The organism is Shewanella sp. MMG014 (assembly GCF_018100775.1).
Lineage (GTDB): Bacteria > Pseudomonadota > Gammaproteobacteria > Enterobacterales > Shewanellaceae > Shewanella > Shewanella japonica.
Window position 1 is genome coordinate 57,672 of record NZ_JAGJDZ010000002.1, and the last position, 115,343, is coordinate 173,014.

A 115,343-nucleotide genomic window follows, 5' to 3' on the forward strand; every position below is an offset into this window, starting at 1 on the left:
GGCTGTTGCTTCAACTTCCATGCGCGCAACATCAATTAATTTGCCTTGCTCTTTTACAAGCAACTCCGCTAACGCTTCGGCACTTTGACGAATACCACTGGCAAATTTTCTTAGGATGGTTGCCCGGGCTCTTGGCGTTTTCTTAGCCCAGCCTTTTTGTGCTTGCTGGGCAATTTCTAATGCATCTTGTGCATCATCAACGCAGCCTTTGGGAATCACACCAACAAGCTCACCCGTACTCGGTGAAAACACTGAAATAGTGCCATCCGCTTTTGATGGCACATACTCACCGTTAATAAAGTTTACCTTATTTCTAATTTCCATTGGACTATCTCCCCATCCAACCGCCATCAACCAATAAAATACCGCCATTCATATAATCTGATGCAGCGGATGCTAAAAATACCGTAGGCCCTTTAAAGTCTTCAGGTGTACCCCAACGTCCTTGCGGAATACGCTCTAATATTGATTTAGAACGAACGGGATCATCTCTGAGAGCTTCAGTATTATCAGTGGCAATATACCCAGGAGCTATTGCATTTACATTGACGCCTTTGCCAGCCCATTCATTGGCAAGCGCCTTAGCCAGTTGCCCAATTGCGCCCTTACTCGCTGCGTAACCAGGAACAGTAATTCCACCCTGAAATGTGAGCAATGAAGCCGTAAAAATAATCTTCCCTTCACCACGTGCTACCATTTTTTTGCCGATTTCACGACTGAGGATAAACTGAGAGTTTAAGTTTATCTCCATGATTTTATCCCAGTATTCATCGCGATGTTCAATGGCTGGCTCACGCAATATCGAACCTGCATTATTCACAAGAATATCAATGGTGTCATGTTGGGCGTTAACTGTTTCCACAAATTGATACAGGCTTTTTCGGTCTGAAAAATCACACTGGTAGGCATAGAATTGACGACCTAAAGCGGTAACTTCAGATTCAACATCGGAACCTGACGCCGCTAAAGAAGCAGATACACCAATGATGTCAGCACCAGCTTCAGCTAAGGCAACCGCCATGGCTTTACCAATACCACGACTACAACCGGTCACTAAGGCCAGCTTGCCAGTTAAATCGAATTTACTTAGTACATTATTTTGCATGATGCTTCCTTTACTCTACTGCACATGACACAAGTGCTTTCATTCCTGTTGGGTTGTTATCCATATTCTCGAATGCATTACTGATATGGCTTAACTTGCTCACAGAGGTAATAAATGGCGCCAGATCTATGCTACCTGAAGCAACTAAATCAATTGCCATATCGAAATCTGCGTGTTCGTAAACTCTCGCACCGAGTAACTCGAGTTCTTTCCAAAAAAATTGAAACAAATCGACTTGTGGTTTTTGTGCATGTATTGCGACCATACATATACGGCCACGAACTGAGGCGATATCGACCATTGCATCAACTGCAGGTTGTACCCCAGAAACTTCAAACACCACATCAGCCCCTTTACCTTGCGTCCATGTATCTACAAAATCCTTAAGATCTTGCTCAATAGGGTTCACCGTTGGAATAGCAAACTTATTAGAAAAATCACGACGGCTTTCATTTGGCTCAGAAATAATCACTTCTGCCCCAACTGATTTTGCAACTAAAGCAACTAGCTGGCCAATTGGCCCGCCACCAATAACAACGGCTTTTTCACCCGCAGTTAAACGTGAACGTGCGACATCATGGCAGGCAACAGACAAAGGCTCTATCAAAGCACCTTGTTGTAAGCTAACGTTTGCGGGCAGTTTATGTAAAGTGCGAGACTTTACAGTCCACGAGTTTTGAAAGGCGCCTGGTGTATCAATTCCCATAAATTTAAGGTTTTGACAAACATGCGAATGCCCTGCATCACAGGCTGGACATTCTCCGCACCAGTCTAATGGTCTCACTACAACACGCTCGCCAACCTCATACCCCGTAACATTTTTGCCAATTTCAGCAATGGTGCCTGAAATTTCATGGCCTATCGTGTGCGGCGGATTCACTCGAGTGTCCATTACACCATGGTATATGTGCATATCTGTGCCACAAATACCAACATAGCCTACGTTTAAACGTACCTCATCATCACCAGGACTAATTGCTTGTGATTCAACAACTCTAAACGATTTATTACCTATATATTGAGCAGCTTGCATAATCTTGACCTTATGAGCTCATTTTTAAATGAGGAGTTAATAATGCATCATCAAAAACAACGCCAGTACCTGGAATATCAGGTGCGACTGCTTTGCCATTAATGATTTTTAAAGGGGTTGTGGTGTATTCATCAATTGGAAACGAATGTACTTCGAGGTAACCAGAATGTGGCTGCGAGGCAAGTAAACTAACGTGTAATTCATGCATACCATGGCTACACACTGGAATGTTATTAGCGTATGCCAGTTGCGCCACCATTAAAAAGCCTGTTATGCCGCCAATATTTGAGGCGTCAGGTTGCAAAAAACCTAACTTAGATTGCGAAATTGCATAGGTAAACTCATGAATGGTATGTAGGTTTTCACCCATAGCCAATGGAATATCAATAGCATCTGCAATATCTGCATAGCCTAAATAGTCATCTGGAATTGTTGGCTCTTCAAACCACTTAATATCGCAATGGGCAATTGCATTAGCAAAACGAATAGCTTGCTCTTTGGTCATCGAATAATTTGCATCAACCATGAAGATACGATCAGGTCCAATTAATTCCCGTACAGCTTCAACACGTCTGACGTCTTCTTTGTAATCGCTTTTACCGACTTTAATTTTTACCGCTTCAAAGCCACGATCTAAATAAGTTTGAATATTGCTCAGTAACTTTTGATGGTCAAAATTAAGATCAATGCCACCAGCGTAGCAATTAACTTGGTTACTCACGCCACCAGCAACTTTCCACAAAGGTAAACCTAGGTTTTTACATTTAATGTCCCACAGTGCAATATCTACAGCAGAAATAGCAAAGCTTAATAACCCACCTCGGCCAACATAGTGAAAGTGCCATTGAAGCTCATCCCATATCGCCATAATATCTGACGCATCTTTACCTATGAGTAATGGCTTCATTTCATCATTTAGTAAAGAATAGATAGCTCTTCCGCCCTTGCCTCCTGTATAAGTGTATCCCACGCCCTCTATACCATTCGACGTTTTAATGCGTGTTAAAATCAACTCAAAATGAGTGTGATCACCATGCTTAGCATCAGACAAGACTTCAGCCAAAGGGACTTGATAGTACTCAACCTTAACCGACTCAATCTTATTGGCTTCCTTTGTCATTGACTCACCTTTAAATGAAGCTTAAAAACAGTTTATTGTTAACAATCTACACAAGAGGTTTTTAAATGTAAAGTAATTGTTAGCGCTAATTTGTTTATTGAGTCAAACTCAAGTTTGCAAAAATCGAGTGTTCTACCTGTTTAAATTATCTGACGATGACAGCGGTTACATGGCCTAATATCCAACACTTACCATTTAAGTGACAATTGACACTATGTTTAATTTTGTCAGTATCGCTGTTAACTAAGCTGTTTCCTGAGCGCTTTTCGATATTGATTTGGTGTCTTTGAGAAGTAGCGTTTAAACATAGAAATAAAATGAGATGGGTTTGAAAAGTTAAGATCGTAACTTATTTGGGTAATGCTTTTTTCACTTTGTCCTAACCAACGTGCGCTGGTATACAGCTTATGCTGTACAACAAACTGCGAGTAGTTACAGTTAAAGGTGCGTTTAAACATTCTAGAAAAGTACGAGGTAGAAATGTGACACATTGCTGCGGCTTCAACTAAAGTAAGCTCTACCACATCTTGTTCTCTAAATAAGCTTAAAATAGGACTGAGTTTTTTGTACGAGGCGTCGGTCACTAAAGCACGCTCCGCATTGGGTAAAACCGCTTTACCTTGGGCGACAAGCCAAATAATGATTAATTTTAATAAAGTTGCACTTTTTACGCTGTATGGGTCGTCTAAATAGCTTTGCTCTAGCCAATTAACTTGTTGTTGAATGCTTTGCCAATCTTGCTGACTAAAACGTAGTTGTAAACCACGCCTTAGTATCGCCTCTTCATACAGCAAGCCATTATCAATTAAAAATTGCGGCATAAACTGGATAATACACCAAGCTTTTGCATGCTCCGTTAACTCATAGTCATGGGTCTCTAGTGCTGGGGTAAATATCACATCGCCTTTTTGGATCGCTGACTGACCTTGTGAGTGATAGTACATTCCTTGCACATCTTCAAAAATAATAAACTCATGAACTTGATGAAAATGCATCATACATGCATACACTTCATTTCGTTGGTAAGCCACACGATGAACTTCAAATTGATATCCCGGTTTAATGGAAATTGGTTCGCAATGTATGCCTGCTTTATTACGCGTGTGCATTTGACTCCCTGTTTTATCTGGCTAAATAGATCGAACTATTCAACAAATGTCCTGCACACATAAGTGCAAATATCTAACAGTTTTTATCTTATACACATTTATCATTGTTAACAATTAACTAAAAATACTTAGTGCATATTACAAGGATAAAATATGAATACAGCTATTCCAGCTTCCCGTGATAATGCAAGGTTTGACCCTCATGGGTTAATCATTGGTCAGGGGGAGTTCACTTATCGAGTTAATACTCAATGGAATAAAATGACCGCTTCACAGTTACCTATTGAGAACTGCCATGACTTAGCGTTTGACTCACAAGGCAGAATTATTATGGTCAGCGATCATCCGCAAAATAATATTATTATTTACAATAAAGACGGCAAATTAATTGATGCTTGGGGCGGACAATTTCCGGGAGCTCATGCAATAAAGATAAACCATGAAAATGGTGAAGACTTTTTATATGTTGTTGATTGTGGCTGGGTCATTAACCGTCAATGGACGCCAACCAATGGCTTAGAAAGAGTGATCCCTCAGACTGGTTTTATTGCCAAACTGACGTTAACAGGGCAAGTCGTTTATACCATTAGCCATCCTCAAACCATTGGCGTTTATCAGCCTAACCAAGCCTTTCGTCCCACTGATATCGCGATCGCTGATAATGGCGATTTATATATTACTGACGGCTATGGCTCTGATTATGTACTGCAATATGACAGCAATGGTCAGTTTATTCGGTATTGGGGCGGACATGATAATCTTGATACACGTCTAAATTTACAAAACACCCATGGCATTGCCATTGATAAGCGACTCGTATCAAGCTCTCCTACTGATGCTTCTCCGACACTGCTGATAAGTTCTAGGGCTGAGCATGCATTAAAACAATATTCTCTATCTGGAGATTACCTTAATACGATCAGTGTTCCAGGCGCCTATATAGGCGGACCCGTTTTTAAGGGAGAGCATTTTTTCGCGCCTGTATGTTGGTCACATATTAATGGTACAAATGCAGATAACTCAGGTTTCATCAGTGTATTTGATAAACACAATCAAGTCGTCGCTAATCTTGGCGGTGCTCAGCCTGAGTATGTAAACGGTGAACTTCAACCTATGCATACCAGCTGGGATGTGTTTCGTCATTGTCATGGCTTATGTATCGACGATGATGACAATATTTATGTTGGACAATGGAATGCAAATCAAAGTTTTCCAATACAATTAGTCAGAGTGTAATAACCGTTTTAAAGGTTTAACGAAAACATTTTTGATTTTATAAAAAACGATTAATGACACTCTCGTTAAAATAGGTCGGCATCGCTTTTTACAAGCGGTGTACCGGTTTTGACTGAGTTTAACTTAGTTTAGGTTCGCGCTGACTTAGTCGCTGACGTAATTGCAGAGATAGGATCTGTATTAACTATTATCCCAGTCCGCCGCTCCTAGTTTTTCAACTAAAAAGTCAATAAATACCCTCACCTTAGCGCTTAACGCATTGGCCTTAGGGTATACCAGCCATATAGCAGTATGATCATCGACGTTATAATCGGGCAATATTCTAATCAAGCTTCCTTGCTTTATATCTTCAGCAACGCTCCAATAAGAATTCATTGATATCCCAGCTCCTGCCACAGTCGCTAACTTCATACTGGTACCGTCATCGCAATTCAATCTAATTCTGCCATTTACCGGCGGAAATACATATTCGTTCTGGTCGTCTTGTGCGGCACTAATCAGTTTACGGCCTTTAGCATCTTTAAATACAATTAACTGATGGTCTACTAAATCTTTGGGCGTGTCTAATGTGCCATGCGCCGCGATATAGTCGGGTGATGCACATAAAATACGTTGGTCATCGGCTAACTTGCGTGCTCTTAAGCCACTGTCTTTCGCCTCTGTGTTTCTTAGCGCTAAGTCTATGCCATGCTCTATCAGATTCACTTCAGTATCACTCAACCTCAGCTCTAAATCTAACTCTGGATACTTAGCTAAAAACTCAGGTAGAACCGGTAAAATATACAATTGTGCAAAGGTATTTGATGCGGTAAATCTTAGTAGCCCTTTCACTTCATTAATTTCACTGCCAATGGCAGCCATGGCTGCATCTTGCTGTACTAAAATCTCTTTCGCATATGGCAAGAAGCCTTCGCCTTCTGTTGATAACGACACTTTCCTTGTAGAGCGATGTAATAGGTCTGTACCTAATTGATTCTCAAGTTTTGATAACCTTGCAGACGCAATGGCTGGGGATATTCCTAAGGTTCTGCCAGCAGCACTAATACTCAATGACTCTGCAACCTTAACAAATAGACGTAAGCTCTCTGTGTCCATATTTATTTGTTCCTATTTAACCTTCTTCTACAACTCGCCATATGACAGCTGCCCATCCCAAACTTTTATTCTTAAATGACCGATTAAGCAAATACAACACCAAATAGCCCTAATTTAGTTAATAGAAATACTAAATTCTCTTTATCAATAATTCGGATTCACTTAGCTGAGTCAATCGCCTACTTTTTATGAATGTGAACCAGATGATAACCAAGTGTTATTCAGCCACATAATTCATTCATGCTAGGACATTACAAGGACATCAACAATGGAATATAAGCACTTTACAACTTTTAATGTGAAAAAAGACAATGGAATTGCATGGGTTACTATCGATTTTCCCCCTGTGAATGTTCAAGGGCAAGAGATGCTAGCAGATTTAAACAGTTTAGCGTTGCGTCTTGAACGTGATAGAGAAATAAAAGTCGTGGTGTTTCAATCTGCTCATCCTGAAATTTGGGTATGTCATTACGATACCAACTTACTTAGAGACATGTCTAAGGATGCTGTATCGCGTGACGAAGCGAAATTACTCGATCTACAATCTGTATTAGAACGTATCAGTCGTTTACCACAAGCAACCATCGCGAAATTAGAAGGCTTTGCTCGTGGTGGCGGTCATGAGTTTGCATTAGCTTGTGATATGCGTTTTGCTGCCCGCGGCAAATACAAGTTTATGCAAATGGAAGTTGGCATGGGTATTTTGCCTTGTGGTGGTGGCGCTTCTCGAATGGCAAGACAAGCAGGACTTGGCAGAGCCCTTGAAATCATTCTTAGCGCACGTGATTTTACTGCAGATGAAGCAGAAGCATACGGCACTATCAATAAAGCGCTTGAGCCAGATGAGATAGGTGAATACGTAGAAAATCTTGCAAGACGTATTGCACAGTTTCCTGCAGAGTCTATCAATGCATGTAAGCAAACTGTGTATGAGTCTATTGATAAACCGATTGAAGACGCACTCAAGGCCGAAGCTTATTGGTTATATCAAGCAACCAGTAAAACTTCTGCAATTACACGATTTACTTGGGCTGATGAACAAGGCGCACAGTTTGACATTGATAACCAACGTAACTGGGAGCAACTTGTTATTAATGTCCAAGAAGTGAATGACTAAACAATGACTCAATAATAGATGTACTAACAAAAAGGTTCAGCTTATGCTGAACCTTTTTTATCTTTGGTTAAGGCGACTTTCGTTTAAAAAGTGTAATCCACTTTAATCCAAGCTGTCCGACCTGGTTCATTAACTTGAAACAATGGTTCACTGCCAGGAATATCATTGCCTGCACCTGAGCGACTAATATGTTCTGCGTAGGTTAGATCAAACAGGTTCTCAACACCAAAGCTGACTAATAGGTCATCATGCTTCCACGATCCATTTACCGACAAGGTGCCAAAGCCACTACTTTCACCCAAATCTTGGCCCGATATATTACCTTGTCCTACTGCAACTCTATCTTGCGCTGCAACAAGACGCCAAAATAGTCCAGCAGTCCAATTATTCGATTCATAGTTAACTGATATACGCCCTTCTAATGGCGAGATTTGTCCAAGAGGTGTATCAGCGGTGTCATTGTCGCCATGGCTGTAGCTAACCGTCGTTTGTGCAGACCATTGTTCATTAAAGGGGTACATTACACCAAGTTCACCACCCCAAATGGTCGCATCAACATTGTAGGCAGATGTTTTAGCCCCATTTGAATCAATTAAAATATAATCGTCGACCTTGCCATAATAAAATGCCGTCGAGATTTCATAATCATTTTGATATATCCAACCGACATCAAGCTGGGTTGTTTTTTCAGGTTCTAAATCAAATGCCTTAATGGCCATATTGCTATCATCAGCTTTCATAAACTCCCAGTAATCAGGAATGCGCTCAGCGCGTCCAACACCTGCATAGTACTGACTGTGACCAGACATGTGCTCGTAACGAATAAAACCACTGACAAGATCATCCTCTCGCTGACCTTTTTGTCCCACGTGTAACTCGGTATCCCATTGATCCAATCTTAACCCTGTTAAAATTTTTCCTTGGCTTGTCGCATAACTGATATGGTAATTGGCTTCAACAAACACGCCGATATTCTCATAGCTCATGTTTTTGTTAAAAGGCTTAGCCAATAGATCATCAAGGCCATTATCCAACTCTTTGTCTATGCTTCTGCCTTCATGTGCACTGTCCATATAATCGATACCGATTTGGGTTTCCCACTTATCACTCAACGCTAGATCCAACCAAAGATGCCCTCCTGTAGTCTCACGGCGCACATTGGTACCAGCATTTACTCCTTGATCAAATTGATCCATGATGTGATCGTTTTCATTGGAATAAAATTGAAATTCGACGTTGTTTAACCATGATGAGTTAATGTCTCGTTTCGCCAAAAGTGTTAGGTTTTCATTGTCAATTTGGCGTGCTTTATTTGCTCTGTCTGCATATTCAGCTTCACCACTTGAACTGCCATAGGCCAATTCAACAACGGTATCTTCATCTGGTGTCCATCCAAGCGCCACATTGACATTACTGCGATCATAACTTGATTGTATTGTGTTTCCATCGCCATCTTCATAGTGATCGCTTTTGGATTTATTCATATCAAAGTCAATATAATGCGTCTCAGTGCCAGCTTTCATTTCAACCAAATAGTCTTTTCGGCCAAAGCTGCCGCCTGTCATACTCAATCGGCCTTCCATGTCTTTTTCTACAAAGCTATGGCGCTCTTTTTCAAATAAAACGGTTCCGGCTGAGCCCACTGGACCATATTTAACCGTTTGCGGTCCTTTAATGACAGTAATGGCGTCATAGGCTTCAGGATAAATATATGCGGTTGGAGGATCCATACGGCCACCGCAGGTACCGTAAACATGTTGGCCGTCATCAACAATACTGACCCGTGATCCCCCCATTCCTCGCAAAGAAGGGTCGCCACCAGCGCCGCCCTTACGACTAATGCTAAAGCCTGGTATCGTTTTCAAGAAACCTGCGCCATCGTATGCAGGTAAAGGTAAGCGAGGTTTTTTGGGATCGGTAGTAACCTTAGATGGCTCTTTCATTAATTCACCCGTGACAACGATATAATCATCGCATTGTTCACCATCACAGGTCTTTGTAGTATGATCTGCTATTGCCAAGTTTGGCGTTAAAGATGCCGCAATCAGCGCAGCTAAAATTGAAGTATTAAATTTCATTACAACGTCCATTTATTATTTATCTATGAACGTTTTCGCAGATTAATTCGCTTTGCTCAATCAGAAGCGTAGACAGTGCGACAATCTGTCACAGGCTAATTTGATGCGAATCACACTACTGATTTTAAAGTGCTTTTATTTGATATCGTTGCCGCAAAAAATATCCTTAAAAGAGATATGAATCTGGCATGATTTAATTGCTTACATTCACTAGATAAATACAGTCTTATCCCCACTTTATTTATTCGTAATCGCTTATTTAGTCATGTTGAAATAGCGGTTTAATTTTCATCCCGATATTTATATAATTACGATTATTTTTTAAGCCCATTGAGCCCATGGAAGGTATTCATTGAAAAAGCTATTTGTGTTGTTGGTCCTTTACGCCGCTTACCAACACTGGAATCAATCACCGGTCGAGCCTATCCGTGCCACCTATGCCGCCAGTAATGAAGTTATTATGTATGCAACAGCTTGGTGCAAGTACTGCCAAAAGGCACGTATCTTTTTTGACGATAATGGCATTGCTTATCAAGAGTTTGATATTGAGAAATCTTTCGCTGCTAATGAACGTTATCAAGCATTAAACGGCCAAGGGATCCCTTTATTGCAAGTTAATGGCACGCTTATCAGGGGCTTTAATCAGGATAAAATAGTCTCTTCACTGCATTAACAATTTACTTAGCACCTTGTTAAATAAGGGCATTGCTAAATAAATATACCCGGTCACCAATTGTGGTGACCGGGTATATTTTTATTCGTATGGTCATTGCTACCGATATTGATGAAAAACCATTAACTAGTTATTACTAGCATAGTGAACACACTGGTTTTGCACTGCTGTGGTTTTTAATAACTGAGTGAATTGCGCCTTGTTGCCATCGGCTTTTTGCTCTTTTATTAAGGTTTCCATATGCGTAGCTTGGCTCACAACCTTTTCCATCGCAATTTGCCTTGCTTGTTGTTCTGTCTGACCTGTTAATACTAATTGCTCAACTAGGTTAGAATAGTTCTCGTAAACCATGCCTTTATAAAAGTCTGCTTCTGACGCTAACGGTGTATGCGAGTAAATTATTGAGCAGCTTACAGCGCTATCGATATTGGCAATAGATTGGTCTATTTGAATGACCACAGATTGCTGAGTTGAAAAACTGGCATTAGCAGCCACTGAAAATAAACTGAATGCAATAAATGCAGTAATCGTTTTTAACTTTTTCATACTCACTCCGATTTAATCAATTATGTGCCCGGTTAATTGACACTATCTTATCCATCTCACTAACTCATTAGTTACCATTTCGCGCCTCATTGAGACAAAGAACAACTAGAAGGCACATATTTCATATTATTAAGCGACAGTAAATAATCATTATCTGACTGTTATAGTAATGAATTTTGCTAAACCTAAGCTGAACAGAAAGTTAACTTCTCAAGCTGGCAGTATTTTCTACAACTTGACCTGTTTATTTATCAAGTCGCTATACCTATTACTCACTTATCAATATGACCTCTGTCGCTCATAGCTAAAGTCCGTTCACAAAACGCACGCTTCGTTCAAAAAGCCGCCAAAACTAGATAAATTATTGCCAATTTTACGGGGAGCACTATAATACTGTATAAATATACAGTTATTTTTTGTGATGTGAGATTTATGAATGTGATCCCTATTTTTGCCAGTGCTGGCATTACAGGTTTTGAGTCCCCAGCTGCTGAATATCGACAGCTACCACTCAGTTTAGATGAGCTACTGATTGAACACCCAAGCGCAACATTTATTGGTCAAGCCAGCGGCGACTCAATGGAAAAGATAGGGATTTTTGATAAAGACATTTTGATAGTCGATCGTCATGTTACTGTGGAAAATCACGATGTTATTGTGGCGAATTATAATGGCTGCTTCGTCTGCAAATTAATTGATACTCAGCGGCGATTATTGTTATCAGCGAATGACAATCACCATAGTGTACTGATTCAAGAACATGACAGCTTTACTGTTGAAGGTGTGGTGATCCGTTCAATACGTTGTCATCGTCAAAGTCCAATATTGTCGGGTCGTTAACCCATGTATGCCTTAGTCGATGCCAACTCTTTTTATTGCAGCGCAGAGCAAGTGTTTAGGCCTGAATGGCGTGGACGCCCTATTGTTGTCCTATCCAATAATGACGGCTGTATTGTCGCGGCCAACCGTCAAGCTAAAGCATTAGGCATTGGTAAATTTGGCCCTTACTTTGAAGTTAAACATCAATGTGAAAAACTAGGGATTATTGCACTTTCTTCTAATTATGAGCTTTATGCCTCTTTGTCTCATAACATGATGGATGTCATTGGTCGCTTCGCCCCCGAACAGCACATATACAGTATTGATGAATCTTTTCTCTCTTTTAAGCGTAGTTACCCAGCAATTCCATGTTTAAGCCATCACGCCTCTCTTATTCGCAGAGCGGTATGGAAAGAAACGCGTTTAGCGGTTTGTGTTGGCATTGGCGAAACCTTAACACTCGCTAAAGTAGCCAACCACGCAGCCAAAAAGCTTGCTGGGTATGACGGTGTTTGCTGCATCGAGTCCGATGAAGAGCGCCGCGCTATTCTAGCAAACATGAAAGCCACCGATGTCTGGGGGATCGGCTCAAGAATAGGTAAGAAACTCCAGGCAATGGGGATTCATACTGCTTTAGCATTAGCGAACTTACAGCCTGGAATCGCCCGTAAAAATTTTAGTATTGAAATAGAACGTACGGTGCGAGAGCTCAATGGCGAGCAATGTAAAGGATGGGATAGCGCAAGAGCTGATAAGCAGCAAATTTTTTCCACCCGCAGTGTTGGCCAGCGGATCACTGATAGAGAATCTTTGCTGCAAGCCCTGAGTAAACATGCAGCCATCGCTGCCGCCAAAGCAAGGCTGCAAGGTTCAGCAGCCAGTAGTCTCCTTATTTTTGCCAAAAACTCTCCATACGATGAGCAACCTTCCGGTTTTAAATACCATTATCGTTGTGCATTTCCGACCAATGACACATGCGAACTCATTAGTTATGCAACAGCCATAGGGAGTCAGTTATTTAATCCAAATACACGGTATTATAAAATTGGCATTGGTCTTATTGACCTTTCTCCGGTACAGCATTTACAGGGAGATTTATTTACTCCAGCCAAAGATCCGACACTCATGCAGGTTTGCGATAAGCTTAACCAGCGCTATGGCACTGACTCAATATTTGTTGCCGCCCAAGGGATTACTGGAAAATGGCATATGCGCAGAGAACTACTGACCCCACAATACACAACCTGTTGGCAAGATATCCCAAAGGTCAGTTGTCGTTAAGTGAGTGTTTAAATGAAATGTTGAAAAACAATTAAGAAGTAACGTGAGTAGTTATTAAAACGGGATAATATACAGCGACCACAAACCCGGCAGGCGCAACAAATAACAAACAAAGCCATTACCCATCAAAAACAAACCTTACACCTTTGAAGCACACTAAATCAGAAAACAACTATTTTTAGGCTGAATATTGAGGCTAAAGCTGAAAACCTCGTTCAGATCAAATTAATACTGCTGAAAATATAGACAATACGCCCTTCGATTTTTTAGTGAGTATCATCTGCGTGTCTGAGTTTGCGTTTAATCAACTGTTCTTTGTGCAATTACTAGGCTTCATTTCAATGGCTATCGGCTGGTGGGCAAATAGCCAAAAACAAGATTGCAAATTTATTCATAGCAATATGCTCGCATCCATTCTTACAGCCATTCATTTAGGTTTACTAGGCAGCTTTCTTGGAATGGCGAATCAACTTGTAAATGTGGTTCGATTCCGTTGTTGCCAGCAACTCGGCCATACAAAGAAATCGGAATTCGTGCCATTAATGATGAGTGTCACCTTCGCTACTGCAGCGATTTTACAGGGAGTAATGTGGGCAGAACATTGGAGTGAATGGTGCGCCGTTTTTGCCGCAGTGGTAATGAGTATAAGTCTATTTTATTGTAAAGGAATGGCACTTCGCGCCGCTATGCTAGTGAGTAATGCATTGAACTTAATGCTTTCAATATATTTGATGTCATGGTCTGGAATTTTATATCAAGTGATGACAATAACAATTCTAGCTCAAAGTGTGTTTCAGCAATACAAGCAAATTAAATTGGCGACTAATAATGACACCATTTCCTCAAATCAAGCGTTAAGTCAATAAGGTGTTATTTGTTTTAACGCTCTAGGGAATCTTATTGTAAGCACGCTAAGTGATACACATAAAACACATAAAAAAGGGAGCCAAAGCTCCCTTTTATATTTCCGCAATTATCTATTACTTCTTATTACAAAGCGCTTAGGTAAGCTTTAAGGGCTTTAAGTCTGACTGTTGCAGCGCCAATAATATCCATGAAGCCTAAGAAACTCGCTGGCTTTTCTGCCGATATCCAGCCTGAACCTGTCGCGCCAATCGGGATTGAATAGCCTTCTGGCTCTTCAAATTCAATAACCACTGTACGCCCATGACTTCCAGCGTTATTACCAACATGTTGCCTGACTTGCTGAGTTCCTGCTAATGGGCTGATCATCGACTCACCTGTACCTGAAGTCACACTGTGCACTCGACCTCGAAATATCTCACCAGGAAAAGCATCAACGTAAAACTCGGCAAATTGGCCAGGCTTAATATAACGATACGATTGATCTGCAATTCGCATTTCTAAAAACTTCTTAGAGGTATCATAAAGGTGCATGTTACCAATACGACTGCCTACTGCCACATTCGTAATAGAAAGTTGACCGTCAAATTGAGCTCTAATTTCACGACGTTCATCATTCCACTGAGCAGAACCAATCTGTGCATCAAACGAGCGTAACTGCGCACGATGAGTTTCAAGCTCAGCAACCACTGATGCGATTTCAGCTTCCGTAGATTGTATTTTTGCTTCTAAGTCATCTCGTGTCATTTCACTGGCATAATCACGTAAGTCTGTGACACGAACAAAGTTGCGTTTGTCATTGTTAAGCGTCACTTCTAGCGCTTCCATACGCAGTTTAAGTGCTTCTTTCTTAGCAAGCTCAGCAGCTTTTTGCGCTTTTAACGATCTGATTTCTTTTTCACTGTCGACTGACACCAATTTGTAAATCAAATCGCCTTTTTTAACCATTTGGTTATGAGTAACAAAAATCTCTTCGATTTCTTGACCAAACAAAGGACTAAGCACTGCATGAGGAGCTTTAACCGTTGAGCTGTCAGTTAAGTCTGCTGGGGACCAAAAACGATGAGCCGTAAATAGAATGAAGGCAATAAAGAACCCTAAACCAACTGAGCGAACAGCATTCGCTAGATTCCACTGTATAACACCAAGTTTAACCAGTAACCAAATGATTAATACATAAGGGAGCATAATCTCTTTCATTTACTTATCTCCTTTAATGCCGTTGCTGATAATGCTTGAAAGTCTATTGGCAAGTACATCCCAACGACCAAATGCAATGATTATGGCAAGAACCCACCAGGCTTTATCGATGAATAATCCACACAGTGACAAAGCAAATACAATTTGCGTGTGTGCACTCGACATGGCTTCAGCCTTGTGTACTGCAACTTCATGCAATCGCCAAAATAAAAGTAATGTGTAGCAAATGATCGAGACGGTCACGACAAACACAAACCCCATAAATAACTCAGAATCCAGAAGCGCTAAAATGGATGGATAGCCATTAACAAAGTAACTTTCGGGTAATGATTTCCCATGAATAGCTGTTAATAATGAAAACAGATAACTCAACAAACCGATTGTTGCTACGGCGATAATGAACCACATACTTTTTTTAGCAATAACAAGCGCTATGCTTGGTTTTTCTTCTGGAATGGTGGCAAGTTCGTGCTGTTCTGACATGTATTCTCCAAGGGGTAATAAGATAACTAAATGGAATATTAACAACCTCTATATGTAAATTTGGAATAAGGCATATTCCATATGTACAAATTAGCGAATGCCACTACTGTGTTTGATGTTTTAATGATGTAATATGAAATTAAGATGTTCTTATTTATCGGTATATTATGGATCTTAATGCACTTAATGTGTTTATTACCCTGTATAAATCAGGTTCAACCCAACGTGCTGCCAAACTACTTGGACGATCACAGTCGTTTGTTTCAAAAGTACTTGCACAATTACGTGAAGAACTAAACGACCCTTTGTTTATCCGAACAGCAAACGGTCTGCAGCCCACCAGTTACGCCGATAAAATTGCGCCTAAGATTCAAAGCTCAATAGAACAAATCAATATTGCTTTAGAGCCTGAATATTTTGATCCCAAAAACCTGCAATACATCACAGTCCATATCGGAGAGCCATTAGCGGTGATGATGGGTAAAGCGTTAATCGAAACCATTCGCCGTGAAACCAACGCAGTAATTGAATTAAGGCAATGGCGTAAAACCAGTAATGATGGTTTGATTGAAGGCTCAATCGATATTGGTATACAAACACTGAAAGATCGCCCCCAGCAGCTATATCAGAAAAAAATAGCTTCAGGTTATGGATCATTAGGTGGAAATTTAGAGGGTGAGTTCGTTAAGTTAATCGTCGATGACTTAAACGAATATGTAGAGCTATATCGTGCCTTTGATGAGAAACGAAACCCTACTATAATTGTAGATAACTATATGGTTCAGCAGGAATTATTGAAAAATAATTACTCGTATCAATTTAATTTAGAATCGAACGGTGCACATAAGAATTTGGCCGTTGACTTAGCTATCATTACCAGTGCAGCAAGAAGACATGAAGCAAAAATTGTCTGGCTGTCTGAACTTTGTCAAAAAGTGATATTAGAAGCGGTAAATAATAAAAACAAAATTTAACGCCTAATCGCCATTCAGCTTTAGGGTTACGTTAGTCAATAAATTCGATAGTGAGGCAATATGAGTCAACGAAGTATTCACACCTTGTTTAAGCCTAAATCAATCGCTGTCATAGGTGCCTCCAATACCGAAAAACGTGCTGGTCGAGTATTAATGAAAAACTTACTCGGAAGCGGTTTTTCTGGACCGATAATGCCTGTCACCCCAAAATATGACGCTGTTATGGGCGTTTTGGCTTACCCTAATATTGAATCCTTACCGATAAAACCTGATCTTGCCATTATCTGTACTAGGGCAAGCAGAGTACCTAATATCGTTGAAACCTTAGCCCAATTCGGCTGTAAAGTCGTCATCATCATGGCTTCTGGCATGGCTGATGAATATGATGAAAATGGCGAAAGTTTACTTTCAGTCACATTACAAAATGCGAAACGGTTTGGCATGCGCATATTAGGCTCCAATAGCCTAGGTATGATCATCCCTACAATAGGGTTAAATGCAAGTTTAGCCCACAGTGGTGCTAAAAAAGGTAAAATAGCCTTTGTCTCTCAGTCCGCTGCAATATGTACCACTGTACTGGATTGGGCCAACAATAAAGATATTGGCTTTTCATCATTTATCTCCCTTGGTGATGCGACAGATATTGATTTTGACGAATTACTCGATTATTTAGGACGAGATAGCCGTACCAGTGCCATCATGCTCTATATCGACTCTATCAGTGAAAAAAGACACTTTCTTTCCGCGGCGCGAGCCGCTGCACGTAATAAACCAATATTTGTGATTAAGTCAGGACGCAGCCAAGAAGGCATAAAAGCAGCCATGCTTCATACTGGAGGCATGGGAGGCAATGATGCTGTATATGAAGCCGCGTTTAGACGTGCGGGTATGTTAAGAGTTAATGACTTAATTGAATTATTTGCCGCAGTTGAAAGTTTAGCTCATTCAACCCCGCTTAAAGGTGAGCGTGTTGCGATCATCAGTAATGGCGGAGGCCCTGCAGTCCTTGCTGCAGATGAGTTAATTATTAAAGGTGGCAAGCTTGCCAAGCTATCGCCTGAAACAGTCGATAAGCTGAACACATTATTACCCACAACATGGTCAGGCCAAAACCCCATAGATATTGTTGGCGATGCCAATAGCAAGCGGTACACTCAGGTGTTAGAAGTCTTGATGGATAGTCAAGAAATGGATGCTATTTTAGTACTACATTCGCCGTCTGCATTAGAAGAAAGCGATGAAATCGCACAAAGTTTAGTAACAACAATCAGCAATCATACAAACCGCAATAAATTAAACATCTTAACTAACTGGAGTGGTGAAGACTCTGCCTATGTGGCAAGAAAGATCTTTAATAAAGCGGGAATTCCAACTTATCGAACACCTGAAGGCGCAGTGAAAGCCTTTATGCATATGGTTGAGTATCGTCGTAACCAACGATTACTCCAAGAGGTACCTCAATCTATTCCTGATAATATTCCTGCAAATGTTAATGTGGCTCGTGGATTACTGCAAAAGGCGCAGCAAGAACAAAGATTCATATTAGAAACCCATGAAACACGCGATATTTTAAAAGCTTATGGGCTTAACACCATTAAAACCTGTTTTGCTGACAATGCTGAATCAGCCGTCAAATTAGCCAATGACGTGGGTTATCCAGTGGCATTGAAAGTACAATCACCGGATCTCATGTATAAGTCAGATGTTCATGGTGTCATGCTAAACCTAACTAACGATGATGAGGTCCGTCAAGCAGCGCAGTCTATTGTTAGCCGTGTTAAAGAAATCAATCCTGATGCCAAAATTGATGGCATGATAGTGCAGAAAATGGCACTGACAGCAGGCGCACAAGAAGTCAGAGTGTCAGTGATTAATGACCCTGTTTTTGGCCCTGCTATTTGTTTAGGTGAAGGAGGCTCTGAGTGGGATCCCACCCGTGATGCCGCAGTTGCCCTACCACCTTTAAATATGACACTCGCTCGTTATATGGTTATTCAGGCGTTAAAATCCAATAAACTGCGCGATCGGCATCTTCCACTCGGTCTAGATATGCATGCACTATGTGTCATGCTTACGCAAATTTCACATTTAATCATTGATTGCCCAGAAATCGCTTCACTGGATTTGAACCCTGTATTAGCGGCAGGTGAAACCATTACCTTACTTGATGTAAACATGAAGCTAAATAGTATGGATATTGATCCAAAAACACGTTTAGCCATCATGCCTTACCCTAAAGAGCTTGAACAAACCGCGATACTAAAAAATGGTCAAGAGGTCATGCTAAGACCAATATTACCCGAGGATGAACCAAAGCATTTAGCCTTTGATAACTCATTAAGTGACGAAGACCGCTATAAACGTTACTTTGGGGTGCGCTCACGTATGACCCATGAAGAAATGGCAGTGCTAACTCAAATCGATTACGCTCGAGAAATGGCCTTTATTGCAACCGCAATGGATGAAAATGGAGAATCAATAACCTTGGGGGCTGTTAGAGCATCAACAGATCCTGATAATACAGAAGCAGAGTTTGCTATGGCCGTCAGAGGCGACTATCAAGGTATTGGTCTTGGCAGATTATTACTTGAAAAACTTGTGAATTATTACAAGGATTCAGATACCCCAGTCCTTGCTGGTTTTACAATGTTTGAAAATCGCAGTATGGCGAATTTAGCGAAAAACCTAGGCTTTACCGTGTCTTTTGATATGGAGGAGCATTTAATAAAAATGCATATGGCACTTAAGCCTGAAAATGATAAAACATAGAAGACAATAAAACCTGGGCGATGAACCAGTTAATGCTTTGCTCTTGTCTGTTTAGCACCAAGTAAAGACCGGCTATCACTAGTTGATCGCAAGAGATCGCTAGTGATAGCAAAATAATCGCTTAGAAACTGCCGAAAGCGTGCTAAAAGAATCCAAGCTTAAACGCCTGCATACAGTTAACCTTTTACACAATTCCTTCCTGATGACTTAGCTTGATAAAGCATGTCATCTGCACGTTTTAATAACGTTTCTGAGTCATCACCAGGTTGAATATTAGCAAGACCAATAGACACGGTAATATGGCCTAACTGCTGTTTGTTTTCTTTTCCTATGGTGAGCTGCCTCATAGCAATACGTTCACGGATACTCTCTGCTACTGTCATCGCATCTTTAAATTCAGTGTTAGGAAGCATAACCACGAACTCTTCCCCGCCGTAACGAGCAACAAAATCATTTCCTTTAACGGATTGCTTTAAAGCAAAGCCAACAAAAGCCAATACCTTGTCACCAACTAAGTGTCCGTGCGTATCATTAAAAGTCTTAAAGTGGTCAATATCTACCATTAACAAACAACATGGAATTTGGCTTTGAGTAAATAAGCTCACTTGCTCAGTTGAAAATATTTCATAAGCTCGGCGGTTATTTAATGAGGTTAACTCATCTGTCATCGCCACTTTGCTTAAATTATCCATGTCCATTTTTAATTGAGTTAATTCATCACCTAAGGTTGCTAAGTCTGCTTTCATTGAATGATTTAAGCTAACGACCTTTTCGACTTCAGCACTGATGTTATTCACTAATGTATTGAGTAATTGTGGCGTAGGTTCAGACTGTAATTCATGACTAAACTCAGATAAGTGAGTAGAAAAGTCATCTGTGCCAGTTGAGATTTGGCCCATTTTATTCAGCAAGCTGTTAATTAAGATTTGAGTTTCTATCTGAACATTCTCAATCACCTCTGGAGATTGCTCTTGAATAAAATTATTGTAAAGACCTTGATTCACTGACGCAGTAAACTCAACTTCGTTAGCCAATAAACCGTCAATAGCACGTTTTAAACTGAGGTTGGTTTCAGCATAATATTGATACCAAATAGCATAGTTTTCAGGCGTAACAGGAATATTTAGCGCTGACATTTGTGGAACAGCCATGCGTAAAATTTGCGCTGAGTTTTCAAGGTTAGTATTCAATTTAACATCCTATGTCATTAGTGTCTTACATACTTAAATGTGAACCGACATCCTAGCAAGTGCGCTTTATTTTGACGCTATATGCTGCATATTAATAAAATTAATATCATACTTAACAGCCTAATCCAACATAAAAGATATTGAAAATTAAGACTATTTATTCAACCATAACATTATAAAAAGCAGAGAGTGAAACGTTATTGAAAAAAAATTGAAAAAATAAAACCCTTTTTCAAAAAGCATCCGTTTATATCAATAACAATCGAATCAATCTATCGTATTACATTAGCATTTTAGAGGTGAGAATCCATATGAAAAATATTCTGAATACTACATTAAAAAGTCTAACTAAACTTTCTGCACTCAGTTTATTAACAGCCATGACTTTCTCGGCAGCTGCAACAAGTCCAGTACCAAATCAATTTGAGAAACCACAAATGATAACCACCTATAAATATAGTCAGGACAATTACCAAGTGGTTGACGCCGCAAAAATGTTTCCTAAACCTTCAGCGAATCAAGTACAACACATACTGTCTTTAGACACGCTTGAGAATGAAGCAGACTATAAAATTGAGATACAAATCGGTCAAAATAAGCTGGTGGATTGTAATCGCCATCATTTATCAGGCAAATTAGACAAAATTAGCTTACAAGGTTGGGGTTATCAATATTATAGCGTTGAGCAACTCACTGACGGTCCAACAACTATGATGATGTGCCCAGATCCTAAAACCATGAAATTCGTCACTATGGGCAAAAGTTTGATGATTGATTATGACAGCAGACTGCCAAAGGTATTCTATTTACCTGAAGGTGCTGAACTACGTTATCGAGTTTGGCAAGTTAAAGACACTTATCAATTTGCAGGGCAATAATCGACTCTGTGATGGTTACTTTAATTTATATAAGCTTAGCGTCATATATGTTTTAAGTCAGGAGCTGTATGACAGGCTACGATGCTATGTTGTTAAAATCGTTTGACACGAACAACTTGCATCACTTCAATCGAAAAGCCTGCAAGCATCTTTTCTTCTTTATAATACGTTAAACTAACGAATTGATCTTTTAGCGACTTATATTTTTTAGGTCGCTTAAAAGTGAAAGCCACGTCATAACCGTCGATCATTAAAGTATGTAATACCCATTCGTCTTTATCGCGTTGGGTGTGCGAAACAACTTTTACCCCCCTCAAGGTGGTTTAATTTTTCATGTTTTTTGAGCAAACCATCAACGGCTTTATTCTTCATATTGGCTTCTTTTAAGATTAACGACGCTCTTCAATAAGCTGAATGATTTCTTGATAACGATACTCGCCACAATAGCCAAATCCTGGTAATTGTTTCACTCGTATACGAGCGAATATTGGCAATGTCATACCAGCAAGAAATTTAGCTTTTACAGCAGTAGAGATACTTGAGTGCCCTTTTGCGTTCATATGCAACACAAATTCAGATAGATACTGCTCAACGTTCGCTAACTGATTTAACGCTATATGACTTTTTTGCGGCAAAATCGCAACTTCACCACGACAAACGCTACAATGTCCACACTGCTGCGGGGCTCTATTATCATCAAAATAATGGTTCAAACGAGCTGTGATACACGTCTTTGATTCGAAAAAATTTAACAACTGATTAAGACGTGAGATTTCTTTTACTTCATTGCTTTGAAAATATTGAGAGAGTTGAGCAACAAGATCTGCTTGAACTAGCCTACTGCTGTTAACTTCAAAAACTTGGGTAATTTTTTTAGTTTCAAGAAGAATCATCTGCTTGTCAGCCAAATAATCTAATGCAGCAACAACTCGTTGTCTTTCAGCACCAAACTCTTGATAAAGAGAGTCAAAATTTAACTGGCCCCATATTTTTTTAAAGTGAGTATGGGCAAAAATTTGAGTTAAAAATGCTTGTCTTGATTCATCAAACTGCGCTAAGACAGCCGCTTTATCTTGAACAAATTGATATTTAAATTCAGCAAAGTAAGCAAAGCTAGGTTTTAACACATTCGCCAACTCAAGTTGTACAAGCAAGGTCTTTAACGGTAAAAGCTTTATATTGGTACTGGTTGAAATAGCAGACTCTTGCATTTCCCACTGACCATTATCAGTTTCTTGGCTAATATGTTGGATAAGCTTTTGTATTGCACTAGCTTCAGGCGTGTCGCCATAAACAAAATTCTCGATGGTATTCAAACCATCTTTGTTAGCTAAAGTGACACAATGAGACAGCTGGCCATCTCGCCCTGCTCGTCCAATCTCTTGGCTGTAATTTTCAATAGACTTTGGCAAATCGTAGTGAATGACAAATCGAATATCGCTTTTGTCTATTCCCATACCAAATGCAATTGTCGCGACAATAATCGGGATTTGACCTGTCATAAATTGCTGTTGGATCCGATGGCGGGTTTCAGCATCTAACCCTGCATGGTATGCAGTACAATTAACTCCCTGTGAGCGTAGATACAGCGCCACATCTTCTGCCGTTTTTTGCAACGTCACATAAATAATCCCAGCACCTTGATGATGGTGAATGGCATTCAATAATTCAATGTTTTTATCTTGTTCTAATGTTGCCTTAACACTGATATCAAGATTGGGTCGATAAAACCCCGTCTGTACAATTTGCTCCGCTGAAATAGCAAAGTGTTTAGCAATATCCTGTTTGACTTTAGCCGTTGCCGTAGCGGTAAGTAACAATACCTGAGGGATAGCAAAGGATTGGCAGTAAACCGGTATTTTTAAGTAGTCAGGTCGAAAGTTATGACCCCACTCAGAAATACAGTGCGCCTCATCAACCACTAATAAAGAAATCTGAATAGAAGCGAGAAATTGTCTAAAACGTTCATTTTTGAATCGTTCAACTGATACCATTAAAATTTTAGTATGGCCACTTCGAACGTCTCGCATCACTTGCTGACTTTGATCGTAACTCTGACTCGAATCAATACTGGCGGCATTGATCCCTTTATCCTTGAGGAAAGCAATTTGATCTTTCATTAATGCTAATAAAGGTGAGATAACCAAAGTAACGTTAGCTAGCTGTAAGGCACTAAATTGATAACACAAAGATTTACCAGAGCCAGTAGGGAAAATAGCTAAAGAGGAACGTCCTAAAAGGATATGTTCAATAACAGCTTGTTGTCCTTCACGAAATCCATCAAACCCAAATTGTTGTTTAAGTTGCTGATGTAGAAATTCACTATCAGCGGCTTGTAAAACTTGAGTTGAGTCATGCATAGGATTCATTTGAATACCTTATGGAAATGAAGAAGAAGAACAGTCAAACTGTTATGATTTTCGAGCAATATACTGGTTGATTAATAACGTTAATTTATCTTCAAACGTTTCCTGTACAAGCTCTAAATCTTGTCCGAAACGATGAAGATACTTTGCGGCTTGTGCACGAGTTAACATCTTATTGGCTAAACAATAAGCCATCTCATCGCGCTTTTTATCAAATCGCGGTTCAAGAAACCATTGGCATGTTTCTGTATCTAAATTCGCTAATGTTTGTTGTGCTAGTTGGCAGAACGTGTCGATGTGCTCTATTCCATCTGGCCCTAAGCATCCTGGCTCAAGGCGATACAGCACGATTAATTTATTATCAAACATGTTAAGCGTCGCATCCTATGCGTAGACAAGAATTCTTATAACATTTATGAAAAATAACAATCATAAATTTATAGCTGATTGGCGTTAATCATAGCCTGTTTAAAGTTATCAATATAGTGCTGAATTGGAACGATATCTTCTTTAAGTCGACGATTACGCCCAAGCAATGATGATTCAACGAATAAATCAAACCATGCTGTTAATGCCAAGCCTTGTAATGGTTCATCAATTGCGTGAAATGCTAATGCAGCTACTTCTGCAGTAGATAATTGAAAATCATGGCTGCCTTTTCTTAACTCATAAGTGGCTAACGTTTCCGGTGTGAAGGATAACAAAGGCAGTTTATGAAGGTACGGGCTTTTTTTGAACATTTTAATTGCTTGGCGCCAGCTACCATCCAATAAAATCAATAAAGGTATCTTTGGAGCAGATGAACCATGCTTAGCCTGCGGGATGATATGGGGATTCTCAGTCGAGCAGTTCAGTTGATTAATATGTTCAATCACTGGCTGACCCTCTTGGGCATACTGTTCTGGAAATATCAACATAGGTTGATATTTAGGATCATTTATCATATCGACCATCTGCTTACTCGGCTCAGTACGAGACCACAGAAAAGCACTGGTATTAGGGACAAGATCAGCTATTAGCCTGCCACTATTGGTAGGTTTTAGTACTTCATCATCGTACATTATCAACATGAAGTTAGCAGACGTTTTAAGATACTCTCTATGCAAGCAAGTGCAAAAAAGTTCGCCTAATAAACACCATGGGCAACGGACTAACTTTTTGCCTCTTGCTGCAAAAGGTTTAGTTGAAATGGATTTACGATATTGATAAAGACGATGAACAGCATGTTGCTGCTCTTTAGGTAACGCCAACATGCAAGGCTCTCTTTGAAAATGACTATAGCATCATGATGATGTCAGCTAGTATTTGGAAATGAATAACGGACAGCAATCACATAGCCATTATGGCTTAATTCAGATTATAACACGCGATTAATGCTGTTAAAATAATTCATCACCCGAAGGTGATGAATTATAAACTTAGAACTAAAGTATTCTGCGAAGCAAGAAATCCGCTTTAAGCCGCTTGATTCTAGTCATAATTTTTTTCACAGGAACAGGATACTTCTGTAACGTTTCAATTTGGCTATAATGAAACAGCTTTTCAGTATGCGTCAGAATATAGTCTTGTTCTTGCTCAAACTTTTCTTTCCAAGCGCCAGATTCATCATGCAACAACAGACCGTTTTCTAAATCTAACGCCCAAGCTCTTGGGTTTAAATTTGAACCAGTAATCAGATGCTTTTTACCATCAGCGCTGATCCCTTTTAAATGGTAACTATTAATACCATTTTTCCAAAGGTGGATGCGTAGTTGGCCACTTTCAACTGCCCACTGTTGGCGTTTAACAAACTTTCGTAATGATTGCTCATACATATACGGAAGCGCACCAATGGTTGAAAATTCTTTTTCTGGCGGAATATAAAAGTCATTTGCCGTTTTATCACCGACAACAATATCAATACTTTTGCCATTTCTTAAATGACGAGTAAGTGCCCTAACCAATGCATTCGGCGGATTAAAGTAAGGCGTACAAATGAATAGTGACTCTTGTGATTCGTCAACAAGCTTTACTACTACCTCATTTAACTTATTCTTTTTTCGGCCCAAGCCAACTAGCGGTGTAACCCGGTTACCAATACGTGTGCTTTCAAATTCATATTTAGAACGACCTAAACGCACTTTAAAAGTACGAACATCATTTTTCTCAGGACATTGCTCAACGTCTTTATCTTGAGTTAATGAACATACAGCGGGATCGCTGACTAAGAACTGATGAATGTATTGACGCATGCTTTGAGCTAACTCAGCAGACTCAATTAAGTGATAGCGATCGAAACGATATTTTTCAAACTGTTGGAAGTAAATATTATTGATACTGGCGCCACTAAAAATTACGGCATCATCGATAATAAAACCTTTAAGGTGCAGAACCCCCATAAATTCGCGAGATTTTACAGGTACCCCAAGGATATCAAACGGTACCTCTGCCTCTAACATAGCTTTTCGGTACATAATATAATTGCCACTATCACCTTTATGACCAATAAGTCCACGGCGAGCGCGGTGATAATCAACTAACACGACAATGTCTAAATCAGGGTTTGCTGCTTTGGCAGCAAGTAACGCAGTTAAAACTTCACGGCCAGCCTCATCATCTTCAAGATAGAGGGCTGCGATATAAATGGCATTCTTTGCCGTCGCAATACGTGATAATAACTCAGTTTTAAACTGAAGCGGTTCTAGCAACCATTTTAATGAATCCGCTTGTAATGCGATACCACCTAGCTTATCCAGCAAGGCAACCTCCTTAAATGTTCCTCAATGACGTCATTGAGCAAACGTACGCGCAATTTTACGAATACCTATTACAGAAAGTATTTCTTTGAAGAAGTACTAAACGTTTTGATGTGGTACTCATTCTGTTTGTAAATATAACGCGTCGTAAAAACTAATTAACAAAATATTTGGAAATAGAAATTACCTACTAATAGGCTGCGGGGCAAGGTTTTTCTGCATTCAAACAACTGTTTGGTTAGTTTATGAGAGGCAATTAATACAATTAAGAATAAAACCTAACGAATTTCTCACGAAATAACGCAAGTATTTACAGGCATCAAAGGTTAAAAAATCGAAATTTTAACTGATTATAGATTCATTAGGTGTAAACCTAAGCTAAATGGCGTATTTTATCGATAACACAACCTTCCTTAGCTGCTTATGTCTTTTATAAAAAAATCTTGGCTAACCTCCTTCAAGCCAACGCCAATGATACTCTTACTTGGCTTGAGTTTACCAGTCAAAGCTAATGAGTACATCGATAACATGATGAAAATCATTAGTCCTGCGCAATCTCAAATTGCCGTGAATATTTGGGATGTATCTAATGGTAAAACCGTGTATCGCATTAATGATCAAACATTAATGTTACCTGCCAGCATTCAAAAGGTAATCACTGCCGTTGCTGCAAGTAAGCAGTTAGGCAAAACTTTTCAATATGAAACAAGCCTAACCTATGACGGCGCTATCAATGATGGCACATTAAATGGGAATCTGTATCTGCACTTTCAAGGTGATCCAACCTTAAAGCGCGCCCACTTAACGACGTTAATCAACCAACTCACTGAATTAAAAATCAGCCAGATTTCAGGTGATGTAATCTTGATTGCTCATGCATCTAATCAAACCAGAGCACCTGGTTGGGCGTGGGACGATTTAGGTATTTGTTATGCGGCGCCAGTATCAAATTTTATTATTGATAGAAACTGTGCCAAAGCGACATTAAGCCCAACTGAAGAACGTTCAACTGTTAAAGTAAAATCAATTTACCCTATAAACATCAAAACGACAGCAGAGTTTGATCCAACAATTCCGGTCAAAGATGCGCAAATGCATTTTTGTGAATTACACATGCAACGCTTTGACGGCAACCATTATAAAATCGAGGGCTGTTATCCAGGAAAGAAACCAATCAGACTCGCTATCGCAGTCAATGACCCTAAATTATATAGCCAACAGGTCATCAGTGATTTATTAACCCAAAAAGGCATCCAGTTTACTGAGGTTAAAACGGCCGAAAATGCCCCGACTACACAAACAGTAATCGCAACCCATTATTCAAAGCCTCTACCTGATTTACTTAAAATCATGTTGCAAAAATCAGATAATTTAATCGCTGATAGTTTATTAAAACAAATTGGCCTAAGCTATTTCCATCAACAAAAGCATAAAGTTAATCACCATGATGATATTACTCAATCTGCTCGCAGTGATAGCTTTACTCTAGGCGCAAAAGCGATTGAAAGTATCATGCTAGAGCTTGGTCTCCCGTTCATTGAAGCCAATATAACTGACGGCTCGGGTTTATCTCGCTATAACTTATTGACCGCACAACAAATGATGTCCTTATTGCAGTTCATTAAACAAGATAAAGACACTCAGTATATTGAGCAGTTATTACCTGTATCAGGTCGCTCTGGCACTTTAAAACACAAAGCTTATTATAATCAGCCACCGCTTAAAAATGTGGTTCAAGCTAAAACAGGGACTATGATGGGGGTTGAGAATTTAGCGGGTTATATCACTGCGAGTAATGGTAAACAATATGCTTTTGTCATCATCGAAAATGGCCTAAGTGCTAAGGCAAAAAAAGCTCGCCTGGCGCCATTTAGTGCCCTTTTTCTGCAAACCTTAAATGACTTACCAAATTAACAATAAAGATTTAACCTTTTAAAACGACATAAAAAAGCACTTTGAATAACTCAAAGTGCTTTTAATTTTCTTTTTTACTCGCATACAAGCCAAACGGTTTTAGTCGACGAGATTGTTCCCTAAAATAACTCTGCTGGCATATCCATAATAGCGCTATCGCCTCGAGATACCTGCGCTAGATGGAAGTCAGCTTTAGGTAATACTTTTTCCATATAAAACTTAGCGACGTAGCTTTTTTGTTCGGTAAAGTTTGCATCGTCATGCCCTACCGCTTTGTCAGCTAGCAGTAATGAATAGTAACCATAAAGTATGTAGCCAAAGGCATCTAAGAAATCTACAGCGCTTGCATTGATTAATGCAGGCTGAGTTAGCTTATTATCATTGATGTGACTCGCAATGCTAAGTAGGTTATCAAATCGAGTGCTAATAGCAGATTTTTCTTCAGCTGAAACGTGCTGTAACTCATTTAGCTCAGCAGTAATTTCTGCTACAAATTGACTCAATGTTGCTAGGTTATCACCTGTCACTTTGCGGCCTAAGAAATCAATGGCTTGAATACCATTAGTCCCTTCATAAATTTGTGCGATCCGTGTGTCACGTACAAATTGCTCAATGCCTGTTTCGCGAATATAACCGTGACCGCCAAATACTTGCTGAGCCATAATTGTTGCATCTAAACCACGATCAGTTAGAAATGCTTTAGATACTGGCGTGAGTAGTCCAACGTATTTTGCAGCCTTTGTTTGAACATCACCTTCGCCATGTTTAGCTAAATCTAATTGCTTGCCAGTGAATACTGAAAGTGCTCTACCCGCATCTGTGATTGATTTAATAGTCAGTAACATTCTACGGACATCACCGTGAACGATAATGGGGTCAGCTGCAGCGCCTGTAGGTGAACCACCAGCAGCAACACCTTGAACACGTTCTTTGGCATAATCAGCAGCCATTTGATACGCCCCCTGAGCACTGCCTAAGCCTTGAATACCTATCGCTAGACGCTCATAGTTCATCATAGTGAACATACACACTAAACCACGGTCGACTCTACCAACTAAGTAGCCTTGTGCATTATCATAATTCATAACACAAGTCGCTGACGCTTTAAGCCCCATTTTGTGTTCAATTGAGCCAACAGATACGCCGTTAGGCTCGCCCAAAGTCCCATCATCGTTGACTGAAATCTTTGGAACTAAAAATAACGAAATACCTTTAGAGTTCGGCAGTTTAGCAAGCACTAAATGAATAACGTTTTCAGTTAAATCATGATCGCCGCCAGTAATGAAAATTTTACTACCAGAAATTAAGTAACTGCCATCTTCTTGTGGTTCAGCTTTAGTACGAATATTACGAAGATCTGAACCTGCTTGCGGCTCTGTCATGTCCATGGCACCAGACCATTGGCCTGAATATAGATTTGGTAAATATTTCTCTTTTAATTCTTCTGTAGCATGGGCATTGATACATAAAGCAGCACCAGCAGTCAGTGAGCTGTATAAAGTGAAAGAGTTACATGCGCTGTAGTTCATTTCATCAACTAAAACGCCTAACATTTTTGGCATTCCCATACCGCCAAAGTCTGGCTCGCCACATAAGCCAACCCAGCCACCATCAGAAAATTGTTGATAAGCTTCTTTAAATCCATCTGGCGTAATAACCTTGCTACCTTCGTGCCTTACTTCTTGCTCGTCACCATTTCTGTTAATAGGTTGAATCAAGTCACGGCTAATCTTGCTAGCTTCATCTAGAATAGCGACTGCGGTGTCCATATCGACCATTTCAGCCATAGCTGGCATGTTTTGCCATGTGGTATTGGCATCAAAGACGTTTTCTAATAAGAATTGCATGTCTTTCAAAGGAGCTTGGTAAGGATTCATATCACACTCTTAAACAGATAATTAAAACAGTTGTTTCAATTTATACAAAAGGACTATGAAACACAAGCTGTATCTGTAGTAAAAAGCATAAATAATGAATAAATTTTACAAATAAACAAGCCACTCACTACTTGGTTATGAGTCGCATAAATACGCCTAAAAATAGCGAAAATTAGACAAGGTTTTGAATTCGAAGTGAGTATAAAAGAACAACTACATACTAGCTAAAGAAACAAGAACACAGTTAAGTGAGATAACGGCTTAAACATGTTATTGAGCCGATGAACGTTCGAATGCTGCACCAAGTAGAGAAAAGTAATCTAAAATAGCAGCCATAATTTGCTCTCTATGGCCGACATTTGGGTATATTAACCGAGTTGCTTGATCTGATTTAGTCGTTCCTGACACAAGATAATTATTGCTTAAAGATCCAAACGATTCTATTGAAGATTCAAAAGCACGCGCCATTAGTTCTGTAGGCTTAGAGAAATAATAACTGCCTTGTACCTTATCAACCTTAATTGCATTGGTCACAAACTCACTAGCAGACTGACCATCTTCACTTAATAAAACAAGTTTAAACAAGTGTGATAGCTTATCGTTAAGCGCATGTGGTTTTAATAGATGATCATTAAGCCATAAATCTGATGCACAAGCATACTTGCTGTGACGATCTTCAAAGGCTTTCGCCACTATATAATGATCAAATGCATGCCAAAACTCATGCGCTAACGCACCAGCACCGGCATTTTTAGCTAATGCTAACTCTCTTGTGCTTGGGGAATAATGTGCTTGCACACCTTTTTGGCCACCACGACCAAATAGCATATTTAATGTCTTTCTAAGACCAATAAGTTCGGTGGGAACATTCAGTATCTGAGAAAGATCTGCTAAAGAATCAAAAATTAAATTTGCTGCAATTTTTGACTCATCAGCAGTCACCCATTTACCCACACTGATATGCCTTAAGCCAAACGTTTGTTTGATATCATTAAAATTGGCTTGCTCGCCAAGGCGATAATCTAGTCCATTGCGAAAATATTGTGTATGTTGCAGCAAAACGGAATAACCTATTCGTGGCTAAATTTTCAAACGATAAAACAGTCATAAAAAATGCCTCAATATGAGGCATTTTTTAAGATAATGAATTACCACATAAGGTCATCAGGGATAGCATAATCCGCATATGGATCATCTTCTTTAGTCACTTGCTCAGTTTGATTATCATCAGTATCAGTCCAAAGATAACCACACCATTCTGGTACCAATAAATTGACGCGTTCAGCTAATTTATGCGGTACTAGATAGCTTTTATCTTCGTAACGGATAATACCAACTGCACCAGAAAGTAACTGACCTTGTAATTTCTCATTCACATAAACTGATAAGATTTTATTATTAACCGTGAAGTTAAATTTAATTTCAGCATCAGTAGGAATTGAAATAGCGAACTTGGTAAACTCAGTGATGAGTCCACGCACTTGGCCTTTTTCTTCAGCTTCTGCAAAACGTTTTTCATTTAATGCACGATCTTTCTCAGCTTGCTCAAGTTTTTGCTGTGCAATTTGTTGCTTTAAATCTGCACTACCATCATCTATCTTGGCTTTCTTCTGCTTACGTTTTTGAGTTTTAACATCACGCGCTTTTTGTTTGCTCGCTAATCCTGCTTTAAGCAATTGCTCTTGTAATGCGTTTGCCATTTAAATCACCTTAAAATTATTTACTATTCTGGCATGTGTTTCGCTAATGCATCCATTGCCGCGCCTGCACCACCTAAAGACCAACCACCATCAACGGGTAAGATTGTTCCAGTGATGTAAGACGCCATATCCGATGCTAAAAATAATGCTGCGTTTGCAATATCTGATTTAACTCCATTGCGTTTCAATGGCACACTGTCAGCTATCATTGATTTTAATGCTTTACTTGGTGCTAAGCGATCAAAACCTTCTGTTTCGTCAATTGGTCCTGGTACTATCGAATTGACTCTAATCCCATCTACGCCCCATTCTATTGCTAACGTGCGAGTTAGCATATCTACACCGGCTTTGGCTGCACAAACATGTACTTGCAGCGCCATTGGCACATAAGCCTGTGGTGCAGAAATCTGAATAACATTGGCACTGGTTTTACCGTCAGCTTGACTAATAGCTTTTGTCAGCAGTGGATAAGCTTGCTTAATAACTTGGAAACTTCCAAGCAGGTCAATGTCCATTACTGATTTAAATCCATTCGCTGATAGATCTTTAGCGCGCGAAGCAAAATTCCCTGCGGCGCCGCTTACCAGAACATCGATATGGCCAAATGCTTGTTCTATATTGGTAAAACCTTGACTAACAGCCTCAATGTCACGGACATCAAAACTAACCCCAAGATGCTTTCCATTTGGGTTTACTAATTTAAGTTCATTTACAGCTGAGTTAACTTTTTCAACACTACGACTCGCTACAGCAACATTGGCTCCTTGCTTAGCAAAAGCGCATGCTATGCCAAGGTTAATTCCACTGGTTCCGCCTATAACAACAACATTCTTTCCTTGATAATCAAACATTAAACGCTCCTGATTTGTTGTGTTGTAAAGTAAACCGTATTGACACTAGTTAAACGCATCACAGGTTTACTTTTAGTCTCAGCTGTAATCGACTCTATTTAAGTGAATCTACAATTTGGTGCAATGAAGCCAGTGGATCTGCCGCTTTAGTTATCGGTCTTCCAATCACTAAAAAGTCAGAGCCTGCCGCTACTGCTTTAGGTGGTGTCATCACTCGATGCTGATCGCCTACATCAGCGCCAACAGGCCTAATACCTGGAGTCACTAAATTAAACGATTGGCCAAAAGATGACTTTAACATCGTCGCTTCTTGTGCAGAACAAACAACCCCGTCAAGGCCAGCTCTATGTGTAAGCGCTGCTAAGCGTTTAACGTGCTCTTGTGCAGGCACATTAATGCCCAAAAGCGCTAAGTCTTCATCGCTCATCGATGTTAAAACGGTAACGGCGATAAGTAATGGCGCATCATTGCCGTAGTTAACAAGTGCTTTCTTGGCAGCTTCCATCATGGCTAGCCCACCACTTGCATGAACGTTGGTCATCCATACCCCTAAATCTGCAGCAGCTGACACTGCCTTAGCAACGGTATTTGGAATATCATGAAATTTTAAATCTAGAAATAAATCAAAGTCACGGTCATGTATGTCTTTAACCAATTGTGGCCCAAATAAAGTGAACATTTCTTTACCCACTTTTAAACGGCACATCGTTGGATCAAGCTTGTCGATTAATGATAACGCTTCATTTTTATTATCGTAATCTAAGGCTACTACAATTGGTTTATCAGTCATGTTTACTCCGTAAGATAATCATTAAGCATATTCACAATGAATACGTAATGACGTATGGGTGTTCGTTTTGTAACGCTAGATTGTTGATGTCTTGGTTTACTCACCATCAAGTCCTTTAACACGCTTAATGCTGCCCCACTCTTTGCAAGATGGGCAATGCCAATACAAGCTATGCGCTGGGAACCCACATGAACAACAGCGGTAACTTGGTCTAAATTTAATTTGTTGCTCTACTAACTTTTCAAGCATCGATAAGCTTTGTTTTGCTTGTCCGTCTTCAGCCTGCTTGATATGTAACTGCATTAGATGTTGAAACCCCTTCATCGTAGGATGACGATACAAGTGGTCTAACACCATTTTTTCAGCATTTTTAGTATTTCCTTGCTCAATTTTGTGTTTAGCAAGGGCAATAATTACACTGGCTCCACCGCCGGATTCTAGTGCTTGCTGCAATAGAGATTGATAGCCTTCTAAGTCATTACTGTCTCGGTAAACTTGTCTTGCAACTCCAATAGCGTCGGCAAACAATTCGATATCTGCAAGCTTTAATTCTAAGATGGCTTTTTTACATTGGGAGACTTGATTTGAATCAAGATAGATTTTTGCGAGGGTTAACCAAGCTCTGCCACAATGCTCATCAAGCTTAATGGCTTGTTGAAGTAATTTGATTTTCTCATCGCTTTCAGTCGCTTCATCAGATAACTGGCAATAAAAATGTGCAGTGATGGATTTGAGTGCTTGCTGACGTTTGCGACTTAAGCCTTTAGTGATGTTAATGGCGTTTTGCCATTCTTTGGTCACTTGATAAATCGAGATTAATTCACTTTCTGCTTCTTCGCTATGTTCATCTTGACTAACGAGATTGAGAAAAATTTCTTCTGCACGATCATAAAAGCCCGCTGCTAAATAATCTTTTCCCAGTTCCATCATGGCAATGTCACGTTGCTCGGTGGTGAGACTGGGCCTTGCGATGAGGTTTTGATGGATACGAATTGAGCGATCAACTTCACCACGTTTACGAAATAATGAACCTAAAGATAAATGTGTGTCGATTGTTTCATCATCGACATCTAGCATAGTAATAAAGAGGTCAACTGCTTTGTCTGATTCATTTGAAAGCAAAAAATTAAGCCCAGTGAAATAGTCTCTACTGAGTTTCTTACTTTGTTGCTTTTGATTCTGTCGTATACTTCTACGCCCCATATACCAACCGTAACCGGCTGCTATAGGTAACAACAGAAAGAGGATTTCTAGCATATTATGCAGTGGTATCCTGTGCTATTGGATCAGACACTTTATCAGTTAGCTGAGCAATGGTTTTATTTCGCTTACGAATGACCATTTTCATTTTGAGAATATAGTAACCGGCAAATAACCAGCTAATCAAAAAACCTGCTAAAAACACAATGGCCAAAACAACAGGTAAACGATATTGGCCTTCTGCAACAAAATAGCTGACCGTCACAATTTGTTCGTTTTTGGCACCAAACAATAAGGCGAGAACAAAAAATAATCCAACAATGATAATGGCAATAAACGATTTCACATGCAGCTCCATTCAATCTGTGAGTGATAAAAATTCAATCTTATCAATACAACTGATTATCCAAGATATTTAGCCAAGTAACCAGCTTTGAAAAGCAATAGATACAAAAAAGCCTCCAAAAGGAGGCTTTTTAATCAAGCGTTAATCAATGATTAACCGCATCGACACGTTCGCGCAGTTCTTTGCCAGGCTTAAAGTGCGGTACGTATTTGCCTTCCAATTCAACTGAGGTACCAGTTTTTGGATTACGGCCAACACGCGGTGCACGATAGTGAAGAGAAAAACTACCAAATCCACGGATCTCAATACGATCACCGCCTTCTAATGTTGTTGCCATTTGCTCCAACATTTCTTTAATAGCACTTTCCACTTCTTTTGCCGACAACTGCGACTGCCTAGTGGCAAGTTTTTCGATCAGTTCGGATTTTGTCATCCTATACCCTCTATTATCAAGCCAAACACAGTCGCCTAAAGGGAAACACCAGGTGTTTCCCACACTACAGGCGATTTATTACTTACGAGCTGCTTTAAACGCTTCAGCCATAGCATTACTAATAACAGCATCATCTTGCTTGTTAATAGTTGCCATTGCTTCTTTCTCATCTGCTTCATCTTTCGCACGGATAGATAAGCTGATAGAACGGTTCTTACGATCTACGCCCATGAACTTAGATTCAACTTTGTCACCTACAGAGAATACTGTAGATGCGTCTTCGATACGCTCGCGAGAGATATCTGCAACGCGAAGGTAACCTTCAACAGTTTCAGCTAGTTCAATTGTAACGCCTTTAGCGTCAACAGCAGTAACTACACCATTTACAATAGTACCTTTCTTCTTGTCTGCCAAGTAAGCATTGAAAGGATCGTCTTCAGTTTGCTTAACGCCTAAGCTGATACGCTCACGCTCAGGGTCAACAGAAAGAACTACTGCGTGGATTTCGTCACCTTTCTTGTACTCAGATACAGCGTCTTCGCCAGTACCGTTCCAAGAAATGTCAGATAAGTGAACAAGACCGTCGATGCCACCGTCAAGACCAATGAAGATACCGAAGTCAGTGATAGACTTGATCTTACCAGAAACTTTATCGCCCTTGTTGAAACGAGTAGCGAAATCATCCCATGGGTTAGTCTTACATTGCTTAAGACCTAGAGAAATACGACGACGTTCTTCATCGATGTCTAGAACTAGAACTTCTACTTCATCACCTAAGTTAACAACTTTAGATGGGTGGATGTTCTTGTTAGTCCAATCCATTTCAGAAACGTGAACAAGACCTTCAACGCCTTCTTCGATTTCAACGAAACAACCGTAGTCAGTTAAGTTCGTTACGCGACCAGTTAAACGTGTGTTTTCTGGGTAGCGCTTGCTGATTTCTAACCATGGATCTTCGCCAAGTTGCTTAAGACCTAGTGATACGCGAGTACGCTCACGGTCATACTTAAGAACTTTAACGTTGATTTCGTCACCAACATTAACGATTTCAGATGGGTGCTTAACACGCTTCCAAGCCATATCTGTGATATGTAGAAGACCGTCAACGCCACCTAAGTCTACGAATGCACCGTAGTCAGTAAGGTTCTTAACGATACCTTTAACTGCTTGACCTTCTTGAAGGTTCTCAAGAAGAGCATCACGTTCTGCACTGCTTTCTGATTCGATAACAGCACGACGAGAAACAACAACGTTGTTACGCTTCTGGTCAAGTTTGATAACTTTGAATTCTAATTCTTTGTACTCTAGGTGAGCAGTATCGCGAACTGGGCGAACGTCTACTAGAGAACCTGGTAAGAAGGCACGGATACCGTTTAATTCAACAGTGAAACCACCTTTAACTTTACCATTGATGATACCGATTACAGTTTCAGCATCTTCATAAGCTTTTTCTAGAACAATCCAAGCTTCGTGACGTTTCGCTTTCTCACGAGATAATTGAGTTTCACCGAAACCGTCTTCAACAGAGTCAAGTGCAACATCAACTTCGTCGCCAACAGCGATTTCTAAAACACCTTGAGCGTTTTTGAATTCGTCAGCAGAAATTGGGCTTTCAGACTTAAGACCAGCGTCAACTAGTACAGTACCGTTTTCGATGCGAACAACTACACCACGTACGATAGAACCAGGACGGAACTCAAGTTCATTTAGGGATTGTTCAAATAGATCAGCAAAAGATTCAGTCATTTTATGATTACTTTCTTTTATAAACCACCATCCATCCTAGATGTGGAGTCAATTAATTTATTTACATCATCCGTGACATAAATGTTGTTTCATAACTTCTCAGAATTAAGAAGTTACGTTAAGTTTTTATTGATGTGTTCAAGCACTAGCTCAAGCACTTCATTAATACCTATGCCACTAGTATCAATCACTAGCGCATCATCCGCAGGCACTAAAGGCGAGACTGAACGATTAATATCGCGGTCATCACGTTCAATGATTTCAGATAAAAGGCGATCGATATTAACATCGAACCCCTTGTCCTGCAACTGTTTATAGCGTCGCTGCGCCCTTTCCTCTGCTGATGCAGTAAGGAAGATTTTGGCTGGTGCATTAGGAAAAACGACGGTTCCCATGTCACGGCCATCAGCTACTAATCCAGGTTCAGCACTAAAAGCACGTTGGCGTCTAAGTAGTGCTTCTCTAACACGTGGAAAAGCGGCTATCTTAGAAGCTGCATTACCACATTCTTGAGTACGAATACTGGTTGATACATCTTCGCCTTCTAAAATGACTTTCACTAAATCATTTCCGGCTAAAAACTGCACGTCTAAATGTGAAGCTAACAAGGTAATGGCTTCTTCATTTTCTAATTCAACATCGTGATGAATGGCTGCAAGGGCTAAAACACGATAAATAGCGCCGCTATCTAGTAAATGCCAATCTAATCGTTCAGCAACGAGTTGGCATATTGTCCCTTTTCCTGCACCGCTTGGTCCGTCGATTGTGACTACTGGAGCACGTTCAGACATAAATTCCTCCGAAAAAAAACAATCTTCCATGAATGTAAAAAAGGTTCATCAAAATGAGCGGGCGGCATTGTATAACAATTTGAACCAAAAAACTGGAGAATTTTGTAAGTTCATAAAGAAGATCATAACAACGGCAGTTAATTGACTGCCGTCATTATTTTTATGCTTGGTAAGATTAAATTAGCAAGCTAAACGTGCGAACTCACTGAAATATGTCGGGAAGGTTTTAGAAGTACAATCAGGATCGTTAATCGTAATTCCACAAGGCGCAAAGGCCATCATTGAAAAACACATCGCCATACGATGGTCGTTATAGGTATCGATATCAGCAGTATTCAATACATCAGGAGGCGTGACTGAAATATAATCATGGCCCTCTTCTACTGTTGCTCCAACCTTTCTAAGTTCTGTAGCCATAGCTGCTAAACGATCGGTTTCTTTAATACGCCAATTATAAATATTGGTTATTTTGGTTGTTCCTTCTGCAAATAATGCCGCTGTTGCAATTGTCATTGCAGCATCAGGAATATGATTCATATCTAAATCAACCGCAGTTAGTTTCGCTTGACGTGAAATAATATAATCATCACCCCACTCGATATCAGCGCCCATTTTCTCAAGGACATCTGCAAATTTGACATCACCTTGTATGCTTAATTTACCAACACCTGTTACTTTGACTTCACCGCCTTGAATTGCACCTGCAGCAAGAAAATACGATGCCGATGAAGCGTCACCTTCAACTAACACTTTACCTGGTGATACATATTGCTGGCCGGATTTAATTTCAAATCTGCGGTAGTCGTGGTTTATGACTTCAACCCCAAATTGAGCCATTAAGGCTATAGTGATATCAATATACGGTTTAGAAACTAACTCACCTTTAATATTAATATTGACTGAGTCTTTAGTTAATGGCGCAACCATGAGTAATGCAGTTAAGAACTGGCTCGACAAGTCGCCAGCTATCTCAACTTCTCCACCATTTAATCCATCAGCATTAATGGTTAAAGGTGGAAAACCATCATTTTTTAAATAAGTCACACTAGCGCCTAACTGACGCAAAGAATCAACCAAATCGCCAATTGGTCTTTCTTCCATTCTCGGCTCACCTGTTAATGTAAATTCCCCAGAACCAAGTGTTAACGCAGCGCAAAGCGGTCTCATTGCTGTACCTGCATTACCTAAAAATAGCGTTTCAGCTTGCTTTGCAGTGATAGGGTTTCCTAAACCTTCAAGTTCGCAAACGGTATTATTATCTGATAACTCATATTGAACGCCTAGCTGTTTAAGCGAGGCTAACATGTATCGAATATCATCAGAGTCCAGTAAATTCGTTAAGGTTGTTTTACCTTTAGCAAGAGTCGCCAATAGTAAGGCTCTGTTAGAGATACTTTTTGAGCCTGGAATGTTAACAACACCACTGACTTTTTCTACGGGTTCAAGACGCAACTGTTTCATGAAAAATTCTTCTTAAATGAGTTCTAGCAAAATGCAAGAATGGATATGATTAAAGACAAAGCGACGTCTATGTCAATTTATCTATACGATTCTGATTGATAGTTAGATAATAATTATTCTTGACTACAAATTTACTCATTGCAGCCCACGATACAAGGGCTTTTAATAAAAAAATGACGGATTTATGTCGAACTTGAATAAAATGAATGAAAAAACCACTATTTTGCTTATCGATTTAGCTTAAATGACAAAAATTAACCTTGCACTGTAAACCTTCATTTAGAAAAACAGTTAATTTTAAAATTAGTTATTTTTTTACATTTCAATCCGCAATTAAACCACGTTATCCTAAAGCGAATCCTACCATTATTTGATATTTATAAGGTCAATGACCATGTTCAAAACATTAACAGCCATGCCAGCAGATCCAATTCTTGGTTTGCTGACACAATATCGACAAGACTCTCACCCACAAAAAATCGACTTAGGTGTTGGCGTTTATAAAGATCCTGCTGGCCATACGCCCATTTTAGACTGCGTAAAAATAGCAGAGCAACAACGCACAGACACCGAAACAACCAAAGTCTATATCGGCCCTACAGGCTCTGAAAACTTTAATCAGTTAATGTCTGAACTTGCATTCGGACAAACCCACCCCGCTTTACTTGCTAATCGTGTAAAAACGGTTTCAACACCAGGTGGCACTGGCGCATTAAGAGTTGCAGCTGAGTTTATTAAAACCTGTAAACCGAATGCTGTTATTTGGGTAAGCGATCCAACATGGGCAAATCATACTGGATTGTTTGAAGCTGCAGGCTTAACAGTTAACACCTATCCTTATTATGATTACGACACTAAAACCTTAAAATTTGATGAAATGAAAGCGGCTCTCAGTCAAATTGGTCCGGATGATGTCGTTTTACTTCATGCCTGTTGCCATAACCCGAGTGGTATGGATTTATCCACCGAGCAGTGGGATGAAGTCATTGCAATTACTGCAAAACAAGGATTTACTCCATTAATTGATATGGCATATCAAGGTTTTGGGGATGGCGTTGATGAAGATGCTTATGGTGTACGCCAAATGGCTGCTGCAGTAGAGGAAATGATTTTATGTAGCTCTTGCTCTAAAAACTTTGGTCTTTACCGCGAAAGAATTGGGGCGTGTACGCTTGTTGCTGACAATAGCCAAACAGCAAACATCGCTTTTTCTGTGCTTTTGTATGTAGTTCGCTGTATTTACTCAATGCCGCCTGCCCATGGTGCAGCGCTAGTTGAAACCATTCTCGGAACTGCTGAGCTTAAACAGCAATGGCTAAGTGAACTAACCATAATGCGTGATCGCATAAACGGTAATCGTCAAATGTTAGTGGATAAGCTAATTGAAAATGGCGTAACACAGGACTTTAGCTTCATTGCCAAACAAAAAGGGATGTTTTCATTCCTGGGTATTAATCCTGCACAAGTGGAGCAATTGAAACAAGAGCACAGTATCTATATGGTCGATTCAAGCAGAATGAGTATCGCTGGTATTAGCGAATCAAATGTAGATTATCTTGCTAAGTCTATTGCTAAAGTTCTGTAAGTTTTCTTTTATTCAGAAATGTAAAAGCGAATTGTTTTCATCAATTCGCTTTTTTTAAGTTTAGACTTATTCGGGTTTACATTTTGCTCAGCCTTACTTGTAAACTTAGCATTATGAGTCATGTTTTTAATCAGCTAGCGTAAGGTTAAATCTTACAACTTGATTGCATCTCAAACGAACTGACATTAATAAAAAAGCCACTCATAAAGTGGCTTTTTTTTAAGACATGGTTTAATTGGACGAAAACTGAGTCATTATTTGTACTGACTCGCAAAAGCTTCCATAAATGTCACTAAGGCTTTTACGCCGTCTAATGGCATTGCATTGTAGATACTGGCACGCATACCGCCAACAATTCTATGACCTTTTAATGCGACTAAGCCTGCCTGTTCAGCTTGTTTTAAAAATTCACTATCGAGCGAGCTATCCACTAATTGAAAAGTCACATTCATTCGAGAGCGATTCTGAATTGCAACCCCATTAGTATAAAATGGATTATTGTCAATGCATTGATAAAGTAAGGCTGCTTTTTGCTTATTAAGGTCCTCCATAGCTTTAACGCCCCCTTGCGCAGATAACCAATCAAACACTTCAGCAGCTAGGTACCATGCAAATGTAGGTGGGGTATTAAACATTGAGTCATTCGCTTGTGCGACTGAGTAATCCATTATTGATGATTGAGTTAGACTCGGTAAATTCAACATATCATCTCGAACAATTACAATTGATAACCCTGATGGACCGATATTTTTTTGTGCACCTGCATAGATAACCGCGTATTTACTAACATCGATATCACGAGACATTATGGTTGATGATAAGTCGACAACTACAGGCCATGGACTGTCTAAGTCATCAAAAATTTCAATTCCATCTACGGTTTCATTGGCACAAAAGTGAACATAACGATAATCATCATCCAGTTTATGTAAGTCAGGCAAGACCACTTGATTTAAGCCATCTTGTTTTTCGACAATGTTGATTTGATCAATGTTGTTTTCACCGACTATCTTGACGGCTTCTTTTACCGCAGCCGAAGACCATTGTCCATTAACTAGATAGAGCGCTTTACCGTTGTCACCAAGAAAATTGTTAACAACATTAGTAAATTGCCCTCTTCCACCGCCATGCATAAACAGAACATGATAGTTAGAAGGTATGTTCATTAGTTCACGTAATGTTTTTTCAGCATGCTGAGTCAGGGCAATAAATTCTTTACTTCGGTGGCTTATTTCCATCACGGACACGCCAAGACCATTCCAATCGATTAATTCCTGCTGAGCTTTTTGCATCACAGCTTGAGGTAACATGGCAGGTCCGGCACAAAAATTGAAAATATCGCTCACAGCAGTATCCTTTATCGTTTGATGGTAAAACTTTCTTTTTATAGCAATTTGATATGCAGTATATAGCAACTGTTTGCTTGCTAAAATGAAAAAAAATCATTTAAATTTTGTATCAGAAACTTGTTTATATAAACTTGAACTGAATTAACTTTTTGTACACTTTTTTTGATAGAATTCACTGCTGTTTTTAATTTTTATGTACTTACTGAGCTGACCTTATAATCAAACTCAATGAATAAATAAAAATTGATAACGGGTAAACCACTTATGATTACACAAGCGTAATCGCAAATAAGTCAGTAAAATATGGTCTTAGTACTAAACTGAGACTGTAACAATAATGAATAATCCGTTTTAACGGAAATTGGATCGATTGATGTATTTAAAACCCTTTTTGCTGTTTGGCACTGTAACAATTGCCAGTATCTGCTCACAAGCCAATGCAAAACAATCTGACTACATAACCGTCGCAGATCAGTTTAAACAACACTTTCACCAGCAATTGAAACAAAGCAAAGTACCTGGTGGGGCCTTCGTTATTGTTGAAGGAAATGAAGTTTTATCTCTAAGTACCTTCGGCAAACGTAAAAAAGGTGGCAAACTCAATGTAAATCAAGACACTGTATTTCGTTTGGCATCGGTATCAAAAACCTTCGCCGGTACCTTAGCGAGTATGTTAGTCAATGAGCGAAAGCTAAGCTGGCAACAGCCTATTGTTAAGTACTTACCAGAATTCACCCTCGCCAATAAAGCTAACGCTGAAGAAATAACCTTAGCGCATGTAATTGGTCAAAGTACTGGTTTGATGCCTAATAGTTACGATAATTTAATTAATGCCAATGTTAAAATGGACAAAATTATCAACAAGTTCTCTGAGCTAACCCCAATGTGCAGCCCCGGAGTTTGTTATGGCTATCAGAACGTGGCATTTTCATTTATTGAAACGGCCATAGAGCAGCAATCTGGAATGGCTTATGAAGATTTATTGCAACAAAAGATTTTTTCGCCTCTAGATATGAATACTGCAACAGTCGGCTATGATGCTTTCATGGCAAGAGAAAACCGTGCAGAACCTCATGTAAAAACAAAATCGGGTTTTCGTAAAGTCACGGTAAAGCCTAATTACTATAAATTACCATCCGCTGCAGGCGTCAATGCCAGTATCAATGACATATCGAAATGGCTAATTGCCAATTTAGGTGAGAATCCTGGTGTCATTGCAAACAGTGTGATTAGAGATGTCACGACGCCAGGCGTTAGAACAACCAAAGAGTTACGCCGCCGTGACTGGCGAGCACACCTTGATAATGCACATTACGGTAAAGGCTGGCGAGTATATGAATTTGAAGGCCGTCCATTAATTTATCATGCTGGTTGGGTCGCAGGTTACGTTGCAGAAATATCGTACTCACCCGAGTTGAATATTGGTATGGCGATGTTGTTAAACGGTGAATCAAGAGTGATTGCTAAATTAAGCTCTACCTTTTGGAAAAATGCTTTCGAACAAGCGAATAAAAATAAATCTTAGTGCGTAACTCGCCCTATCCACCTGTTATCTTTATAAACATTCAAGCGTAAAAAAGGATGCCATTTGGCATCCTTTTTTGTATCACACTATCAGAATGTTATTGGTGATTAAGCATCTGATTCTGGTGTAGCTGAATCGTCAGCAGCATTCGTTTCAATGCTCTCAACGCTTTCGCCTTCTGTACCTTCTTCGATTTGCTCATCTTCTTCAATTTCATCAAGACGCTGCAAGCCAACCACTTTCTCATCGTCAGCTGTTCGAATAATGGTGACACCTTGCGTGTTACGACCAATCAGTGAAACACCATTTGAAGGAGTACGTACAAGCGTACCTTTGTTACTAATGAGCATGATTTCTTCAGATTCAGTAACTTGAACTGCGCCAACTACGGCACCATTACGTTCACTGACTTTGATAGAAACAACACCTTTCGTGCCACGACTCTTCGCAGGATACTCTGATAAGTCGGTACGTTTACCGTAACCGTTTTCGGTAACAGTAAGAATTGCACCTTCTTCTTTAGGAATGATCATGGAAACAACTTTTTGACCATCTTCAAGTTTAATACCGCGAACACCAGTAGCCGTTCGGCCCATTGGACGAATAGCAATTAAGTCTTCACCAGTTTCAGGGTCTTTTTTCACTTCACCCGTTTCTGAATCACGTACTTTTTCGTTGAAGCGAACCACTTTACCTTCGTTAGAGAACAACATAATGTCGTCACTACCGTTAGTAATATCGACGCCAATTAATTGGTCATCATCTTTAAGGTTTACTGCAATAATGCCGTTTGCACGTGGATTACTGTATGCAGTCAATGCCGTTTTCTTAACCGTACCGTGCGCTGTTGCCATAACAATAAACTTATCATCAGCGTATTCGCGTACAGGTAAGATAGCAGTAATGCGCTCACCATCAGCAAGAGGTAATAAGTTAATAATTGGACGGCCACGAGCTGTTCGACTTGCAAGTGGTAACTGGTACACTTTAAGCCAGTACATTTTGCCAAAGTCAGAGAAACATAAAATCGTATCGTGAGTATTCGCAACAAGCAGTTTTTCAACGAAATCTTCGTCTTTCACTTTCGTTGCCGCTTTACCCTTACCACCACGACGTTGAGCTTGATAATCAGTTAGAGGCTGATACTTCGCATATCCCATATGAGATAGCGTTACAACAACATCTTCTTCATTGATTAAGTCCTCAAGACTCATATCAACTTCATTTTGATTAATCACAGTGCGGCGTTCATCACCATACTGCTCAAGCATTTCTTCGAGCTCTTCTTTGATCACTTCCATTAAGCGTTCAGGGCTACGAAGAATGAACAGCAAGCTTGCAATGAACTCAAGTAATTCTTCGTATTCGTTAAGAATTTTCTCGTGTTCAAGGCCTGTTAAGCGATGAAGACGTAGTTCAAGAATGGCTTGCGCTTGTTGCTCAGTTAAATAGTATTTGCCATCGCGGATACCAAAGTCTGGTTCTAACCATTCTGGACGAGCTGCATCATCACCTGCTTTTTCTAGCATGCCTTGTACGTGGCCTAGATCCCACCCTTGCTCAACTAATTTCACTTTTGCTTCAGCTGGCGTTGGTGAGTTCTTAATCAGCGCAATAATCGGATCGATATTCGCTAATGCAATCGCAAGTGCTTCAAGGATATGAGCACGGTCACGCGCTTTACGTAATTCAAAAACAGTACGACGAGTAACAACTTCACGGCGATGAAGAATAAAGCACTCAAGCATTTCTTTAAGGTTGAACAATTTAGGCTGACCGTTAGTCAATGCCACCATGTTGATACCAAAAGAACATTGCATCTGAGTTTGAGCGTATAAGTTGTTCAGAACAACTTCGCCTACTTCACCACGTTTAATCTCAACAACGATACGCATACCGTCTTTGTCAGACTCATCACGTAAGCCTGTAATACCTTCAATTTTCTTATCCTTAACAAGCTCGGCGATTTTTTCAATCAAACGTGCTTTGTTAACTTGATAAGGAATTTCGGTAACGATAATACGTTCACGACCGTTATCTTCTTCAATCTCAGCTTTAGAGCGCATGACGGCACGGCCACGACCCGTTTTGTAAGCATCAATAATACCTTTACGGCCATTAATTGTTGCAGCTGTTGGGAAATCAGGTCCTGGAATATGTTCCATTAACTGTTCGATTGAAAGACTTGGTTCAGCAATCAATGCTAAACAGCCATTAATGACTTCAGTGATATTATGAGGCGGGATATTGGTCGCCATACCCACAGCAATACCGGATGAACCATTAATTAATAAGGTTGGTACGCGTGTTGGTAATACTGCTGGAATAAACTCTGTACCATCATAGTTAGGTACAAAATCTACTGTTTCTTTTTCTAAATCGGCTAAAAGTGAATGAGCCAATTTTTCCATACGGATTTCGGTATAACGCATTGCCGCAGCAGAATCACCATCTACTGAACCAAAGTTACCTTGGCCGTCAACAAGCGTATAACGCATTGAGAATGGCTGCGCCAAACGAACGATTGTGTCATATACAGCTGTATCACCATGTGGGTGATACTTACCGATTACGTCACCAACAACACGAGCTGATTTTTTATAAGGCTTATTGTAGTCGTTCTTTAATTCGTTCATTGCGAATAGAACACGACGGTGAACAGGTTTTAACCCGTCACGAACGTCGGGTAATGCACGACCTACGATTACACTCATCGCATAATCTAAATAAGAATTCTTTAGTTCGTCTTCGATGTTAATTGGCGAAATTGATGTTGCCAGATCAGTCATAAACTGCTCGTTCCCCTAAAATTAGCGCACAATAATTATTCCATTTTATTGTGTAGCTCAAAAACGTGATTTGGCATTCTAACACAGATATATAAAGTGGCTAGACCCTAGAACAACAATAAGTGAATGCAAGTGAAAAACTTAATAAAAACAGCGATAATTCCCCTAATTTGATTCGTAAGTTCTACTTTTTAATATCCTTATATACGTGTTTTGATAATTAATGTGTTTTTTATCGGCAATGATTGCTGCTTATATAATCAATTGAAAATTAATCTTGTTTTATCTCACTTTGTTTATTGAAACGGATGGTTATAATACCTGCAATAATCATAAATATATTATGGGTCCTGTTATGTCTAATCACGAAAACCAAAATCAACAAAATGTTGATCACCAAGAAATCGAAAAGTTTGCTCAAATGGCACAGTCTTGGTGGGATCCAAATGGTGATTTCAAACCACTACACCAACTTAATCCTTTAAGGTTAAATTATATCGATCAAACTTGCGGCGGTTTGTTTGATAAACACGTTATTGATATCGGTTGTGGCGGCGGTATTTTATCTGAGAGCATGGCAAAAATCGGCGCTAAAGTTACCGGTCTTGATATGGGTGATGCGCAAATTGAAGTGGCCAAGCTTCATGCGCTCGAAACTGGTATCGATATTCACTATGACACTATGACTGCAGAAGAACACGCTGCTAACAATAGCGAAAAATATGACGTCGTAACGTGTATGGAAATGCTTGAGCACGTACCGGATCCATTATCAGTGATTCGTGCATGCTGCGATATGGTAAAGCCAGATGGCTTTGTTTTCTTTTCTACCATTAATAGAAATATGATGTCTTACATACAAGCGATAGTAGGCGCAGAATATGTATTAAAGATGCTGCCTGTTGGTACCCATGATCACAGTAAGTTTATTAAGCCCTCAGAATTAATCAATTTGGTCGATCAAACTGATTTAATCTGTAGAGACGCCTTAGGCATTACTCATAACCCGTTAACAGGTGTGTATAAATATACAAATAAACTTGACGTAAACTATATGATAGCGACTCAAAAAGCTGGATAAAACACACAATTCAGGTCATGTCTTTGATTAATAGTTAATGGTTAATGATTAAAGGACATGACCACTTATTGTCTATTAGCAGTATTCAAAACCAGGCTAGTTGATGTTCTACACTTTTATTTGATGTCATTTTTAGTCTGTTTACTTAGCTTGCTTAGTTAACCTATTTATTCGTTTGATTACTTAACCCAATATAACGTGACGTTACTCTTTCCATTATTGATAAACGAATTAAACCTTAAGGTAGTACAATGAATCAAATTAGTGCGACGGATCAGATTAAAGCAGTATTATTTGATTTGGATGGAACCTTGGCTGATACCGCACCCGATCTGGTATATGCATTAAATTTAGCCTTGCAAGAGCGCGATATCGCCCCTAAGTCCGTCGAAGCACTACGCTATTCAGCTTCACACGGAAGTTTGGCCTTAGTAAATGCTGCTGTACCTGAGTTAAATGAATCAGAGCAAGTAAGCATTCAACAGAGTCTGCTTAAACACTATAAAAAAGTGAATGGTCAAAAAGCCTCTTTATTTGAAGGTTTAGCCTCATTTCTCACTTTACTTGAAACAAAAGCAATACCGTTTGGGGTGGTTACAAATAAACAAGCAAAGTTTACTCGTCCGTTAATTGATGCTTTAGGGCTAACTGAACGTTTAACGAGTATCGTTAGTGGCGACTCTACCCTTCACCCTAAACCTCACACTGCCCCCATGTTATTAGCAGCTCAGCAAATTAACTGTGCGCCTGCAAATATATTGTACCTAGGTGATGCTGAGCGCGATCTAGTCGCCGCCAATAATGCCGGCATGATTGGCGGCACTGCCATGTGGGGATACCTTTCAGACGACGACCAGCCAGACTTATGGCCAAGTAAAATTGTATTTAACACAGTTAACGATTTACACCATTTTTTTGAATAATAAGAGCAACTAAAATAGTACTCTTCATAAATTCAATGCTGATATGTAAATCTTAAGGTAATGATGCAAAAGTGATTAGTAAATTGCTGCTTCAAATTTCATAATTGAAGTATCATTTCAATGACTCACTTTCGATAGATATCAGCAAGCCTTTAATGCTCTCACTATAGAGTTTCTTTACTAACGACTTTTCTGCACTAACGCCATTGCTGTCACTTCACTTTTTATCTCACTGTTCTAAGGATAACAGTAGTCAATTTAGTGCAATAAACTCATCAGTAACACTGTACTTTGACTCATAAAGCCAAATGAAAACTCATTGTTTCATTTCACACTCAAACATCACAAAAAAAATCAAACTATTTTTATATAAAAACAATCGATCGCTGAATATTTTAGCGATCAATCTAATCACGTTAACTGTCTAAAAAAACAACGTCACGAGAAATTCAAAGGCTATTTTGCGTTAGCAGGTTAGCTTTTACTAACTTGAATGACTATCCATAAGATATCCACAACTTATTAATTAAAATCCTACTTGCAAATGGTGACCAACCTCACTATCTTGTATGTTAGTTTTTATAAAACACCATATCTTGTGTGTGACATCAATACGAGGCACTAGCGATAAAAGCGCAGTATCTCGCTGTAACACTAGTATTTTTATCAATATTAGTTTGTTAATTGAATTTGGATGATCAACTTACAAGGGACGTATTGTGATTTATTGGCGATCGTAACGTAGTCGATAAAAAAAGATCCAATGAATAAATTACACCAATAAATATCGAATCAAGGCCTCTTTTTAATGAACAGCAATATGACAGTCACTAAACGCAGTGGCGAACGCGAAACAATCGATTTAGATAAGATCCATCGCGTAATCGAGTGGGCAGCCAAAGGCTTAAACAACGTATCAGTTTCAGAAGTAGAATTACGTTCTCACTTACAGTTTTTTGAAGGCATTCCTACAGAGGCTATTCACGAAACAATCATCAAAGCAGCAGCTGACTTAATCTCTCCAGAGTCACCAGATTACCAATTTCTTGCTGCGCGTTTAGCTGTTTTTCATCTGCGTAAAAAAGCCTTCGGTCAATTCGAGCCTCCAAAATTAATTGATCAAGTCAATCGTTTAGTTGAGTTGGGTAAGTACGACAAGCACATTATCGAAGACTACACAGCAGAAGAGTTAACTATCTTAGATAGCTACATCGACCACTGGCGTGACATGGACTTCTCATATGCTGCTGTTAAGCAACTCGAAGGGAAATACCTAGTTCAAAACCGTGTGACTAATGAAATTTACGAAAGTGCACAGTTTCTCTATATCTTGGTAGCTGCTTGCTTATTTGCTAAGTATCCAAAAGAAACACGTCTTGACTACATTAAGCGTTTCTACGATGCCGTATCGACATTTAAAATTTCACTTCCAACGCCAATCATGGCTGGTGTGCGCACCCCTACTCGTCAATTTAGTTCGTGCGTATTAATTGAATGTGACGATAGCCTTGATTCAATCAATGCGACTGCATCTTCAATTGTAAAATACGTAAGTCAACGTGCGGGTATTGGTATTAACGCAGGCCGTATTCGAGCTTTAGGTAGCCCAATCCGAGGCGGTGAAGCATTCCACACTGGTTGCTTACCGTTTTATAAATATTTCCAAACTGCGGTAAAGTCTTGCTCACAAGGCGGAGTTCGTGGCGGCGCAGCGACTTTATTTTACCCATTATGGCACCTAGAGGTTGAATCACTTCTTGTGCTTAAAAATAACCGTGGTGTAGAAGATAACCGTGTTCGTCATTTAGATTACGGCGTGCAATTAAACAAATTGATGTACCAACGTTTAATTAAGTCTGAAAATATTAGCTTATTTAGCCCATCTGATGTTCCTGGTTTATACGATGCATTCTTCGCTGACCAAGTAGAGTTTGAGCGCTTATATCTTCAATACGAAGCGGATAGCAGCATTCGTCGTAAAGAGATTAAAGCCGTTGAATTATTTTCATTAATGATGCAAGAACGAGCATCAACTGGCCGAATCTATATTCAAAATGTTGATCACTGTAATACTCATAGTCCATTTGACCCGCAAGTCGCACCAATTAAACAGTCTAACCTTTGTTTAGAAATCGCTTTACCAACTAAGCCGATGCGTAACATCGAAGATCCTAATGGTGAAATTGCATTATGTACTTTATCAGCGCTTAACTTGGGTGCTATCAAAGACTTATCAGAATTAGAACCGCTTGCAGATCTTGCCGTTCGTGCATTAGATAATTTACTTGATTATCAAGATTACCCAATTATCTCTGCTCAACTGGGTTCTATGAACCGTAGAACACTAGGTATAGGCGTTATTAACTTCGCAAATTACCTTGCGAAAAATGGCATGAAATATTCTGATGGCTCTGGTAATAACCTGACCCATAAGACGTTTGAAGCGATTCAGTTCTACTTACTTAAAGCCTCTATGAACCTAGCAAAAGAGCAAGGTGCATGTCCTTTATTTAATGAAACTACTTACGCTGAAGGTGTTTTACCAATTGACACATATAAGCGTGATTTAGACAAAATCTGTGATGAACCATTACATATGGATTGGGAAGGATTACGTGGTGACATTAAAGCTCACGGCTTACGTAACTCTACTCTATCAGCATTAATGCCATCAGAAACGTCTTCGCAAATTTCTAACGCAACAAATGGCATCGAGCCACCACGTGGCTTAATCAGCGTTAAAGCAAGTAAAGATGGGCAACTAAAGCAAGTCGTACCTGACTTTGATGAGCTAAAACATCAATATGAATTGCTGTGGAATATGCCAAATAATGATGGTTATTTACAGCTCGTTGGTATCATGCAAAAATTCGTCGACCAAGCAATTTCGGCTAACACTAACTACGATCCAACACGTTTTGACGGTCAAAAAGTACCGATGAAAACCTTGCTGAAAGATCTATTAACAGCCTATAAACTTGGTGTTAAAACACTTTACTATCACAACACCCGTGATGGAGCATCCGACAACCTTGACGACATTACCGTCGTTGAGAAAGAAGATGATGGCTGTGCAGGCGGCGCTTGTAAGATTTAATTCAACAATTTGCATTTAAATGCGGGGACTTATCCCCGCTTTTTTAGGATATATAAATGGCTTATTCTACTTTTTGTCAAACACCAAATAATCCGATGAACGAACCTATGTTCATGGGACAGTCAGTTAACGTTGCTCGTTATGATCAACAAAAATATGAAGTTTTTGAAAAGCTAATTGAAAAGCAATTATCTTTTTTCTGGCGCCCAGAAGAAGTAGACGTAAGCAAAGACAAAATTGATTACCAAGGTTTACCAGAACATGAAAAACACATTTTCATTTCAAACCTTAAGTACCAAACATTATTAGATTCTATTCAAGGTCGCTCACCGAATGTGGCGTTATTACCGTTAGTATCGTTACCTGAATTAGAAACATGGATTGAAACTTGGTCTTTTTCAGAAACAATTCACTCGCGTTCTTATACCCACATTATTCGTAATATTGTTAATGATCCGTCTGTCGTATTTGATGATATCGTGGTGAATAAAGAAATTTTAAAACGTGCAGGTGATATTGCTCAATACTACGATGATTTAATTGAACTGACTCAAGTGCTTAATTTACATGGTGAAGGAACACATTTGGTTAACGGTAAAGAAATCACTGTTAGTCCACGTATCCTTAAAAAGTCTCTGTATTTATGCATGATGTCTGTAAATGCATTGGAAGCGATTCGTTTTTATGTCAGTTTTGCATGTTCATTTGCTTTCGCTGAACGTAAATTAATGGAAGGCAATGCGAAAATTATTCGTTTAATTGCCCGTGATGAAGCCTTACATTTAAATAGCACTCAGCATATTCTTAATATTATGCAAGGCGGCAAAGATGATCCTGAAATGGGTGAAATTGCCAAAGAGTGTCACGATCAAGCCTACGATATTTTTTATAAAGCAGCAGAGCAAGAGAAAGAATGGGCTAAATACTTATTCAAAGACGGTTCAATGATCGGATTAAATGAGCAAATTTTATGTCAGTACGTTGAGTACATTACTAACCAACGTATGAAAGCCGTTAACTTGCCTCAACCCTATGCAGAACAAACTAACCCGTTACCATGGATGAAAAACTGGCTTGAAAGTGATGCTGTACAAGTGGCACCACAAGAAGTTGAAGTCTCATCTTACTTAGTTGGTCAAATTGATTCGGCCGTTGACAGCGATGAGTTTTCTGACTTTGACCTATAAGCCCAACTTTAAAAAAGCACCTATTGTTAGTTTAAATGGTGAGCCAGTGTTGTTGTTTAATCAACAGCAGCACACCTTACTAGATGTACTTGAGATAAAAAAAGTTAATATCTTTTCTGAGTGCAGAAACGGTTTTTGTGGTTCGTGTAAAACTCGTATCAATAAAGGTTCAGTGACTTATATCTCTGAACCTTTGGTCGAACTAGAAGCTGATGAATGCTTGCCTTGTTGCTGTGTACCTGAGACGAACCTCGATCTCGATCTCACTACAGATGAACCAAGTAACCTTTATGTTCAGCATAACAAAACACTGATTACACTCGATTAAATATGAAACGAGCCTTCTCGCTCGTTTCACTTTTCAATAGCGAGTATTCGTTTTTACCGATTATCTCATCGCCGTAATAATCCAAATTACAACAAAAATAAGTCACTAAGATAAATAGTAAACCCTAATTTTTGTTCTTTTTAGCCTCAAGAAACATAGCTTCAAGTTCTGCAAACATCCAATTCATAATATTGCCAGCACCTTTGTCTCGTCGTTTAACTAACCCCATTTCAATCAACAATGATTCGGGTATGTGGTAAGTGCTCAACTCTTTTATTTCACCCGAATACCACTGAGAACCGGCAATATGTTCTGGAACCAACGCCCAACCCAAGCCACGAGTAACAAGTGATGTCATGTAATAGTAACTGTCAACATGCCAACAATTTGCAGATATGGGTTTACTTGCAGTTTGCAAGTCACAAATAACCAGTTGTCGATATTCATTTAGCTGCGATATGTTCGGAACCGAGATATCTGCTAATGGATGATCAACCGATACGATAAGAGATTGATGAAAGCTATCAATAGTAAAAAACTCTAGACGTTCACAAAGTTGCTCGCCTTGAAATAACACACCTAAGTCCGCTTTTCCAATATCTACCCAATGGGCAATATCATCCCTTGAACCATTTAAAATAGTGAGTTTCAACAATGGAAAGGTCTCGGCCGTTTTATCAAAAAAAACTTCGAAAGTAGATATTGGGACAGCTTCGTCAATCGCAATGGTTAATGCTAATTCGTTATTTGTTTGAACTGACATTGCTCTTGAGTTTAAACGCTCACACTGTGCAATCACGGCTTTAGCTTCAATTAATAACTGTTCCCCCTGCTCTGTTAGCACAGGTAAACGGTGGCTACGATCGAATAGCTTAAAGCCTAAATCAATTTCTAAATTTGAAATTGCCGTACTGACTCTTGATTGCGCTTTACCTAAATCACGTGACGCAGCTGAAAACGAACCAGTATTGGCAGCGGCGACAAATGCTTTTAATTGTTCTATAGACCAGTTCATCTTTTTTCCAACCGTAATGGCTCATTTCCAATCATTATAACTATCCGAATATCGGATGGATACTAACTTTTTCCTATCTAAAATCAGATTATAATAAACAATATTATTTTGTATCCCGATAGTATTGAGAAAATCATGTTAGCAATATCAACAGCGTCAATTGATCAATTAACCGTTAAACAGCATTTTTGGAAATATGCTATTCCTTCCATTGCAGCAATGTTGGTGAGTGGCTTATATCAAATCATTGATGGGATTTTCGTTGGTCATTATGTAGGATTTGAGGGCTTAGCAGGCATTAACATGGCTTGGCCAATTATATGCTGTGTTGTAGGTGTTGGCATGATGATCGGTATGGGCGCTGGTAGTTTACTATCCATCACCCGTGGCGAGAAAAAGCCTTTAGAAGGACAAAAAGTACTTAGCCATGCCATAGTATTAATTGGCATAATGAGTATCGCATCAGCAATTTTCATTCACTTCTTCGGTGAGACGTTATTGCTCCTGCAAGCAGCAGATGGACAAAGCTTTACCATGGCATCAGATTATATCGAAGTATTTGCCTATGGCGCTTTTTTTACAACTGCAGCTACAGCAATGCCTTTACTCGTGAGAAATGATGAACAGCCCGGTTTTGCCACTATGTTGTTAATGATTGGCGCAGTCATGAATATCGCGTTAGATTACTTATTAATCGCTGTTTATCCTTTAGGACTAACAGGCGCAGCAATTGCGACATTGATTTCTCAAGCCATTGTGATGCTACTCGGTTTTTACTACTTCTTTTCGAGGAAAGCTAACACCAGGTTTAAGTTTTCTTATAAAGATATTAAATTTAAACAGCTACAAAAAATACTCGTGTTGGGCAGTTCGAGTTTGATTATGTTTATGTACTTTAGCTTCATTATTGCACTTCATAATTTCCTTTTTATGCAATATGGCTCGGCAGTTCATGTCGCTGCTTTTGCAATTGTAGGTTACGTTGCAACGACTTTTTATTTATTAGCAGAAGGTATAGCTGGCGGTATGCAGCCCCCTGTTAGCTACTATTACGGTGCAAAGCAGGTCCCACAGATCAAACAAACAGTGAAACTGACCGTAAAAGTTGTCGCTATTCTGGGCGTTTTTACCGTTTTATTTATAAATAATTTTCCTAACTTTGTCATAGGTTTTTTCAGTAATCATGATAATGCTCTTATGGCTGAAACTTTAATCGGTATGCGTCTACATTTATTTGCGTTAGTACTGGATGGGTTTATTTTTATCGCAACCATGTATTTTATGGCGGTCAATCAAGGGAATAAGTCATTGTTTATTTCGATGGCTAATATGGCAATACAAATTCCATTTTTACTCACGTTGCCCAACTTGATTGGCGTCAACGGTATATGGCTATCTGTGCCACTTTCTAATGTCGCCTTATGTCTTATTCTGACGCCATTAATTTTGTCAGAAAATAAACGGATAAACGCACTACATAACTAATCAGCAATGTGTCATTACATCAGCTTTTTAGACATTTGCTGATGTAATTGATTTACTTTCATTAATGCAGCGCTGCCATACCAAGGCTTTAACTCCATAGTAAGGCTACCTGCTTTAATGGCGGGATCTGATTCAGTGAGTAATTTGGCTTCAGCAACCGTTTTTACATCAAAAATATAAATTCCACGTAAATCATCGTTACCAAGAAAAGGCCCAGCCAGAACTAATTTGCCTTCATTTGCTAACTTAGTAATATTGTCCATATGAGATTTTTGCAAAGCTAAGGCATCCTCCTCACTTCGTTCGCGATTGGGTCCTCGTTTCAAGAATGCAACTACGTATTGCTTCATGCCATACTCATCGGCGCCAACTTCGTTAGCTAATGCAGGATCAAATTTCGGGTTATCTTTGACCTTGGTAACGGTTTCTGAAGCCCATAATGACGAAACCGACAAGAACAAAGTCAGAAAGCACAATAAGCGACACCTTGATATGAACTGAGATTGTGATGTGTTTGTTGCTAAGAAAGTCATTGTTTGCTCCAATCATTATCAAAAATGAATATCATGGAGCATTTAAATTAAGATGTAAATTCGACTCAATGTGGTAAGGATAAGCTGTTATGGTATAAATTACCCTTCGCTACAAATTGTGTTTTTGCCTTGAGATTTTGCAATATATAAACGTTTATCAGTGAGTTTTATTAAATTCTCAACATCGTTCATCATGCGGCAGTCACTTGACTCAGCTAAACCGATGCTCACTGAAACAAAAAATGAATGAGTAGAATCGTTAAAATGCCTTTCAGCAAAACGACTTCTTATCACTTCAGCTGTTTGTAATGCAGCTTGTTCGTTTGCTGAAGGTAAAAATGCAATAAACTCTTCTCCCCCCCAACGACCAACAGCCCCACTGTGATCTGCAAACGCATCACGTATAATTTCAGCAAGAGCTTGAATGACGAGATCGCCATTGTGATGACCATGAGTATCATTAACTAATTTGAAATTATCAATATCAAGTAAAACACAGGTCAACTGTTCACTGATTTCAATATGTTTCTGTAACCATTCTTGCACTGCACTGCGATTTAAAAGGTGCGTCAAACCATCATGACTTGCTTTAAATGCCAGCTCTTTTTCTAATTGTACTTTCTCGGTTACATCTTCCATTACGACTTGTACTGCAGGTTCTCCGTCCCACTCAATAAGGTTGTCATAAATATTAAAAAATCGATTTATGCCATCAAAGCAGATATTTTCGACCACACTGTTACTGCCAACAGCCACGCCATTAACAATATCTTGATAATGCTGCTTGGCCTGTTGTTGAACTGTTTTAGGAATGAGTGTGAGTAGCGAGCTCAAACTCATCACTTGCTCTATTGAGTCTGCGTGTAAATGCTTTACACAGGCTTGGTTTACCATCAGTGGCTTAAATTCCCGATGCACCATAATACCTTGGCCTGATCGTGTAATGAGCCGCTTATACATTAGGTCTTTTTCACGTATGCGTTTATTAGCTTCGACTAACACTGAAAGATCAATCACTGTCACCTGTAATGCTGGACGTCCTTGCCATTCAATTAAATGATCCACTGAAAAAACCGTGAACTCTCGACCATTTCTGTCAATATTAACGAATGTATGACCACGTGGATAAAGTGTTCCATTGACTATGTCATGGTAGTTTTGAGTGGCAATTTGATGGTTTTCTGCAGGTAAAAGGTCAAGAAAAGAATCGATGCTGGTAAGTAGTTCTTTGGCTGAATTATAACCATATATTTGAGCATATCGTTCATCAACATGAACAGCATTCATGTCCTGAATAATGATAACTCCATAACTTGAATCAATATTGATCTTTGGCATAAATGATTTTAATAAAATTAATCTTTTAATTGATATACAACAATTATAGGCAGAAACAACTTAACTGCACTAGCTTGCGAAGTTAAAAATGTTAACTGTAATGACCTCTAAATCTTTTAGTTTTATGAAAAGACTTTTTGCTGGCCCCAAAAAAAAAGTAGCGAATAATATCGCTACTTTCATTTTAAAATCAGTTAATAAGTGTAACTTGCACCCAGTCCTAAAGGTAAACCAATGGACCAGTATATGAGTAGCCATGTACTCCATATTGATAAAAGTGCCAAACTAAATGGCAACATCATCGAGATTAAGGTTCCTATCCCAATACCTTTGACATAGCGCTGACAATATACGACGACAAGTGGGAAATAAGGCATTAATGGCGTAATGATGTTTGAACTTGAGTCACCAATACGGTAAGCCGCTTGCGACAAGTCTGGACTAATGTTCAGCTGCATTAACATTGGGACAAGTACTGGGCCAATCAACGCCCATTTTGCAGAAGATGATCCAACGAATAAGTTAACAAAGCCAACTAAAATAATCATCCCGACCACGGTCACTTCTGCTGGCAGGTTGAGCGCCTTAAGGCCACCAGCTCCTTCAACAGCAATTAATGCACCTAAATTAGACGCCGAAAAAGCAGCAACAAACTGAGCACAGAAAAATGCCATTACGATGTAATGCGACATACCGCTCATGGATTTAGACATTGCTTGCACGATGTCTGCAGACGACTTAAAGCTGCCAGTCATATAACCATATACTACCCCCGGAAGCATAAAGAATATGAAAATCAATGGCACAATAGATTGCATTAACGGCGCACCAAAGCTAGTCAGTGAACCATGCTCATCTCGCAGTGTTGAAGTTTCAGGAATGGTAAGCGAGAAAAAACCAATGATTGCAACGAACATAACAAGAGAAGCGACACTAAATGCACGCATTTCTTTTGGTGTTGCTTCTTCCATTGCTGGTAAGTCAACTTGGTCACGTTCTACTTTGTGCGTTTTATTTAATCTTGGCTCTAAAATTTTATCGGTTAAATACCAAATCACTAAGGTAATCGGAATACACGAAGATGCCGCGAAAAACCAATTATTCAATGGGTTAATTTGAATGTTAGGATCGACGATCTGGGCTGCCGACTGGGTAAAGCTTTGTAATAAAGGATCGATACCTGATGGAATAAAGTTGGCACAGAATCCACCAGAAACACCAGCAAAAGCCGCTGCAATACCAGCAAGTGGGTGGCGACCAACGGTAAAGAATATAACACCCGCAAGTGGTATCACTACAACATAGCCCGCATCTGTTGCGGTATGCGAAATAATACCGACTACAACAACTGCAGGCGTTAAAAGTTTAGCAGGTGTGACTTTAAGCATTTGTTTTAATGCTGTATTGATAAAACCTGACTGCTCAGCAATCCCTACACCTAGCATTGCAACCAGTACAACACCTAACGGTGCAAATGCGGTGAATGTTTTCACCATAGAAGTTAAAAATTCAGTTAACGCAGTTGCACTTAATAAGTTATTAATAACAATTGGGCTATCGGTTCTTGGATCTATCGCATCAAAACTGACGCCAGATAACAAGGCTGATATCACCCAAACAGCAAACATTAAAATTAAGAATAGCATTGCAGGATCTGGTAGTTTATTACCAACCCTTTCAATACTGTCTAGCGCTCTACCGAGCAATCCGGGTGCATTATCCCCAGATTCTGTTTTCGTCGTCATGATTCCCTATTCCTCACTATGGCACTGATTGAATCTAACTATCACAGTTTTATTCAATAGCACCTTGATATAATTATTAGCATTACATATTAAATATACAGTCTGTAACTAAACTTAAAATTTACGACATATTGCATACAAAACGAGCGGTTAAGCTTGTTTTAATCTAAATACTCAAAAAGTGTGATGCCCAATACCATAGAAAAGATAAAAACAGAGCATACAAATTTTACCAAGGTAATGTTTGTCCGTTTGAATGTTTGAATACACCAGTTGTTGTCATATCCAGTGAGTTAATTAGCCCCACCAGTCGACTTGCTGACTCTAAGGCCGAAATATCGCCTCCGTGATTTACCATATCGGTTTGAACATAACCTGGGTGGTATATGCCAACCGCTATTTGTTTTGGAGATAAATCATGGCTTAGCGACATCGATGCGGCATTAAGAGCAGCTTTAGACATACGATACCCATATCGCCCTCCAGAGGTATTATCCTCGATTGATCCCATACGTGAAGTGATCATAGCGACTTTGCCGCCAGCATTCAGTTGATGATTTAGTGCGGCAACAATGCGAAGTGGTGCCAATGCATTAATTTCAAATTGCTGCCTAATGGTATCAAGGTTTAAGTGTGTTAATTGCTCATCACGTAAAATGCCTGCATTACATATCAAAACATCAATATTCACTCCCGCTAAAGAAGTTTGCATATTATGTATGCCTTCATCAGTTGCAACATCAATTTGAGTGATAACATTCACGTCTAGCAGCTCAAGCTCATCTGAAGTGTGGCGGCATAAAGCAAACACTTTATCACCCTGTTGCTTAAATAATTTAGCCAATGCTAAACCAATCCCTCTGTTCGCACCGGTAATAACAACATTTTTAGCCATCGTCGTTCCTTTATTTAAAATCATATTGAAAACACATCATAAAAAGTATCAATAAAACTTACACATACCAAACCCTAATGCTGAGCCATCTCTTACTAAATATTGATATTTTTTATAAAACCCTTCTTTACCTTGTGCGCAAAATAGACCCACTGTAGTGCCTTGTGTGACTTGTTGAGTTAAATACATTTCGATAGCTTGCATAATAAAATGTCCCAAGCCATTACCTTGGTATGCTTTAGCCACAATGACATCTTGAATATAGAAAAACAGCCCGCCATCACCAATGACTCTGCCGGTGGCAATCAATCTAGTTTCATGGAAGACACAAACGAAAAATAAAGAATTATTTAGGCTATTGTTTACTGTATCGACTGGAGCCGTACCCCAACCAGTTTCTGCTCTTAACCGGTTAAATTCCTCGGCACTAGGGGCATTGAGCGTAAAGTTAAACACTTGCTTGGTATCAACCTCATTATGCCAAGACTTGAAAATACCTTTTATTTCGTCCATTTAAATTTGTATCATTAATAAAATATGGCGTTTAATAAAAACAAAAAACCTAGCAATTTGCTAGGTTTTATTAAGTTAACGATTACAACCTTATTAGATTCAGTGGTTAAATAGCCATTGCTAGTTCAGCACCTTGTCTAATTGCTCGTTTAGCATCCAGTTCAGCAGCAACATCAACACCGCCAATCAAATGCACTGGTAAGCCAGTTGATTTCATATCGTCTACAAGCGTGCGGTTAGACTCTTGACCTGCACACAGTACAACATTATCAACTCGCAGTACTTCGGATTCTTCCCCTACCTTGATGTGTAAGCCTTCAGTGTCAAATTTCTCATAGCTGACACCTGTTTTCATGTTCACTTTATGCTGTTTAAGAACACTTCTGTGGATCCAGCCGGTTGTTTTACCGAGCCCTTTCCCCATCTTAGTCGTCTTACGTTGCAGTAAGTAAACTTCGCGATCTGGTTTATGTTCAGGTTCCTCAGTTAAGCCGCCTGGATGTTGATAGGTTTTATCAATGCCCCACTGCTCAAGCCACTTGTCCGGTTGTAATGTGCTTGACTCACGTTCACATAAAAAATGTGCCATATCAAATCCGATTCCGCCCGCTCCAATCAGCGCCACTTTCTCGCCAATATAAACTTCCCCTTTCAGGACTTGCTGATAATCGACAACTTTAGGGCTATCAAAACCAGGTAGATCAAGCGCACGCGGGACAACACCTGAAGCGACGATCACTTCATCAAATTTTTCATTCGCTAAAACATCTAAATCTAAACGAGTATTTAAACGTAATTCAACCTTGTGTAGCTTCATTTGGTTGTTGAAATAACGGATGGTTTCGTCAAACTCTTCCTTACCTGGGATCTTACGTGCCAAATTAAACTGGCCGCCAACTTCATTTTTAGCTTCAAATAAAACCACTTCATGCCCACGTGACGCTGCATATACCGAAAATGCCATGCCAGCAGGACCTGCTCCCATAACTGCTAAACGTTTTTTGTGTTGCGTAGGGGTGAAATTGATTTCTGTTTCATAGCAAGCGCGAGGATTAACAAGGCAAGTAGCACGCTTCATTGAAAACGTATGATCTAAACAAGCTTGGTTACAACCAATACAAGTATTGATTAGTTCACTTTGCCCAGCAGCGGCTTTATTAACAAACTCTGCATCCGCAAGGAAAGGTCTTGCCATTGAAACCATATCTGCTTGCCCAGAAGCAATGATTGATTCGCCAATTTCAGGCGTATTGATACGGTTAGTTGCAATCAAAGGAACTGACACTTCAGATTTGAGTTTCTCAGTCACCCAAGAAAATGCCCCTCTTGGAACACTTGTCGCAATTGTAGGTACACGCGCTTCATGCCAGCCAATACCAGTATTGATAATTGAAACACCTTCACGCTCTAACCATTTTGCTAATTTAACGACTTCATCCCATGTCGAACCGTTATCAACTAAATCCAGCATTGATAGTCTGAAAATTATAATAAATTCTTTGCCCACCTTCTCACGGATAGCTTTGACTATCTCTAATGGGAAACGTGCACGTTGAACAAAACTGCCACCCCATTCATCAGTACGTTTATTGGTACGAGAGCTAATGAATTGATTAATGAGATAGCCTTCTGAGCCCATGACTTCTACACCGTCATAGCCCGCTTTTTTAGCAAGCGCAGCACTGGATGCATAATCTTTAATTGTTCCAGCAACTTGTCTAGATGACATTTTTGAAGGCGTAAACGGTGTAATTGGCGATTTAATTTTGCTCGGTGCTTGTGAAAAAGGATGATAACCATAACGACCAGCATGGAGGATCTGCATACAGATTTTACCATCAGCTTCATGGACAGCCTTTGTGACAATGCGATGCTTCTTAACTTGCCAAGGAAAACTTAATTGGCAAGCATGAGGTGCTAGGCGTCCACGAAAGTTAGGCGCGATACCGCCAGTTACGATTAGCCCACAGCCACCTGCTGCACGTTCTTTATAAAACGCAGCCAGTTTCTCAAATCCGCCCTTTTCTTCTTCTAAGCCAGTATGCATGGAGCCCATTAACACTCGATTTTTTAATTGAGTGAAGCCTAAATCTAAGGGTTCTAGTAAATGTGGAAACGACATTCAAACATCCTTTTTAAACAAGTGATTTAAACTAGCATACAACGAGATTTTGTTAAGCTCAATGCTTTCGCTTTGCTATTGTTAAAAACCGTTACAATTCAATTTCCCATAGCCAAGCTTTTTCAGTTAGCATAATAGTAATGAAATGCTATAGGAGTGGCTTAATGTCCGCTAAACCCTCACTGATTAAACGAATTTTCTCTTTGATTTGGAAAACCATCAACGGGATACGTAAAGTCATTCTCAATCTTATCTTTTTTGGTTTAATTGCTATTATCGTTGTCGCGTTAAGTGCTGAAGAAGAAATTGTCATCGAAAAACAATCTGCACTTATGCTCAATCTTGCTGGCACTATCGTTGACCAAAAGCGTCATGTTGATCCTATTGAAGCGGTATTTAAACAAAGTAAAGGCAATGATCCAGAGGGCGAAATGTTGTTATCCGACATCATTTACGTCATAGAGAGTGCTATTCAAGATCCTCGTATCAATACCATCGTCATTAACATGCAGCACTTGCGCTCTGCTGGTATCAGTAAGATGACGGCTATTGGCGATGCATTGAATAAATTTAAACAAGCTGGCAAGTCTGTCGTCGCTTTTGGTAACTACTATGAACAGAACCAATATTTCTTAGCAAGTTACGCGGACACCATTTATCTTAATAACAAAGGGGCTGTTTCTCTTGAAGGTTTAAGCAGTTATCGCTTGTTTTATAAATCAGCATTAGAAAAATTAAATGTCAGCACCCATGTTTTCCGTGTTGGTACATTTAAGTCTGCTGTAGAACCTTTTATTCGTGATGACATGTCAGCGCCTGCTAAAGAAGCAAGTCAGGCGTTATTAGGCGATATTTGGCAAAGTTACGAATCAATTGTAGCGACAAACCGCAACATCGCTCCAGACAATATTGTACTAAGTCCCAATCGTTATCTAACAGAGCTTGACAGTGTATCCGGCGACTCAGCTCAACTTGCAATAAAATTAAACTGGGTAGATGAACTGGCATCTGATGAATCTTTCAGACTTGCCATGGTTGAAAAAGTGGGCGCTGATAGTGACGGCGATAACTTTAAACAAGTTTCTTTTACCGAATACTATAACGCTGTAAAACCGCTTCCTGCCCTTATCGAGAAAGACTCAGTTGGTATTATTGTTGCGAAAGGTAATATTTTAAATGGTAACCAACAAGCTGGCCAGATAGGGGGCGAAAGTACTTCAGCTCTTCTGCGCAAAGCGCGCTTTGATGAGAAAGTAAAAGCGGTTGTATTACGAGTTGATAGTCCTGGCGGCAGTGCTTTTGCTTCTGAGAAAATTCGTCAAGAAGTTATCGCATTAAAGCAAGCAGGCAAGCCTGTTGTTGTCAGTATGGGCAGTTTAGCGGCATCGGGCGGTTACTGGATTTCTGCAAGTGCTGATTATATCTATGCAACACCAACAACCTTAACAGGTTCAATAGGTATCTTCGGTATGTTTGCCACATTTGAAAATGTCCTATCTAACTGGGGGATCCATTCAGATGGGGTTTCGACTTCAGATTGGGCTGGTATATCAGCAACCCGAGCTTTAGATCCTAATGTAGCAGCAGTCGTTCAACGACATATTGAACATGGGTATCAAGAATTTATTTCGTTAGTTGCTAAAGAAAGAAATATGAGCCTAGATCAAGTAGACAGAATTGCTCAGGGCCGAGTTTGGTCTGGTACAAGAGCTGTCGAATTAGGACTTGTTGATGCACTAGGTGATATGGACAGCGCCATTGCTAAAGCAGCTGAAATGGCACAAATTGAGGTATTTGATACAAAAGTTATTGAACAAGAGTTAACTGCAGAACAAGAGTTTGTACAACAAATGCTTGCCTCAGTAGCAACCTATCTACCAGAAGCATCAACTCAATCACCTGTTCTAAATCAAATGCTAGGTGAATGGCAAACTGTAGTTGATGAATTCAGCATGTTTGATGATCCTAAAGGCATGTATTTGTATTGCGAAAATTGTAATCTTTGATCAGTTTTTGCCTTAAACAGCCAGAAGACTGGCAAAACCTTTAAAATATAGAATATTCAAAAAAGCCCGTTTTACGGGCTTTTTTATTGGGTTTTATTCAGTTAGACACGTATAATTTAACGATTCATCAAATATCAGCCCTGAGAAATGCACGAACATGACAACAAGCATGATTAAACGTTCAATTTACGTCGCTTATACTGGCGGTACTATTGGTATGCGAAAAACCGACAATGGATTCGCCCCTGTTGCTGGATTTCTAACAGATTGCGTTAAATCTATGCCTGAGTTTTATCATGAAGAAATGCCCGACTTTGTCATAAACGAATATTCGCCATTAATAGACTCTTCAAATATGGCACCGACTGATTGGCAGTTGATCGCAAATGACATTAAAGCTAATTATGATAAATATGATGGCTTTGTCATTCTACATGGCACAGATACCATGGCATACACGGCATCTGCTCTCTCTTTTATGCTACAAGGGCTATCTAAACCAGTTATTGTAACAGGCTCTCAAATTCCTTTAGCTCAGCTACGTTCAGATGGACAAACAAACTTATTAAACTCGCTTTATATTGCAGCCAACTACCCTGTTGCTGAAGTTTGTTTATTCTTTAATAACAAACTGTTTAGAGGTAATCGCTCTACAAAAGCTCACGCTGATGGCTTTGACGCTTTTGCTTCACCGAATTTTCCAATACTGCTAGAAGCTGGGATTAAAATTAACTTACGTGCAGGCAAAATATCTGAACCTACAACGCAAGCCTTAGATGTTATTGAAATCAGTCCCCAACCTGTTGGCGTCATAACCCTTTATCCTGGTATTTCGACTGAGATATTCAACAACATATTAATGCAACCTGTTAAAGCGCTTATTTTGCTGACATTTGGTGTAGGAAATGCACCACAAGATAACGCTTTATTAGATACGTTAAAACAAGCCGACGAACGTGGCATTGTCATTGTTAACTTGACTCAGTGTTTTCAAGGTAAAGTCAACATGGGAGGTTATGCAACGGGCAATGCATTAGCTCAAGCCGGAGTGATTAGCGGCGCAGATATGACCATTGAAGCGGCATTAGCAAAACTGCATTATTTGCTATCAAAAGATTTGACCGCTGCAGAAGTAAAATTTGCAATGAAGCAGAATCTGCTAGGTGAATTAACCGAGTAAAGACAGATTACTAAAGAAAATCAATAGATAATAAAAAAGCCACTGCAAACAGTGGCTTTTTTACGAATCAAATATTCTCATCAAATGTGATAGATTTATAGGTAAAATATCAAATTCACATATTGAGCGATGTAATACTGCCTTTAAATATCTGATTCTTTGAATTCAGCGATTGATTCACCACGGAATTGTTTTTTAAGTTCAGATTTAGACAACTCATTTATCTTACCACCAGCACCAATAGTAAAGTGATCAGTTTGTTCAAGTTTACGCGCTTGATATAACATGACTACCTGTAATGTTGATTCTTTTTGTTCTGGCGATAATGCCGTGCCATCTTCCCATTTACCTGTTTCCGCAGCAGAGCGAAGACGCTGATAAACTTCATCAGGCATTTCATCAATCACTTTGTTGATATCGTTCATACACTTTTCCGTTTATGTAAGACAATTCTAGCTCGCGTAATCGTATAGCCTACGAAGCCAAACACGAAACAACCCACAGCAATATACGACGTCATTCCGGTTGCTGGTTCACCACCCCAAAACCAAATAACAACACCTGCTATAAATAACGTTAAAAACACAAAGCTATGTGTCATTAACTTATTAGATTGTTGTATATGACTTATCACACGGGCAGATTGATTATCACCATCGACTTTCACTTTGCAATGCTGACACTCTTTCGCTTTGCTAGAAATACGTTTTTGGCACGAAGGACATTCAATTAACGCCATAAATGATTACTCGCTTAAATTGTCTACTACGGCAAGCATCGCCACTAACGAAGCTTCACCAAGGTATTCGCATCGCGCAGGAGACCAACCAACAACAGGATCAGGTAAGTTATCATTATCTTTAAATGGCATTTCTAACGTATTAGCAAGACACTTAAAGGTGTTACCGACCCAGTTAGAACCAACGGTTAAGTTCGCTTTTCCTGGCTCATCTTTGTCATAACCATATTTAGTTTGGAAATCAGCACTTGCCATGCCTAACGCTGCAAGGAACTGTTCTTGTAACTTGGCCATATGTGGAGTGTAATTTGGTGCACCTTCACAGCCAGCAACGAACACGTAAGGTAAACCTTCATCACCGTGAACATCATAGAATAAATCGACACCCGTCTCTTTCATCTTATTGGTAACATAATAAACCTCAGGGCTTCGCTCTAGACTAGGTGACTCCCACTCGCGGTTTAAGTTAGTACCAACAGCATTCGTACGTAAATGGCCTCTGACGCTTCCATCTGGATTCATGTTTGGCACGATATAGAAATTAGCTTTATCAAGTAACAGCTTGGCCGTTGGGCAATCGCTGTCTAATAATTGGTTTAATAGCCCTTCTATTAACCATTCTGCCATTGTTTCGCCTGGATGCTGTCTGGCCGTAATCCAAATGTTCTTTTTAGCTGGATCGTTATCGCCAATTTTTAATAGGCTCATGTCACGGCCATCTAGCGTTAAGCCCAGGTTTTCGAGGCTAACAGCTGGATGTAATTGTACAGAGCTAATCAGATCTAGATGACGCTCGTAACTGTATGGTGCAAAGTAAGCAATTTGAATCGCTTCACAATCTAAATCAACTTGAATAGAAAGCTTTCCATCTTGATAACTCGTTGGCAGACGGAACCAATGTTGACGATCGTAACTGGCTACCGCTTGATAATCTTCCCAACCTTTTGGATAAGATGCAGTACCCGCATTCATAATATTCAATGTGTAAGTTTGACCGATTTCACCTTCCATACGGAAGTTAAACCATTGATAAAACTCACCACCTTCATCTGGTCGAATAGCAAGTTGAATGTCATCGTGTTTGTCTAAATTGATAGTCTCAATGTTGCCGCCATCAAAATTCGCGCTAATACGCATAGGACTTCCTTATGTAAGGTAATTATCGATTTTTTATGGCCACATCTTATCAAATGCTGTCACTCAATAAAATCTATTGCTGATTAACTGATAATCATCTGCTCAATTTATCGCTATTGCAGCCCCTCGCGTCATCACAAAGGTAAACTCCTACACAAACAGGGAATGTCACGTTTATTGAAGACATAAAAATACCGAATAACAATATTCGGTATCACTTGAAAATGTGTAAAGGAAACAAACCTAATACACATATAGACAAAATCATTGAGCACAGTCTACAAATCTATATAAGGATTGGACTAAAGCAATAACCTTTACCACGAACAGTATTAATCAGCTCACGAGGTAAACATTTGTTAGCCATCTTACGCCGCGTATTACTGATATGCATATCTAGGTTGCGATCAAACTCACCGAGCTCTTTGTGTAAAACACGCATTTGCAATTCGGCTTTAGTGACAACCTCGCCTTTTCGCTGAAACAAATATTTAAATAATCGATACTCAGTTTGAGTCAGTTTTAAATGCTGTGTATTGAGCATTACAGTATTGTTTGTATCATCGAATAAGATGTCATCAAAGTCTGATTGATGAACAACCTTTTCACTTCGACGGCGCAGTACGTTCACACGCAATAATAATTCTTTCACGTTAAACGGTGATGCGATGTAATCGTCAGCACCAAGTTCAAATGCATGGATTCGTTCTAAGTCATTATTATCATTTGCCAATACGATAACCGGCGTATGGCAATGCTTAGCCATCAGTAACCAAAATGATTCCATTTTAGGTACACAATAGTCTAATAGAATAACCTCAAATTCATTACGCTCTAATTCTACTAGTGCATTAAAACCATTATCCACGATTTCAATGCTGTAGCCCATCGATTCCATTTGCTGACAAAGGCGAAGACTGTGTGTGAGTTGTTGGTCAATTAGGAGAATTTTTTTCATAACGGTACTAATCTAAACGATAACAATTACCATTTAGATTATCACTGAGGATATGATATTACTACCGAATTTATGTAAATTTGAGACCTAAGTTAGCTTTTAGTTAATTTATTAACAATTTTGACGGTCAGTTCTCCATATTTATTGCAGAAACCAACAATTAGGCATGCCATATCGTTAATCGACGATTAACTATTGATCTAGCAGAAGCTAAGTACCTAGACAAGTATAGACAGGTTTATAGTTAAGACGTGTAACAATTACTTTAAGGAATGACCATGGTACAAAATTGTAAACAAAGTTCTGTATCAGCTTTTGAAGTCAATGAGCAGCAATTACTCATCGAAAAAACATTCGCAGCACAAGCGAAAGCCATGTCACACCCTGCTCGGATCCGAATTCTGAAGATATTGTTTAATCTTGATGAAATTGGTGGCTGTTTAAGTAGTGACCTTGTTTCAGAAGTTGGACTTGCTCAATCTACGGTATCGGAACATATACGTATTTTAAAACAAGCCGGTTTTATAACCGCTGAACCTAAGCCTCCTAAAATTTGTTACCGCATAAACCGCACTGCACTGGCAGATTATCAGCAGCAGTTTAACGATTTATTTTAACCAGACACTGATTGTTGAATAACGGAGTATGTAGCAACATACACCCAGCCATCGTTGTTCGACGATATACGATTAAGGTCAATATAAGAGATAGTTACTATGAATGAACCAATTCCAGAAGTGGCCAGTAAAAAAATGAGCTTTCTTGATCGTTATTTAACGGTTTGGATTTTTGTAGCCATGGCAATTGGCGTGTCAATTGGCGCATTATTTCCACAAGTAGAACCGCTTACACAATCAATGAATGTCGGTAGTACCAATATCCCCTTAGCAATTGGCCTTATTCTTATGATGTATCCGCCTCTTGCAAAAGTGGATTACAAATTATTAGGTAAAGTCACTAAAGATAAACAAGTGATTACCCTTTCATTAATCATGAATTGGATTGTAGGTCCAATACTCATGTTCATTTTAGCCATGACTTTTTTAAGTGATTACCCAGGTTATATGGTTGGCATTATCTTAATTGGTATTGCTCGTTGTATCGCTATGGTATTGGTGTGGAATGATATTGGCGGTGGAAATAAAGAACTTGGTGCAGCACTCGTCGCCATTAACAGTGTATTTCAAATTTTAACTTACAGCTTCATGGCTTGGTTGTTTATCACTGTACTTCCACCCGTGTTCGGATACGAAGGTTTTGTTGTTGACATTTCAATGGCCGACATTGCTCAAAGTGCTTTGATATATCTGGGTATCCCATTTTTAGCTGGTTTTTTAACGCGTAAAATCCTAGTCGGAAAAAAAGGAGAGCAATGGTATAACGATGTCTTTATTCCTAAAATTTCCCCTGTGACTTTAATCGCTTTACTAGCAACGATTGTCTTAATGTTCAGTTTAAAAGGTGACATGATTTTAGAATTGCCTATGGATGTATTAAGAGTTGCGTTGCCATTAGGGATCTATTTTATACTTATGTTTTTCATAAGCTTTTTTATCGGCCAAAAAATGGGACTTCCTTACGATAAAAATGCTTCAATTGCATTTACTGCCACTGGTAACAACTTCGAATTAGCCATCGCTGTTTCAATCGCAGTGTTCGGTATTCATTCAGATCAAGCTTTTGCAGGCGTGATTGGCCCATTGATTGAAGTGCCTGTTTTAATCGCATTAGTGAATATTGCCTTAAGAATGAAAGCTAAATCAGAGGCTAAATTGACAAACAAAACGATGAACACAAATTAATCTATTAATGGCTAATTTATAGATTTACTTGTTTTTACTTAATCAATAGAGTGAACTGCATAAGCAAATTATATTCAAAGGATTTGAAGAATGACATTTAACGTGTTTATAAAGCGTTTATTGATATTAGCGGTAGTATTAAACCTACCGCCTATTATCACACCACTGATTTTATTAATCGGTCTTGAGCCCACATTGCTTATCATGTCTCTAGGTGTTTGGGTAAATGTACCTCAGTTATTCGGGGTACAGTTAATCGTCGATACAACACAATTGAGTTATGGATCTTTTGGGCTAAATGAAGCCCCTACCATTGTTTGGTTTGCTATTACTTTGTTTTGGACAGCTTGCGCTGCAATATGTTCTGCATTAAGCCTTATCATATTAAAAGCTAAACCTAGCACTCAAATGTAAAGAAAAATCGCGTTTGCACTTTATTATTTACACCTTATCGTTTAAACCTTGGAAATATTAAGATACGTATAAAAAAGCCGACACATGCTGTCGGCTTTTAATTGTTGCGCTCTACTATGAGAACGGTATCGCAAGTTCTGATAAACAAATTAGGTCATGCAAATTATTGGCTAGTCATTAGTTGCTTAATGTATTTAACCGGTGCACTTCCGTAACTTAGAAACTGTTCATGGAATGATTTTAAATCAAACTCTTCACCTTGAGCTTGTTTTAACTCTTCACGTAAATCATAAATTTCACGATATCCAGAGTAATAACTGGTTAATTGTACTTGGCTTAATGTTGCACGGCGCCACTTTCCTTCCGCTTCTGCTTGCTGCTGGAACGCTTCCTTAGTCATAAGCTCAATGGCTTGCTCTTCAGTCATGCCATTGACCTGAATGCTGTAATCCAAAATGGTATTTGCGATAACACGTAAATTCCACTTGTAGTACATCAACCACATTTCAGGTTCGAAATTACCGTAGCCTTCTTCGAGCATCATCCGTTCGGTGTACACTGCCCATCCTTCAACCATGGCACCGTTACCAAATAAACTTTTTATCAAGCTAGGCGATTCGTTTGAATATACAAGCTGAGTATAATGTCCTGGAATCGCTTCATGGATATTTAATACTTGTAGAATCCAATGATTGTATTCACGTAAATAACTTTCTGCAGATTCATCGCTCATACCATCAAGAGGTGTGACATTATAGTAAGTATTAGCAGATTTTTCGTATGGACCGGGGGCACTGATTGAGGCTCCAGCAAAACCACGCATATATTCAGGTGTTTTTCTAACAACTAACGGCTTTGAAGGATCTAAAGTCATTAATTGTTTTTCATTAACAAACTTCACTAGCTCCGGAATTTGAGCTCTGACTTCATCGACAAAATCATCTCGTTTTACATGCTTAACTGATAACACATCAATTAACTGTTTTATCGCGACATTGTCATCTTTAGGGATAGGTGTATCGATATATTTAGACCAAATATCATGTGTTATTTTAGCCATCTCACTTTGAACACGAAGTTTGTCAGCTGTCGATTTTTCAAACAATGCTTTCCCTGACATACCAGCTTGAATATCTAATGCAAACTTTTCTTCGTAAAGCTCTTCACCAATTCTAAAGCTACGTGCACCTTCTTTTTCAAGTTTAGCTTCTAGTGCTGTTAACCAATCAATATGTTGATTAATCGCTGTTTTAGCTAATTCAAAACGTGTATTAAACAGTGCTTTTTCAGTTGAAGATAAACCAGATTCAGCCACTTTATTCGCTAAGTCATCAGATAAAACTGAAAACGCGCCTTTATTTTGCATTATGGCAAGTTGAGTATGTTCTATCGTCGGATTCTCAATATTCGCTTGCGCAGCTAAGTAATATGCAGGCACATTTTCAAGGCGAGCAATAACAGACTGCAGTCTTTCATCTAAAGGGGCAAAATCTTCATTAATGATTTGAGCGAACCCGCCTGCCACATTGTATTGCGAAGGATTCCATTGCCATGCTTTAAACCTTTCCTGTTGCCATTTAATACTCGCCAGAAGGTTCGAAATCAGCTCATAATCAATTAATTCACTCGTGGTCAAAGCGGTTTTATCAAAAGCAGTTAACTTAGCTTGTTGCTTGGCTACAAATGTTAAAGTTTTAGCGCGAGCCTGATCATTTGGCACTTCTAGATAGCCATCATTAACGTGTTTCCCACTGTATAACGCCCAAGTTGGGGACCATTGCCATAATGCGTTGATAAACTCGTCAGAGTATTGCTGAAATGAAACTGCAGACTGCTGTAACTCAGATTGTTGAACATTTTGGGCTGTTTTGGTTTCATTAGTCATTGAATTACAGCCGACTAAACTGGCTAGGCCCAATGAAATTGCTAAGGTAAGCGCTGGTTTTTGCATCTTAATAAGTCCTTTTTATTCATCAAAACGATATTTTTATTGTTTTAAAAGGTTAATTTTTAATATAAAAGCGGATTTACGTTTAGTTGTTATTATTTTTATGGCATAAGTAAATCATGAACGTTATGACTTTGCAGCACAATAAACGTATTTGACATCTTTTGTGACATCTTTTTGTGAATAAAGAATCACAAAGCTGCCTTATCAACAATCGGGACGAGCACATTCGCTTTACTGACATCAATCAGGAAATATCCATGACAGCCAAATATTTCAGTTTAATACTTAATGGAAAAAAAGCCGGTATACCAGAAATTAGAACTGCGGTTTATGCACTAAGAGAAAGTGGAATAAAATTAGATGTTAAGGTCACTTGGGAAGGGCCTGACATGGAAAGGTTAATTAAAGAATCAATCGAGTCAGGTGTTGAACGAGTCATTATTGGAGGTGGTGATGGCTCACTCAATGAAGCTGTCACTGCATTAATGCATTTAAAAGACAATGTCTCGTTACCTGAAGTAGCTGTGTTGCCTTTGGGTACGGCAAATGATTTTGCTACCGCCTGTAATATACCAAACAGCATTACAGATGCCCTCACCTTTGCTATTCATAATAAGGCGATAGAAATTGATTTGATTGCTGCAAACGATCGACACTTTATTAATATCGCAGCCGCTGGCTTCGGTGCGCAAGTTACTGCAGAAACACCAGTGGAATTAAAAGACTTTTTAGGCGGCGGTGCGTATACCCTTACTGGCTTAGCAAAAGCCATCGGTTTTAAACCGTACGAAGGTAGCATAACGACTGATGAAGGTAAGTTTACTGGTAATATCGTAGTCGGAGCCATGTGTAATGGGCGCCAAGCTGGTGGCGGACAGATTCTCGCACCTAATGCAAAAATAAATGACGGTTTAATGGACGTCACTTTGCTTAAAGGATTTACACCATTAGAACTGCCTCAGGTGTTAGAAGAAATACAATCTGAAACGGCTAAAGGCGAGTTTTGCTTTCACTTTCAAACTCAGTGGCTAGAAATTGATTTCCCATTAAGCTTACCGCTCAACTTAGATGGTGAGCCTTACCGCAGTGAAAAAGTGCGATTTGAAGTGAAACCAAATGCGATTCGATTTGTATTACCAGAAAACAGCCCTCTCATATAGATTAACGACAACACCAGTGTAATGCTTGCAGTTAGAGATGTAAGCATTACACCCTGAGGTTTATGTCTGTTTATCATTTATAAACAATCTTCTTGAAGTTTATAAGGAAACTTTAACCCTGCTCCCTGTGTCCCGTAAGAGACTTCTAATTGACAAGTACCCAAGCTGTCATGATCTGGCGCTAAATGAGTTGCAGTCATAAATGAAGCGACACATAACATTAATGAAGCCATGATGGTGGCATTGCCGTAAAACAACATTAATACTTCACCCGCATTCCACTGCTCAGACAATCTATTCGGTTTCATACTCTTCCTAAAAATTGAATCAATAATCAGAGTTAATCTAGTCGAAGAATTATTAAATATTAGGGGTATTAATAGTTATCATTTCACGCCAAAGCATAAAATATATAAGAATAGTACAGGTAAAAATACGAACAAAATGATGTCAGTTGGAAAGGCAAACTGGAGAAAAAGAAGACATATCAGAACATAAATTGGCGGTGACGGAGAGATTCGAACTCTCGAAAGGTTGCCCTTTACACACTTTCCAGGCGTGCTCCTTCAGCCACTCGGACACGTCACCTTTTCAATTTATTGTGCTAAAAGCACCGCCACTGTCAATGAAACAAAGTGAATAATGATTTCAATATCCTGTGAACGGACGGTACTTTACGCAAATGCGCTAGGAGGGTCAAGGGAAAATCCCCTCTTGTGTTCCTATTGCGCATTTGCTGTTCAAAAAGTCGATAAAATTCACTAACACTACGGATATTAAGCCATTAATGTCGGGAACAACCCCTTTAATCCTGCAGCGACAACTTCAATACCAATGGATAGCATTAATAGACCCATTAGACGAGTGATAACATTAATGCCTGTTGTGCCCAGAATTTTGAAGATGATTGGCGCCATTCTGAATAAGGCGAAACTCATTAAACCAAAAACGACAACAGTAATCGACATACCGATTAAATCGATCAGTTTATTATGATCAGAAGCAAAAACAATGACCGAACTAATGGCACCAGGACCTGCCATTAAAGGTAACGCTAACGGAACAACCGCTACTGATTCCATACCTGATGCTTCACGATCTTCTTCTTGGTTACGTTTAACTGGACTCAATTTACCTTGCAACATTGACATCGCAATAATGGCAATCAAACTACCACCTGCAATTCTAAATGCTGATAAAGAGATGCTAAACATATTTAATATATGCTGACCAATGAAAATAGTAACAAGCAATATCACTACCACAGCAAAATTAGCAACTTTACCAGTATGATTACGTTCTTCTTCTGTTTGATGACTTGTTAAGCTGACAAATACAGGCAATAAGCCCACAGGGTTGATAATCGCTACTAAGCCTAAAAAGAACTTAACATAAAGCATTAAATCCACATTTATACCCTCAAATATCGTTAGTTTTGTGGCTGAAAAAATAGTCGCGCAACTTTACTGTTTTTTGTTTCTTTTTCAATCGTGTTTTCTCAAAAGTTTGACTTAGTTAATAGTAATTTTACACTTGCTTAATACTCTTTAGTAACGACATCGTCGCCGTCACATTGACCACCGACGTTCGCTCGTTTTGAATCATAAAAACACATTATTGAAATTAAGTTTCAAAATTCAGTTATTATGAATAATTTTAAGCCTTAGAAGAATAATATTTGTTATAATAACCATAGTTCTGAATTTCAATTACGCTGAGTTATTTCGATAACTTTTATGATAATAATAAACAGCATAAAAAAGCTAAGTTAAGGTTTTCAATGGGTAAACGTAACCGAATTAGTCAAAAAAATGGGCAGCGAAAATTTACCTGCTCAAGAAGAAGATTAGCTTATTTTTTGTGGATAACAAAAACAGGCCATAAATGTCCTCCAACAGAACTCAAACTTGCTGATAAAGACTAGGTCATTACTATAAATTGCGCTTTGACACTGAGTTACCGCCACTTTATTCGTAGTGATTTTTTAATATTATCAACATAGACTAGCTAAAGTGACACAAAAAAAAGAGATGCCATTGGCATCTCTTTTTTATTGGTTAACTGTAATGACAGTTTATTTATTTTCAGTCCAGCGATCCATCCAGCCTAAAACATTTTTGTACCACTGCTGTAGATTATCTTGATTAAGAATCCAGTGATTTTCGTCTGGGAACATTAATAACTCTGATGGGATACCGTTACGCTGCATATAGGTAAATGCCGCTAAGCCTTGACCATATGGAACACGGAAATCCTTTTCGCCATGAATAACTAGCATCGGCGTTTTCCAGTTTTCAACGTAATTAACTGGGTTAAATTTCTCGTATAAGTCTTTGTTTTCTGTATACGTACCGCCAAACTCGTACTCAGGGAACCATAGTTCTTCTGTCACGTGATACATAGAGCGCATGTCAAACAAACCAGCATGGTTAACTAAACACTTAAAACCGTCGCTCCAATTACCTTGGAACCAGTTCATCATGTAACCACCGTATGAACCACCTAAGGCACATGCGTTTTCAGTATCTAACCACTTTTGTTGCTGGCCTACTGCAGCTAAGCCTTTTTGTAAATCTTCTAAAGGTTTACCGCCCCAATCTTTAGATATTGAATCAGTAAAGGCTTGGCCATAACCTGTTGAACCATGGAAATCTACCATCACCACACCGTAGCCAGCACCAGCCCATAGTTGTGCATTCCAGCGACCACTAAATGAGTTGCCAAATGAACCTTGCGGGCCACCGTGAACTAAATATGCAACTGGGTACTTTTTACCAGACTCGTAGTTAGCAGGTTTAATCCAGTAACCATGTACAGTCTCGTTGTTCCAGCCTTTAAAGTTAAACTGTTGGAATTCACCAAATTGAATTTTGGCTAACTTATCTTCGTTGACATTCGTTAGGCGTGTTAAATTTTCGCCTTCTAAACTAATTTTGTATAAATCACCAGGTTCAACCAATGACTTGTTACTGAAAATAATGCTTGAATCAGTCACAGCAACTAAACTGTTGCTGCCATCATTATAGATTGGTCGAACATCACCAAACTGTGTGTTGACCTCGAAGATACTGACTTGACCAACGTCTTGAGCTGTCACATACAATGTGCGTCCATCATCACTAAAAGTCAGTGAATGTGGGCTGCGATCCCATAACGGTGCAACTTCTTTTTCCGCGCCTGTTACAGTGTCACGTAGCATAATACGGTAGCGATCGGCTTCAAAACCTGGTTTGCTCATCGCTAAATAGGCTAATTGACGACCATCTTTTGAATAAGTCGGTTGTGCATCCCATGCTAAGTTTTTCTCAGTAAGGTTTTCTGCATCACCACCAGTTACTGGCACTTTCCATAAATCATAATTCGTTGTCCAAGCCTGATCTTTGCTTGGCGCTTTAGCGCTATAAACGATGTGTTTACCATCAGCTGTAAAAGTGACTTCTTCCATTCCTGAAAATGGCTTTGGCGGCGTTTCAGTATCTAAACCAAATGTGACGTCAACAACTTCAGTTACAGGCTTACCATTTAGCTGGCCTACAAATAAATGGCTACGGGCATGATCTTCCCAAGTATCCCAATGGCGAACCATTAATTGCTTATATTCACGGCCAGTTGTTTTCTTATTTTCTTCAGCTTCAATGCGATCGACTGTGCAAGTTAAATCTTTACAGTCTGGGAAAACACGCATATTCATGACAACTTGTTTGCCATCGTTTGAAAGCTTGTAGCCATTGACATCAAGTGGTAAATCGGTGACTTGCATTGCTTCACCGCCAGTTAACGGCAGATTAAAAAGCTGACTGGTACCATTACGAGCCGCTAAGAAGTAAATTGATTTATCATCAACACTGAAATTAACATCATGTTCGGTGCCACTGTGTGAAGTAATTTGTTTTGGTTTAGCGTCTTTATTTGTTAAGTCCAATAAATACAAATCAGAACGGCTTTCACCCTGTTCATCAATTTGTTTGACCGCATAAACCAATTTACTACCGTCATTTGACACAGCAGCAGAATGAAGCTTATTTAAATTAACCAGCTGTTGAACATTAAATGGTGTTTTGCTTGTTTCTGCAGCTTGTGCAGTTAACGCAAAACCTGCGGCAGTTAGCGCAAGTAAAAGCGATGATTTTCTCATTTGATGATGTTCTCTTGTTATTTATTGTTGTTTATAGCAATAGCATTGCCGATATAATTCGGTTCAACTTTAAACATTGACGCCGTCTAGCGATGGCCTGTTAGATTCTCGTTGTTGTTCTGCAACCGCTATGTTTAAAAAGCTGATTAGCACAGTACCCAAACAAAAACGCTCAGGCAATAGAGCAGTTCAAAAAAATGAAGCATTCTATTTCTGAGCGTTAATTTTTATCCAATTTGGCTAAATATAAACCACAAATGGACCGTATTATCTAGCATCGCAAGCGTTAATTAGCTTTTTGCGTTAGCAATGTTCACTTTCCAGATTGCAGGACCGGTTTCGTGTGCATTCACGCCTTGAGTATCCACCGCCACAGTAACTGGCATATCTTTAACATCGAACTCGTAAATGGCTTCCATACCTAAATCTTCAAATGCAACAACACGAGACTTTTTGATTGCTTTAGAGACTAAGTATGCAGCGCCACCCACAGCCATTAAGTAAACCGCTTTATGTTTCTTAATTGACTCAACGGTTTGCGGGCCACGTTCTGACTTACCAATCATGCCCATTAGCCCTGTCTTTTCAAGCATTAGGTCAGTGAACTTATCCATTCGTGTTGCAGTTGTAGGGCCTGCTGGGCCAACCACTTCATTGCCAACAGGATCGACTGGGCCTACGTAGTAAATAAACTTACCAGTAAAGTCTACCCCTTCAGGTAAGCCTTCACCTGATTCGATAAGGGTTTGAATTCGCTTATGCGCAGCATCACGGCCCGTTAACATTTTTCCGTTAAGTAATAAGGTATCGCCACTCTTCCAAGTTTCAATTTCAGCTTGAGTGACATTGTCTAAATCAACTCTGTGCGTGTTTTCACCTGCTTCGCGGGTAATTTCAGGCCAGTCAGACAATGAAGGTGGAGATAAATCAGCTGGACCTGTTCCATCTAAGTGAAAGTGGACATGTCGTGTCGCAGCACAGTTCGGGATCATCACAACCGGTTTAGAGGCAGCATGTGTTGGTACTGATTTAACTTTAATATCTAGCACAGTGGTTAAACCACCGAGTCCTTGAGCACCGATACCCGTATTATTGGCACGTTCAAAAATATCTAAACGTAATTTTTCTTCAGTTGTTTCAGCGCCTCGTTCCATCAATTCATGGATATCGACTGGATCCATCAATGATTCTTTCGCTAATACTGCGGCTTTTTCAGCAGTGCCACCAATACCTATGCCTAACATTCCTGGAGGACACCAACCTGCCCCCATCGTCGGTAAGGTTTTTTCAACCCAAGCAGCAATATCATCTGATGGGTTTAACATCACCATCTTAGATTTATTTTCTGACCCACCGCCTTTCGCTGCGATCATCACTTCAACATGATTACCAGGAACCATGTCGATATGAACGACCGAAGGCGTGTTATCACGGGTGTTTTTTCGAGTACCAGCAGGATCGGCAACAATAGACGCACGTAACGGGTTATCTGGATTGGTGTATGCTTGACGTACACCTTCATCGACCATTTGCTGCACGGTCATATCCGTTTTATCCCACTGTACACCCATGCCGATTTTAACAAACGTCGTCACAATACCCGTGTCTTGACATAAAGGACGCTTGCCTTCAGCAGACATACGAGAGTTGATAAGAATTTGTGCAATCGCGTCTTTCGCCGCTGCACTTTCTTCGCGATCATAGGCTTTAGCCATCGCATCAACAAAGTCTTTTGGATGATAATAAGAAATATACTGTAATGAATCTGCAATGCTTTCGATAAAGTCAGCTTGCTTAATTACAACACTAGCAGAATGTGTAGACATATAGGGGCGCTCCAGCAGCCGTTGCGGCATAACTTGTTTTATTTTTATTTGAATACTCTAAATTGTATTCATTTAGCTATTAATCCTTGCAAGGACAATATGATACTCTTTCCAACCTTTTTGGGCTACATCACTTTTTAAATAGGTTTAGTAATGCGTTTAATTAACTCCCCATCATTAGCTGTCAAATCACTCGATTGGGCTCAAGATAGTCATACTGTCTTTAGTGCTGTTGCGCAGCAACCATGGGCAATGTTATTAGACTCATCCCATACCGGACATCAAGATGCCAATTACGATATTATCGTATTCAATCCAGTGGCAACAATAGAAAGCATAGCTGACAATATTCAATGGAAATTTCATCAAAAAATCACTAAAAATCATGATTTTGCCCCAAAGAGCAAAACACGAGTTTCATTAACTGTTTTTGATGTTATTCAACAATTACAAACCTATCTTTACCCAGTAAAACAATCAAGCCAGCTACCTTTTAGCGGTGGCGTGGTTGGCAGTTTTAATTATGACTTGGGTAGAATAATCGAAAAGCTACCTCAACAAGCACTGAAAGATATTCAGCTTAACGATGTAAACCTTGGTTTTTATGACTTTGCCTTACTTTATTGTCATCAGCAACATCAATGGTTCGCTGTCCATTATTTAGGTGAAGAAGCACTCAATATTAAATTGAATAAAATTGATAACTTAATATCAAAAAAAGATAGTGTTCACGAAACTCAAAAGTTCACATTAACTTCTTCTTGGCAAAATCAAACTACAAAACAGCAATATACAGAAAGATTTAACAAGGTTCAGCAATATCTTCATCAAGGTGATTGCTATCAAATTAATTTAACCCAAAGATTTAGTGCAAGTTATAAAGGTGATGAATGGCAGGCATATTGCGCGCTTTCAGATGCTAACAAAGCCCCCTTTTCAGCCTTTATACGGTTAAAGAATCACTGCATTTTATCTATTTCACCTGAACGATTTATTCAGCTTCACGACAATAAAATATCCACCAAACCAATTAAAGGCACCATGCCTCGCGGCGCCACATCAGATCAAGATTCTCTGTTTGCAGAGCAGTTACGTCACTCAGAAAAAGACTTAGCTGAAAACGTCATGATTGTTGATTTACTTAGAAATGACATCAGCAAAGTGGCTACAGCAGGTTCCGTGAATGTTCCGAAATTATTTGAGATTGAGAGTTTTCCTGCAGTACATCATTTAGTCAGTACAGTAGAAGCGACACTCGACAGCCAATATGATGCGGTAGATTTACTTAAAGCGGCTTTTCCTGGTGGCTCAATCACTGGCGCGCCCAAAATCCGTTCAATGGAAATTATCGAAGAATTAGAGCCTTCAAGACGCAACATTTATTGTGGCAGTATTGGCTATATCAGTCAGGATGGTCGTATGGATACCAGTATCACCATTCGTACCCTTGTCACTGAAGATAATAAGCTTTATTGCTGGGCCGGCGGCGGAATCGTTGCTGATTCAAATGTTGATGCTGAATATCAAGAATCATTTGATAAAGTCAGTAAAATTTTGCCAATACTTACTAACGTTAATCAATCCAACGTTAAAAAATCTAACCTTAAACAAAGCTAAATCATCAAACGTTATGGAAATTAACCAACAATAATGCGTCAATTTCCATACCTTAAGTTTTACGCTAAGACTATTAATCACTGCCTTTTAATATGAGCCTTTTGACACAAAGCGATTAATTCAAGGGTCTTGATACCAGACTATTGATACCTGGCTATTAATACCAGGCTATTAATAATAGTCTATTGATACAATTTATCTTTGTATTGTTGCGCTACACTATGCCAATCAAAACGCACATCCGCCGCCGACTGTCGCATTTTTTGGTATTGTAATAAATCATTAGTATGTAGTGATAATGCACTGACCACTACTTCAATCAATTGCTGTGATTGTTCAGCTAATCCTTGCCCCTCAAATAACCAACCATTTTTTTGATGGATTATGGTGTCTTTTAAACCACCTACACTGTGGGCTATGCAAACTTGAGCTGATTTCATCGCAAGTAACTGACTTATACCGCATGGCTCAAAGCTACTAGGCATGATGAATAAGTCCCCTTGCTTATATAAGACTTGTGATAATGCATCATCATAGCCGTTTAAAAAGACAAAGTTGTCATATTTGGCTGCAATGACCTGAAACTCTTGTGCTATTTGTTCATCTCCACTGCCTAGTAATACAAATAAACCATTTGGTTTATGAATATTTAGTTGAGTCAAGATTGCTTCTAGCGTCGAACCATACTCATGATGTGGCTGCCTTAAGAGTAATACCTTTTGGTCGGTTAGACGGCCAACAGAGGTCATAACAAAATCAACCGTTTCAGCACCAGAGCTAGTCGTAATAGCGCGATGGTCATATGAGTTTTTCATCGACAGCAATTGCAATCGCGATAGTGCAATTTGATCCACGCTTTTTACCCACAGACTTTGTCCCATCCAACGAATTAACGCGCGTTGCGCTGACGCTTCGATCTGAATAAATGCATGTTGTGAGTCAGGTTTAACTGATGAATCGTCATAAACACAGCCATTTAGAATACCTACAACATCGCCACGTTGATGTTTATCTTGAAGTGATTGCTCCAAGCCTTCTCCACCAAAAAATCCATTTTGATGATCGGATGGCAGTAATACTTCTGTTGCATAGCTTGGCGACACTAAATGTACTTTATCACTCAATTCTATGCCCATTCTCATTGGATTAATGCACTCAGGATAACGAGGGTCGGTAATTTGTAGCTTCTGTTCGTGGGTTAATTGTCTTGCTAAATCAGGATACCAAGCACAAAAGGATGAAACGTCATCTCGAATAGGTCGTATACCTTGTATCGCCAGATTGTGAATTGAAAAAACACAACGAATATCCTTTAACGTTTTATATTCTGTTGCGAATGCTCTTAACATCACTAAAAAGCCAGTATGCCAGTCATGCATATGTAAATAATCAACTCGGCCAAGCAAACCATCAACATACGCTTGGGCAACTGCAAGATTAAACAAGGCAAACTTACTGGCATCTTCAGCAAACGGCCTTTCACTACTGCCGTTACAGTAAACTTGATTGTTAGGCCCATTAAATAACGGGTGATCAAACAAAAAAACCTGGTTATTTATTTTAGTTGAATTGGGTGCCTTAATCGGTAGTGACAGCTGCCATAAAACCACTTTCTCGCTATTAGCACCAAACTTTACAACGAACTCGCCAACGAGTGTTGCCTGCTGTTGTTTTGCGATAAAGCCATAATTAGGCATGGCCACATCAACGTTAATATCAACACCCGCCAAAGCCAAAGGAAGATCACGAATGACATCTGCCATCCCGCCAACTTTGGCCCCCTTTATGGCATCATTTTCAGCAGCAATCATCAGCACTTTTTTCAAAACATCTCCTTGCTTGTAGTTTTTCTATTCAACAAACTCACTCAACATTGAAGCCACAAGCTCTGTGGCTTCAATGGCAGTAAACTTTAGCGATTACTCATATCCAACCGGCAGTCCAAGCATATTGCGAGTGACTAAAGTGATGCCTTTTTCAGATACTCGAAAGCCGCGGTCTAAATCTTGTTGTTTGTTATAGCCAATCTCCATCCCCTCAGGAATGATGCAGCCACGATCGATAATCGCATTTTGAATTTTGCAATTTTTCAACACGACAACATCTGGCAATAGCACTGAGTCTTTCACAAACGAGTATGAACATACGCGTACTTCATCAAAAAGCACGCTACGTTTAACCTTCGCACCCGAAATGATACATCCACCAGAAACGATAGAATCTACCGCCATCCCTCTTCGGTCATCGTCATCAAACACGAACTTAGCGGGTGGCAACTGTTCTTGATATGTCCAAATTGGCCACTTCGCATCATATAAATTGAGAGCTGGCGTCGGTGACAGCAATTCCATATTTGCTTGAAAGAAAGAGTCTAAGGTACCAACATCACGCCAATAAGCCGGCTCGTCAGGTACTGCACTCGTGAAAGGAAATGCAAATACATTCGCATCTTTGATAATTGAAGGAATAATGTCTTTACCAAAGTCTCTATCAGATTGATCATTGTCAGCATCTTTGCGTAACTGATCGAATAGGAATTTAGTGTTAAACACATAGTTACCCATTGACGCTAAACAAAATTCTTCATTACCGGGAATAGACTTAGGCACTTCAGGCTTTTCTTCAAAACCTATTACACGTTTATCTTGATCCACTTCCATGACGCCAAACGAACCCGCTGCTTCAGGTATCGGTGTTTCAAGGCAACATACTGTCATATCTGCGCCTGACTCTGCATGTGCAGCTAACAGCCCAGCATAATCCATGCGATAGACATGATCTCCAGATAAAATCATGATGAATTTGGGTAATTCATGTCTAATAATATCGATATTTTGAAATACCGCATCGGCTGTACCTTCATACCAATTACCTGAGGTTTGTTGTGATGCAGGTAGTATTTCAACTGACTCGCCTAATTCCTTTTTAAAGTGGCCCCAGCCCCGACTGACATGGCGGATCAGTGAATGTGACTTATATTGAGTCACAACCCCAACTCTGCGTATGCCTGAATTTATACAATTTGATAAAGGGAAATCGATGATGCGAAATTTACCCCCAAAATATAACGCCGGTTTCGCACGCCAGTCAGTCAACTCATGTAAACGAGAGCCCCTTCCTCCTGCTAATATGATGGCGTATGTATCCCTTGTAAGATTACTGATATATCGAACGTTTGACATATAAAATTAACTCCTAACTTCACAACGTAGATCGATTAAAGCGATAAATTGCTCATTGTTTAGCAAGCCAAATATCATCACGATAAGCACTGATGGTATTGTCACTAGAGAAACGGCCGCTTGATGCGGTATTTCGGATGCTCATTTGGGTCCAACCTTGTTGATCGGCATACGCCAAAGAAACTTTTTCTTGAGCTTGTTTATAAGCTTCAAAATCTGCGGCGATCATCCATTGATCGAAAGGATCTTCAATTGCAGCAATAATACTGTCGAATATGCCAGGTTCCACTAAGTTAAAGTGGCCACTTTTAAGCATGTTGATGACATTCGCTAATGCGGGGGATTGCTGAATATAATCATGGGGGTTGTAGTGAGATTTAAGCTCACTGACTTCATCAGCGCGTAAACCAAATAGGAAGAAGTTTTCTTCTCCAACTTCTTCTAACATTTCAATGTTAGCGCCATCGAACGTACCGATAGTCATGGCGCCATTCATCATAAATTTCATGTTGCCAGTACCTGATGCTTCTTTACCTGCAGTTGATATTTGCTCTGATAAGTCAGTACCTGGGCATATTTTTTCCATTGCGCTGACGTTGTAATTCGGTAAGAAGGCAAAACGTAGGTATGGAGATACAATAGGGTCAGAATTCACCATGTGCGCCACATTGTTCGCCAATTTTATGATTTGTTTGGCCATGGCATATCCAGGAGCAGCCTTGCCTCCTATCAACACACATCTTGGTTGCAAGTCTTTTGTGTCACCCGACAAAATTCGCTGATACAAATGAATGACATGTAAAATGTTTAACAGTTGTCGTTTATATTCATGTATCCGTTTCACTTGAACATCGAACATCATGTTCGGATCAAACGCCACTTCACATTCATCAAGAACCAATTTAGCTAATTCGACTTTGTTATCGTATTTCACTTGTTGCCACTGTTTGACAAATGTTTTGTCGTCAGTGAAAGCATTAAGCGCGGTAAGTTGAGTGAGATCGGTTAACCAACTCTCTCCTAAACGGCGATTAATAAGCTGGGTTAATCTTGGGTTACAATGCACAAGCCAACGTCTTGGGGTAACGCCATTGGTCTTATTATTAAACTTATGAGGCCATAATGAATAAAAGTCTTTAAACAGCCCTTGCTTAAGTAATTGAGTATGAAGCCCTGCAACGCCATTGACAGAAAAGCTTGCCACAATTGCTAGATATGCCATACGTACGTGTGGATGCGCCCCTTCCTCAATTATCGACATCGATGCCAATTTATGTGTATCACCTGGCCAATGATGTGCTACATGCTCAAGATAGCGCGCATTTATTTCATAGATGATATCTAATATCCGTGGCAGCATATTACCTAACATTCTTACAGGCCAGCGTTCTAGCGCTTCTGGTAATAACGTGTGGTTGGTATAGGCCATCGATTCTGTGGTGACTTGCCAAGCTTCATCCCAACCTAGGCCATAGCTATCCATTAAAAGACGCATTAATTCGGGTACAGCAATACTCGGATGAGTATCGTTTAGCTGCATCACATTGCGCTGACTAAATTGGCTAAAGTCTGCACCGTAAACGGCGGTATAACGCTGTAAAATATCTTGTAAGCTTGCTGATGATAAAAAGTATTGCTGCCTTAACCTGAGTTCTTTACCATTTTCACTGGCATCATTTGGGTACAGTACCATCGTAATTTGTTCAGCTAAATTTTTACGAGCAACGGCTTCTGTATAATCACCATCATTGAATTCTGCTAAATCAAAATCATCAGTTGCTTCAGCTTTCCATAACCTTAATGTATTAATTCGGCCATTACGAAAACCTGGTACTGGCATATCATGTGGAATCGCTTGTACATCTTGTGTATCAACCCAGACATAATGGCGATCGCCACTTGGGTCGACATAAGTTTCTGTATGACCAAAGAACGGGACAGTAATGGCATGGTTGGCCATCCTGACTTCCCAAGGGTTGCCTTCACGTAGCCAGCGATCAGGTTGTTCGACTTGATAACCATCCACCAGCTTTTGTTTAAACATGCCGTACTCATAACGAATTCCATAGCCAACAACAGACAAGTCTAAACTTGCACAGCTGTCTAAAAAGCATGCAGCTAAACGCCCTAAGCCTCCGTTTCCAAGTCCAGCATCTAGTTCAGCTTCTTGTAGCGATTCGATGTCTGCAGCATACTCCGCCAGTGCCTCATGTGTTTCTTTGGTCAAATCAAGACTTAACAGCGCATTACCTAATGATCTGCCCATCAAAAACTCTAACGACAAATAAGCAACTTGTTTTTCTTGGTACTGATTGTCTTTGAGGCGTGTCTCTCGCCATTGGTTTAAAAGTTGATTTTTAACTGTAGAAGCAAGTGCACTATACATATCGTTAATGGCATGCTCATCACGGCATAACGACCCATGTATTTGACGCTTAAATGTAGCTGCCAACGTCTCGCACGGATCGCAATCATGATTACTGCCCACGACTTCCAATGTTGATTGATTTACTGCTGAATTGGTATCTAATTCATCAGGCTTCACCTGTTTGGCTTTACCTGACTTTGCCTTCTTGGCTGGCTTTTTTACTGAAGACTTATCTTTAATAGATGGTTTTTCAGTAGTCGATTTCCCTTTCGTTACTGTCATATAGACTCCTTAGCACCTTACAATGTTAATCGTTCAATAAACCGGATCTGACTCGGTTAGCTAATTTGTTAAACAATGCGTTTTACATCGTCTTTTGACGACTGAAATGACGACTACAAATCGCATTTTCAATTGACTACCTTGTTATTAAGCTGATGATGTGCATGAAATAATTTTAAACTTCGCCCACAAAGTAAAACTGCCTCTGATTTTTCTTTTTCATTGGGTTTAGTTTGAAATTTTTGATGGGTTAATTGCGTATCAACTAATAGTTGCCAACCTTGATATCCCTCAACTTCGGGTAATTGAAACGGCTTTGATTCTTCACAAGCATTCAATAGGAGTAATAAGGCTTGTGGGTATTGATAAGGTGGTATCACTTCTGAGGTGATCACAACTGCTAAAGTGCGAGTTTCAGCTTCGCTCCACTGTTGTTTGACCATAGGCTCGCCATGACGGCTATACCAAGTAAAGCCGTTTGCGTATTGATCTTCTGGTTCATGAATGAACTCGGCATGACAAAGAATCGGAAAACGCTGGCGCAGTTTAATAAGTTCAGACGTAAATTCTACCAATGGCCAGTCAATTTGCTGCCAGTCTATCCAACAGATGGAATTGTCTTGGCAATATGCATTGTTATTACCTTGCTGACTGTGGCCCATTTCATCACCACTAAGCAGCATTGGTACGCCCTGAGATAGCATTAATGTAGTGATGAAATTTCTTTGCTGCCTAGCTCGAATATTAATAATATTTTCGTTGCTAGTATGGCCTTCAACGCCATAGTTATGACTTAGGTTTTCATGATGGCCGTCTCGGTTGTCTTCGCCATTGGCTAAATTGTGCCTGTGTTGATAACTCACAACATCACGGAGAGTAAAACCATCGTGGCTGGTAATGAAGTTAATACTGGCAGAAGGTGCTCGACCATGATGTTCAAAAAAGTCACCAGAACCATGAAATCGTCGAGCAAACTCTGGCAACATGCCTTTATCGCCCCGCCAAAAACGTCTCATGGTGTCACGATACCTGTCATTCCATTCACTGAATGCAATGGGATAATTACCGAGTTGATAACCGCCTGGTCCAATGTCCCAAGGTTCGGCTATTAACTTAACCTGACACAATACAGGGTCTTGACTTAATGCATCAAAAAAACCGCAGCCCGGATCAAACCCATATACTTCACGACCAAGACAACTTGCTAAATCAAACCTAAAGCCATCTACCCCCATGACCTCAACCCAGTAGCGTAATGAGTCCATAATTAACCTCAGAACCTGAGGATGGTTAGAGTTAACCGTATTTCCGCAGCCAGTATCATTGATATACAAACGCTGATCGTTTGACACTAATCGGTAATAACTGGCGTTATCAATACCTCGGAAACTAAGTGTTGGCCCTAGGCGGTTTCCTTCTGCAGTATGGTTATAAACTACGTCTAAAATAACTTCGATACCTGCATCATGAAAACGATCAACCATCTTTCTAAACTCACCAATATCCTCGCTACTTAAATAACTGGGATTTGGCGCAAAAAAACCAATCGAGTTATAGCCCCAATAGTTGTTTAGATTTTTTTCAATTAAAAATGGCTCATTTAAAAATGATTGAACTGGTAATAGCTCAACACAGTTCACGCCCAACTGAGTTAAATATTGCAATGAGCTTTTTGAGGCTAAACCTGCAAACTTTCCTTGATGAGCTTTATTAACTTCGGGATTCAGTACACTGAATCCTTTAACGTGCATTTCATATATAACGGTGCTTTCAAGAGGAATGTTAAGTCTTTTTACAGGTGTAGATTTCAGTACTGAATCATCAATCACGACACATTTAGGCATATATTGTGCGTTATCGATTTCACAAAACGACAAGTCTGCATCAACATCATTTCGGCTAATGTCATAACCATAATTTGCATCGTTGGGTGCTAAGTTGCCTTTAAGCTGTTTTGAATAAGGATCGAGTAACAATTTATTGTGATTAAACCTATGACCCAAGTGAGGTTGATACGGACCGTAAACACGATAACCATATAAATCCCCCGCTTTTACACCAGGCACAAAACCGTGCCAAATTTGTTTGGTTTTATGTACCAAACAAATTTGTTTTTCGTTATTACCGTTATGATCAAACAGGCATAACACAACTTGTGTTGCATTCGCTGAAAAAATAGCAAAGTTCACCCCACCAGCAATCACCGTTGCACCAAGTGGATATGATTGTCCTTTAGTAACAAGAACATTGAGGTTATTTTCAGCGCCGTTGTTCATCTTTACGCCTCGTTATTTGTTACAAGTTGACTTGCTGCTAACACAACACAGCCTAGAGGCGGCACAGTGATAAGTCCGCTTTGCTCCATGCCTTGCCAAGGTACCTCGTCGTTAATAACAGTTGGATTAATCACATTACTGCCTCCGAACTGGCTCGCATCACTGTTAAGCAGTTCTTCATAGTGATTTGGGGTCGGTAAGCCAATTCGGAAATGATGATGTACTTGCGGGGTCATATTGATGATGAAAATAAGTGCGTCATCAGAGGATTGCGCATAACGAATAAATGAGAAGACACTGTCTTGACTGTTATCACAATCAAGCCACTGAAAACCTGTTGATTGATGATCTAATTCATATAAACAAGGGTGAGATATATACAGACCATTAAGCGCCTTTACCCAGTCTTGTATGCCTTGATGAGGTGCAAACTGCAGTAAATGCCAATCTAAACTTTGGTTATGATTCCATTCATCACGCTGACCAAACTCAGTTCCCATAAACAATAATTTTTTACCAGGTTGTCCCCACATCATCCCGATGTAAGCACGTAACGTGGCAAATTTTTGCCAATCGTCTCCGGGAATTTTATGTAAAACTGAGCCTTTTCCGTGTACGACTTCATCATGGCTAATAGACAATATAAATTGCTCGGTATAGGCATAAACTAGAGCAAATGTCATTTCATGGTGATGATGTGAACGGTAGATAGGATCCCGTGCTAAATAACGTAAACTGTCATTCATCCAGCCCATATTCCATTTAAAACCAAATCCTAAGCCCCCTTTTTCCGTAGAGTTAGTCACCCCTGGCCATGCAGTGGATTCTTCAGCAATCATTGTTGCGCCAGCAAAGCTGGTATAAATACGCTCATTGAGTAGTTTTAAAAACGCTATGGCTTTAATATTTTCGCGACCGCCATATTCATTGGGTAACCATTGACCAGATTGACGGCTGTAATCTAGGTAAAGCATTGATGAAACAGCATCTAAACGTAATCCATCAAAATGAAATTCAGATAACCAATAGCAAGCATTACTCAGTAAGAAGCTTTGCACTTCACCACGGCCATAATTAAAGATAAGCGTATCCCAGTCAGGGTGCTCACCTTGTCGAGGATCTTCATGTTCATATAAACAACTGCCATCAAATTTAGACAAGCCGTGGGGATCTTTAGGAAAGTGTGCCGGAACCCAGTCCAACAGCACAGCAATCTGATGTTTGTGGCAAGCATCGACAAACGCCTTTAAGCCATCAGGATCACCAAAACGATATGTTGCAGCATACAAGCCCACAGGTTGATAGCCCCAAGATCCATCAAAAGGGTATTCACAAATGGGCATCAGTTGCAGATGCGTAAAGCCCATTTCAACGATGTAAGGAATTAACTCGTTAATTAGATCGTCGTAGCTAAGGTAAGATTCGCCCCATTCACCTTTTCGCTTCCATGAGGCAAGGTGCACTTCATAAGTCGACATTGGCGCTTGATGTAATTGAGTGTTGGCCCGTTTAGTTAACCATTTGCTGTCTTTCCATTGATACTGGCTATTCGCGGGAACGATAGATGAATTACCCGGCGCAGCTTCCATCGCTTTTGCATAAGGGTCTGATTTTTCAATCGACTCACCATATTGATTAACAATATAAAATTTATAAAAATCCCCCGCTTTGGCATTGGGCAAAAATATCTCCCAAATGCCATTGCTTGGATGAAATCTCATTACATGTTGTCTAGGATCCCAATGATTAAAATCCCCTACAACGGATACACGCTGTGCATTGGGTGCCCATACACAAAAAAGCACACCATCTACCTTATTAACTTGTTTCCAATTCGCACCTAAAAATTGATAACTGGTTTGTTGTTTCCCTTCAGCAAATAAGTACACATCATCCGCGTCTAACAAGCTTTCGAATTGATATGGGTCAATTATGGTTTCTACGCTTAATGGATATGTCACTTTAAGACGATATAAAAATGGCTTAACCCTTCGCCCCATTACGCCTGCAAATAAACCTTGTTCATCTACCTGTGATAATTCAGCCACTTTTTTACCGTCTTTTATAGCAATAACTTCAACACTGACTGCCCCCTTGATAAAACATCTCACAATCAGTGATTTACCATTGGGTGCCTTGTGCATGCCTAATAAAGAAAAGACATCCGTATAATCTCCTTTCAAGATGGCAATATCCGATCCTTGATTAAATAAAGGCGCATTATTCGTCATTGTGTATTGCTCCATAAAATTAATAACTGTTCTAACTACTGATCGAATTGTGCATCAGTCATTCTGGAATGATTAATCACACTAAGGCGCTGTTTTATCGCATCTGATGTTGTTATATGTTCAAGTGACATTGATAAACGACGGCGCCAGTTAGGGTATTCTTTCCATGTGCCAGGGATATTGACAGGCATGGTTTCACAAATAAGATCTTCAAGTTGTACGCTGTATAAAGATGAGTTTCCTGATGCGGAAAGTTGAAGCCAAGCCGTTAAAACTTCATCAAACTCAATACGGTTTATATCGCCTTCAAACAGCAATATTCCTTTCTGACAAAATAGATGGATCAATTGATGCTTTTCATGGTCACGTTCATTTAGCATCTCTTGCTGTTGCTGATGATTAATTAGGTTTAGTTGGTGTCTTAATTCGATATCATTACCGTGCCACCAAGCTGATAATGTCGGCACATCATGATTCGCCAGCATCATCAAACTCTGGCGTTTGTAATGCTCTGGTGATGTAAACCCATTATTTTGCTTTGAAAAATAAAACAACTCATTTGAAAAAATGTTGGCATTAGAAAGGTTTTGAACTATTTCTGGCGGAACAATGCCAAGATCTTCACCTATTACGATGCATTGAGCTCGCTGACTTTCTAACGACAAAATTGCAAGTAACGCATCAAGTGGGTAATACACATAAGCCCCATCACCTAAGCTTAAGTTTTTAGGCCACCACCAAAGACGAAGCAATCCCATGACATGATCAATTCGTAAACCACCACAAGATTGCATGTTGCTTCTAATTAGGTCTTTAAAGTGGAGAAAATTTAATTGCTGTAATTTAATCGGATCCATCGGGGCAAGTCCCCAATTCTGACCTTGGGGTGCAAAAGGATCTGGCGGGGCGCCAATATTAGCGTTAGCACAAAAGTAATCAGCATTTTGCTGCACTTCTGATCCTGTGGGAGAAGCCCCTACGGCCATATCTCGGATTAAACCAATGGACATTCCCACAGATTTCGCCGTTAATTGGCATAAACTAAGCTGACTTGTTGCGACAAATTGTAAGTAGCACCAAAAGTCGGGGTTAGAAAATGTCCCCTGACTGCTATCTTCTTTATGATGACCTACCTGCCAGTCAGCATATTGTTGTAATGCTTGTTCATGCTGTTTTTTGAAGTCACTAAATGCTTTAAATCGATCTGTTAAAGTCGATTGATTTTCTTCAATAAAGGTATCAAACAATAAACAGAAAACCCGCTGTTTTAATGTATAAACTTCTGCGTAATCTAACAGTGAATTCTCAGATAGTTTGTGTTTATTTATTTGCCAATCAGGCGTTGATAAAACATGTTTAACGCTGTCATATTCTTTTACTGATTCAATATGAATATAAAGTGGATTCAGTCTACGTCGGTCATCAGGACTGTACGGACTAATATGGCTAGGTAAGTCTAGAGCATGAAGGGGATTGAGCAGTATAAAGTCAGCACCTTGCTCGGCACTGAATACAATTAACTTTTGTAAATCATTAAAGTCACCTACGCCCCACTGGCTCTCACTTTTAATGCTATATAACTGTGTAGAAATCCCCCAAGGATTGGCTTTTTTACTTAGGGAAAAGTTGCCAGTAGTAGCGTGTTGATGATGCCTGACACTTGATAATGGCTCAGAAAGCGATCCTGAGTAGGCCTGTCTTGGTGCGAGCATCAGCTGACACAAATACTCAGTGACATGATTATCTGAGTCTAATGAACACGTCAGTTGATGATAACCAAGCCCAATTGCATTATTTTGATGCTCATTTAATAAAAAGTGATACTTGATATAGAGGCAATCGTTTGTTTTATAGTCACCAATAGCAGTTAACTGACTACTGTGTATTTGAAATCTAAATGATTCATTTTGCTCACTAAAAAGATGTAAACGTATATAACCAACAAAATTTTCAGTCAAACATAACTCTACATATGGTTCATCGACGTAAGTCCACTGAAATGCCCCTATGGGTTTAAGCCAGGGTGCCACGTCTAATTCGTGGATGCGCTGCTCGATGAACTTATCATTGAGTACTGACAATGCGCCGTCGACATCAGATTGATGTGGCGCCAAACACATTGACGTTAGAATTCCTTTTCTATCATTAGGCGAAATATGAACATGATTGCCAAAGCAATCAATAAACTCTGCGCCTACGCCTTGCAAATACAGTAACTTTTCCAGTCCCATATTTGTCATCCTCGCAAATAACATGCCTGGTTAATAACTCAGCAGTTACCATGCCAGTCAAACATCACAGTTTAACTACAGTGATATTTCATCAGGATGACAGAATATATTTACAATTTTTCAGTAACTTACTCTAAAGAGGTAAAAGAGGCACAATACGCCTTTGTTTAAAACTCAATGGATAATTCACGATATTTCAATAGTTTTGGTGCAATTTACGCACAAATAACGTGCAGTTAAATAAACAACTACAGGAGTCATAAGTAAATGTTTAATCAAACCTCATTGGCAAAAGTTACACCTTATTGGTGGCAATATGATAATTTAGTTATAACTGATTAATCCATGATGCGACTTTAAAGTTAGGAAGGTAAATGAACGCTCAACAGTTTAATGTCCATTTTGCACTTCAAAACCTCAGCGACAATTCCAGCGATATCCCTATTCAACAGGCATTACGTAAAGCTGCAGTGTTAATCCCGCTGATGGAGGTTGATGGCCAGCTACACATGCTCATCACACGCAGAGCGCTGCATTTAAGAGCACATCCTGGACAGTACAGTTTCCCCGGCGGAAAAGTCGATAAACAAGATAACTCCATTATCGAAACAGCCCTTAGGGAGGCAGAAGAAGAAATTGGCTTAAAACAAAGTAATGTCGACGTGATTGGTCAGTTCCCCGCCCATGCTACATTCACAGGGTTTCGAATCACCCCTATTGTAGGCATAATAAAACAACCATTTGAGATCAAAATCGATCCAGGAGAAGTGTCTGAGACTTTTTGGGTGCCACTAAGCTTTTTCACAACCGCCAGCAATCGATATCAATTAAGGTATATGCGTGATGGACAAACGTTTGATGTGCATTACATGCCTTATAAAGGCAAATTCATTTGGGGTGTTACTGCGGCAATTATTGATTTGTTGTGCAAACACATCAGTACCGCTGATAAGAGCTAAATTACGTAACGAATATACAAGCCAGCAGCAATAGAGACCATCAGTAGCAATGGTATATTGACCCAAAAACCTATTTTCTTCGACGTTTGAGCATAAAAATTAACCCCAAGGTTAACAAAACTTATCGCAGCACAAGCCCAGATAACATACTCCAGTCTCACAGTTAATTCTGGATCCCAATTTAATCTGACTTCAACACCTTTACTCATAAAATAACCTACCGCACGATCAGGTCTTGCGTCGCCAAAAACGAGCAGCGCATATACGGCCAACGACCAACCGGCCACAGACAAAATGGTTAATATGATTTGCAAAAATTTTGTTTTGGTCACTAATTCACCCCACTACCAAGTGTTTTATTAAAATAGCGCTTTTGTTCATATGGTTACAAGATAATTTTTACAGCCTATTGTACTTATATGACAGGAAATTGGCTCAATTGAGGCATTTATTAGTAAAACTTACGCATTTATCTGCGTCTAAGGGCGTTTTCGGCTTGTTAAACGCCGATATCAAGGTAATATAAAGCACTTATTTTTATCATTGATTCATTGGAGAACTAAGCAACAATGAGCATTACATCTGTCGCTTCTGTATTTAAAGGTGACTTCGCGATTGGTTCGCAAGTTACAGTTCGTGGTTGGGTTAGATCTCGCCGCGATTCTAAAGCTGGTATTTCATTCCTTGCTGTTTATGACGGTTCATGTTTTGACCCTATTCAAGGCGTAGTACCAAATAATTTAGATAATTATACTGATGAAGTGCTAAAGCTTACTGCTGGTTGTTCAGTTATCATGACTGGTGAAGTCGTGGAATCTCCAGGTAAAGGTCAAGCATTCGAAATGCAAGTTACTCAGGTTGAAGTAGCTGGGTTTGTTGAAGATCCAGACACTTACCCTATGGCTGCAAAACGTCATTCGATTGAGCATTTACGTGAATTAGCACACCTTCGTCCACGTACTAACATCATTGGTGCGGTTGCACGTGTTCGTAACTGTTTATCGCAAGCCATTCACCGCTTCTATAACGAACAAGGTTACATTTGGGTATCAACCCCTTTAATCACGGCTTCTGACACAGAAGGTGCTGGTGAAATGTTCCGTGTATCAACCCTAGACATGGAAAACTTACCTCGCACAGATAAAGGCGATGTTGACTTTGCTGAAGACTTTTTCGGTAAAGAATCATTTTTGACTGTATCAGGCCAATTGAATGCTGAAACTTATGCATGTGCTTTATCTAAAGTATATACATTTGGTCCGACTTTCCGTGCTGAAAACTCTAACACTAGCCGTCACTTAGCTGAGTTCTGGATGGTTGAACCTGAGGTTGCTTACGCTGACTTAGATGATGCAGCTAAACTCGCTGAAGACATGCTTAAATATTGTTTCCGTGCAGTATTAGAAGAACGTCGTGACGATTTAGAGTTCTTCGCACAACGTGTTGAGAAAACAGCAATTGAACGTTTAGAAGCATTTGTAACAAGTGACTTCGCGCAAATTGATTACACAGATGCAATCGAAATTTTAAAAGCCTGCGATAAAAACTTTGAATTCGATGTTGAATGGGGTATCGACTTACACTCAGAACACGAACGTTACCTTGCTGAAGAGCATTTTAAAGCACCTGTGGTTGTTAAAAACTATCCGAAAGATATCAAAGCATTCTACATGCGCTTGAATGATGATGGTAAAACAGTGGCTGCGATGGATGTATTAGCACCTGGTATTGGTGAAATCATCGGTGGAGCACAACGTGAAGAACGTTTAGATGTGCTTGATGCTCGCTTAGCAGAAATGAAATTAGATCAAGAAGATTACTGGTGGTACCGCGATTTACGTCGTTACGGCACTGTACCGCATGCAGGTTTCGGTTTAGGTTTTGAGCGTTTGGTATCTTATGTTACTGGTGTAAGCAACATCCGTGATGTAATCCCATTCCCACGTTCACCTAAATCAGCTAATTTTTAATCGTTGGCTTTATAAAAAAACGCGCTATATGCGCGTTTTTTTTGTGCATAAGAAACAACTAATTAATTTTCTCTACGCACAGTTCAATATATCCATAAATAGCAACAAGTACCATCCAAGGTAGCAGTAACCATAAATAATGTGTGCTAGCTGCTTCTTTAGAATATTGATATATAAGCAAGATAATGCTGGCAAAAATGCTCGCGCAATAGGTTAACCACAGGGCAATAATGACAGAGTTGTTTGTTTCAGTAATTTTATAGCCTGTTAACGCGCTTAATCCGAATATCAGCCCCATTGCAAGCGCTCCACCGACCAAAAACTGAATGGCTGAAGCCAATATTACTAAACCCATAGATTTATATTTCCTTATAGAATGACAGCTTCTTATCCCTTGAAGCTTCAGTGTTATCTTGTATTGTGTTTTTAGTAACAAATGATGAATCCTCAACCTAAGTATTCATCTCTATGATTAACTACTCATATCAAGCTCGTTTAATTGTTGGCTTTTTCACTCCCCTTCTTAAACTTAGATAATCCCCAAAATAAAATACCCGTGCCACTACAAGAAAGAAAAAAGAATAAACCCAATCCAACAGGCGAACCCCAAGAAAATGCAAAGTACAAAACGTCCATATTTTTTCCTTTTCAACATGTCTAATAGAAGAAGATTGGCTGCAATTGTGCATTATCACTGCTTTAATTAGCATTTAAGTTGTTACTTAAATCGTGCAACAACACTTTCGAACCAAGTGCCCAGCGTAGACTTCCTACTATTTAAAAATAAATGTTCGAAATCTGCAGCGACTTCCATTGCAAGAATGCAATCATCAAAATGTGTTTTGAGATTATCGTCAGTAAATACAAAAACCTCTCCATCAAATTGGATACAATGTTCGTTATCATCAAGGATAGATATCAACAAACGTGTATTGGCTATCCATGATGCACGAGCATTAAAAAACATTGCTTGTTCTATCGCTTTTTTCTCAATTTTAGAAACGCCGCTATGAATAGATTGACTCAAGCCCTTCTGTTTATTGTTTACTAATGTATTTGAAAAATCGCTACCAGAATTAAGTACGTACTGACAATAAAAACGTTTGTATTGAGATAATAACAAAGACAAATGATCTAATCGTTCTACACCCTGTTTTCTAAATTCTTTTGAACTGAGATAACTTGGCTCAATAAACTCATGAAGATTAAGCGCATTTTGCTGCGAGGAAAAATAAGACTGAGCTACAGACAGCGTCATGTTATCAGCAGTATTGCTACTAAGAACCTGCTCAAACGCTACTGCTTCCATCTCTAATTCCCATAAAGTGTCTGATTCATGCTAAAAGTGCGGTGTCTATTACTTATAATGGCGTTATTATGCACAAAACGAGATTACAAGGCATTAACAATGACAGTTTTATTCAAAAAAAGAGGCTAACGCCTCTTTTTTAAACACCAATGGATTAATATTTGGAGCGAACTAAAGATCTTTATAAACCTTGCCATCTTTCATGACAAAACTGACGCTCAATAAAGCTGAAATATCCTTAAGTGGACTCTTTTTAGTCGCAATAATATCGGCAAATTTACCGGTTTCAATGGTACCTAATTTATCAGACATATCGATTAAATCAGCCGCATTCACTGTTGCAGACTGTAAAATATCACTATTGGACATACCAGCTTGGTGCATTAACACCGCTTCTTGTGCATTAATACCATGCTTTGACACGCCACTATCAGTACCAAACGCAATCTTGACGCCCGCCTTATATGACTTTTCGAAGTTAGCTAACATATCAGCACCAACACGGATCGCTTTCGCTTTGATAGGTTTAGACATAAAATCAGATGTTTCAGCCATATCTACAACCGTCGCACCAGCCAATAATGTGGGCACTAAATACGCACCAGTTTGCTTAAATAATTTGATGGTTTCGTCGTCTGCATAACTACCATGCTCGATACTGTCGACACCTGCACGCAATGCGGCATTAATCCCTGCTGTTGCATGGGCATGACTGGCTACTTTTCGGCCAAGATCATGTGCTGTTTGCACAATCTCTTTTAACTCTAAATCAGTCATTTGTTGACCCGTACCCGTATTGGTATCCGATAATACTCCACCAGTTGACGCGACTTTAATCGCATCGGCGCCGTATTTAATTGCGTGCCTCGTCATTTTTCGACACTCATAAGGTCCATCACAAAGCGTTTTAGGAGACTTCATTGCTAATAAATCTGGCGCCATTCCATCTGCATCTAAATGTCCTCCTGTGATAGAAATACCTGCAGCGGCAATAATTCGAGGCCCTTCTATCCAGCCCTTTTCAACACCATCTCGTAAAGCGTACATTTGCTCTGATTCACTCAGTAAATCACGTACTGTTGTAAAGCCAGCTAACAACGTTGTTTTGGCGTAATGAACACTTTTCATTGCGATATCAGCATCAGATAACTTTACTGTATCTTTCGTGTTATCTGGACCAAGTTCCATTTGTAAATGCACGTGCATGTCCATTAAACCTGGCATAACGAAACTGTTTGATAAATCGATTAACTTAGCGTCTTTTGCAATTAAGTTAGCTGAAATATAGCCTTTCCTGACATCAAGGATTTTACCATCTTTAACCACAATAGTTTGCTGAGTTAATGGCGACTTCCCTGGTATGGCAAGTAGCTCACCTGCATGAATAACTTGAGTTGCTGCGAATGCTGATTGAGCCATAACGCCGCTTAATAACAAGGATACTAGGTTAACAGAACTGCGAATAATAGTAGGTTTAAATGAGTGTTTGTGATGATTTATCAGGGAATGAGTAAACATGAATAGCGTCTTTTATAAGTTATTTATACGGGTAATATACCTAACAAAACACAAATGTAAACTAGGATTCACATCCCTTTAATATTAATTCTTTATATGCTAATTTACAGTAAAGACTAATTTTATTCGTCAAATCAGTATATAAAGGCTTATACAAAAGCTAAAGATTCATACTTCTCCAATGCTTAATTTTACTCGTCAAGGAATACACATGAACAAAGGCATATATCTGGTGTTAATGCTGACGCCTATGGCCGTTGCTATTAGCTCAACAATGGCAATTGCGGATACTCAATCAGCGGTTACGCAAGCTAGCCCCGACAATACATTGCAACTTGAGGATATTTTTACCCTCGAATATGCCTCAAACCTTGAAATCAATAACGACGGAGATGAGGTTTACTTCGTTAGAAACTACATGGATATTCAAAGTGATAAAAAGCTCGGCAATATCTGGAAGGTCGACAACAAAAAGCGTTTAACCCCTGTAACTAATGGCTTGCATGTGGACTTTTCTCCAACTTTATCACCCGATAACAGCAAGCTTGCTTATGTATCAACCGCGAGTGGTTCACCTCAAATACATATTAAATGGTTAGAAAGCGGTGATGTAGGCCAAATGAGTCATTTTAGTCATGCGCCTAGTAACCTTACTTGGTCACCAGATGGCACAAAAATAGCCTTTACTCGTTTTGTTCCAAGCAAACCAAAGTCAGTTGTATCTTTACCCGGTAAACCACATAACGCGAAGTGGGCTAAACCAGCAGTTTATATTGATGATATGTACTACCGTTTTGACGGTGCTGGTTTTACGAAACCTGGTCATAGCCATATTTTTGTCATGTCTGCTGATGGTGGCTCTGCTCGACAAATTACCCAAGGTCAATTTGATCATCGCAGCAACCTCAGTTGGACAAAAGACGGCAAACAGATAATTTATGCAACGAACACCCGTGAAGATAAAGAATTAGAATGGACTGATAGCAATATATTTAGTGTTGATATCCAGACTCAAAAAGTTAGCCAACTCACTGACCGACTTGGGCCTGACAATGCACCTCATGTATCACCTAACGGTAATTACATTGCTTATTTAGGCTACGATCAACATCATATGAATTATGAGAACACTTTATTGTATGTCATGGATATTGATGGCAGTAATAAACGTGCAATCACGACTGATTTAGATCGCTCAATCAATAGCATCCAATGGGCTGACAATAGTAAAGCTGTGTATATGAGCTATCACGATAAAGGTGAAACTTATGTCGCTTATCAACCATTAAATGGTAAACGTAAGATAGTAGCTAAGAACCTTGGAGGCCTCGCATTTGGCCGACCTTATACAGGCAGTGATTTTGATGTAGCTGAGAATGGTACTATTGCTTTCACTTACTCTGATCCACAACGCCCAGCAGATATTGCAATCACTCGAAAAGGCAAAACTCAACAGTTAACAGATCTCAACAGTGATGCTCTCGATTACAAAACATTAGCCGATATAAAAGAAATCAACGTCAAGTCGTCTTATGATGATCGTAATATTCAAGCATGGATTGCCTACCCACCAGGTTACAAAGCCGCAAAAGAGGCTGGCAAACAGTTTCCGTTGATTTTAGAAATTCACGGTGGCCCAGTCACAAATTACGGTCCTCATTTTTCAGCAGAAGTGCAGTTAATGGCAGCGAGCGGATATGTAGTTGTTTATGCAAACCCTCGAGGAAGTGATAGTTACGGTAAGGAGTTTGCCCAAACTATACATAACAATTACCCAAGCCAAGATTATGATGACTTAATGTCTGTGGTAGACGGTGTCATCGCCCAAGAGGCAATTAATGAGGACGCGCTATTTGTCACTGGTGGCTCGGGCGGAGGCGTATTAACAGCATGGATCATTGGTCACACCGATAGATTTAAAGCAGCTGTTATCGCTAAGCCTGTCATTAACTGGTACAGCTTCGCATTAACAACAGATATTTATCCATTTGTTATCAAAAACTGGTTTAAAAAAATGCCATGGGAAGATACAGCTCACTACATGAAACTTTCACCAATAAGCTATGTAGGAAACGTTACAACTCCAACTATGCTATTAACTGGTGATGCGGATCAGCGAACGCCTATTGCAGAAACAGAGCAATACTACCAAGCATTAAAACTTCGCAATATCGATACAGCAATGGTTAGAATTCCAGATGCGCCACATGGGATTTATAAACGCCCAAGTAACTTAATGTCTAAAGTCGCTCATATTCTTTGGTGGTTCGAGAAATACCAATAGCTAAATAGTATTATGCCCTTTCTAAGCCAGAGCCATGCTCTGGCTTTTTCATTAAAGTGTGTGATGTGCTTTTAGATCTTCGTATCAATAGGTTACTCACCCATCGCTATAGGCTTTCTGAATATGGCAAAGAGAAAGGAATATGAAGCTACATTGATTACGCTACAACCCTATTGCTAAAACTTCTAAATATAGAAAGCAAAAAGCCCGCTATAAAATAGCGGGCTTCTCTAAATATGGCGGAGAGATAGGGTTTGACCCCTACATCGATTGCGCTACAAACCATTTCAATAAAAGTTCTAATCCAGACACAAATAAACCGCTATTACTAGCAGGCTCTTTCGATAAATATGGCGGAGAGATAAGGTTTTAACCCTACATCGATTACGCTACAAACCATTTCAATAAAAGTTCGAATCTAGACACACAAAAAAACCGCTATTACTAGCGGGCTCTTTCGATAAATATGGCGGAGAGATAAGGTTTTAACCCTACATCGATTACACTACAAGCCCATTGCCAATATTTCAAAATCGAAAAAGCAAAAAGCCCGCTATAAAATAGCGGGCTTTTTTAAATATGGCGGAGAGATAGGGATTTGAACCCTAGATGGGCTACAAACCCATGCCGGTTTTCAAGACCGGTGCATTCGACCACTCTGCCATCTCTCCGAACGAGCAAGATAATAGCTATCACTCTGGTTAGTGTAAAGTATTAATTTAAAGATAATGATTGTTTGGCTAACTATGCATCAAATAGTGAGTTTAGTGAGCAGTTGCGTAGGCTGAGCAAATCAATACTAGAATCTGCAAAAAATAAACATATGGAACTCAGATTCTACTCTTGCCTTTATTGCGCTACAAACCCATTGCCAAAATTTCAAATTACAAAAAGCCAAAAGCCAGCTACTTTGCAGTAACGGGCTTTTCTAAATATGGCGCAGAGTTAGGGTTTGAACCCTACATTGGCACCCTACAAACCATTTCATTAAAAGTTAGAATCTAGAAACAAAAAAGCCCGCTATTGCTAGCGGGCTCTTTCGATAAATATGGCGCAGAGTTAGTGTTTGAACCCTACATTGGCACCCTACAAACCATTTCATTAAAAGTTAGAATCCAGAAACAAAAAAGCCCGCTATTGCTAGCGGGCTCTTTCGATAAATATGGCGGAGAGATAGGGATTTGAACCCTAGATGGGCTACAAACCCATGCCGGTTTTCAAGACCGGTGCATTCGACCACTCTGCCATCTCTCCGAACGACGTGAATAATAATGCTCTCGATGTTTGCTGTAAAGTACTAAAACTAATAAAACTAATCGATTGCTTGACTTACAATCAATCTGTCGATTTTTTATCTGAATAGAGCCCTACTCTTGCTGGGTCTGGCGCTACAAAATTATTCGACATACTCGCCCAACTATCTTGCTTAGATAACAAGTAACCTAAATAGACTCCAACAGCGCTTAGTAAAATGCCTAACCCAATCGTCATTTCAGCATATTGAGCCAGCATAGCAACAATGCTCGAAGCCCCAAAGGCCATTCCGATTTGAATAAAGTTTTGTAAGCCAGCTGCTTTAGTCGCATTCTGACTAAACTGCTGTAATGCGTTATTGACCACAATAGGATAAATCGCACCGTTGGCCGCCGCTAAAACAGAGAAAGAAATCAGCAATGGATATATAGTTTCCATAGTCATAACTAAAGTGACTAACGCAATTAAAGCAACACAAGCAAAGAATAAACCTAGTAAGTATTTAAGGGCTGATTGTGCTCCGCACTTTTTAACTAATACCTTACTCATATAACCACCTACGATAAACATGATGGTTTGAGGAATAAAACTGAGTCCAATCGCCTGCGCTTCGTAGCCAAACTTAATCATGACACTTGGCCACACAGTTAAGTAACTAAAAAATGCAGCCGAACACGCTCCAAAAATAACCACGTTTCCTAAGTAACGTGTGTTTTTCACAATGCTTTTATAGCTGATGCCTTGCTGCACTTCAGCTTGTTTTGATTCACTTGCCACTAACCATTTAGTGAGTACGATAAGTAAAATGGCCACAATAACTAAAGTAACAAATACCGCACGCCAGCCAAATGAATTAACAATCGCAGCTCCAATTAACGGCGCAACAGCTGGAGATAAAGCCACTAGCGGCATAATATTCGAGAACACTTTTTGCGCTTTGTCAGCATCGTATTTTTCAACGACGATGGCTTGCCAAATGACACCAGCACTACATGCTCCTAATGCTTGAAAAAAACGGGCAATATTTAACATCATAATTGAATCACTTGCCACAATGACGCCACTTGCTGCGGCAAATAACGTTAAACCCGCAATTAATGCGTTTTGCTTACCAATTTTTTCAACTAAAGGACCATATAATAATTGGCCTATGGCAAGACCTGCTAAGAATGTAGTCAATGAAAAAGCGACGTTATTCAAGCTTGTTGAAAAAGAATCAGCAATATTCTGAAATGCAGGCAAGTACATATCAGTTGCAATAAAACCTAACATACTTAACAAAGCTAAATAGGCTAATAAAATAAAATACTGCACATTGGCAGTGTTTGAAGACGCATTAGTCATCTTAAAAATAATTCCAAATAAAGGGCTGTTAAAAATCAGCGTGCAGTCTAATGACTTGCAAAATGTTTGTGAAACGTTTACTTTTGATGACTGCATTCATATTTTTTCACAGCAAAGGATCGCCCTCTATGCTTTCAGAACAAGCATTGGAAATGATTGATATTGTCGCTCGTGTAGGTAGTTTCACCGCTGCAGCTAATCAATTGCATAAAGTTCCATCAGCCGTTAGTTACGCAGTAAAACAAATTGAAGATGAACTTGGTGTCATTTTGTTTGAAAGGCATCATCGCAGTGTTAGCTTAACGGAGCCAGGTAAACATTTTGTCCAACATGCAAGAGAGTTGCTGGCTGAAATGAATGACCTAAAACGAAGCACTCAACGTGTCGCAAACGGTTGGCAACCTACACTTTCTATTGCGTTAGATAACATTGTTAGAGCAGACCGAATCAGTGTGCTGATCTCAGATTTTTACCGCCACTTTAGTGATGTAGAATTAATTATTCGCATTGAAGTGTTTAATGGCGTTTGGGAAGCATTAGCTACAGGCAGAAGTGATATTGCCATTGGTGCAACCACTGCGATACCTGTCGGTGGTGTTTTTCAGTATAAAGATATGCGAGACATTGAATGGGCATTTTTAGTCAGTAAAAACCACCCATTAGCAGAAATCGATCGTCCTTTAACTGATGATGAATTACGTATCTACCCTTCTATTTGTCTTGAAGATACGTCAAGAGAGATCCCTAAACGAACCACATGGCTACTCGACAATCAACGCCGTCTAGTTGTGCCTGATTGGATTCGAGCCATTAATTGCTTTAGAGACGGTTCAGGTATTGGTTATATGCCACTTAATCTCGCTAAGCCTTTTATCCAATCGGGTTCATTGATTGCGAAAACCTTAGAAAACCCTAAAAATGCAAGCCCATGTTGTCTTGCTTGGAATCAAGAAAAAATGTCCCCAGCACTTGAATGGGTGCTCGACTATCTTGGTGATACAGACAAGCTCCATCGTGAATGGTTAGCGTAAACACGGCTTTGTCGTCCTTTAAGATTGACCAATTTAATGTTCATTTAAGTATTGTTTTCAACAATAAGGTTAATGCGCAACATATTGTCTGATTTTGCGACATTGAAGATAAATTAATGGCGCAAAATCAACTAGTTCATCATGATGACTTTAAGCTGTAGCAAAGCTGTTGTATCATCAAGTTAAGTTATCAGTAATTTACCATGTGCTGAGAGAGCATTTTGTTAAATTACACTCTTTTTAACGTCTCGGAGACTGTTATGAATCAACAAACTTTGTCGGGCCAACAAGCCACGACGATGGAAACCAACAAACTCATTAAAAACACTTATATGCTGCTGTCTATGACATTAGCATTTGCTGCTGTAATGGCGGGTGTTGCAATGGCGTTAAATATCGGCCCATTCATGTCTATCGGTTTATCTCTTGGTAGTATTGTCGTCATGATGGTAACCTTAAAAAAAGCTGACAATGCTTCAGGATTAGCGTGGATATTTGCCTTTACAGGTATGCAAGGTGCTTCATTAGGCTATATTCTAAATCACTATGTTGGTTTGAATAATGGCCCAGAGCTTATCATGCAAGCATTTGGTTTAACGTCTGTTATTTTTGTATCTTTATCAGCTTACGCAATAACGACGAAGAAAGACTTTAACTTTATGGGTGGCTTCTTATTCGCCGGCCTACTTGTTGTTATTGGCCTTTCATTAATCAATATGTTCTTTGTTAATAGCGGTGCTATGTTCATGGCATTACAAGCTGCTGTCGCTATGATTATGGTTGGTTTAATCCTTTACGATACAAGTCGTATCGTAAATGGCGGCGAAACAAACTATATCCGCGCTACAATTTCGTTATTCTTAAACTTCATCAACCTATTCATGGCACTTCTTCACCTGCTTGGTATGGGAAATGATGATTAATAGCGTCAAGTAACGGGTCAGTCACTTTATAAATCCACTGTGATTAATCAGTTAACTAGGCTAAAATGGCTCCTCATTCAGGAGCCATTTTTTATTGTTATGAGTAAATTTATTATCCAAGTTAATGGCACAGTTTATGGGTCTACTGCCAGTTTTAGAGCGCTTCGTTTTACTGAAAGTGTTTTATCACTAGGTCATCAAGTCAGCCATATCTTCTTTTATCAGCAAGGTGTATTCAACAGTAATAGCCTCGTTTGCCCAGCATCTGATGAGCATGATTTACACCGCGCTTGGACTAAACTGGCATCAGAACATAATGTCAAATTAGTCAATTGCGTCTCTGCTGCATTAAGGCGTGGAGTTCTATCGGCACAAGATGCATTAGAAAATGACAAGCAGCAATATAATGCTAGTGAACAATTTACTATGGGTGGTTTAGGTGAGTTAGTCACGGGTATTGAGCAATCAGACAGATTGCTTTGCTTTTAGTGATGCATACAGGAATGGATATGAAAAAAATCTGCGTCATCTTCAGAAAAAGCCCTATTGGAAATACATCCAGTCGTGAAGGCTTAGACTTTGCTATGCTCAGTGCAAGTTTCGAGCAAGAAGTCAGTATTATATTTACCGATGAAGCTGTACTGCATTTACTGCCTGAACAACAACCTGAACTTGTGGGAAGTAAAGATTACCTGTCGACTTTCAAAGCATTAAGTTTATACGATATTGATACTGTTTTAGTCTGCCGAGATTCAGCAGTACAATTTGGTATTACAGCTAAAGATTTTAACTTTGAAGCTGAATTAGCCTCAGAAAAACACATCCAAACTTTAATTCAGCAAGCAAATGAAGTGGTGGTGTACTAATGATATTGCACCTAATACAACACTCAGCAACGACAGATAACGCACTAACCTGCTGTTTACGATACATCGCAGAGCAAGACAGCATCTTGTTATCAGACGATGCTATAAACTGCTTACTTAATCATGAGTGGCAACAGCGATTATCAAACATCAAAATTTACGTGTTAATTGAAGATATTGACGCAAGAGGATTAGGCGCTCGCCTACCTCAGACAAACAATATTAAGGTTATCGATTATGACCAGTTTGTACTGGCCACATTGGAACATACGAAGGTGATCACTTGGTAAACTCATTTGACTTTAACGGTCAGCAAATCGAAGTTGATGCTAAAGGTTATTTAAAAAATTATACCGATTGGAAAGCTGATATGGCGCCTATTCTAGCGGCCACAGAAGACATTGTCCTAACAGAGCAACATTGGGAAGTCATAAACTTCGTTCGTAATTTTTACTTAGAATACAAAACTAGCCCAGCTATTCGTGTTTTAGTAAAAGCGATAGGTCAAGCATTAGGCCCAGACAAAGGTAATTCTAAATACCTTTACACATTATTCCCTATTGGCCCCGCAAAGCAAGCAACCAAAATAGCCGGCTTACCAAAACCCGCGAAATGCATTTAACCTACTAGGTGACTTCAACAAGCCTGACACTTATTCTTTCAGGCTTTTTTAATTGTGTCGTTATCGCACAAGCTAACGGGTTAACGGGTAAATATCTTCAATATAAGCTTAAATAAACTAAGCAATTGGCAAATGATCACGTCCAGGTTTAACCACATTACTATCCCCTACTCGACTGTCGTTAAGGGCCATACCATAATTGTCACGACAATACTGGCATGGGCTCATGGTGTTAATTAACCGACCACGCTTACTGTACTTACGAATATAGGCATGAGAAATAGTGACAGTTTGTTGAGTTAATAAACTGATATCTGCAACTTTATCTTTTAGATCAATAACAGCTGCATCCTCAGCACAATGCCGATCATTAGCTCGTCCCCAACCAATAAACTCATTACCCACTTCATCAACATACTTTGCAGCAACCCATGGCCCACTATGATGACCTGTTGGCTCTCCATTAGGTAAGTAAGAAGGTTTATTGGCAAGTTGATATGGAATTAATTCCAGTGGGTCATCAGGTGGTTGCTCACAGCTAACTTCAAGAGCCGATTGAGGCTGTTGTGTAACGAAGAAGTGATGGTTATGACTTAACTTAACGTCACGTAATTTAGCCACTAGTTCTGCATTGGGTTTACGAGTATCGACTTCAACAATTCGTAATATACTTGCTTGGCTACCATTACGGGCGATTATTTTGTCACCCGTTTTTAATGATGCTGCAGTGATCCATTGTTTGTTGAAATTACAGAAGATATGAACTTGATCGACATACATTAGGGTGGTGATGTCATCTATGGTGTATTTAATTTCTAGCATGAACTCGTTGATTAAGTTTAGTGTTAAATGCTGAAAAGCATTTTAGCATTAAAAACTCGACAGCGTTTACCTGCACTAATAAACAAGAGTGAATCAATACAAGCGAATCAAATTAAACCACTTTTGATGACAAGTACATTGCACATCCTTACCGCCTAACAAAGCGCAAAAACTATCACTATCATCACTATCACTTACAATAAACTGAATCTAAATCACTGAATGAGCCAAGCGCTGGCAATGAGAAACACACTAAAAGTCCAGTAAAGATAAATACAAGGATCAATACCAATTTTGCGTGTCCTTTACCTCGATTAGGATTTAGAACAAGCAAATAAATGGTTACGTGAAGATTGAATTAATTGATTAAACTCAGATGCTGATTGAAGATGGTTCTCTACAAAATGTTGATCTAAAAAATATGGAAACTTATCAGCTTTATTAACCAATAACTGATAACGCGTAGTGGCATGTTGCACATACGGAGACAAACTTGTCTGCTCAGCACCTTCACATTGCTCGGAATAAAGCGTTAATAGCTTAGATGCGATAGCAATTTCATTCGGGTAATCATTTATCTCATCTTGAAGTTGAGCTCGGGTTGCTTGAAAACTTGCTAATCCGTATCCGCATACAAAAACAACCAATAACGACATTCTTTTCACTTATTTTTGATCCGTAATAAAAAGGAGAATCTGGCTATTCGAAAAACTGACTTAAATTAAGCAGCGGCCTCGATAAAGTCATAAATTGTATGCTTTAGGCACTAATAACCTTTTATGAGAATCTCCTTTATACTCCTTAACAATGGTCAAATGAAGCGCGTCGTTGCAATTCCACATTTTCTCCATATTGTTTGCAGAGGTTGACGAATTTGTGCATTTCACTTATCCATTCATGCTATGTAAATCCAATAAATCACAGTGTTCATATTGAAATTTGTTATTTCAGCACGTGTTAACTTCATTAAATCAGATTTTACTTTGCGCTATTTTATTTATGGCATAAAAAAACCAAACACAGGGTTTGGTTTTTTTTGCAAAGAAAACTGGCTTACAGAATGTTAAGCCACTTTATTAGCTAATTGCATTAGCCAATCTTCTCTAAGCCACGCATATAAGGGCGCAATACTTCAGGGATCGTGATTGAACCGTCCGCATTTTGGTAGTTTTCAAGAATCGCAACGACAGTACGTCCAACAGCTAAACCCGAACCATTTAATGTATGCAGTAATGTCGGCTTTTTATCATTAACGCCACGGTAGCGAGCTTGCATGCGACGAGCTTGGAAATCCTTCATGTTAGAACAAGAAGAAATTTCACGATAAGTATTTTGTGCAGGAAGCCAAACTTCTAGATCGTAGGTTTTAGCAGCGCCAAAACCCATGTCGCCAGTACATAAAATCATTGTGCGGTAAGGTAAGCCTAACCCTTGTAATACTTTTTCAGCATGGCCTGTTAACTCTTCAAGTGCTGCCATAGAATCTTCAGGCTTAACAATTTGAACCAGTTCTACCTTGTCAAACTGATGTTGACGTATAAGGCCACGTGTATCACGGCCATATGACCCTGCTTCACTACGGAAACATGATGTTAATGCCGTCATTTTTAATGGTAAATCCGCTTCATCGATAATCGTGTCACGAACCATGTTAGTTAATGGAACTTCAGCAGTAGGAATTAAGCTTAGTCCTTGGCCTTCTTCAGTAGCAGGTTTTGTGTGGAATAAGTCTTCACCAAATTTTGGTAGCTGACCTGTACCTAATAAGCTTTCTTCATTGACTAGAAGTGGTACATACATTTCAGTATAACCATGGTTTTCAGTATGAAGATCTAGCATGTACTGACCGACAGCTCGAGTTAAACGAGCGATTTGACCTTTCATGACAATGAAACGAGAACCGGTAATTTTAACGGCACTTTTAAAGTCTAAACCATCTAAGCCTTCGCCAAGATCTAAGTGATCCTTGATTTCAAAATCAAATTTAGTCGGCTCACCCCAAGTGCGAACTTCAACGTTATCATTTTCGTCAGCGCCTGCTGGTACTTCATCATCAGGTAAGTTAGGCATGCTCATCGCAATACCATTTAGCTCTGCTAATAACGCTGCTAGTTCTGATTTCTTCGCATCGAGCTGAGAACCTAAGTCACCCACTTTCGCCATGATTTCACTAACATCTTCGCCACGAGACTTTGCTTGACCAATGGATTTAGAGATTGCATTACGGGATGCTTGTAATTCTTCTGTTTCCACTTGTAGCGACTTACGTGTTTCTTCTAAAGCAGTTAAGCGGCTAACATCAAGGATAAAGCCACGTCGTGCTAAAAGCTCAGCTGTGACTTCAAGTTCGTTACGCAAAAATTTTGGATCTAACATGTTATATATTCTTAATAGTTAAATGCGAGAAAATACTAGCTGCTGACCGACATACACCATGAATATACATAGGATGACATTCAACAACACGTTGAGAATTGCTTTAATGAAGAGTCCCTCTTGCATTAGCAATAATGTTTCATTGGAAAAAGTCGAGAATGTGGTTAAAGCACCTAAAAGGCCAACTCCGACCATCGCTTTTAGCTCTGGGCTTAAATGCGAGGTTTCGAGACTAATGGCATATACAATGCCCATTATGAATGATCCCAATATATTGACCAACAGTGTACCAAAAGGAAAACTGCTTCCAAATAGCTGAAGCATTAAAATTGAAATAACATAGCGAAAAACTGCTCCAATAGAGCCGCCGAGTGCCACAAACATGATATTGGTCAAGCTAATCATATCGTTTTACCTCACTTGTTCTGTCAAGTTCAGCCAAATGGACCAATTTATCTTTTATCCGTTTTTCAAAACCACGTTCTGTTGGATAGTAAAATTGGCTGTCTTGTAATGATTCTGGGAAGTAATTTTCCCCTGGAGCATACGCGCCAGGTTCATCATGAGCGTAGCGATATTCTGCCCCCAATCCCATATTTTTCATTAGTTGAGTTGGTGCATTTCGTAGATGATCTGGCACTGATTCATGGCCTGACTCACGTGCTAATGCTCTTGCGGCTTTAAAAGCAGTATAAACGGCATTACTTTTTGGGGCACTTGCCATATACACTATCGCTTGTGCAATTGCTCTTTCACCTTCTGCAGGTCCCACTCGGTGGAAGCAATCCCAAGCGTTTATCGCAATATTCATTGCCGTTGGATCTGCATTGCCGATATCTTCTGAAGCGATTGCTAGCAATCGTCTTGCAACATATAGCGGATCGCCGCCACCTTCCAATATACGACAATACCAGTATAAAGCGGCATCGGGAGCGGAACCGCGAACTGATTTATGCACTGCCGAAATTAAATCGTAAAATTGATCGCCATTTTTGTCATAAGCTGCCATTTGGTGCCCAGCAACTTGCGTCAACATGTCTGGTGTAAAACTGCCATTATCGTCAACCAAGTCACTCATTAACTCTAATAAGTTTAATGCTTTTCTCGCATCGCCATCTGAAATGCTGGCTAATTGCTGCATCACGTCATCTGGCATAACAAAATGACGAGTACCAAAGCCACGCTCTTCGTCCGTTAAGGCTTGCTGGATAATTGTAGCAATGTCTTGGTCAGAAAGTGGTTTGATTAAATAGACTCTTGCTCGAGATAACAACGCGTTGTTTAACTCAAATGAAGGATTTTCCGTGGTGGCACCAACAAAAATAACCGTGCCATCTTCAATAAAGGGTAAAAATGCATCTTGTTGGCTTTTATTAAAGCGGTGTACTTCATCAACAAACAATAAAGTACGTTGGCCTCTGCTTTGTGCCACGGCTTGAGCTTGTTCTATAGCCGCTCGAATTTCTTTTACACCAGACGTTACAGCAGAAATTCGCTCAACATGCGCGTTCGCATAATGGGCAACGAGCTCTGCTAGGGTAGTTTTACCCGTTCCTGGTGGCCCCCAAAGTAACATTGAGTGAGCACGATTGGCTTCAAGAGCTTGCCTTAAAGGTTGACCTTCACCTAATAGATGAGACTGCCCGACATACTCACTGATATCCCTTGGACGCATTCTAGCAGCCAATGGGCGAAAGTCAGGGGCAAAGTCAAATCCTAAATTAGCCACTATGATTTATCGCTCTGATTGACGCTGATCATCAATATCGACATCTGTTGGGATAACAAACTCAAACAACCCCTTTTCTTCTGTTGATACATTAGTCTGTTCGCTTAAAGCAAATTGACTATGATTACCTTGCTGATCAAGTAAGCTAAAATCACTAATGCCTGAATCGTTAAAGCACACAGTGACAGTCACAACAGACGTATCCAATGATTTAGGCTTAATCAAATAACACGCTTTACCAGACTCTGGTTGCACTTGGCTAACATGGTATTGTTGCCATGTACTCTCATCTCGATGTACCAATAATGCGATTGGCGATGCTTCAACTGCATCAGCAAAATCCATTACCGTCACCTCTTCTGCAAACGGGTTATATATCCATAAATCAGAGCCATCAGCGACGATTAATGACTCATCAGGTTCAGTCAAATGCCAAAAGAATTTATTGGGGTATGCTAATGCAAAGATGCCACTACCACTTTGAATAACTTTGTCGTTAATATCTGTGACTTCTTGTGTAAAATTCGCTTTTAATGATTCAAGTTGTTCCAATTTGCTACGCAATGCTTGTGAATCATCTGCCATCACGTTAGCAGATAGCAACAAGGCTACCATTGAAATTACACCAACACTTTTTGTCATATTGTTTCCTACTACTTGTTTGAGGTGCAGAACGCTTATTACACACTACCTCATATTTGAGGTACCATTGCCAATCAGGTTAATGTTAGCCTCTAGGCGGTGGTGGCGCTAATACTTCACGATTTCCGTTATGGCCTTGTGTACTGACAATCCCCTGCGCTTCCATCATCTCGATGATTCTAGCGGCTCGGTTATATCCAATTTTAAACTTACGTTGCACACTGGATATTGAGCCACGACGCGTTTCAGTAACAAATGCCACTGCCTCGTCATAAAGTTGATCGGTATCGTCATCAGTCTCAGCTGTTTCACCTGGCAGTAATACTTGTTCACCTTCGCTTACGCCATTTAGAATTTCATCAACATATTGTGGTTTACCTCGTGCATGCCAATCAGCAACCACTTTGTGCACTTCGTGATCGTCAATAAACGCGCCGTGAACACGAATAGGAACGCTTGTCCCTGGTGGCAAATAAAGCATGTCACCCATGCCAAGTAAGGTTTCTGCACCTTGTTGATCTAAAATGGTTCGAGAGTCAATTCTTGAAGAAACTTGGAAAGCTATCCGTGTTGGAACGTTGGCTTTAATCAAACCAGTAATCACATCCACAGAAGGTCTTTGGGTTGCTAGTATCAAATGAATACCCGCAGCTCGCGCTTTTTGGGCAATACGAGCAATCAACTCTTCTACCTTTTTACCAACAATCATAATCATGTCGGCAAACTCATCAACCACAACGACTATTGAAGGTAATTTATCTAACTCAGGCGCTTGTTCATCCATGCTTTCCGATGATTTCCACAACGGGTCAACGATCGGAGTGCCAGCTTCTTTAGCCAGTTTAATCTTGGTGTTGTAGCCTTTAAGGTTACGTACACCCAGCGCCGACATTAATTTATAACGGCGTT

The 115,343-nt window shown here is 39.5% G+C and carries 97 protein-coding genes, 3 tRNA genes and 1 pseudogene (2 of these 101 cut by a window edge); 34 read left to right on the plus strand and 67 right to left on the minus strand.

Annotated elements, in window-relative coordinates; all coding sequences use genetic code 11:
- From aldA to J8L86_RS03270, 5 genes are all read right to left on the minus strand, one after another.
- Nucleotides 1-324 carry the 5' portion of an aldehyde dehydrogenase gene (gene aldA / locus J8L86_RS03250; protein ID WP_211028687.1) on the minus strand. 1,125 nt of this gene lie to the left of the window's left edge, so the window shows 324 of its 1,449 coding nt (coding positions 1-324); it begins with the start codon at nt 322-324; its stop codon lies beyond the left edge, outside the window.
- 4 nt (nt 325-328) lie between these two features.
- A complete protein-coding gene (locus J8L86_RS03255; protein WP_065108058.1) occupies nt 329-1,105 on the minus strand; it encodes an SDR family oxidoreductase in 777 nt (258 codons plus the stop codon).
- A gap of 10 nt (nt 1,106-1,115) precedes the next feature.
- Entirely contained in the window at nt 1,116-2,138 is a 1,023-nt protein-coding gene (locus J8L86_RS03260; protein ID WP_211028688.1) for an alcohol dehydrogenase catalytic domain-containing protein, read from the minus strand.
- A 10-nt stretch (nt 2,139-2,148) separates the two neighbouring features.
- Nucleotides 2,149-3,258, minus strand: a complete 1,110-nt coding sequence (locus J8L86_RS03265) for a mandelate racemase/muconate lactonizing enzyme family protein (RefSeq protein ID WP_211028689.1) — start codon at nt 3,256-3,258, stop codon at nt 2,149-2,151.
- A gap of 239 nt (nt 3,259-3,497) precedes the next feature.
- A complete protein-coding gene (locus J8L86_RS03270; RefSeq protein ID WP_211028690.1) occupies nt 3,498-4,367 on the minus strand; it encodes an AraC family transcriptional regulator in 870 nt (289 codons plus the stop codon).
- Between the two features lie 153 nt (nt 4,368-4,520).
- Between J8L86_RS03270 and J8L86_RS03275 the strand changes: the two genes are divergently transcribed.
- The gene (locus tag J8L86_RS03275) at nt 4,521-5,603 is read left to right on the plus strand and encodes a hypothetical protein (RefSeq protein WP_055024544.1); all 1,083 of its coding nucleotides are present in this window, start codon (nt 4,521-4,523) and stop codon (nt 5,601-5,603) included.
- 180 nt (nt 5,604-5,783) lie between these two features.
- On the opposite strand, the gene J8L86_RS03280 is transcribed toward J8L86_RS03275, so the two are convergent.
- The gene (locus J8L86_RS03280; protein WP_065108055.1) at nt 5,784-6,698 is read right to left on the minus strand and encodes a LysR family transcriptional regulator; all 915 of its coding nucleotides are present in this window, start codon (nt 6,696-6,698) and stop codon (nt 5,784-5,786) included.
- Nucleotides 6,699-6,966: 268 nt separating this feature from the next.
- Here J8L86_RS03280 and J8L86_RS03285 point away from each other — a divergent pair, with 268 nt between their 5' ends.
- Entirely contained in the window at nt 6,967-7,815 is an 849-nt protein-coding gene (locus tag J8L86_RS03285) for an enoyl-CoA hydratase/isomerase family protein (RefSeq protein ID WP_211028691.1), read from the plus strand.
- A gap of 83 nt (nt 7,816-7,898) precedes the next feature.
- On the opposite strand, the gene J8L86_RS03290 is transcribed toward J8L86_RS03285, so the two are convergent.
- Complete coding sequence (locus tag J8L86_RS03290) at nt 7,899-9,893, minus strand: TonB-dependent copper receptor (RefSeq protein ID WP_211028693.1); 1,995 nt, start codon at nt 9,891-9,893, stop codon at nt 7,899-7,901.
- Nucleotides 9,894-10,245: 352 nt separating this feature from the next.
- Between J8L86_RS03290 and J8L86_RS03295 the strand changes: the two genes are divergently transcribed.
- The gene (locus tag J8L86_RS03295) at nt 10,246-10,566 is read left to right on the plus strand and encodes a glutaredoxin family protein (protein ID WP_055024548.1); all 321 of its coding nucleotides are present in this window, start codon (nt 10,246-10,248) and stop codon (nt 10,564-10,566) included.
- 126 nt (nt 10,567-10,692) lie between these two features.
- Here J8L86_RS03295 and J8L86_RS03300 read toward each other — a convergent pair whose 3' ends face one another.
- Nucleotides 10,693-11,112: a hypothetical protein gene (locus tag J8L86_RS03300; RefSeq protein ID WP_055024549.1), complete on the minus strand. Its 420-nt coding sequence runs from the start codon at nt 11,110-11,112 to the stop codon at nt 10,693-10,695.
- Between the two features lie 432 nt (nt 11,113-11,544).
- Between J8L86_RS03300 and J8L86_RS03305 the strand changes: the two genes are divergently transcribed.
- The 3 genes from J8L86_RS03305 (at nt 11,545) to J8L86_RS03315 (ending at nt 14,078) form a co-directional block, all read left to right on the plus strand.
- Nucleotides 11,545-11,952 (plus strand): S24 family peptidase, encoded by a 408-nt coding sequence (locus tag J8L86_RS03305; RefSeq protein ID WP_065108052.1) that lies wholly within the window; start codon nt 11,545-11,547, stop codon nt 11,950-11,952.
- Between the two features lie 3 nt (nt 11,953-11,955).
- The gene (locus J8L86_RS03310; protein ID WP_065108051.1) at nt 11,956-13,212 is read left to right on the plus strand and encodes a Y-family DNA polymerase; all 1,257 of its coding nucleotides are present in this window, start codon (nt 11,956-11,958) and stop codon (nt 13,210-13,212) included.
- 284 nt (nt 13,213-13,496) lie between these two features.
- Nucleotides 13,497-14,078: a YgjV family protein gene (locus J8L86_RS03315; RefSeq protein ID WP_348772639.1), complete on the plus strand. Its 582-nt coding sequence runs from the start codon at nt 13,497-13,499 to the stop codon at nt 14,076-14,078.
- A gap of 124 nt (nt 14,079-14,202) precedes the next feature.
- Here J8L86_RS03315 and J8L86_RS03320 read toward each other — a convergent pair whose 3' ends face one another.
- Both J8L86_RS03320 and J8L86_RS03325 read right to left on the minus strand, forming a co-directional pair.
- Nucleotides 14,203-15,276, minus strand: coding sequence for an efflux RND transporter periplasmic adaptor subunit (locus tag J8L86_RS03320; protein ID WP_065108049.1), 1,074 nt, complete (start codon nt 15,274-15,276; stop codon nt 14,203-14,205).
- Entirely contained in the window at nt 15,277-15,759 is a 483-nt protein-coding gene (locus J8L86_RS03325) for a magnesium transporter (protein WP_211028695.1), read from the minus strand.
- A 167-nt stretch (nt 15,760-15,926) separates the two neighbouring features.
- On the opposite strand from J8L86_RS03325, the gene J8L86_RS03330 reads away from it, so the two are divergent.
- Both J8L86_RS03330 and J8L86_RS03335 read left to right on the plus strand, forming a co-directional pair.
- The gene (locus J8L86_RS03330) at nt 15,927-16,733 is read left to right on the plus strand and encodes a LysR family transcriptional regulator (RefSeq protein WP_211028697.1); all 807 of its coding nucleotides are present in this window, start codon (nt 15,927-15,929) and stop codon (nt 16,731-16,733) included.
- Between the two features lie 60 nt (nt 16,734-16,793).
- Nucleotides 16,794-19,502 carry a bifunctional acetate--CoA ligase family protein/GNAT family N-acetyltransferase gene (locus J8L86_RS03335; RefSeq protein ID WP_065108046.1) on the plus strand — a complete coding sequence of 903 codons (2,709 nt, stop codon included), beginning with the start codon at nt 16,794-16,796 and terminating at the stop codon, nt 19,500-19,502.
- A gap of 176 nt (nt 19,503-19,678) precedes the next feature.
- Here J8L86_RS03335 and J8L86_RS03340 read toward each other — a convergent pair whose 3' ends face one another.
- Nucleotides 19,679-20,653 carry a GGDEF domain-containing protein gene (locus J8L86_RS03340; RefSeq protein WP_065108433.1) on the minus strand — a complete coding sequence of 325 codons (975 nt, stop codon included), beginning with the start codon at nt 20,651-20,653 and terminating at the stop codon, nt 19,679-19,681.
- A gap of 350 nt (nt 20,654-21,003) precedes the next feature.
- Here J8L86_RS03340 and eco point away from each other — a divergent pair, with 350 nt between their 5' ends.
- The gene (gene eco, locus J8L86_RS03345) at nt 21,004-21,570 is read left to right on the plus strand and encodes a serine protease inhibitor ecotin (RefSeq protein ID WP_082972162.1); all 567 of its coding nucleotides are present in this window, start codon (nt 21,004-21,006) and stop codon (nt 21,568-21,570) included.
- A gap of 92 nt (nt 21,571-21,662) precedes the next feature.
- Here eco and J8L86_RS21085 read toward each other — a convergent pair.
- The 5 genes and pseudogenes from J8L86_RS21085 to pssA all read right to left on the minus strand — a co-directional run bounded on the left by J8L86_RS21085 (nt 21,663) and on the right by pssA (nt 26,674).
- Nucleotides 21,663-21,942: pseudogene (locus tag J8L86_RS21085) on the minus strand (hypothetical protein).
- A gap of 17 nt (nt 21,943-21,959) precedes the next feature.
- Nucleotides 21,960-23,930, minus strand: a complete 1,971-nt coding sequence (locus J8L86_RS03350; RefSeq protein WP_211029149.1) for a RecQ family ATP-dependent DNA helicase — start codon at nt 23,928-23,930, stop codon at nt 21,960-21,962.
- A gap of 51 nt (nt 23,931-23,981) precedes the next feature.
- Nucleotides 23,982-24,305, minus strand: a complete 324-nt coding sequence (locus J8L86_RS03355; protein ID WP_055024559.1) for a hypothetical protein — start codon at nt 24,303-24,305, stop codon at nt 23,982-23,984.
- A 68-nt stretch (nt 24,306-24,373) separates the two neighbouring features.
- Nucleotides 24,374-25,189, minus strand: coding sequence for a DTW domain-containing protein (locus tag J8L86_RS03360; RefSeq protein ID WP_211028698.1), 816 nt, complete (start codon nt 25,187-25,189; stop codon nt 24,374-24,376).
- A gap of 171 nt (nt 25,190-25,360) precedes the next feature.
- Entirely contained in the window at nt 25,361-26,674 is a 1,314-nt protein-coding gene (gene pssA, locus J8L86_RS03365; RefSeq protein WP_211028700.1) for a CDP-diacylglycerol--serine O-phosphatidyltransferase, read from the minus strand.
- A 468-nt stretch (nt 26,675-27,142) separates the two neighbouring features.
- Between pssA and dacB the strand changes: the two genes are divergently transcribed.
- Nucleotides 27,143-28,585, plus strand: a complete 1,443-nt coding sequence (gene dacB, locus J8L86_RS03370; protein ID WP_211028702.1) for a D-alanyl-D-alanine carboxypeptidase/D-alanyl-D-alanine-endopeptidase — start codon at nt 27,143-27,145, stop codon at nt 28,583-28,585.
- A 119-nt stretch (nt 28,586-28,704) separates the two neighbouring features.
- On the opposite strand, the gene J8L86_RS03375 is transcribed toward dacB, so the two are convergent.
- The 11 genes from J8L86_RS03375 to aroA all read right to left on the minus strand — a co-directional run bounded on the left by J8L86_RS03375 (nt 28,705) and on the right by aroA (nt 39,780).
- Nucleotides 28,705-30,462 carry an acyl-CoA dehydrogenase family protein gene (locus J8L86_RS03375; protein ID WP_211028703.1) on the minus strand — a complete coding sequence of 586 codons (1,758 nt, stop codon included), beginning with the start codon at nt 30,460-30,462 and terminating at the stop codon, nt 28,705-28,707.
- 270 nt (nt 30,463-30,732) lie between these two features.
- Nucleotides 30,733-31,521, minus strand: coding sequence for a CLCA_X family protein (locus tag J8L86_RS03380; RefSeq protein WP_211028704.1), 789 nt, complete (start codon nt 31,519-31,521; stop codon nt 30,733-30,735).
- 89 nt (nt 31,522-31,610) lie between these two features.
- Complete coding sequence (locus J8L86_RS03385; RefSeq protein ID WP_065108039.1) at nt 31,611-32,162, minus strand: DUF2058 domain-containing protein; 552 nt, start codon at nt 32,160-32,162, stop codon at nt 31,611-31,613.
- A gap of 23 nt (nt 32,163-32,185) precedes the next feature.
- On the minus strand, nt 32,186-33,013 hold the full coding sequence (locus J8L86_RS03390) for an SDR family oxidoreductase (RefSeq protein ID WP_211028706.1): 828 nt from the start codon (nt 33,011-33,013) through the stop codon (nt 32,186-32,188).
- A 94-nt stretch (nt 33,014-33,107) separates the two neighbouring features.
- Nucleotides 33,108-33,803, minus strand: coding sequence for an orotidine-5'-phosphate decarboxylase (gene pyrF, locus J8L86_RS03395; RefSeq protein WP_065108037.1), 696 nt, complete (start codon nt 33,801-33,803; stop codon nt 33,108-33,110).
- Between the two features lie 96 nt (nt 33,804-33,899).
- A complete protein-coding gene (gene lapB / locus J8L86_RS03400; RefSeq protein ID WP_055024568.1) occupies nt 33,900-35,060 on the minus strand; it encodes a lipopolysaccharide assembly protein LapB in 1,161 nt (386 codons plus the stop codon).
- 1 nt (nt 35,061) lies between these two features.
- Complete coding sequence (locus J8L86_RS03405; protein ID WP_055024569.1) at nt 35,062-35,349, minus strand: lipopolysaccharide assembly protein LapA domain-containing protein; 288 nt, start codon at nt 35,347-35,349, stop codon at nt 35,062-35,064.
- Between the two features lie 145 nt (nt 35,350-35,494).
- Complete coding sequence (gene ihfB, locus J8L86_RS03410; RefSeq protein WP_055024570.1) at nt 35,495-35,782, minus strand: integration host factor subunit beta; 288 nt, start codon at nt 35,780-35,782, stop codon at nt 35,495-35,497.
- A gap of 78 nt (nt 35,783-35,860) precedes the next feature.
- Nucleotides 35,861-37,549: a 30S ribosomal protein S1 gene (gene rpsA, locus J8L86_RS03415; RefSeq protein ID WP_263863673.1), complete on the minus strand. Its 1,689-nt coding sequence runs from the start codon at nt 37,547-37,549 to the stop codon at nt 35,861-35,863.
- Between the two features lie 92 nt (nt 37,550-37,641).
- On the minus strand, nt 37,642-38,319 hold the full coding sequence (gene cmk, locus J8L86_RS03420) for a (d)CMP kinase (RefSeq protein WP_055024572.1): 678 nt from the start codon (nt 38,317-38,319) through the stop codon (nt 37,642-37,644).
- Nucleotides 38,320-38,499: 180 nt separating this feature from the next.
- Entirely contained in the window at nt 38,500-39,780 is a 1,281-nt protein-coding gene (gene aroA, locus J8L86_RS03425) for a 3-phosphoshikimate 1-carboxyvinyltransferase (protein ID WP_211028708.1), read from the minus strand.
- A 394-nt stretch (nt 39,781-40,174) separates the two neighbouring features.
- On the opposite strand from aroA, the gene J8L86_RS03430 reads away from it, so the two are divergent.
- A complete protein-coding gene (locus J8L86_RS03430) occupies nt 40,175-41,365 on the plus strand; it encodes an amino acid aminotransferase (protein WP_211028710.1) in 1,191 nt (396 codons plus the stop codon).
- A gap of 254 nt (nt 41,366-41,619) precedes the next feature.
- On the opposite strand, the gene serC is transcribed toward J8L86_RS03430, so the two are convergent.
- Nucleotides 41,620-42,711 carry a 3-phosphoserine/phosphohydroxythreonine transaminase gene (gene serC, locus J8L86_RS03435; RefSeq protein WP_211028712.1) on the minus strand — a complete coding sequence of 364 codons (1,092 nt, stop codon included), beginning with the start codon at nt 42,709-42,711 and terminating at the stop codon, nt 41,620-41,622.
- Nucleotides 42,712-43,087: 376 nt separating this feature from the next.
- Here serC and J8L86_RS03440 point away from each other — a divergent pair, with 376 nt between their 5' ends.
- Nucleotides 43,088-44,239, plus strand: coding sequence for a serine hydrolase domain-containing protein (locus tag J8L86_RS03440; protein ID WP_065108033.1), 1,152 nt, complete (start codon nt 43,088-43,090; stop codon nt 44,237-44,239).
- A gap of 107 nt (nt 44,240-44,346) precedes the next feature.
- Here J8L86_RS03440 and gyrA read toward each other — a convergent pair whose 3' ends face one another.
- Nucleotides 44,347-47,028, minus strand: a complete 2,682-nt coding sequence (gene gyrA, locus J8L86_RS03445) for a DNA gyrase subunit A (RefSeq protein ID WP_065108032.1) — start codon at nt 47,026-47,028, stop codon at nt 44,347-44,349.
- A 355-nt stretch (nt 47,029-47,383) separates the two neighbouring features.
- On the opposite strand from gyrA, the gene ubiG reads away from it, so the two are divergent.
- The 5 genes from ubiG to yfaE all read left to right on the plus strand — a co-directional run bounded on the left by ubiG (nt 47,384) and on the right by yfaE (nt 53,644).
- Complete coding sequence (gene ubiG / locus J8L86_RS03450; RefSeq protein WP_211028714.1) at nt 47,384-48,109, plus strand: bifunctional 2-polyprenyl-6-hydroxyphenol methylase/3-demethylubiquinol 3-O-methyltransferase UbiG; 726 nt, start codon at nt 47,384-47,386, stop codon at nt 48,107-48,109.
- 251 nt (nt 48,110-48,360) lie between these two features.
- Complete coding sequence (locus J8L86_RS03455) at nt 48,361-49,032, plus strand: HAD-IA family hydrolase (RefSeq protein WP_211028715.1); 672 nt, start codon at nt 48,361-48,363, stop codon at nt 49,030-49,032.
- An 808-nt stretch (nt 49,033-49,840) separates the two neighbouring features.
- A complete protein-coding gene (nrdA, locus tag J8L86_RS03460; protein WP_065108030.1) occupies nt 49,841-52,129 on the plus strand; it encodes a class 1a ribonucleoside-diphosphate reductase subunit alpha in 2,289 nt (762 codons plus the stop codon).
- A gap of 56 nt (nt 52,130-52,185) precedes the next feature.
- Nucleotides 52,186-53,316, plus strand: a complete 1,131-nt coding sequence (gene nrdB / locus J8L86_RS03465) for a class Ia ribonucleoside-diphosphate reductase subunit beta (protein WP_055024580.1) — start codon at nt 52,186-52,188, stop codon at nt 53,314-53,316.
- The gene (yfaE, locus tag J8L86_RS03470) at nt 53,291-53,644 is read left to right on the plus strand and encodes a class I ribonucleotide reductase maintenance protein YfaE (RefSeq protein WP_055024581.1); all 354 of its coding nucleotides are present in this window, start codon (nt 53,291-53,293) and stop codon (nt 53,642-53,644) included. Before nrdB ends, yfaE begins: the two co-directional genes overlap by 26 nt.
- 124 nt (nt 53,645-53,768) lie before the next feature.
- Here yfaE and J8L86_RS03475 read toward each other — a convergent pair whose 3' ends face one another.
- Nucleotides 53,769-54,659: a LysR family transcriptional regulator gene (locus J8L86_RS03475; RefSeq protein WP_065108028.1), complete on the minus strand. Its 891-nt coding sequence runs from the start codon at nt 54,657-54,659 to the stop codon at nt 53,769-53,771.
- Nucleotides 54,660-54,794: 135 nt separating this feature from the next.
- On the opposite strand from J8L86_RS03475, the gene J8L86_RS03480 reads away from it, so the two are divergent.
- Nucleotides 54,795-56,144: an MATE family efflux transporter gene (locus J8L86_RS03480; RefSeq protein ID WP_211028716.1), complete on the plus strand. Its 1,350-nt coding sequence runs from the start codon at nt 54,795-54,797 to the stop codon at nt 56,142-56,144.
- 14 nt (nt 56,145-56,158) lie between these two features.
- Here the strand turns inward: J8L86_RS03480 and J8L86_RS03485 are convergent, their stop codons facing one another.
- The 6 genes from J8L86_RS03485 to J8L86_RS03510 form a co-directional block, all read right to left on the minus strand.
- Nucleotides 56,159-56,620: a YciI family protein gene (locus tag J8L86_RS03485; RefSeq protein WP_247663180.1), complete on the minus strand. Its 462-nt coding sequence runs from the start codon at nt 56,618-56,620 to the stop codon at nt 56,159-56,161.
- A gap of 156 nt (nt 56,621-56,776) precedes the next feature.
- Entirely contained in the window at nt 56,777-58,015 is a 1,239-nt protein-coding gene (locus J8L86_RS03490; protein WP_211028718.1) for a GGDEF domain-containing protein, read from the minus strand.
- 194 nt (nt 58,016-58,209) lie between these two features.
- Nucleotides 58,210-59,760 (minus strand): AbgT family transporter, encoded by a 1,551-nt coding sequence (locus J8L86_RS03495; RefSeq protein WP_211028719.1) that lies wholly within the window; start codon nt 59,758-59,760, stop codon nt 58,210-58,212.
- 229 nt (nt 59,761-59,989) lie between these two features.
- Complete coding sequence (locus tag J8L86_RS03500; protein WP_065108025.1) at nt 59,990-60,655, minus strand: SDR family oxidoreductase; 666 nt, start codon at nt 60,653-60,655, stop codon at nt 59,990-59,992.
- Between the two features lie 48 nt (nt 60,656-60,703).
- Nucleotides 60,704-61,168, minus strand: a complete 465-nt coding sequence (locus tag J8L86_RS03505) for a GNAT family N-acetyltransferase (protein WP_211028724.1) — start codon at nt 61,166-61,168, stop codon at nt 60,704-60,706.
- 106 nt (nt 61,169-61,274) lie between these two features.
- On the minus strand, nt 61,275-63,290 hold the full coding sequence (locus J8L86_RS03510; protein WP_211028726.1) for an NADPH-dependent 2,4-dienoyl-CoA reductase: 2,016 nt from the start codon (nt 63,288-63,290) through the stop codon (nt 61,275-61,277).
- Nucleotides 63,291-63,454: 164 nt separating this feature from the next.
- Here J8L86_RS03510 and sppA point away from each other — a divergent pair, with 164 nt between their 5' ends.
- Both sppA and ansA read left to right on the plus strand, forming a co-directional pair.
- A complete protein-coding gene (gene sppA / locus J8L86_RS03515) occupies nt 63,455-65,296 on the plus strand; it encodes a signal peptide peptidase SppA (protein ID WP_211028728.1) in 1,842 nt (613 codons plus the stop codon).
- A 169-nt stretch (nt 65,297-65,465) separates the two neighbouring features.
- Nucleotides 65,466-66,476, plus strand: a complete 1,011-nt coding sequence (gene ansA, locus J8L86_RS03520; protein WP_055024621.1) for an asparaginase — start codon at nt 65,466-65,468, stop codon at nt 66,474-66,476.
- 143 nt (nt 66,477-66,619) lie between these two features.
- Here ansA and J8L86_RS03525 read toward each other — a convergent pair whose 3' ends face one another.
- The 4 genes from J8L86_RS03525 to J8L86_RS03540 all read right to left on the minus strand — a co-directional run bounded on the left by J8L86_RS03525 (nt 66,620) and on the right by J8L86_RS03540 (nt 69,310).
- Nucleotides 66,620-66,901 carry a DUF1315 family protein gene (locus J8L86_RS03525; RefSeq protein WP_055024590.1) on the minus strand — a complete coding sequence of 94 codons (282 nt, stop codon included), beginning with the start codon at nt 66,899-66,901 and terminating at the stop codon, nt 66,620-66,622.
- Nucleotides 66,898-67,215 carry a hypothetical protein gene (locus J8L86_RS03530; protein ID WP_055024591.1) on the minus strand — a complete coding sequence of 106 codons (318 nt, stop codon included), beginning with the start codon at nt 67,213-67,215 and terminating at the stop codon, nt 66,898-66,900. Before J8L86_RS03530 ends, J8L86_RS03525 begins: the two co-directional genes overlap by 4 nt.
- A 6-nt stretch (nt 67,216-67,221) precedes the next feature.
- The gene (locus J8L86_RS03535; RefSeq protein ID WP_055024592.1) at nt 67,222-68,352 is read right to left on the minus strand and encodes a M14-type cytosolic carboxypeptidase; all 1,131 of its coding nucleotides are present in this window, start codon (nt 68,350-68,352) and stop codon (nt 67,222-67,224) included.
- Nucleotides 68,353-68,638: 286 nt separating this feature from the next.
- Nucleotides 68,639-69,310 carry a response regulator transcription factor gene (locus J8L86_RS03540; protein ID WP_065108022.1) on the minus strand — a complete coding sequence of 224 codons (672 nt, stop codon included), beginning with the start codon at nt 69,308-69,310 and terminating at the stop codon, nt 68,639-68,641.
- A 278-nt stretch (nt 69,311-69,588) separates the two neighbouring features.
- On the opposite strand from J8L86_RS03540, the gene J8L86_RS03545 reads away from it, so the two are divergent.
- The 3 genes from J8L86_RS03545 to J8L86_RS03555 all read left to right on the plus strand — a co-directional run bounded on the left by J8L86_RS03545 (nt 69,589) and on the right by J8L86_RS03555 (nt 71,526).
- A complete protein-coding gene (locus tag J8L86_RS03545) occupies nt 69,589-69,927 on the plus strand; it encodes a winged helix-turn-helix domain-containing protein (protein ID WP_055024594.1) in 339 nt (112 codons plus the stop codon).
- A 120-nt stretch (nt 69,928-70,047) separates the two neighbouring features.
- Nucleotides 70,048-71,112 carry an ACR3 family arsenite efflux transporter gene (gene arsB / locus J8L86_RS03550; RefSeq protein ID WP_348772644.1) on the plus strand — a complete coding sequence of 355 codons (1,065 nt, stop codon included), beginning with the start codon at nt 70,048-70,050 and terminating at the stop codon, nt 71,110-71,112.
- Nucleotides 71,113-71,202: 90 nt separating this feature from the next.
- Nucleotides 71,203-71,526, plus strand: a complete 324-nt coding sequence (locus J8L86_RS03555; protein ID WP_211028732.1) for a hypothetical protein — start codon at nt 71,203-71,205, stop codon at nt 71,524-71,526.
- Nucleotides 71,527-71,689: 163 nt separating this feature from the next.
- Here J8L86_RS03555 and J8L86_RS03560 read toward each other — a convergent pair whose 3' ends face one another.
- Nucleotides 71,690-73,477, minus strand: coding sequence for a DUF885 domain-containing protein (locus tag J8L86_RS03560; RefSeq protein ID WP_211028734.1), 1,788 nt, complete (start codon nt 73,475-73,477; stop codon nt 71,690-71,692).
- A gap of 257 nt (nt 73,478-73,734) precedes the next feature.
- On the opposite strand from J8L86_RS03560, the gene yegS reads away from it, so the two are divergent.
- Nucleotides 73,735-74,637, plus strand: a complete 903-nt coding sequence (yegS, locus tag J8L86_RS03565) for a lipid kinase YegS (RefSeq protein WP_065108018.1) — start codon at nt 73,735-73,737, stop codon at nt 74,635-74,637.
- A gap of 77 nt (nt 74,638-74,714) precedes the next feature.
- Here yegS and J8L86_RS03570 read toward each other — a convergent pair whose 3' ends face one another.
- The 5 genes from J8L86_RS03570 to J8L86_RS03590 form a co-directional block, all read right to left on the minus strand.
- The gene (locus tag J8L86_RS03570; protein WP_055024599.1) at nt 74,715-74,945 is read right to left on the minus strand and encodes a hypothetical protein; all 231 of its coding nucleotides are present in this window, start codon (nt 74,943-74,945) and stop codon (nt 74,715-74,717) included.
- A 192-nt stretch (nt 74,946-75,137) separates the two neighbouring features.
- A tRNA-Ser gene (locus J8L86_RS03575) sits at nt 75,138-75,225 on the minus strand.
- 188 nt (nt 75,226-75,413) lie between these two features.
- The gene (locus J8L86_RS03580; RefSeq protein WP_055024600.1) at nt 75,414-76,046 is read right to left on the minus strand and encodes a YchE family NAAT transporter; all 633 of its coding nucleotides are present in this window, start codon (nt 76,044-76,046) and stop codon (nt 75,414-75,416) included.
- 665 nt (nt 76,047-76,711) lie between these two features.
- Nucleotides 76,712-78,772, minus strand: a complete 2,061-nt coding sequence (locus J8L86_RS03585) for a S9 family peptidase (protein WP_055024601.1) — start codon at nt 78,770-78,772, stop codon at nt 76,712-76,714.
- Between the two features lie 290 nt (nt 78,773-79,062).
- A complete protein-coding gene (locus J8L86_RS03590; protein ID WP_065108016.1) occupies nt 79,063-80,598 on the minus strand; it encodes a fumarate hydratase in 1,536 nt (511 codons plus the stop codon).
- Between the two features lie 153 nt (nt 80,599-80,751).
- Here J8L86_RS03590 and pabB point away from each other — a divergent pair, with 153 nt between their 5' ends.
- The gene (gene pabB / locus J8L86_RS03595; protein ID WP_065108015.1) at nt 80,752-82,215 is read left to right on the plus strand and encodes an aminodeoxychorismate synthase component I; all 1,464 of its coding nucleotides are present in this window, start codon (nt 80,752-80,754) and stop codon (nt 82,213-82,215) included.
- Between the two features lie 182 nt (nt 82,216-82,397).
- Here the strand turns inward: pabB and J8L86_RS03600 are convergent, their stop codons facing one another.
- From J8L86_RS03600 to malQ, 6 genes are all read right to left on the minus strand, one after another.
- Nucleotides 82,398-84,026: a glycogen/starch synthase gene (locus J8L86_RS03600; RefSeq protein ID WP_211029151.1), complete on the minus strand. Its 1,629-nt coding sequence runs from the start codon at nt 84,024-84,026 to the stop codon at nt 82,398-82,400.
- A 108-nt stretch (nt 84,027-84,134) separates the two neighbouring features.
- Complete coding sequence (gene glgC / locus J8L86_RS03605) at nt 84,135-85,397, minus strand: glucose-1-phosphate adenylyltransferase (protein WP_211028736.1); 1,263 nt, start codon at nt 85,395-85,397, stop codon at nt 84,135-84,137.
- A gap of 52 nt (nt 85,398-85,449) precedes the next feature.
- Nucleotides 85,450-88,047, minus strand: coding sequence for a glycogen/starch/alpha-glucan phosphorylase (locus tag J8L86_RS03610; protein ID WP_211028738.1), 2,598 nt, complete (start codon nt 88,045-88,047; stop codon nt 85,450-85,452).
- Between the two features lie 128 nt (nt 88,048-88,175).
- Entirely contained in the window at nt 88,176-90,323 is a 2,148-nt protein-coding gene (gene glgX, locus J8L86_RS03615; RefSeq protein ID WP_211028740.1) for a glycogen debranching protein GlgX, read from the minus strand.
- Nucleotides 90,324-90,325: 2 nt separating this feature from the next.
- Nucleotides 90,326-92,554, minus strand: coding sequence for a 1,4-alpha-glucan branching protein GlgB (gene glgB / locus J8L86_RS03620; protein WP_211028742.1), 2,229 nt, complete (start codon nt 92,552-92,554; stop codon nt 90,326-90,328).
- Nucleotides 92,555-92,589: 35 nt separating this feature from the next.
- Nucleotides 92,590-94,785: a 4-alpha-glucanotransferase gene (malQ, locus tag J8L86_RS03625; protein ID WP_211028743.1), complete on the minus strand. Its 2,196-nt coding sequence runs from the start codon at nt 94,783-94,785 to the stop codon at nt 92,590-92,592.
- 374 nt (nt 94,786-95,159) lie between these two features.
- Between malQ and J8L86_RS03630 the strand changes: the two genes are divergently transcribed.
- Nucleotides 95,160-95,744, plus strand: coding sequence for a CoA pyrophosphatase (locus J8L86_RS03630; protein WP_065108010.1), 585 nt, complete (start codon nt 95,160-95,162; stop codon nt 95,742-95,744).
- Here the strand turns inward: J8L86_RS03630 and J8L86_RS03635 are convergent.
- The gene (locus tag J8L86_RS03635; protein WP_055024609.1) at nt 95,741-96,076 is read right to left on the minus strand and encodes a hypothetical protein; all 336 of its coding nucleotides are present in this window, start codon (nt 96,074-96,076) and stop codon (nt 95,741-95,743) included. The genes J8L86_RS03630 and J8L86_RS03635 overlap by 4 nt on opposite strands.
- 237 nt (nt 96,077-96,313) lie before the next feature.
- On the opposite strand from J8L86_RS03635, the gene asnS reads away from it, so the two are divergent.
- Nucleotides 96,314-97,714, plus strand: a complete 1,401-nt coding sequence (gene asnS, locus J8L86_RS03640) for an asparagine--tRNA ligase (RefSeq protein WP_211028744.1) — start codon at nt 96,314-96,316, stop codon at nt 97,712-97,714.
- Between the two features lie 58 nt (nt 97,715-97,772).
- Here asnS and J8L86_RS03645 read toward each other — a convergent pair whose 3' ends face one another.
- The 4 genes from J8L86_RS03645 to J8L86_RS03660 form a co-directional block, all read right to left on the minus strand.
- Entirely contained in the window at nt 97,773-98,069 is a 297-nt protein-coding gene (locus tag J8L86_RS03645) for a hypothetical protein (protein WP_055024611.1), read from the minus strand.
- Nucleotides 98,070-98,209: 140 nt separating this feature from the next.
- Entirely contained in the window at nt 98,210-98,350 is a 141-nt protein-coding gene (locus tag J8L86_RS03650; RefSeq protein WP_156669081.1) for a hypothetical protein, read from the minus strand.
- An 82-nt stretch (nt 98,351-98,432) separates the two neighbouring features.
- A complete protein-coding gene (locus J8L86_RS03655) occupies nt 98,433-99,023 on the minus strand; it encodes a hypothetical protein (protein WP_211028751.1) in 591 nt (196 codons plus the stop codon).
- Nucleotides 99,024-99,194: 171 nt separating this feature from the next.
- Nucleotides 99,195-100,442, minus strand: coding sequence for an amidohydrolase family protein (locus J8L86_RS03660; protein ID WP_211028752.1), 1,248 nt, complete (start codon nt 100,440-100,442; stop codon nt 99,195-99,197).
- 310 nt (nt 100,443-100,752) lie between these two features.
- Here J8L86_RS03660 and J8L86_RS03665 point away from each other — a divergent pair, with 310 nt between their 5' ends.
- Nucleotides 100,753-102,825, plus strand: a complete 2,073-nt coding sequence (locus J8L86_RS03665; RefSeq protein ID WP_247663182.1) for a S9 family peptidase — start codon at nt 100,753-100,755, stop codon at nt 102,823-102,825.
- A 580-nt stretch (nt 102,826-103,405) separates the two neighbouring features.
- Here the strand turns inward: J8L86_RS03665 and J8L86_RS03670 are convergent.
- The 3 genes from J8L86_RS03670 to punC form a co-directional block, all read right to left on the minus strand.
- Nucleotides 103,406-103,496: transfer RNA gene (locus J8L86_RS03670), tRNA-Ser, on the minus strand.
- A gap of 492 nt (nt 103,497-103,988) precedes the next feature.
- A tRNA-Ser gene (locus J8L86_RS03675) sits at nt 103,989-104,079 on the minus strand.
- A gap of 81 nt (nt 104,080-104,160) precedes the next feature.
- A complete protein-coding gene (punC, locus tag J8L86_RS03680; RefSeq protein ID WP_211028754.1) occupies nt 104,161-105,423 on the minus strand; it encodes a purine nucleoside transporter PunC in 1,263 nt (420 codons plus the stop codon).
- 128 nt (nt 105,424-105,551) lie between these two features.
- On the opposite strand from punC, the gene punR reads away from it, so the two are divergent.
- From punR to J8L86_RS03710, 6 genes are all read left to right on the plus strand, one after another.
- Complete coding sequence (punR, locus tag J8L86_RS03685; RefSeq protein ID WP_055026037.1) at nt 105,552-106,454, plus strand: DNA-binding transcriptional activator PunR; 903 nt, start codon at nt 105,552-105,554, stop codon at nt 106,452-106,454.
- A gap of 260 nt (nt 106,455-106,714) precedes the next feature.
- Complete coding sequence (locus tag J8L86_RS03690; RefSeq protein WP_055026036.1) at nt 106,715-107,377, plus strand: Bax inhibitor-1 family protein; 663 nt, start codon at nt 106,715-106,717, stop codon at nt 107,375-107,377.
- 99 nt (nt 107,378-107,476) lie between these two features.
- Nucleotides 107,477-107,866, plus strand: coding sequence for a sulfurtransferase complex subunit TusD (gene tusD / locus J8L86_RS03695; protein WP_065108005.1), 390 nt, complete (start codon nt 107,477-107,479; stop codon nt 107,864-107,866).
- 20 nt (nt 107,867-107,886) lie between these two features.
- Nucleotides 107,887-108,243, plus strand: coding sequence for a sulfurtransferase complex subunit TusC (gene tusC, locus J8L86_RS03700; RefSeq protein ID WP_065108004.1), 357 nt, complete (start codon nt 107,887-107,889; stop codon nt 108,241-108,243).
- On the plus strand, nt 108,243-108,533 hold the full coding sequence (gene tusB, locus J8L86_RS03705; protein ID WP_055026033.1) for a sulfurtransferase complex subunit TusB: 291 nt from the start codon (nt 108,243-108,245) through the stop codon (nt 108,531-108,533). Before tusC ends, tusB begins: the two co-directional genes overlap by 1 nt.
- A complete protein-coding gene (locus J8L86_RS03710) occupies nt 108,527-108,865 on the plus strand; it encodes a TusE/DsrC/DsvC family sulfur relay protein (RefSeq protein ID WP_065108003.1) in 339 nt (112 codons plus the stop codon). Before tusB ends, J8L86_RS03710 begins: the two co-directional genes overlap by 7 nt.
- A 117-nt stretch (nt 108,866-108,982) precedes the next feature.
- On the opposite strand, the gene J8L86_RS03715 is transcribed toward J8L86_RS03710, so the two are convergent.
- From J8L86_RS03715 to J8L86_RS03745, 7 genes are all read right to left on the minus strand, one after another.
- On the minus strand, nt 108,983-109,687 hold the full coding sequence (locus tag J8L86_RS03715) for a hypothetical protein (protein ID WP_211028763.1): 705 nt from the start codon (nt 109,685-109,687) through the stop codon (nt 108,983-108,985).
- 314 nt (nt 109,688-110,001) lie between these two features.
- Entirely contained in the window at nt 110,002-110,343 is a 342-nt protein-coding gene (locus J8L86_RS03720) for a hypothetical protein (RefSeq protein ID WP_065108001.1), read from the minus strand.
- 433 nt (nt 110,344-110,776) lie between these two features.
- Nucleotides 110,777-112,063, minus strand: a complete 1,287-nt coding sequence (gene serS, locus J8L86_RS03725) for a serine--tRNA ligase (RefSeq protein WP_055026029.1) — start codon at nt 112,061-112,063, stop codon at nt 110,777-110,779.
- An 18-nt stretch (nt 112,064-112,081) separates the two neighbouring features.
- A complete protein-coding gene (gene crcB / locus J8L86_RS03730; protein ID WP_055026042.1) occupies nt 112,082-112,459 on the minus strand; it encodes a fluoride efflux transporter CrcB in 378 nt (125 codons plus the stop codon).
- Between the two features lies 1 nt (nt 112,460).
- On the minus strand, nt 112,461-113,792 hold the full coding sequence (locus tag J8L86_RS03735; protein WP_211028765.1) for a replication-associated recombination protein A: 1,332 nt from the start codon (nt 113,790-113,792) through the stop codon (nt 112,461-112,463).
- 6 nt (nt 113,793-113,798) lie between these two features.
- Nucleotides 113,799-114,434, minus strand: coding sequence for an outer membrane lipoprotein chaperone LolA (lolA, locus tag J8L86_RS03740; RefSeq protein ID WP_211028767.1), 636 nt, complete (start codon nt 114,432-114,434; stop codon nt 113,799-113,801).
- A gap of 85 nt (nt 114,435-114,519) precedes the next feature.
- Nucleotides 114,520-115,343, minus strand: partial view of a DNA translocase FtsK 4TM domain-containing protein gene (locus J8L86_RS03745; protein ID WP_211028770.1) — the final stretch only. The gene runs 2,008 nt beyond the window's last position; only the last 824 of its 2,832 coding nucleotides appear in the window; the start codon falls outside the window, past its right edge; the stop codon is at nt 114,520-114,522.

Excerpts from the sequence above, each read along its gene's own strand:
- J8L86_RS03510 (WP_211028726.1), bottom strand. The coding sequence starts at position 63,290 with ATGTCGTTTCCACATTTACTAGAACCCTTAGATTTAGGCTTCACTCAA.
- J8L86_RS03440 (WP_065108033.1), top strand. The coding sequence starts at position 43,088 with ATGTATTTAAAACCCTTTTTGCTGTTTGGCACTGTAACAATTGCCAGT.
- dacB (WP_211028702.1), top strand. The coding sequence starts at position 27,143 with ATGATACTCTTACTTGGCTTGAGTTTACCAGTCAAAGCTAATGAGTAC.
- J8L86_RS03350 (WP_211029149.1), bottom strand. The coding sequence starts at position 23,930 with ATGCATGACTCAACTCAAGTTTTACAAGCCGCTGATAGTGAATTTCTA.
- ansA (WP_055024621.1), top strand. The coding sequence starts at position 65,466 with ATGATTAAACGTTCAATTTACGTCGCTTATACTGGCGGTACTATTGGT.
- J8L86_RS03260 (WP_211028688.1), bottom strand. The coding sequence starts at position 2,138 with ATGCAAGCTGCTCAATATATAGGTAATAAATCGTTTAGAGTTGTTGAA.
- J8L86_RS03305 (WP_065108052.1), top strand. The coding sequence starts at position 11,545 with ATGAATGTGATCCCTATTTTTGCCAGTGCTGGCATTACAGGTTTTGAG.
- pyrF (WP_065108037.1), bottom strand. The coding sequence starts at position 33,803 with ATGACTGATAAACCAATTGTAGTAGCCTTAGATTACGATAATAAAAAT.
- nrdB (WP_055024580.1), top strand. The coding sequence starts at position 52,186 with ATGGCTTATTCTACTTTTTGTCAAACACCAAATAATCCGATGAACGAA.
- serS (WP_055026029.1), bottom strand. The coding sequence starts at position 112,063 with ATGTTAGATCCAAAATTTTTGCGTAACGAACTTGAAGTCACAGCTGAG.
- J8L86_RS03655 (WP_211028751.1), bottom strand. The coding sequence starts at position 99,023 with ATGGAAGCAGTAGCGTTTGAGCAGGTTCTTAGTAGCAATACTGCTGAT.
- punR (WP_055026037.1), top strand. The coding sequence starts at position 105,552 with ATGCTTTCAGAACAAGCATTGGAAATGATTGATATTGTCGCTCGTGTA.
- ihfB (WP_055024570.1), bottom strand. The coding sequence starts at position 35,782 with ATGACAAAATCCGAACTGATCGAAAAACTTGCCACTAGGCAGTCGCAG.
- J8L86_RS03650 (WP_156669081.1), bottom strand. The coding sequence starts at position 98,350 with ATGGACGTTTTGTACTTTGCATTTTCTTGGGGTTCGCCTGTTGGATTG.
- pabB (WP_065108015.1), top strand. The coding sequence starts at position 80,752 with ATGCGTTTAATTAACTCCCCATCATTAGCTGTCAAATCACTCGATTGG.
- J8L86_RS03690 (WP_055026036.1), top strand. The coding sequence starts at position 106,715 with ATGAATCAACAAACTTTGTCGGGCCAACAAGCCACGACGATGGAAACC.
- J8L86_RS03535 (WP_055024592.1), bottom strand. The coding sequence starts at position 68,352 with ATGCGTATTAGCGCGAATTTTGATGGCGGCAACATTGAGACTATCAAT.
- gyrA (WP_065108032.1), bottom strand. The coding sequence starts at position 47,028 with ATGACTGATCTGGCAACATCAATTTCGCCAATTAACATCGAAGACGAA.
- J8L86_RS03560 (WP_211028734.1), bottom strand. The coding sequence starts at position 73,477 with ATGCAAAAACCAGCGCTTACCTTAGCAATTTCATTGGGCCTAGCCAGT.
- aroA (WP_211028708.1), bottom strand. The coding sequence starts at position 39,780 with ATGAAACAGTTGCGTCTTGAACCCGTAGAAAAAGTCAGTGGTGTTGTT.
- J8L86_RS03525 (WP_055024590.1), bottom strand. The coding sequence starts at position 66,901 with ATGAACGATATCAACAAAGTGATTGATGAAATGCCTGATGAAGTTTAT.
- J8L86_RS03645 (WP_055024611.1), bottom strand. The coding sequence starts at position 98,069 with ATGGGTTTAGTAATATTGGCTTCAGCCATTCAGTTTTTGGTCGGTGGA.
- tusB (WP_055026033.1), top strand. The coding sequence starts at position 108,243 with ATGATATTGCACCTAATACAACACTCAGCAACGACAGATAACGCACTA.
- J8L86_RS03495 (WP_211028719.1), bottom strand. The coding sequence starts at position 59,760 with ATGACGACGAAAACAGAATCTGGGGATAATGCACCCGGATTGCTCGGT.
- J8L86_RS03265 (WP_211028689.1), bottom strand. The coding sequence starts at position 3,258 with ATGACAAAGGAAGCCAATAAGATTGAGTCGGTTAAGGTTGAGTACTAT.
- J8L86_RS03330 (WP_211028697.1), top strand. The coding sequence starts at position 15,927 with ATGGATCTTAATGCACTTAATGTGTTTATTACCCTGTATAAATCAGGT.
- J8L86_RS03290 (WP_211028693.1), bottom strand. The coding sequence starts at position 9,893 with ATGAAATTTAATACTTCAATTTTAGCTGCGCTGATTGCGGCATCTTTA.
- J8L86_RS03325 (WP_211028695.1), bottom strand. The coding sequence starts at position 15,759 with ATGTCAGAACAGCACGAACTTGCCACCATTCCAGAAGAAAAACCAAGC.
- sppA (WP_211028728.1), top strand. The coding sequence starts at position 63,455 with ATGTCCGCTAAACCCTCACTGATTAAACGAATTTTCTCTTTGATTTGG.
- nrdA (WP_065108030.1), top strand. The coding sequence starts at position 49,841 with ATGAACAGCAATATGACAGTCACTAAACGCAGTGGCGAACGCGAAACA.
- J8L86_RS03285 (WP_211028691.1), top strand. The coding sequence starts at position 6,967 with ATGGAATATAAGCACTTTACAACTTTTAATGTGAAAAAAGACAATGGA.
- J8L86_RS03255 (WP_065108058.1), bottom strand. The coding sequence starts at position 1,105 with ATGCAAAATAATGTACTAAGTAAATTCGATTTAACTGGCAAGCTGGCC.
- J8L86_RS03570 (WP_055024599.1), bottom strand. The coding sequence starts at position 74,945 with ATGAAACCGAATAGATTGTCTGAGCAGTGGAATGCGGGTGAAGTATTA.
- yegS (WP_065108018.1), top strand. The coding sequence starts at position 73,735 with ATGACAGCCAAATATTTCAGTTTAATACTTAATGGAAAAAAAGCCGGT.
- asnS (WP_211028744.1), top strand. The coding sequence starts at position 96,314 with ATGAGCATTACATCTGTCGCTTCTGTATTTAAAGGTGACTTCGCGATT.
- J8L86_RS03720 (WP_065108001.1), bottom strand. The coding sequence starts at position 110,343 with ATGTCGTTATTGGTTGTTTTTGTATGCGGATACGGATTAGCAAGTTTT.
- J8L86_RS03490 (WP_211028718.1), bottom strand. The coding sequence starts at position 58,015 with ATGCCAAAGATCAATATTGATTCAAGTTATGGAGTTATCATTATTCAG.
- J8L86_RS03455 (WP_211028715.1), top strand. The coding sequence starts at position 48,361 with ATGAATCAAATTAGTGCGACGGATCAGATTAAAGCAGTATTATTTGAT.
- J8L86_RS03385 (WP_065108039.1), bottom strand. The coding sequence starts at position 32,162 with ATGGCAAACGCATTACAAGAGCAATTGCTTAAAGCAGGATTAGCGAGC.
- J8L86_RS03280 (WP_065108055.1), bottom strand. The coding sequence starts at position 6,698 with ATGGACACAGAGAGCTTACGTCTATTTGTTAAGGTTGCAGAGTCATTG.
- J8L86_RS03545 (WP_055024594.1), top strand. The coding sequence starts at position 69,589 with ATGGTACAAAATTGTAAACAAAGTTCTGTATCAGCTTTTGAAGTCAAT.
- J8L86_RS03630 (WP_065108010.1), top strand. The coding sequence starts at position 95,160 with ATGAACGCTCAACAGTTTAATGTCCATTTTGCACTTCAAAACCTCAGC.
- J8L86_RS03665 (WP_247663182.1), top strand. The coding sequence starts at position 100,753 with ATGAACAAAGGCATATATCTGGTGTTAATGCTGACGCCTATGGCCGTT.
- J8L86_RS03505 (WP_211028724.1), bottom strand. The coding sequence starts at position 61,168 with ATGGACGAAATAAAAGGTATTTTCAAGTCTTGGCATAATGAGGTTGAT.
- J8L86_RS03300 (WP_055024549.1), bottom strand. The coding sequence starts at position 11,112 with ATGAAAAAGTTAAAAACGATTACTGCATTTATTGCATTCAGTTTATTT.
- lolA (WP_211028767.1), bottom strand. The coding sequence starts at position 114,434 with ATGACAAAAAGTGTTGGTGTAATTTCAATGGTAGCCTTGTTGCTATCT.
- eco (WP_082972162.1), top strand. The coding sequence starts at position 21,004 with ATGAAAAATATTCTGAATACTACATTAAAAAGTCTAACTAAACTTTCT.
- J8L86_RS03530 (WP_055024591.1), bottom strand. The coding sequence starts at position 67,215 with ATGGCGTTAATTGAATGTCCTTCGTGCCAAAAACGTATTTCTAGCAAA.
- J8L86_RS03270 (WP_211028690.1), bottom strand. The coding sequence starts at position 4,367 with ATGCACACGCGTAATAAAGCAGGCATACATTGCGAACCAATTTCCATT.
- J8L86_RS03340 (WP_065108433.1), bottom strand. The coding sequence starts at position 20,653 with ATGGCTGTTCCACAAATGTCAGCGCTAAATATTCCTGTTACGCCTGAA.
- ubiG (WP_211028714.1), top strand. The coding sequence starts at position 47,384 with ATGTCTAATCACGAAAACCAAAATCAACAAAATGTTGATCACCAAGAA.
- J8L86_RS03585 (WP_055024601.1), bottom strand. The coding sequence starts at position 78,772 with ATGAGAAAATCATCGCTTTTACTTGCGCTAACTGCCGCAGGTTTTGCG.
- J8L86_RS03375 (WP_211028703.1), bottom strand. The coding sequence starts at position 30,462 with ATGAATCCTTACCAAGCTCCTTTGAAAGACATGCAATTCTTATTAGAA.
- tusC (WP_065108004.1), top strand. The coding sequence starts at position 107,887 with ATGAAAAAAATCTGCGTCATCTTCAGAAAAAGCCCTATTGGAAATACA.
- tusD (WP_065108005.1), top strand. The coding sequence starts at position 107,477 with ATGAGTAAATTTATTATCCAAGTTAATGGCACAGTTTATGGGTCTACT.
- J8L86_RS03660 (WP_211028752.1), bottom strand. The coding sequence starts at position 100,442 with ATGGCTCAATCAGCATTCGCAGCAACTCAAGTTATTCATGCAGGTGAG.
- J8L86_RS03355 (WP_055024559.1), bottom strand. The coding sequence starts at position 24,305 with ATGTTTGATAATAAATTAATCGTGCTGTATCGCCTTGAGCCAGGATGC.
- yfaE (WP_055024581.1), top strand. The coding sequence starts at position 53,291 with ATGAGTTTTCTGACTTTGACCTATAAGCCCAACTTTAAAAAAGCACCT.
- J8L86_RS03480 (WP_211028716.1), top strand. The coding sequence starts at position 54,795 with ATGTTAGCAATATCAACAGCGTCAATTGATCAATTAACCGTTAAACAG.
- punC (WP_211028754.1), bottom strand. The coding sequence starts at position 105,423 with ATGACTAATGCGTCTTCAAACACTGCCAATGTGCAGTATTTTATTTTA.
- J8L86_RS03320 (WP_065108049.1), bottom strand. The coding sequence starts at position 15,276 with ATGAAAGAGATTATGCTCCCTTATGTATTAATCATTTGGTTACTGGTT.
- glgC (WP_211028736.1), bottom strand. The coding sequence starts at position 85,397 with ATGTCAAACGTTCGATATATCAGTAATCTTACAAGGGATACATACGCC.
- J8L86_RS03310 (WP_065108051.1), top strand. The coding sequence starts at position 11,956 with ATGTATGCCTTAGTCGATGCCAACTCTTTTTATTGCAGCGCAGAGCAA.
- glgB (WP_211028742.1), bottom strand. The coding sequence starts at position 92,554 with ATGACGAATAATGCGCCTTTATTTAATCAAGGATCGGATATTGCCATC.
- lapB (WP_055024568.1), bottom strand. The coding sequence starts at position 35,060 with ATGCTAGAAATCCTCTTTCTGTTGTTACCTATAGCAGCCGGTTACGGT.
- J8L86_RS03540 (WP_065108022.1), bottom strand. The coding sequence starts at position 69,310 with ATGAAAAAAATTCTCCTAATTGACCAACAACTCACACACAGTCTTCGC.
- J8L86_RS03590 (WP_065108016.1), bottom strand. The coding sequence starts at position 80,598 with ATGTCTACACATTCTGCTAGTGTTGTAATTAAGCAAGCTGACTTTATC.
- J8L86_RS03600 (WP_211029151.1), bottom strand. The coding sequence starts at position 84,026 with ATGATTGCTGCTGAAAATGATGCCATAAAGGGGGCCAAAGTTGGCGGG.
- J8L86_RS03430 (WP_211028710.1), top strand. The coding sequence starts at position 40,175 with ATGTTCAAAACATTAACAGCCATGCCAGCAGATCCAATTCTTGGTTTG.
- J8L86_RS03335 (WP_065108046.1), top strand. The coding sequence starts at position 16,794 with ATGAGTCAACGAAGTATTCACACCTTGTTTAAGCCTAAATCAATCGCT.
- J8L86_RS03610 (WP_211028738.1), bottom strand. The coding sequence starts at position 88,047 with ATGACAGTAACGAAAGGGAAATCGACTACTGAAAAACCATCTATTAAA.
- J8L86_RS03390 (WP_211028706.1), bottom strand. The coding sequence starts at position 33,013 with ATGTTTGATTATCAAGGAAAGAATGTTGTTGTTATAGGCGGAACCAGT.
- J8L86_RS03500 (WP_065108025.1), bottom strand. The coding sequence starts at position 60,655 with ATGGCTAAAAATGTTGTTATTACCGGTGCGAACAGAGGGATTGGTTTA.
- J8L86_RS03475 (WP_065108028.1), bottom strand. The coding sequence starts at position 54,659 with ATGAACTGGTCTATAGAACAATTAAAAGCATTTGTCGCCGCTGCCAAT.
- malQ (WP_211028743.1), bottom strand. The coding sequence starts at position 94,785 with ATGGGACTGGAAAAGTTACTGTATTTGCAAGGCGTAGGCGCAGAGTTT.
- J8L86_RS03360 (WP_211028698.1), bottom strand. The coding sequence starts at position 25,189 with ATGTTGGCGTTACCTAAAGAGCAGCAACATGCTGTTCATCGTCTTTAT.
- cmk (WP_055024572.1), bottom strand. The coding sequence starts at position 38,319 with ATGTCTGAACGTGCTCCAGTAGTCACAATCGACGGACCAAGCGGTGCA.
- J8L86_RS03715 (WP_211028763.1), bottom strand. The coding sequence starts at position 109,687 with ATGCTAGAAATTAAATACACCATAGATGACATCACCACCCTAATGTAT.
- glgX (WP_211028740.1), bottom strand. The coding sequence starts at position 90,323 with ATGAACAACGGCGCTGAAAATAACCTCAATGTTCTTGTTACTAAAGGA.
- J8L86_RS03555 (WP_211028732.1), top strand. The coding sequence starts at position 71,203 with ATGACATTTAACGTGTTTATAAAGCGTTTATTGATATTAGCGGTAGTA.
- J8L86_RS03275 (WP_055024544.1), top strand. The coding sequence starts at position 4,521 with ATGAATACAGCTATTCCAGCTTCCCGTGATAATGCAAGGTTTGACCCT.